The sequence below is a fragment of the Arthrobacter sp. ISL-48 genome (genome assembly GCF_018613805.1).
GTDB lineage: Bacteria > Actinomycetota > Actinomycetes > Actinomycetales > Micrococcaceae > Arthrobacter.
On record NZ_JAGGPL010000009.1, the window covers coordinates 104,142 to 217,119 of the forward strand.

Consider the following 112,978-nt stretch of genomic DNA (forward strand, 5'->3'; position numbering starts at 1 on the left):
CGCGGCTCCCGCAGGATCCAGTCCCGTGGTTTCGTCGCATACGATCCGGGCGTGCTGCCACGAGATCGACCCGGCCTGCAGCGCGGACAGGGTCATCGGCAGGTGCTTGGTCAGTGTCTGTGATTCGGCCAGCAGCGCCCCGGCGGCCCGTTCACTGACCGTCAGCACGCAGGCGACTTCCGCGACCACCGCCATCTCCTGGGCCGTGTTCTCCTGCGGGGACCCGGGCGGCGCTGCGATGGCTTCTGCCGCGCCGGCGTACCCGGCCGCTAGGTGCACTTTCAAGGCGGCCATGCCGGCTTCGGCCCGGGTCACCTCGGCCAGCCCGTCCAGGCACGCATCAGCCTGGTCCCGCAGCGGGTCAGGACCGGTGGAGCCGAGGCTGCCAGAGGCGCCGCGGACAAAAACAGCAAGCGCAGCAACGGAAGCCTCGATGGCCTCCAACGCCTCCACTGCCGCCCTGCTTCCCATACCCAAAGCATCCCGCGAGGGTCTGACATTTTTGGCGGGCCAGTCCCGCCAGGCGAGACCGGCCCAGATACCACCCGAAGGCGCAAGGCGCGCCGACCGGATTCCGCAAGGCATGATCCGCCCAGATACCACCCGGATACGCATGGTCCGGGCCGGAAGTGGCCGTTCCCGTAGTTGACTAATGGCCGCGAAGGTCCCGGTCCCGCTATGGCTCTACCCGCGCCTTACTCCTTGAAGAGACCTGCCAGGTCCTCTGCCGTGATGGCGCCGCCAGAGACGGCGTCGCCCTCCATTACATCCGCGAACAGCTGCGACTTCCGAGCCTTCAGGGCCATGACCTTTTCCTCGATCGTGTCCTTGGCCACCAGCCGGTAGACCATCACGTTGCGTGCCTGCCCGATCCTGTGCGTGCGGTCAACGGCCTGCGCCTCGGACGCCGGGTTCCACCACGGATCCAGCAGGAACACATAGTCGGCCTCGGTCAGGTTCAGCCCGAATCCGCCGGCCTTCAGCGAAATCAGGAATACCGGAGCGCTCCCGTTCTTGAACTCGTTGACGACGTCCGTTCGGTTCCGGGTGCCGCCGTCGAGATAGCAGAACTCGATTTTCTCCTCCACCAGCCGTTCACGCACCTTGCCGAGGAACCCGGTGAACTGGCTGAAGATCAGGGCGCGGTGGCCTTCCGCAACCAGGTCCTCCAGTTGCTCGAACAGCACATCGAGCTTGCTGGACCGAACGCCCGACAAAGAAGGGTCCACCAGCGAGGCGTCCAGGCTGAGCTGCCGCAGCAGGGTCAGCGACTGGAAGATGGTAAAGCGGTTCTTGTTGACGTCCTCGATCAGGCCCAAAATCTTCTGCCGCTCCCGCTGAAGGTGTGTCTGGTAGACCTTCTGGTGCCGCGGGTTGAGCACTACTTCCAGGATCTGCTCCTGCTTGGGCGGGAGGTCCTGGATGACCTGGTCCTTGGTGCGGCGCATCATCAGGGGACGGACCCGACGGCGGAGCTTCTCCAGCTGCCCCTTGTCGCCGTTCTTTTCCACCGGCTTCTGGTAGTACTCGGCGAACCGCTTGGGGCTCGCGAAGAGGCCCGGCGCGACGATGGACGTCAGAGCCCAAAACTCCATGAGGTTGTTCTCCAGCGGGGTGCCGGTGATGGCCAGTTTGAACGCCGCGGGCAGCTTCCGGGCGCACTGGTACGCCTTGGACTGGTGGTTCTTAACGAACTGGGCTTCGTCCAGCACCAGCCCGGCCCAGGTCTTGGAGGCATAGGAGTCGTAGTCGATCCGGAAGAGGGCGTAGGAGGTGATCACGATGTCTGCGCCAGCCATGGCGTCGGCCGGGTCCTGGCCGTTCTTCGCGAACGTTTCGCCGATGGCCTTGACAGTCAGGCCCGGGGCAAAGCGCGCGGCCTCGGCCGCCCAGTTGCCTACGACGCTGGTGGGGGCGACCACCAAGAAGGGAGTGCCGCCGTCGGGCGTTGCGTCCATCGCGGTACCTTCGGTGGCGGTACCTTCCGCGGTGCTTCCGTCAACGGATGCAGTGCCCTCGGACGCAGCGACAGCCGAGTGCTCCTTCGCCGCGCACATGAGCGCGAGGGCCTGCACGGTCTTTCCCAGGCCCATGTCGTCAGCGAGGACGCCACCAAGGCTGTGCCGGTACAGGAAGCTGAGCCAGTTGAAGCCCTCGAGCTGGTAGGGACGCAGCTCAGCGTTGAGCGAATCGGGCAGCGGCAGCCCGTCCACGCCGCCGTCGAGCAGCCCTCCCACGGCCTCACGCCAAGCGGCGGCCTGTTCGTCGACGATGCCCAGATGCGCGAGCTCGTCCCAGAGTCCGGCCTGGAATCGGCTGATCTGCAGCGGGGCGTCCTTGTTGTCCTGCAGCGAGCGGGCCTCCTCGATCAGGGCCCGCAGCTGGTGCAGTTCGGGAAGGTCCAGGGAGAAGTAGGCGCCGCTGGGCAGCAGCATTTTGGTCTGCCCGGCGGCCAGGGCAGAGAAAACGGCGGCGAACGAGACCGGCTGGCCTTCGAGGGTGATCTGGATGCCCAGGTCGAACCAGTCGCGCTGCTCGGTGGCCTTGGTGGAGATGGAGACCACCGGGGCCTCTTCGGCTTCGCGGTAGTCGGCGATTTCCCCGGAAGTGTCCACCACAACGTCCCGCGCCTTCCGGAGCTGGGGCAGGACTTCCTCGGTGAAGGCCAGGGTGTCCAGTCCGCTGAGCTCGGCGGAAGCGGCCAGCCGGGGCGTGCCCCAGCCGCCGGTCGCCGATTCGCCCAGGGCCGGAACCAGATCCCAGGGATGGCCGATACCCTCAAGGATGCTGGCCTCGGCGGCGTCATCCCGGTAGCCATGGTCGCCGGGGTGGCGCCACAAAGGCTGGGCGGTAACGAGTTTCCCGGATTTGTAGTGCCATTCCCAGTGCAGCCGGACCCGGTGATCCGCGCCGTAGTTCGCCAGGAGGGACAGCGTAGGAAGGGCCAGGGCAGGCAGCTCGACGGACTCATCGGAGGCGGTGACCCGGGCGGCCTGCTTGAGCTTGGGATAGAAGCCGGTGAGGAAGCGCGTTTCGTCCTTGGCAGGGATGTGCAGGGTGCTGCCGGTGGTGACGAACGTTAGGAGTTCCTCGCTCAGACCGCTTTCCAGTGGCGCCAGGGTGATCACGTTGTCCGTGGCAATACCGGGCAGCGCGTCACCCCCGGAAGTCAGGAAAATGCCGTGCGCCGGGCGGCCGATGGTCCCCACGGACGCAGGATCAACCTCGATGCCCTCAACGGTGATGGTGGGAGCCAGCTCCAGCCCGCCGCCGTCGTCCGTTTTTCTTCCGTCGGTGGCGGGGGCGTCCTCGCCGATGGGGGAACCGAAGCGGCTCAGGTTGAGGCCGACGGCGGCGGGGGAGTCCGCGAGCCGCACAGGTTCGGTGCCGCGGCTGTGGACGAGGGCGAGGCCCATCTTTTTGGCGTCGGCCAGCAGGCTCCACATGTTCTTGCCGGCGAACGTGTTCAGGCCGAGCCAGAGGGCGGACGAGTTGTGCAGGCGGTTGGCGGCGGCCGTGTGGGCTGCCAGGAACGTCTGCATCCACTCGACGTGCGCCTCGTTGCATTCGCGCCGGAAGTTCAGGTAGCTGAGAGTGTTCCAGGAGACGTCACCGCGGATCCATTTGCCCTTGGCGCCCATGATGACAGGCCGCGCCTTGAGCTGGCGGACGCTGCGGAGCGGATCCCGGCGGCCTGTGTAGGAGAAGTGCGGGGCCGGCTCCTCGATCTCGAATTGCAGGGCCAGGGGGATGCCGTTGGTGGACTGGGTGATGCCTGGCTGCGAAATAAGCGGGCTCAGGGCCTGTTCCCACTCGGCGAGCTCCGGGGCGGCCGGCTGGCGTGATAGCCGGGAAACGTCCGCCGGGGCGAGTAGCTGGACGCGGGTGGCCGGGTTGTCCTCGGCGGCGAACAGCAGCGCGGCCACGTGCTTGCAGTCCTTGCGGACGGGGCAACTGCACACACCCACGGTGCAGCTCCAGCCGCCGGCTTTCCGGACCAGCTTGGCCGTGGTGGAGTAAGGGACGTCCGCGCCGCCGCGGACCTTGCCAAGCATGAGCCCCGTGGCGGCGTCGAACGAGATCCCGGAAACGCGGCTTCCCATGGCATAAGCCAACCCGGCCGCTAGGGAGCGGTCGTTGATGGCGGGGGTCTGTATTGCCAGTGCCGCACTCTCGTCCGGTTGGGATGGCATGGTGCGCGCTACTTTCAGCAGGCCACGGCGGGCCCGTGTCCGATGGTTGGTTATCTGATCCATCTTAGTTCGCCCGGCGAGTGAGTGCTGCCCGCCGCCTTCCGTCCTACCCCCGGGCCGCGCCGCCGCCTCGGTGCCGCGCACCGATTTCGACGGAAGCGTGCCCGTTCGCCGGAAGCTTCCAGCGAACGGGCAGGCTTCCAGCGATTTCGACGGCGGCAGGTTGGGGGCGCGGGTAGACTCAACCGGTGCGCGCGTATTGGGAGCTGGCCAAGTCGTCCTTCCGGCGCAATTCCACTTACCGTCTGGCCGCATTCTCAGGAGCCTTCACCAACTCGGTCTTCGGCCTGATCAGGGCTTCCCTGCTGCTGTCGGCTATTTCGACGGCGGGAGGCACCATCGGCGGTTACTCCGCCGTCGAGGCGGCAACCTATGTGTGGTTGGGCCAGGCGCTCCTGGCTCCGCTCGGACTTTTCGGCAGCGCGGAACTGGCCGGCCGGGTCAAGAGCGGGGACATCGCCGTCGACCTCTCCCGCTCGGTAAACCTCACAGCGTCATACTGGGCGCAGGACGTGGGCCGGGCGGCCTTCGACATCCTGCCCCGGGGAGTGCCTCCGCTGGTCATCGGCGCTCTCGTCACAGGGCTGTCGCTTCCCACGACGGCAGGCCCATACGTGCTCGGCTTCGTCTCGGTTTTGGCCGCCCTTACCTTGAGTTTCCTGGGATTCTTCGTCATCAACCTGCTCTCTTTCTGGGTGGTGGAGATCCGCGGCTACTGGATGCTGTATTTGGTCCTGATGAACCTGCTCTCCGGGTTCCTGGTGCCCGTGACGTGGTTCCCGCAGTGGATGCTGGACTTTGCCCGGGCCACCCCTTTCCCTTCCATGCTGCAGACGCCCGTGGACATCCTGGCGGGAAGGACCGACGGCGCGCTGAGCCTTGCGCTGGTGGGCGTCCAGCTGCTGTGGCTGGCAGTGCTGCTGGCCGGCACCCAGCTGATGGTCCGTTACGGTTCACGGAAGCTGGTGGTGCAGGGTGGCTGAAACCAAGACGGCGGCCCCGCCGGCAGCCGACAGTTCCCCGGTCACGAACGCCAAGCTGCTGCGGCTCCTGGTTTCAGCCCGGCTGCGCTCGCAGACTGCCTACCGGGGGAGCTTCGCCGCCGACGTTGCCGGGCAGATGGTGCTGGCGCTCACGGAGTTTGTGGAGCTCTATGCGATCGTGCACAACGTCCCCACGTTCGGTGGCATGACCTTTGCCCAGGCCTTGCTCGTGTTCGCCTTCGCGTCAGTGGGGTTCTCCATCGGCGACCTGATCCTGGGCGAGACCGATTCCATGAGCGAGGTAATCCGCAACGGAAAGTTGGAAGTACTGCTGGTCCGGCCGCTTCCAGTGCTGCTGCAGCTCATGACGTCGGACTTCCAGCTCCGCCGAGTCGGCCGGCTGGTCTTCGCCCTGATCGCATTGGCGGCCGCGCTGTTCCTGACCGATATCCAGTGGGACCCGGGCAAAGTGGCACTGTTCATCATCACGCCGCTGGCGGGCGCCGCGATTTTCGGGGCACTGTTCGTCGGGGCAGGGGCCGTGCAGTTCTGGCTTCTGGACGGGCGGCAGTTCGCCAACGCCTTCACCTACGGGGGACGGTACGTCGCGTCCATGCCTGGCGCGGCGATGTTCCTGCCGTTGCAGGTTTTTTTCACGTTCGTGGTCCCCGCAACCCTGGTGGCCTATGCTCCCAGCCTGGTCCTCCTGGGGCTGGACGGACCCGCGGGAATACCCAGCTGGACCGGCTGGCTGGGGCTGCCAGCCGCCGTCGTCCTCTGGGGACTCATGCTGTTGCTGTGGCGGGCGGCCATCAGAAAGTACACCGGAGCAGGAGGCTAGATGATCATCGAAGCAGAACAGCTGAGCCGGAGTTTCACCGTTGCCGAACGGGGGATGGGGCGCGGCTGGGCCCGGTTGCGGCGCGGCGCCCGGACTGTTCACGCCGTCCGGGAGGTCAGTTTCACGGTGGAGCAGGGAGAGGCCGTGGGCTATATAGGTGCCAATGGTGCGGGGAAGTCGACCACGATCAAGATGCTCACCGGCATCCTGGTGCCTTCTTCGGGACAGGTGAGGGTGTGCGGGCTGCAGCCTGTCCCTCAGCGGCAGGCGCTGGCGCGGAAGATCGGGGTGGTCTTCGGGCAGCGCTCGCAGCTCTGGTGGGACCTGCCGCTTGAGGATTCGTTCCCTATTCTGGGTGCCATGCACCGTCAGCCGGAGAGCAGGTGGCGGCCGCGGTTCCAGGAGCTGGCCGAGCAGATGGCGCTTGGTCCCTTCCTCGGCACCCCCGTTCGCCAGCTGTCGCTCGGACAACGGATGCGCGGTGAGGTAGCGGCGGCCCTTCTGCACCGGCCTGAACTGGTAATCCTGGACGAACCCACCATCGGCCTGGACATGATCAGCAAGGAAAGCCTGCGCCGATGCTTGGATTTTGAGCGGCGCGAACATGGCACCACCCTGCTGCTGACCACGCACGATATGAGTGATGTCCAGCGGCTCTGCCAGCGGGTCCTGGTGGTGGACGACGGCGCCATTGCCTTTGACGGGCCGCTGACAGGCCTCGCGGAGGTGGCGGAGGCGCGGCGCACCATGGTGGTGGACTTCAGTTCGCCGTTGCCCGGGGCCGCGCTGGTCCTGCCGCCAGGCGCCGTCCATCTGGGGGCTGAGGCCGAGGGAATCCGTCACCGCATCGCGTTCGACCCGCGCCAGCTTTCGGCTGCGGCCTTGCTCGCCGCCGTTACAGCAACTGCGGAGGTGGCCGACCTGTCACTGCATGAGCCGGACATCGAAGACCTCGTGCGGCAGCTGTACACCTCGGCCCGGTAGCCCGACCCCAGCCGTCCGCCGAACCGCCCGCCGGGTCCGATCCCGAACCGCCCGCCGAGTTCGCCGGAAACGTGTCCGTTCGCCGGAAGCTTCCAGCGATCCGGCAGGCTTCCGGCGATTTCGACGACGGGAGGGCTCGACGGCGGGAGGCACTAACGGATTCACGGAGCGTCGTAGGGAGTGCTGAACAATGTGATCCCCCATTCCGGGTTGTGCAGCACGAGGCCGTCTTCCCGCACGGTGAACTGGAGCGGCGCCTGAAGGTACTGGGTCAGCCGTTTCTGGTCCTCGTCCCATGGGAAGGTGCATGTCCCCACGAAACTGTCCATTGTCCCGGGTACGGGAGTGATCGTTTCGTCGACGATGGTGACCTGGACAGCATATGAAGCGCAGGGAACACGCACGGTCATCGTCGGACGGCCCCCGGCCATGCTGAATCTGATGGCGTAATCACCCGCGCCGAATCCTGGTTCATGCGGGAGAGAAGGCGGCATCATCGAGCCGGACGTGAAGTACTGGCATTCGAGTATTCCGTGAGTCACCGCATTCCCGGCGTCTGACGGCAGACACCCATCCTTATCCTGACTGACGGGGGCTGCCGGGACCGGAGGAACCGGCGCGAGGGTCATCCCGGGGGACAGCTGGGCTGCCTTTGATGCCGCTGCCGAGGGTGCGGCCGCTTTGGTGATCATTCCCTCACTAGCCGGCGCACCCGGGGCCTGGGCTGTCCCGCACGCTGCAGTTGAGGCGCCGAAGGCGAGGCACGCCAGGGACAGCAGTATCGCCGTCGTGCGCGGTCTTTGACTGGCTGATCCCCCGGGTGCGGCCATCTCCGAACACTAGACGGGCGGGCAGCATCACCGCAAGAGAAATGCGACTGGCATACCTTCAAACTTCGCCTGACGTTCACTTCGGCCTCAGCACTGGGTCTGTGCCGTCCGCGTAGCGTGAAAAGTGTCCTGAGCTCCACCGTTCTCTAGCAGTGAGGATTTCCATGACCACGATCCAGCAGCCAGTCGTTCTGACCACCGCCAGCATCGAAGCGAGCGACGAGGGGGTCGTTGACGCGAACGTGGCTGTGGTTGATGCCATGCACAGGGAACTGCTTCAGTCCGATGAAATTTCCCCCGTCGCGCTCCGCAGCTACTACGTGGACTTCTACCTCACGCAGTCCTTGGAGGGCGGCTTCGCCCAGTACGTGTTCACGTCCGTTGACCGGGATGAAAGCGACGCACTCATCCGTGAAGGCATGGCTGCCATGGGCGCCACCGCGCACCTGGAGCTGTTCAACCGGACCGCCGCGGCGTTCGGTGGCCTCTCCGAGGAGGACTCTGAGCGCTATCTCGACGGCGGCCTGGACGAGGATGAAGTAGCCCCGGATGGCGTACGCCGCATGGAGGAGCTTGACGGCGACTTCGAGCAACTGCTGGAATCCGAGAACATCACTGCCCTCAACGCCGCGTGGCTTCGCGGTCAGGAAGGGCTGCTGGTGCTGGATGAAGAGGAGCTCAGCACCCACATTGAGGGGCTCGTGGCGCTCATCCCTGACCTTGCCGAGCGTCAGGCCAAGGCTGACGTGGAGGCCCTGGAGGACGCGCCAGACTTCGAAATCATCATCCGGGAACTGTGCGACATTTCCGGTTATGCCCTACAGAAGATCACCATGGGCGACCCCAACTACCTCCACCACGGGGAGAAGACGCTGGCCTGGCATTTCAGCACCGACCACGGCGACTTCCTCATGGTCGAAGAGGACGATGAAGCCTTCATGATTAATCCCGAAACCGAGGAAATCGTGGCGGCCGTGGAGTTCGAGGATGCCGACGGTGAAATGATCGACGCCTAGGAGCTGCCCGGTCCACCTGCCGTCAGCGCAGAGATCGCCGGAAGCCTGCCGTTTCGCTGGAAACTTCCGGCGAAGCCGCAGGCTTCCGGCGCTTTCGACGGCGAGGGAAAAAGTTTCCGGGCACCCGTAACTTTCCCGGACCCGCCAGCGATGTAGATGGTGATTGGTTCCCCACGGAGCCGCATCTGAATTGTTGTCTAGGTTTTGGAGTGTCGCATGTCCTTGTTCACTGTTCTTGCCACCAGCAAAGTCGCCGCCGGAATCCTGGCCGCTGGCACCCTGGCCGTCGGTGGAACCGGCGTCGCAGCTGTTGCAGGCGCCCTTCCGTCTGACGCACAGCAGACCGCCCACGACCTTGTCGGCGCCCCGGCTCCGAAGCTGCCCGAGGCCGTCACCGCCGCCACCTCTGACACCGATGCCGCTGCTGACGCCTCCGGCACGGCGGCAGTGTCCGACAAAAAGGTAGCGGCCAAGGCCAACACTTCAGCCACAGCAGGAACTGCTGTTGACGCCGCCAGCGCCGCCTCATTGGGCCTCTGCACGGCCTTCACCCACGGCGGACTGAACGCCAAGTCCGAAGGGTTCGCCTCCCTGGTTGTTGAAGCCAAGGGTGAAGCAAACGTCGAGAGCTTCTGCAAGGACGTAGCCGCCAAGGCCGACGCCGCTGCTGAGGCCAAGGCCGCTGCGAACGGTTCCGCCGCCGTTGAGGCTGAGGCTCCCGAGCTCCCTGCTGTCCCCGCAGTTCCAGCTGTTCCGGCCGTTCCTGCTGTTCCGAGCATCGATGGAGCGCCTGCCGTTCCTGCTGTTCCGGCCGTTCCTGCGGTCCCTGGCCACGTTGTGGACGCTCCCGCCGTTTCGGCCCGCTAGCAGCCCTTCAGCTAGTGTGGACTGCGGGAACTGGGCCGTACTCGGCCGGATTCCTGCAGTCCACATTGGCAGTCCAAGAGGCAGCGGAGCAATCCGCGCTGGTTACCGCGATGTGCGAGTCAGCCGCCCGGGATGGAGGAGCCGCTGGTGCTTGACGCTTTGGCCGAAGAAGACATCGAGATATTGACAGACGCAGCCGGCACTGATCCGGCTGTGCTTTTTAGTGCTGTCTACCGAATGTTCTCCGGGGCCGTCTTGGGCTATCTCCGGGCCCGCGGTGTCGATGATCCCGAGGCGGTCACCCAGGATGTGTTCCTGGCCTTCTTCCCCAAAATAGGCGACCTGACCGGGGGGCTCCAAGGCGCCAAGTCGCTGCTGTTCTCGATAGCCCATGCCCGCATGGTGGATTACTACCGCCGGCTGGAACGCAGGCCCGATTTCACTCCGTACGATCCGCTGCAGGACGGGCGCAGCATCGCTTCGGCCGAGGACCATGCGCTGGGCAACGACGGCGGCGCCGCTGCCCTGTTGGACGGCCTGGCCGATGACCACCGCGAGGTCCTTGCCCTGCGGGTGGTGGCGGACCTTTCCATCGAACAGGTGGCAGGCATCATGGGCAAATCCCAGGGCGCCATCAAGCAGCTGCAACGCAGGGCACTGCAAAACCTCAAGGACCAGACGCTAAGAAGAAACCAGGCACATCATGAGTGACAACGCAGGCTCCCGCGATGCCGGGAACGTTGACCAGCTGCTGCTGGAGGCAGGGCTGGAAGAGGACGTCGCGCTCCGCCCTGCCCTGCTGGAGCTCCGGGCTTTGGCAGCCGACTCGCCGCAGCCTTCGGCGGCGGTGGCGGCCCTCATGGTTCCCGCAGCCGGTGGGCTGACAGCTGTCCCACCCGCCGTACCCGCTCTGAAGGGACAAGACGCGGCCGCCCCGCCAGCCCCCCGGCACGCAGCGCCCCCGGCCGGATCAGTGACTGATGAACTCGCCGCCCGCCGTCGGGCCAAGCGCAGGATCACGCTTACGACACTTTCGGTGGCGGTTTCGCTGGCCGCCGGGGGCGCCGTTGCCGCTGCTTCTGACCAAGGAGTCCGTGACTCGATCGGGCAGTTGAACCACGCAGTCACGTCCTTCGTTTCCACAGTGGGCGGGGGGCCGGCGAAGGAGCCGGCTAAAGCCCCCGCCCCAGTCCCTGCGCACCCCAACGTCTCACCATCGGTTCCCGCTCCGACGGCGCCGACGGTCCCCGCAACTGGCCCCACCGAGGCCGGCCCCGGCGACGCCAAGGGGCCGCAGAACCACCCGTCCCCGGACCCGTCAGTCGCGGTCCAACTCCCGAAGCTTCCCGTGCCGGAGAACATCGCGCCGGGCGTTCCCGGCGGCTCCCTTCATGGCGAGGGACAGCCGTCACTGCTCCCCGAACCTGAGACGACACGGGTCCCGCTGCCCAGCCACGTGCCGTAAGTCGAGGCCACGCAAAAGAACCATCCGGTCGACGCGGCCAGCCGGGTTGCTTGTCAGTAGCCGGACGCCGCCGTCTTGATCATGTCCCCGGCCGGAGTCGCCAGGTACCAGACACCACCGACGCCCTGCCCCAAGACGTCACCGGGATTCTTGTCTTTGGCGAAGTAGTACAGCGGCAGGCCGTTCAGGGTTACCTGCTTGGCACCGCCCGGCGTCGTAATTGTGCCCAGCTTGCCGGTGACCCCTTCAGCGGAGGGCGCGTCCGACCTCGTCGTAACCGGCGGCCATTGTGTGAGGCAGTTTCCTGTGCAGGCGCTGGTTCCTGAGTCTTTCGTGTCCTTCGTGAAGAAATAGACGCTCATGCCCTTGGCATCCACCACGATGCTGCCGGCGCTTGACGTTGCAGTCTTGAGGTCCGCGGCAGTTACCGGAGTCGAGGAACTGGTGGTCGGCGAGGCGGAGGTGACCGCGGGACTCGAGGCGGGCGCCGCCGGAGCCGTTGTTGTTGTGGTGGTTCCGGGGCTGCCACCGCAGCCCGTGAGGACGGCCGCGAGGGCCAGCGCTCCGAAACTGATGCCCAGTTGCTGTTTCATGTGAATGCTCCTTGGCTGGTGCCCCGGCGGATCACCGGGCGCTAACCGGTACGACGCGCCAGGGTGAAGAATGGTTCAAAGTGAACCGTTTCCCACTCACAGACGTCGTATCAGCCGGGATGTGCAGGGAGTAATCGCGGAGTAGTTCCGCGCAGGAAGCTTCGGCTCAGGAGACAGGGACAGGAGCGTGCGGGCGTGTCAATGGACGAGGATGTGGTGGCCGCGATCTATCGCGACCACGGCAGCGCCTTGCGCCGCTTTGTCCTCAGCGCATCCCGGGATTCCCAGCTGGCGGAGGACATAGTCCAAGAGACAGTGCTCCGGGTCTGGCAGCAGGCCCCGGACGTCACCGGGAGCCTGCGCAGCTACCTTTTCCGGACGGCTCGAAACATCATGATCGATAATTACCGCAAGGCCCAGCGTCGGCCAGTCGAAGCCCTTGAATATGAGCTCCACGACCCCACCGAGGCCGTGGAGCGGGTCGACGAACTGCTCAACCGCGTGCTGATGGAGGAGGCCCTGCTCCGGCTCAGCACCGAACACCGCGACGTCCTGGTGGCCCTGCATTACCGGCGTTTCACCGTCAATGAGGCCTCCGTACAGCTGAACATCCCTAGCGGAACCGTGAAGTCGCGGGCCTATTATGCGGTGCGGGCCCTGCGGACCATCCTGGATGAGATGGGGGTGGAACGGTGAGCGCCGCCGAGCTCCACCAACTGCTGGGCGCCTACGTCCTGGGCGGTTTGGACCCCACGGATTCGCTCCGCTTCGAAGCCCACCTTAGGGAGTGTGCGGACTGCCGGACGGAGCTGGAGGAACTGGAGAAACTGCCGGCCCTGCTGGACGCGCTTCCGGTCCCGGATGCGGTGGCGCTGACAGCCACCCGCCCCGGTGCAGGCGCCGTCGAACCTGCCGCAGCCGTGCCGCACGCCATCATTGACGAACTGGCTTCCCGCCGTCGGACATCACGACGGCGGTGGGCGGCTCTCGTCGGGGCCGTCGCCGCAGCGTGCCTTGCCCTGGGCCTGGTCGCCGGACCGGTGTTCAACCGGCCTCCGCAGCCGGACGCGAGCTACTCGGTGCAGTCGGGAAACGGCCTGCGCTTCAGCGTGGACCTGGCCCGGAAAACGTGGGGCACCGAGCTCGCCGTGAGCGGCAGCAGCATGCCGCTGGACGGGACACTGTCGCTGTGGATCCGGGGCCGCGATGGCACGGAGGACCGGGCCTGTGCTTGGACCGCCACGCCGAGCGGCAGGGTCAAGGTCACCGGGGCAACGCCGGTTCAGCTTGCCAGCATCGCCAGCGTGGAGCTGCGGGACGGAACCCAGCAGACCGTCGCAGTGATCACGGTGCCGTAATAGCGGATACCCCTGGCTACATCCTGGCCAAGCGTGCCCGGACCACCATGTAGAGGCCGTAGCAGATCAGTCCGGCTCCCACCGCTGCCAGCAGGTAGATGCCGAAGGGCTGGTCACGCAGGGCCCTGAGCCCGCCGTCCAGGCCTGTGGATTCCTCCGGGTGCACCTGAATTGCCGCGATCATGACCAGCAGCCCGGTCAGGAGCAGCACCGTGCCCTTTGCGACATAGCCGACGCCGCCCAGGATCGTCACAGCAGCCCGGGCGGGCGGGGAAGACGGAAGCACCAGATGATCTTCGAAGGACTTCCTAAACCCGCGCACTCCGTACACCACGCCGGTCACGGCCACTCCGAGGCCCAGCAGGACCAGCAGGGCCACGCCGCCGGGCGCCTTCATAACGGTGAGGGTGAGGTCGGTGGCATGTTGCCTGTTGTCGGCGCCGGAACCGGTTCCCTTGGCGAAAGAAAAAAACGTCAGGGCCAGGGCGGCGTAGACGACGGCCTGTCCAGCCGCCGCGGCCTTTTTACCGGCCTTTTTCTTGGTGGGCAAATGGTTAAAATCGAAGATGGCATCGCTGGCCTGCCAGACTGCCAATGCAGCGCAGGCTGCGGCGCTGCTCCACAGCAGGAACGGTCCTGCGGGCTGGTTGGCAAGTTCGGCCACCGCGCCGCTGACGTCGGCGCTGCCATTTCCACCCATAGCCAGCCGGATGGCGATGGCACCCAGCAAGAAATGCAGGATGCCGCTGGCCGCAAAACCGGCCCTGGCCAGGAACTCAAGCGGCCGCGAGTTGGTAACTTCCTCCGCCGCGTCCGCGGCCTGCTTCATTTCTCTTTTGATGGCCGTTCCTTTGTGCAGGCGCCATGAGGCGCGATTCCCGCGTGCCCTCCAACACAAGGCCAATGGTGTCACGCCAAGGAGGTGGCGAACAGTCCCGAGAGGAGCCGCGTCGGGTGACCTGCACCGGTATCCGGGATGGACGCGGAGGAAAGGGGGAGAAGGCCTGCCGGACCTTCGCCCGGCCGTGGAGCGTTAGAGCCTGCGGTAGCAGAGATCGAAGATCAGCCTGCCAGCCTCGTGAGCCTTCGCCTCAAAGCTCGTGCGGATCCGGCCCTCGAAGCGCGGCGCCCAGCCCCCGGTTTCATCCACGCCCTCGTTGGGACCTGTGTGCTCGGTGCTGACCGGCGCACGGCCTTCGCGGACGGGTGCCCCGCCCACGACCGACTCCACGCCGGACTGCCACACCTGGGTGAGCGGGCTCTCTGGGCCGTGCCGCTCGCCTGTGTGCAGGTTTTCGAAGACCTCCGAACCTTCCAGGACATCGCGGACATGGACGGCATAGTTGGACCAGTCGGTGGCGATCCGCCACAGCCCGCACTTCTTGAGGGCGCGGGCCGCGAGGTCGGCAAACTCCGGCTGGATGAGGCGACGCTTGTGGTGGCGGGACTTGTGCCAGGGATCAGGGAAGAACACCCACAGCTCGCTGACCGCCCCGGCTGGGAGCATGGTGGCCAGAACCTCGGGCGCGTTGGCTTCCACCACGCGGACATTCTTGAGCCCGCGGCTGTTGATTTTGATGATGGTGTTGGCGAGACCCGGCGTGTAGACCTCCACGGCCAGGAAGTCTGTGTCGGGGTTCTGCTCGGCGGCATGGCAAATGGCGTCGCCGAGCCCGGAGCCGATCTCAACGATGAGCGGCGCCTTACGGCCGAACTCCGCCTCGGCGTCGAACGTGTAGTCCGGGTGCACTGACGTATTGGCGATGTGCCGGGGAACATCCACCGCCCAGCGTTCCGCGTGCTCTTCCCACGCGGCCTGCCGACGTCCCTGCAGCCGGGTTCCGCGGCGCACAAAGCTGACCGGCCGGCCGCCATAGGTACCGAAGGACGCCTGTGTGCCCGGCGTCACCGGCCGCGGGACATGCGGTGGCTGGGGGGATTCTGGGGATTCGCTCATCCTTTCCAGAATAGTGGAGATTGCGCGGGCTGGCGCTTCAGACAAAGGGCAGGAAGCCCAGGGCCCTCAGTGTGAGAATCAGGCCAATTGTGAAAATCACCCCGGATACCCATAGCGCGGCCAGCGCCGACGTCCTGCTGCCCGACCCGTTCTCGAAGCCCGGGGAACCCCTGATGGCAGCAATCGCCAAGGTCACCGAGAGGAGCCCTAAGAACATGGGCAGACTCCAGAGGACCAGGGGCGCAACCCAGAACCGTTTCGATGGCCCGTGGTCAGGGTATGTCAGCAGGGCGGCCCACGCAGCGAGGGGTGCGGTCAAGACAATGCTGAGGGGCGCAATGATCGCGAACACCAGGCTGGTGGTCCCTGCACCGGAGCTTCCGTGCGGTGCCCGGACCGCCAGAGGCGGTGGCTCCCCGTGAAGCGGCCCGGTGGGCGGCCCGGTGGGCGGCCCGGTGGGCGGCGGGGCGGGCGGCGGGGCGGGAAGCTGCGCTGCGGAAGGCGGCGATGACGCCGGATCGTGGGGCTTCGGAAGGCCCATGGTTCTCCCGGTGGCTGAAGGGATTGGCGGGGAATGACGTTTTCAGCGTAGGAAGGACGAACAAGGGCGGCCAGTGCTAGAGCAGCCTATGTGGATAACTTCCGGGCATCAGCGGGACAAATCAAGGCCTGACAGAATGGGTCCCGTGACACGCGCTGAGACTCCCGATATGCCCGGCCTCCTGGTCGACGCCGAAGTCGACTGCGTCCCGGCGGCGGCGCCCACCATGCTTCCGGGCACTGCCAGCAACAAGCGCGGGCTGGTCTACCTGGGAGTGTGCCTGGTCCTGATCGGCGTGAACCTTCGCACCGTCTTCTCCAGTTTCGCGGCGGTGCTCCCCGAAATAACGTCCGACGCCGGCCTGCCGGGCTGGGCCGTGCTGGTACTCACCAGCGTTCCCGTCACGCTCCTGGGCGTGTTCGCTCCGATCGCCCCGGTGCTGGCCCGCCGCTACGGCGCTGAACGGGTCCTGTTGGGCGCCATGGCTGTGCTGACCGCCGGGCTGCTCCTGCGGCCTGCCGACCTGGGCCGACTGATCCCTGGTGCAGGCCACATGCCGGCGCTGATGGCCGGAACTGCTGCCTGCGGTGCCGCCATCGCCCTGTGCAACGTGCTTCTGCCTGGGCTGGTGAAGCGTGACTTCCCGCACCGGCTGGGCCTGATGGGCGGGCTCTACACGACCGCCATCTGCGCATCGGCTGCGCTGGGGGCCGGCTTTACGTACCCGGTCTTGACGGCGACGGGGGAGTGGACCTCGGCGCTGTGGGTCTGGGCAGCTCCTGCCGCCGTCGTGCTCTTCCTGTTCCTCCCGGTGGCACTGAGGCAGCGGCCCATCCTGCATCAGGCCGTCAATGACGGCGTCAGCGTCTGGCGCTCGGCGGTGGCGTGGCAGGTGACCGTCTTTATGGTGCTGCAGGCCATGATGTCCTTCAGCGTCTTCGCGTGGCTGGCGCCGATCCTGCGGGAGCGTGGAGTGGACGGTGCAACAGCCGGGCTCATGGTATCCGCGTCCATTGTGCTGCAGATGCTGGGTTCGCTGTTCGCCCCGGCTCTGGCTACAAGGTTCCGGGACCAGCGCGCCATCAACACACTGGTGGCGCTGATGACCGGCGGCGGGTTTGCGCTGAGCATCTTGGGCCCGCTGGAGCTCGCCTGGGTTTGGACCGGACTGCTCGGCCTGGGGCAGGGGAGCCTCACCGCGGTGGCGCTGACCATGATCATGGTCCGCACGCCCGACGGCCACACAGCCGCACATCTGTCCGGCATGATGCAGGGCGTGGGCTACGGCCTGGGATCCACCGGGACGCTGGTGGTGGGCCAGTTGCACCAGGCGACCGGGTCCTTCGCCGCCGCTGGCGCGCTTTTCCTGGTGGTGGGCTTACTCGCCGCCGTCTTTGGCTACCAGGCCGGCCGGAACCGGTATGTCTGAGCCAGTGTTCATGGAAATCTGATCAGGCCCGGTACCGTGCGCGATTCCACCATTCCAGCCACCCGCCCCGCCGGCGGCATCCTGCAGCAGCCATACCTGTGGGTAACCATCGGCGCGTGCGCCCTGGTATTCCTTGCTGCCTTCGAATCGCTCGCCGTGACCACCATCATGCCGATCGTCAGCCGCGAGCTGAACGGGGCGAGCCTCTATGCGCTGGCGTTCGCCGGGCCGCTGGCCACCGGAGTTATCGGCATGGTGGCGGCCGGCAACTGGTCCGACCGCAGGGGACCCGCCGCGCCCTTGTATGCGTCCGTGGGTCTTTTTGTCCTTGGCCTGCTGATCGCGGGAACCGCAGTTTCCATGCCGTTGCTGGTGACCGGAAGGCTGGTTCAGGGACTGGGTGGCGGAGCGCTGACTGTGGCGCTCTACGTTGTTGTCGCCCGGATCTACCCGGGGGCGCTGCATCCCGGGATCTTCGCAGCCTTCTCGGCCGCCTGGGTCATCCCGTCCCTGGTGGGGCCGTTCGCTGCTGGGGTCGTAGCGCAGGTCCTCAGCTGGCAGTGGGTGTTTCTGGGCGTCGTGGGGCTGGTGGTTCCCGCGCTGGTGATGATTGTTCCGGTGCTCCGCGGGATGGCCCGTGAGCCCAGGGTAGAAACCGGGACGCCGACCCCGTGGGCACTGCGTCGCGTTTCCTGGGCAGCGCTCGCCGCTTTGGCCGTCCTGGGGCTGAACCTGTCCGCCGAGGTCAGGATCCCGGGCCTTCCGGCTGCCACTGGGGTCCTGGCTGTGGCTGCCGTCGTCGTCGCCCTCGTTGCCGTGCGGCCGCTGGTGCCATCAGGCACGCTCATTGCCAGGAGGGGTCTGCCCAGCGTCATCCTCACCCGCGGCCTCGCCTCGGCTGCGTTCTTCGGCGCCGAGGTTTACCTGCCCTACCTGCTCGTTGAGCAGTACTCCTTCCCGCCCACGCTCGCGGGCCTCACACTCACCGGAGGGGCTCTGGCTTGGGCCGGTGCCGCGGCCATCCAGGGCCGCCTCGGCAGCAGGCTTGCCCACAGTACTGCCGTGCGGATCGGTTCGGTGCTGGTGCTGGGAGCCATCGTCCTGGCCCTGGCCACCACGGCACTGCACTGGCCGCCCGCCGTCGCAATTTCGGGCTGGATCTTCGCCGGCGGCGGTATGGGACTGCTCTATCCGCGGCTCAGCGTGATGACGCTGGCGCTCTCCACCAAGGATGACGAAGGCTTCAACAGCTCGGCCATGTCGATTTCCGATTCGCTCGGCGGGGCGCTGGCGCTTGCCACCACGGGCATCGTCTTCTCAGCCTTCACGACGACGGCGGGATCCTTCTCCGGTGTCTTCGCCCTGGCTGTCGTGGTTGCGGTAGCCGCGGTCGCCGTGGCGCCGAGGGTCCTGGCACCGAGCGCCGCCGACTGAAGCCGGACCGGCGACCCGGATGGGCGGCTCGGCGTCAGGCCAGCCGGGTCGCCCGAAGTACTGTGTCTGCAATGACCGCTTCCTGGCCGTCAGGACCCGTGGCCGGCCGGTCGCGTGTGGTGAGGACTTCCACCACCCATTCCGGCGAATCCAATTTAAGTTCCTGCACCAGCTGCGAAGGGGTGTAGAACCTCTCAGGCGCCGTGTGCGATCCCCATGGCGGCAGCCGGTCCGGGTGGTGCCCCACGATCAGCAGGGTGCCGCCCGGCTTGACCGCGGCGGCCGCCGCCAGGAGCGGGCCTCGCCAGGCCATGGACGGCAAATGCAGAAACTGCGAGGACACCAGATCGAAAGCCCCCTCCGGCATCCACTCCTCCAGGTCGCGCTGTTCCCAGCGGATCCGGCTGGGGATGGCGCCCTCACCCGCGTGCACGCTCTCCCGGTCAAGGGCTGTTTTCTCGTGCGTGGCAGCACGCTCCAATGCGACGGCGGACACGTCGACGGCGGTCACTGCCCAGCCCTGCTGCGCCAGCCAGATGGCGTCAGCGCCTTCGCCGCAGCCCAGGTCCAGGGCTTTGCCCGGGCGCAGCCCGGCCGCCTCGCGGACCAGCTGCGGATTGGGTTTACCGCTCCAGATTTGCGGCCTGCTCCGGTACATTTCGTCCCAGGTGGAGGCGGCGCTTGGCTGAGGTGTTCCGCCCAGGCCGTTGCCGGCGTCGTCCGTTGAATGGGGGTGGTCCGTTATATGGGGGTGGTCCTCACGGTGTTGCGTCATGCCTCAAGCGTGCTCCTGCAGGGCACCGATGGCAACGCTGGCAACGCTCCGCAGTCACCCCGCCAACCTCGTTGGAGGGCGGATAAGGGTAGTGCGGGGAGCAAGCAAAGGTGCGGGGCGCCGGGATGGTAGACTGGTGGAACTTGATGTGCAGTGATGCCCGCTTAGTCCCTCATGGGGAGCGGGTTTTTTCATGTGAGAGGCACATCCTGCGTCGATGAACGCGTTCCATTTGGTCCCGGCCGTCGCTCTGAATGAGCGGCAGCAGGCTGGTTGATCACCTGAATTTTCTTCGGCGAACCCCTGAGCCAACCGGCATCGGGGCCGATATCCGCACGGATACCGCCTGAAAGACCTTTGACTACATGACTACTTTTGCTGCCCTCGGCACGCCCAAAGAGCTCGCCGACACCCTCACCGCACAGGGAATCGTTGAACCGTTCCCCATCCAGGTCAAGACCCTGCCGGACACGCTGGCCGGACGCGACGTCCTGGGCCGCGGCCGCACCGGCTCCGGCAAGACCATCGCCTTCGCCATCCCGCTTGTGGCACGACTCGCTGAGCGGGAAGCCAAGCATTTCCGCAAGCCCGGCCGCCCGATGGGCCTGGTCCTTGCACCCACCCGTGAACTGGCCACCCAGATCAACGCCACCATCGAGCCGATGGCAAAGGCGCTGGGCCTGAACACCACCGTGATCTACGGTGGCATCTCCCAGGCCCGCCAGGAAAAGGCCCTGCGCGCCGGCGTGGACATCGTCATCGCCTGCCCGGGCCGCCTGGAGGACCTCATCCGCCAGCGCATCCTGACCCTCGAGGCCGTGGAGATCACCGTCCTGGACGAGGCCGACCACATGGCTGACCTTGGCTTCCTGCCTGTGGTCAAGAAGCTCATGGACATGACCCCCAGCCAGGGCCAGCGCCTGCTCTTCTCCGCCACCCTGGACAACGGCGTGGACAAGATCGTCCAGCGTTACCTCTCCAACCCGCTGACCCACTCGGTGGATGACCCGCAGGCTGCGGTGACCACCATGGAGCACCATGTGCTGGTGGTCAACGACCAGACCGTCAAGAAGCAGCTGATTGTTGAGCTCGCTTCCGGCGCCGGCCGCCGCGTCCTCTTCATGCGGACCAAGCACCACGCCCGCAAGCTGGCAAAGACCTTGACCGACGCCGGGATCCCGGCCGTTGACCTGCACGGCAACCTCTCGCAGAATGCCCGTGACCGCAACCTTGCCGAGTTCTCCTCCGGGGACGTCCGCGTCCTGGTGGCAACCGACGTCGCCGCCCGCGGCGTCCACGTGGACGACGTCGAACTGGTGATCCACGTCGACCCGCCCACAGAGCACAAGGCGTACCTGCACCGCTCCGGCCGTACGGCCCGCGCGGGTTCGGACGGCACCGTGGTCACGCTGACCCTTCCCGAGCAGCAGTCTGACGTCAAGAAGCTGATGAAGGCCGCCGGCGTCGAGGTCAACTTCGAACGCGTCACCGCTAATTCACCGCTGGTTGCCCAACTGGTGGGCGAAATGGCCGACAAGATTGATCCGCGCACCCGCGCCGCACTGCTCGCCGCCAAGGCCAACCAGGGTGGTGGCACCTCCACCGGTGCCAACGCTGAGCGCAAACGCGCCCGCCGCCAGGCCGCACCCACCGCGGGTGGCCGGGGCGGACGTGGCGGACGCGGCCGGGTCGCATCGGAAGCTCCCCGCACCGACCTGCCCCGCTCAGAGCGCCGCGCCGTGGCCTATGAGGGCCAGGCCGCTGCGCGCAACGCAGCGGACCGCGTCATCGAGCAGAACGAGGACCGCGCCCAGGCGGCGGCGGCTGCACGCCGCGGCACCCGCGGCCGCACCAGCGCTTACTCCACGCACCGCAACGACGTCCCCGCGGCAGGTGGCCGCTCATCGGCCGGCCGCGGCTCGGACGGCCGCGCTGCTGAAGGGCGTAGTGACTCCCGCATCACCCGTAGCGACGCTCCCCGCGGTGGCACTGGCCGCCCGGCTTCAACCGGTGGCCAGCGCAATGGCCGCCCCGCAACCGGTCAGCGTGCTGCCGGAACCGGAGCCCGCACCGCTGCAGCTGGCGCCCGGACCGGCGGGTCAGGCCAGCGTGCCGGTGCTTCCAGCAGTGCCGGCGGTAACAAGGCTGTCTGGTCCTCCAACACAGGTGGAACCTCCGGGGGATCTTACGCAGGCAACGGCGGCTCAGGCCGATCGGGTGAAGGCCGTCCGGCCCGCAGCGGTCCGCGCCGTGCGTCAGCGCCGGCGTCGAACGAACGCCGGGGCCGCTAAGGTCCCTAACTACCGTCGAGTGCTCCGTACCGGCACCCTCGCCTCGCAACCTCGGCCAGGGAACCCTGCCAGCGTGGGCCCAACGTGCCCTTTGGAAGGTTCATAAGGGCGGTTACGGAGCACTCGTTGGGGTTTATGGCTCACCAGCCGCGGGCGCGCCACTCCTCGAGATGCGGCCGTTCCGCGCCCAGCGTGGTGGGCTTGCCGTGGCCCGGATGCACCACGGCGTTGTCCGGGTAGACACCGAACAGCCGCTCGCCCACGTCGGTGATGAGCTGGTTGAACCTGTCAGGATCCTTCTGGGTGTTGCCAACACCTCCTGGAAAGAGCGAGTCTCCGGAGAAAATGTGGGCCGGCCCGTCCGGATCCCGGTAGACCAGCGCCACCGATCCAGGAGTATGCCCGCGCAGATGCACTGCTGCCACGTCGAAGCCGTCGAAGTTGCCGACGTCCCCGTGGTCCAGCAGCACATCCACCTTCACCGGGAGCTCAGGCGCGTCATCCGTCCCGGCCGCCGTCGGCGCGCCGGTGGCTTCCACCAAGGCAGGCAGCGCCCTGACGTGGTCCCAGTGCTGGTGCGTTGTGGCGATCAGCTCCAGCCTGGGCGTGGCCGCGGTGTCGGCGGCGGCGTCCGCGAGCAGTCCCTGAATGGCCGGAAGGTCATCCGCAGCGTCAATCAGCAGCTGGGCGCCCGATTCCTTGGCGGTCAGCAGATACACGTTGTTGTCCATCTCGCTGACGGAAACCCGGCGGATGGTGATGTCCCGTAAGTCGTGAATGAGCGTATCCATTCGGGTGCCTTATTCGCGGCCTTCGGACACCCAGTTGGGGTCCGCGGAGCGGGAGCCGACGACGGCGTCCGCGGCCTGGTCCAGCGCATCCAGTTGCGCCGGGCCCAGGTGCAGTGCCAGGGCTCCCAGGTTCTCATCGATCCGGTGCGTCTTGCGCGTGCCGGGGATGGGGACGACGGAAAGTCCCAGCCGCTTGCCCTGGGCGAGCAGCCAGGCGAGCGCTACCTGGGCTGGTGTTGCAGCCAGCTCGGCGGCAACCGCCTGCACGGCGGCCACCACTCCCTGGTTGGCGTCAAAGGCGTCTTCGGCGAAACGGGGGATCCGGCGTCGGAAGTCATTTTCTCCGAGGCTGGAAGCGTCAACGGTACCGGTGAGGAATCCCCGGCCCAGCGGCGAGTACGGCACAAAACCCACGCCTAGTTCGGCCGCTGCGGGAACGACGTTGCGTTCCACATCGCGGCTCCAGATGGACCATTCGCTCTGGACTGCGGCGATCGGGTGCACGGCGTGGGCTTCGGCCAGTTCCTGTGCCGTGACCTCGGACAGGCCAAGGTGCTTGACCTTGCCTTGCTGCACCAGCTCCGCCATGGCCTCCACGGTTTCCACAATCGGAACGCGGAGGTCACGGCGGTGCATGTAGTAGAGGTCGATAACGTCCGCGTCCAGGCGTTTAAGGCTGGCATCAACGGCCTGCCGGACGTAGGCGGCATCGCCCCGGACGTCACTGTACCCGCCTGCCGGGTTGCCTACCAGGGCGAATTTGGTGGCCAGCTGCACCTCTTCCCGGCGCTCCTTGAGCAGCCGCGAAATGAGTTCCTCATTGCTGCCCGCGCCGTAGACGTCGGCGGTGTCGATGAAAGTAACGCCGGCGTCGACGGCATGGTTCAGGGTTTTCAGTGCCTCGGCAGGGTCTACTTCTCCGTAGACGGGGGTGAGGGCCATGCCGCCGAAGCCGAGAGGGCCGACCGTGAGGCCATCGCCGAGGTGGACTGTGGATTCTGCCATCATGCGCTCCGTTCGCTCTGAATTCGTATCCCAGCCAAGAACTCCGGGTTCCGTGGATCTATTCCGTTGCTGTATTGCCTGCTTCTGCCGCGCTGGTCCCATCTGCTACAGGGCGCCGCGGGCAGGGACTACAGGGCGCCGCCGGCAGCCTCCGGCGCGGAGGAGTCGCGGCCGCCGTCGCCGATGGTTTCCCGGGCGATGAAGTTCTCAATATCGAAGAGGTTGTCCGCGCGTTCGGCGATATTCAGCAGGGTGGTCATGGAGGCCACTTCCTCCACCTGCTCCTTGAGGAACCAGAGCATGAACTGCTCGCCCAGGGCATCGTCCCCGGCGCGGGCCGCGCGGAAGAGGGACTCGATGCTACGGGTGACTTCCTGCTCCTGCTGCAGGGCCAGAGCGAGGGGCTCGGTGACGGAGGAGAAGTCGTTTCGGACGGTGGGGACGCCGGGGATGGAGACGGGGATGTCGCGGTCCAGCATGTACTGCACCATCATCATGGCGTGGTTCCGTTCCTCCACGGACTGGCGGTAGAAGTAGCGGGCCAGCTGCGGCAGGTCCTGGTTGGCGAACCAGGTGGCCACGGCAATGTACTGCTGGGAGGCCGCGAATTCGTTGCCGATCTGGGTGGACAGGAGCTCATTGAAAGATGTGGTGGTCATAGCCCGAGTCTAGGCGTCCGCCTCCGTGACGGGGTCAATCGAGACGACGGCCAGGAAGCCGCGGCCGAGGATTTCGGGGGAGCGGGTGTCGGAACCGACGACGGCGTCGTAGCGGCCGAGCGCGAGGGATTCCGTGTCCGGGGCCGCAGCGGAACCCTCGTCCACAGTGCCCTGTACCGGGCCGGGGCTGACAGAAGCCTGGCCCTGCAGCAGCACGCCCAATTGGCCCTCGAACACGGGGTGGGCGCGCTTCTTCGAGAGCTCGATGATGGAGGTGTAGCCCTTGAACGAGCCGGCCCGTGTGATGACATTGAGGTCCCGGATGTCGCCCGTGGGAAGGGCGCCGTGGGTCCTGGCTTCGCCCGGAAACCTAAATGGCCGGTACTTTTCCAAGGGGTGCTCCGCGCCGTCAACGGTGAGCAGGAGCAGCTCGCCGTCGATCACTGTCAGGACGCGTTCCATGCCCGGGAACGCTGAAAAGTCCCCAGCCTTGGTGATGTCTGCGATGCTGACGCGCCAGTCCCATGCGCCGTCCTGGGCGGAGGCTGCCTTGGGATGGCTGGCGAGCTCGCGGGTCACCCCGCCGCCGTTCCGCCACGGTTGGGGCCTGAGTTCTGCAAAGCGGATGATCTCCATCCGCCCAGCCTAGTTGCTGGCGGCAGCAGGCCCGTGAGAACAGACGTCAGTCAAGCGGCGAGACCCGGATGAGGTTTCCGTCGGGGTCGGCAATGACGAACGTGCGGCCGAACACGTCGTCATGTGGCTGCTCCACCACAGTGACGCCCTTGGCGGACCACTCCTCGAAGCGGCTGTCCACGGCTGCCTGGGCGCCCGGCACCATGAGGCCCACCTCGCAGGTGCGCGGCAGTTCCGGCGTCACCTGTTCGGCACGCCCGCTCCAGAGCGCGAAAAGGACTCCGGCGGCGAGCTCGAAGGGAACATAGCGGGGAGTGATCATCTTCGGCTGCATATCAAACAGGTCGCTGTAAAAGGCAGTGGACCGCTCGACGTCGGTCACGTAAATCAGGAACAAGTTGGGTCTCGTCATGGTCGAATTTTCCCTTCAACTGGTCTTGGCACCACCACCATGGCACAAGTATCTGACATCATGGTTGGCGGTTCCCTGCTAACCTCCTCCCGGGGGACATCGCGAAGACTGCCCTAAGGAGCCGGGAATGTTCGTCAAAGTGTGCGGGCTGAGTACGCCCGAATCCGTCCGTGAGGCCGTAGATGCCGGGGCGGACGCCGTCGGCTTTGTCCTGACTGCCAGCCCGCGCGTTGTGTCGCCGTCACAGGTTTCCAAGCTCCTGGCGGATGTGCCGGAGAGTGTTGCTGCCGTCGGGGTCTTCCGCCACGAACCGGCCGCCGACGCCGTCGCCATCGCCCGGGCCGCCGGCCTGGAGTGGGTGCAGCTGCACGGGAAGCGCACCCCGGCGGACGTCAAGACAGTGCACGACGCCGGCATGAAGCTCATCAGGGCCGTCACCATGGGTGCCGCGCCGGAAGAGCTCGGCGACTGGGGCGAGGAGCTCCTCCTGATTGACGCCGCCGTCCCCGGGTCCGGCGAAGCGTGGGACTACGGCTCTGTTTCCACGGCGTCAGCCGTTCACGGCCGCAGCTGGCTGCTGGCGGGCGGCCTTGACCCTGCCAATGTTGCCCAGGCGTCTGCAACGGCAGGTGCGTGGGGCGTGGATGTTTCCTCCGGCGTCGAGGTTTCCAGGGGAGTGAAGGACCTGGCCAAGATCCGCGCTTTCGTGAAGGCGGCCAAGGGCTAGGCACGCCGGCTGGCCGGTTCAGGGGAGAATCAGGGTGGACCCCGAGGTTTTTGTCGGACCCCGCAGGGCACAATGGACAGATGAAGACACTGCTCAACATCATTTGGCTCGTTTTCGGCGGCCTCTGGCTTGCCCTGGGCTACTTCCTGGCCGGCATCATCTGCTGCCTGCTCATCGTCACCATTCCCTGGGGGATCGCGTCATTCCGGATCGCCGCATACACCCTCTGGCCGTTCGGGCGAATGGTGGTGGACAAGCCCGGAGGGACAGGAGTCTTCGCGCTGCTGGGCAATGTGATCTGGCTGCTGGTGGCTGGCATCTGGATCGCGATCGGCCACGTGGTCACGGCAGTTGCGATGGCCATCACCATCATTGGCATCCCGCTTGCCATAGCCAACCTGAAGCTCATCCCAGTGTCCCTTATGCCGCTGGGCAAGCAGATCGTTCCCACCAGTAAACCGTTCGTCACCGGCTACCGGTAGCCACGGCGTCAGCCTGTCCTACGCGTCGGGCTGTGCCTCCACCCCAGGCACCAGTCCCTGGGCGTCCAGCTCTTCACTGTGCAGGGCGCGCAGCACGCAGAATTCGTTGCCGTCAGGGTCGGCCATCACCACCCAGGTCACGTCCTCGCCCTGGCCCACTGAAACCCGGGTGGCGCCCAGTGCTTCCAGCCGCTGCACTTCCACGGCCTGGTCTTCGGGCCGCAGGTCAAGGTGCAGCCTGTTTTTGACCTCCTTACGCTCCGGAACTTTCAGGAACAACAGGTCAGGGGAGACTCCGTCCTGCGGGCTGCCGGCTGGCGGCTCCAGGACGATTTCGTCCTCCACTTCATAGGTCCGCCGCCATCCCAGGGCCTTTTCCCAGAAGTCCGCCGGTACCTTGGGGTCGGTGGAGTCCATGCTGAAGGCTTGAATTCGCAGGGTCATCCGAGCAGTCTTGCACTGCCTGCGGCGCTGGTAAAGGCTGTCTTTCCCGGCCTGCTGTCACGCCTGCTGTCAGGCCAGGCTGCCCTGAAGGTTCCGGCGGGCAACGTTCAGCCGCAGCTCCCGCCCGCTCGCTGCGTCGGCGGATTGACTCTCCACATAACGCCCGGCAGGCTTGGCTCATGATGGTGGTCGACCTTCCTCCCGGTGGCACGCCGCCCGCTTTCCGTGTTCTGCTGATTGGGTTCTCGCCCGCATCGGTCGACCTGTCGGCGGCGCCAATCAGCCTGGCAACGCTAGAGACCCAAATCGCGGACGGGGACGCCGCCGTCGCATCGGCCGGATATGATTCCGTTTCGTGTCAGATTGGCACGGACCCACTTGACGGCGAGGCCGCGGTTCGCGGCGAACTCGCGCGTGGACCCTGGGACGCCGTGATGATCGGCGGTGGAGTGCGGGCCATACCCGCTCACACTGAGCTCTTCGAGCGAATTGTCAATACGGTGCACGAACTCGCTCCGGAGGCGAGGTTCGCCTTCAATTCCGGCCCGGACACCACTCTCGACGCGCTGCGACGCGTACTCCCTGGCGATCGGGCACAATAGCCCCGCACCCGCACCCGCACCCGCACCCGCACCCGCACCCGGCCTCGCGGCTTGCGCTAGCGCGACCGGTTTCGAGACACCGAGTGACCGATCCTCCACCGGCACAGGCAGAAAGCAAAATTTCTTTCTTCTGAAGGTAATTCCTGGCGAGGTTCCGGAAACTTAGTTATCGAGCGGGATGTTCAGCCCGCCGTCACAGATATTGGGGGTACAGAAAATGGATTCCAACCGCGCCAAACTCTTTACAGCCGTCACAACGGCGGGTCTTGCCGTCAGCCTGGTGCTTGCCGGATGCGGGTTACAGGTGGGAGCTGATCCTGCCGCCGCCTCGAACATGACCGTGAATGACCCGGACGGACCCACGCCAAAGCTGGCTTTCGCACCACCTTCCACTGCAGCGCCGGTGGCCCTCACCACCATTGCGGTGCCCGCGTCAGTGGTGCCTGCCTCAACAGCGAAGCATGAGGCGCCAGCGCTGAAGACCTTCACCTTCCCGGATGGACACATCTCCTTCGCTTATCCGTCGACGTGGGCAGTGCGAACCGTGCTCCCACCAGCCGGCGTCCCCGGCGTTGAAGCGATCGTCTCTGACGGTGCAGGCAACGATCTGCTCTCCTTGGGTAATGGCTTCACCGCTGGTTGTGCCGGCGGTCCCGTGTCGCGTCGTGTATTCGATCAGGCGGCGGTTCCGGGAATGGCTGCACCAGACGGTACGGAGCCCCTTTTCGGGTTCGTCATGGAAAGCTATCCGAATGGCGAAGGCGATTCCTACTTCATGGGGCTGAGCGATCCCCGGTCCCTGGAGGAAGGCGAGGGCGTCGCATCATGGTGCAATCTCGTCTCAACAGAAAATGGCGGCCTGAGCACTCGTGTTCTTTTCAACAACCCAGGGTTCCCGAACAAGGGCGCAGCTAATGCCTGGATGGCAACCGACCAATACGCCCAACTCAAGGCGCTGCTCGTGAGCCTGACCTACGCCTGAAGGTGAGCCTCGCTCTGGGGTGAAACGCAGTCAGCCGGGCCCGCGCCAGGACGGCGCAGTTCGCCCTGCAGGTTCCGCCGGGCGGCGTCCAGCCACAGCTCCCGCGCCCGCTGGCGGTGGAACAGCGGGTCCAGTTCCAGGAGCTGACGGACGACGGCGGCACGTCCCCCGGCGAAATCAGCGTCGGCGATGTGCGCGTAGTCTTCACGGACGGCTGCCAGATACCGGGCGTACTGCTCCGGTTCGCCGCCCAGGACGGACAGGTCCGCGTCGCAGAGCAGGGCACCGTCGTCGTCCCCTGGCTCCGGACGGTGGTCCGAAGTCAGGCGGACAAGGCGGGCAACCTCCTCGATCTCAGCATCGGGCAGGCCGGCTCGGGCGAGCCTGTCTTCGGCAAGCCGGGCCGATTCCTCCTCATCCTGGCCCGCAACACCGCGGTACACGGCATCGTGGAACCATGCCGCAAGCAGCACCGTGCGCGGCGATCCCGCAGGTTCGGTGAGGACGTCCAGGGCCTCCAGCACGGCGAGGAGATGGGTGCGGCCGTGGTACTTTCGGTGCTCCTCGCCCCAGCGGTCCAGCAGGTCGAGGAAGAGGGCGTCGTGGCCGGGCATGATGGTGTTCCAGCGGTTCAGGAGGGGCAGCTTCAGAGACTTGTCCCGCTGGCGTGCCGGGATGCGCAGGCCGCATGAGATGAGTTTCCGTACCAGGATCCGGGCCTCCACGGGTAAGGCGCCGGCGGCTACCAGTTCATCGAATCGGCGTTCGGGGACGTCGTAGTGGTCGCCGTCGAAGGCCCGGTCAGGGATTCCGGCTGCCGCGGCAAAGGCGTGGAGTTCCTCGAGCGACGTATCGGAGATCAGGTGCGAGAAATGCGTTCCGTGGGCAGGCCAGAGGGGAGGGTCAACAAAGATGGCCATGCAGGAAGTCTAATCCGGGACGGGTTGGACCGCCGGACCAAAGGGTGCGGCGGCCGGTCTCCCCCAAGGTGACCGGCCGCCGCGTTTGTGGGGCTGGGGCTTACTTCGTGAAGTCGGCTGCCCTGGCCGCTGCCTGCTTCCGGATCTCGGTTACTTTCGCGATCTCCGGCTCCAGTTGCTGCATCCGGGTGGTGAGGTACTTGTCCAGCAGGGAGTCGAGTTGGCCATGGAAGTCGACCTGCTCGCGGCATGTTGCATCCGTGACCGCGATCTTGAACTCGTTCAGGCCGCCGGCCTTCACACCCGCAGACACGGCGTCCGCCGGGTTGCGGAAGTTGGCATAGGGCGAATCTGCCATGCAGTCCCTCCAGGAATCAATGGCCTTCTGGAACCCGGAATCGGACATGAGGCCACCGGCGGCGGAGTTTAGGGAATTAGCGGCGACGCCGGTAGCCAGGATGTAATTCTCCATGCTGCCGTAGATTGCCTTTGCCCCCTCCCCGCGGCAGCCCCCGCCGGACGTTCCCATACCGCTGCCGTCGTGCCGCACCATGTCCTCCTCCGGCCGAACGCCAGAGAGGGCGGCATTAAAGCCGGGATCCGCGAAAAGGGCGGCTTCAGGGGACCCCTCAGCCGGCTCGCCCGGTCCTGACTGCTGCAGCGAGGCATAGCCACTGGCCTTCGCCGTGGCCACGTCCAGGCGCTTGAAGCCGATGTTGCTGTTGAAATCCACTTGGTAGGCGTCAACGGGCGGCGCATAGTCATACCCGGCCGCAGCCATACATGCCCTGATGGCGGCGGCGCGTCCAGCTTCGGCGGCCGCGTCAGGGCTGGCGTAAGCCTGGGCCTGGGCGGTGATGCCGCTGATGGGCGTTCCCGAGGCCGCGATGGTGCCGCCCGGGACCGTCGAGGCAGCGAGTGCCGCCGTTGCCCCTACCGCGAGCAAGGCAAGTCCGATCAGTTTTTCTTTCATGGTTCTCCCCAATGGTTGGTGATAATGCAGTGGAACTTGTTCGGACTGAGAGCCCGAAGTCACTTGCCGAGCAGCCCGTTCTCGTAGGCATAGGCCACCAGTTGGATCCGGTTGCGGAGCTTGAGTTTGGCCAGGATGCTGCCCACGTGGGACTTCACCGTGGCCTCGCTCAGGACCAGGCCCGCTGCGATTTCGGCGTTACCTTGCCCGGCGGCTGCAAGCAGGAACACGTCCTTTTCCCGCGCGGAGAGGGCCGCCAGGGCTGCAGGATTTCCGGCCGACGGTGTGGTGTAGTCGCGGAGCAACTGGTTGGTGGCGTGGGGAGCCATCACGGCGTGTCCTGAGTGAACCGTGCGGATGGCTGCCAGCAGGAATTCAGGCGTGGCGTCCTTGGTCAGGAACCCCGCGGCACCGGCCTGGATGGCTCGGACCACAGCCTCATCGTGCTGGATGGTGGTGAGAACAATGACCTTCGGTGGCGTGCCGGAACCCGAGGCAATGGTGCGGGTCGCGGTGATCCCGTCCATGACGGGCATCCTGATATCCATCAGCATGATGTCAGGCCCGACGGCGGCTGCAAGTTCCACCGCCGCCGCACCGTCCTGGGCCTCACCGACGAAGTCCAGATCGGGCTGGCTTCGCAGGATCATCTTGAGGCCCGCGCTGAAGAGGGGCTGGTCATCCACCAGGGCAATCCGGATGGCCGGTGCTGCGGTGTCTGTTTCAGTCATGGCAGCAGAGCCTCCACATCGAACCGGTTCCCGGCGGTGACCGCCGTGAGCGAGCCGCCCACCGCCGCAGCACGTTCCTTCATTCCGTAGATGCCCCTGCCGGTACGTGCGCTGGGAGCTTCGCCGTCGTCGGATATCGCTGAACTGATGCGGACTGTCAAACCGCCTAAACCGCCTTTGCCGGGCCGGACCGAAACGGTGGCACCCTTGGACCTGTCACCGTGCCGGAAGGCATTGGTCAGGCTTTCCTGGATCACGCGGTAGGCCGTGAGTTCCTGCAGCGGCGTCACCCCGGGCGGCATTGCCGGGGCATCCACCATGACGGGCATTCCGCTTGCGGTGAACTGGTTAGCCAACGAACCCAACTGCCCAAGGGAAGGTGCCGGGGAAGCTGGGAGAGCCGATTCCCCCGGGGAGACGTTCTCCAGCATGTGGCGCGTTTCCACGAGTGCCGTGCGGGCAGCGGAGGCGATGATCAGGGCAGACTCCTCGACGGCGTCGGGTTCGGACCGGTGGATGTACCGGATCCCTTCGGCCTGGGCAGTGATGACGGTGAGCGAGTGGGCCAGGACATCATGGAGTTCGCGGGCGATCCGGTTACGTTCCTGTTCCACGGCGAGTTCTGTGGCTGTCTGCTGCAGGTCCGTCTCCGCCCGGAGCTGTGCCCGCCGGCTGCTGGAAGCATTGTTGGCCGCCAGCCCTGCGGCCCAGGCGGCAAGGTTGAACGCTGCGAAGGCGCCGAAGACCAGGAAGACGTAGGTGCCTGTCCGGAGTGTGCCGCGACCATAGAGCTGGGTGGGAAAAACGAAGTTGACCCACGTGGCGTCGCTGAACCAGTTGACGGTGACCAGACCGGCCGAGGCGACCGCGAACACCGGCAGCAGCCAGCGGTGACGGCCCCGGTAGCCCAGGCCCGCGAACAGGATGGCCAGTGGAACTGCGACGTAGCTGAGGACCCCGGACACCATGACTCCAGGAAGGATTTTGGTGCTCTGCAGCAGCAGGACGCAGGCTCCAAAAGCCAGCGCACCTAAGGGAATGAGCCGGGCCGCCGCAACGGCGGACAGCAGGGCAATCAACACAGCGCTGTCCCGGTTGAACCCGCGCTGCTCCAGGACGATGAGGGCCAGCAGTACTGCCAGCGCCGTGGCGGGGGCGACTGCCTGGCGTGCTGGCTGGGGGAGGCGCCTCAGGAGGGGGAACATGCTTCCACCCTAAGCGGGCCCCCGCCCCGAAATAGGCGGATCGGCAGGGTTTCAGCACCAAGGATGACGAAGTTCAACCGGGGTGATGAGACGGTGCCCATTCCTTTGTCCTTCGGCTCCGTAGGGCTGCCCGGTGACGGACGATGTGCCTCACTCCGTGGTGCGGTCCAAAGAGGCTCTGGTAGACGCAAATGCGGACTATAATCGGCGAATGCCCAGTATTCGCGTTTCCGAAGCGGCCAGCTTCCTCGGCGTTAGCGACGACACCATCCGCCGCTGGACCGAGAACGGCAGCCTGACCCCGGTCAAAGACGACGCCGGGCGGCTGGCTGTGGACGGGCTGGAGCTGGCCAGGCACGCGCAGAAGCTCGCACAGCTTCCCGACGATCCGCACCGGACCGGCAGCTCTGCCAGGAACAGGTTCGTGGGGTTGGTTACCGGCATCACCATGGACACGGTGATGGCCCAGGTGGAACTGCAGTGCGGGCCTTTCCGGGTGGTGTCGCTCATGAGCAGTGAGGCGGTCCGGGAGCTTGGCCTGGAGCTCGGGTCAGTGGCCACTGCCGTGGTCAAGGCCACCACCGTGATCATCGAAACGCGACAGGGAAAGGGCTCCGCATGAAGCCGACGCGAGGGTTCGCTAGGGCCAAGGTGGCAGCCACGGTCTCACTCCTGGCAGTGACGCTCGCCGGATGCGGCCCCGCAGGACAAGTAGACCAGAACGGCAACAAGGACGGCGGTGAGCCCGGAGCAGGAGGCACCGCCACCGGCACAGTTACCGTCTTCGCTGCCGCCTCGCTGAAGGCCGCCTTCACCGAGCTCGCCGGAAAGTTCGAGGCCAGCCATCCCGGAACCAAAGTCAGCCTGAGCTTTGCCGGCTCGGCAGACCTGGTCACACAGATCACCCAGGGCGCACCGGCGGACGTCTTCGCATCTGCAGATACCCGGAACATGGCCAAGCTCCAGGATTCCGGCCTAGTGGACGGCGAGCCCCGGGACTTCGCCACGAACACACTCACCATCGCGGTTCCGCCGGGCAACCCGGCCGGCATCGCCTCCTTCCGTGACCTGGCCAGGCCGGGCACCAAAGTGGTGGTCTGCGCCAGCCAGGTGCCCTGCGGTGCCGCCGCTGTGACGATCGAGCAGGAGACGGGCACCGCGCTGAGTCCGGTCAGCGAGGAATCCTCCGTCACTGATGTCCTGGGCAAAGTCGTTTCCGGGGAAGCCGACGCCGGCCTGGTCTATGTCACGGACGCCAAGAACGCAGGCAGCAAGGTGGAGTCCATCCCCTTTACGGAGGCAGCCAGGGCCGTAAACACGTACCCGATGGCCGCGGTGAAGGGCGCCAGGAACAAGCAGGCGGCTGAGGCTTTCCTGGAACTGGTAACGGGCAGCGAGGGTCAGGCAGCGCTGGGCAACGCCGGCTTCGGAGCCCCGCAGCAATGACTCCTGCCAGGAGCCGGACAGGTGCGGGTCCACAAGTCCCGAAGCCCCGCAAAGCCCTCGCCCACATTGGCATTCCTGCCTGGATCTATACGGTGGCCGCCGCGGGCGGGTTACTGGTCCTGCTCCCATTGATCGCCATGGTTGCCAGGGTCAACTGGCCGCAGTTCATCCCGCTGGTCACCTCGGACTCGTCCCTGACGGCCCTCGGCCTGAGCCTGCGCACGTCCGCAACCAGCACCGTCCTGTGCGTCATCCTGGGTGTTCCGCTTGCCCTGGTCCTTGCCCGCGCCAGCTTCCCGGGCCAGCGCGTCCTGAGGTCCCTGGTTCTGCTGCCGCTGGTGCTTCCGCCCGTGGTGGGGGGCATCGCCCTGCTCTACACCTTCGGCCGGCAAGGCCTCCTGGGCCGCAGCGTGGAGATGCTCGGCCTGCAGATAGCTTTCTCCACCACCGCCGTGGTGCTGGCCCAGACGTTTGTATCCCTTCCGTTCCTGGTGGTCAGCCTCGAAGGCGCCCTGAGGACAGCGGGCCCGAAGTACGAGGCCGTTGCCGCCACCCTCGGCGCGCGGCCCGGCACCGTCCTGCGCCGCGTCACCCTCCCGCTGGTATTGCCGGGCCTTGCCTCGGGCGCGGTACTGTCCTTCGCCCGCAGCCTCGGCGAGTTCGGCGCCACCCTCACCTTCGCCGGGAGCCTCCAGGGCGTGACCAGGACGTTGCCCCTGGAAATCTACCTGCAGCGGGAGACCGATGCGGATGCCGCCGTCGCCCTTTCCCTTGTCCTGGTGGCCGTATCCGTGACGGTGGTGGCGCTTGCCCACCGCGGCCCACGTCCTCCCGGCCGGGCAAGTGCGGCCGGCGGGGAGGGCGCGACGACGGCGGCACCTGCTTCTCGCGGGGGTGTCCTGTGACGTTTACGGTCCAGGCAGTCGTGGCGGACAGGGGCTTCGATGTGTCCCTTTCGCTTGGCCCTACTGAAACCGTGGCCGTCATGGGCCCCAACGGTGCGGGCAAATCCACGCTGCTTGCCGTCATTGCCGGGCTGCTCCACCCCGATTCGGGCAGGGCGGAGGTGGACGGCCGGGTCTTGTTCGACGTGGCTGGAGGGCGGGGACCATGGACACCGCCCCACCGCCGCGGCACCGCACTCCTGGCCCAGGAGCCGTTGCTTTTCCCCCATCTCAGCGCCCTGGACAATGTGGCCTTCGGGCCTAGGAGTGCGGGCACCCCGAAGCAGCAGGCCAGGGACTCGGCAAGCCGATGGCTGGCCGAGGTGGAAGCCGGGGAACTGGAGTCCCGCCGTCCCGTAGAGCTGTCCGGCGGCCAGAGCCAGCGCGTGGCCGTGGCCCGTGCGCTCGCCGCCGACCCCGGGCTCCTGCTCCTGGACGAGCCAATGGCCGCGCTGGATATCCATGCCGCTCCGCTACTCCGGCGGCTGCTCAAGCGTGTGCTCGCGGGCCGCCGTGCCATCATCATCACCCACGACATCCTGGATGCGCTCATCCTGGCGGACCGGGTGGTGATCCTTGAGAACGGCCGGATCAGCGAGGAAGGGCCCACCCGGGACGTGCTCCTGCGTCCGCGGAGCCGGTTTGCGGCAGGGCTGGCAGGGCTGAACTTCGTTGTCGGCACCATCACCGAACACGGACTGCAGGCAAGGGACCTTGCTGTCTACGGACAGCACGACGACCTTCCGGGGCCGCTCCCCATCGGGCAGCCGGGCGTGGCGGTGTTCCCGCCGTCGGCGGTTTCCGTTTTCATGGCGGAGGCGCACGGCTCCCCGCGGAACTCCTTCCCCGTCACCATCACAGATCTCGAACCCCATGGGGACAGGATTAGGGTCCGGGCCGGGGAAGGCGGGCAGTTGAGCGCCGACATCACACCGGAGTCTTCAGCCGACCTCGCACTGGTGCCCGGCATCGAGGTGTACTTCGTGATCAAGGCCGGTGCGGTGTCCATTTACCCGGGCTGATGTCATCCTGGATGGCCCGAAAACCAATTGACCGATGCTGTCATTTAACGTGACGTGCGTCACCCTTGCCGGTAATATCAGGGATGGACTGCCGCGCTTGCGCGTGGCCCACTACTGGAGCTGACCACGGCTCGCCGCGGATTCCTGCCGCCCCCGGGTCTACTTTCAGGAAGACACCCTGGCGGGCGGTTTATTGGGGGAGCCCCCCGCCAGGGACACTTGAAGTCGGGATCTACATCCCGGGGAGGTCAAGGGATTCGTACACCTGGATGCTGGCTCCCGGCATCATGAGGTGTGGGTGGCCCTCCAGGAGCGCCTGGGCGCCGCCAAGGTCCTCGGCCTGCAGAATGCCATAGCCGGCCACGTTGGTGTCAGTGTCAGAGGTGTCGGAAGAGGTGATCGCCCTGCCGGCACCGAGCGGAGTTCCCATGTCCAGGATGCCCTCTCCGGCGCGGTCCGCCCACTCCAGCCAGGCCTTCATGCCCTCCTGGGCGGCCTCCGGGGAGCTCTCGGCCATCTGCGCTTGTGCTGACTGCGGTGCGACGTAAAGAACCATAAATTTCTTCATTGCAATCCCGTCTCGAGTGCGCCGGGGAAGTGCTCCCCAGTCACCAATTGATCCTAGGGTGATCAACTGGTGGGCGATACAGTGCAAGGACCGCCCATGCGTGGCAACCACCGGAACCCGTGCGCTTTCCGGCAGTCCGGTTCGCTGTGGGCAAACAAGCAGCAAAAAATGGCGCACCCGCAAAGTTGAGCGTAGTAGACTCAACTTAACAAAATGTACATCCCGGAAGGAGCTCTCTTTGGACGTCAAATTCACCACCAAGAGCCAGGAGGCTCTTTCGGCAGCAGCCATGAATGCCTCCACGGCAGGAAATCCACAGGTGGAACCCGCCCACCTGCTCAAGGCCCTGATGGACCAGCGGGAGGGTGTCGCCGTCGCGCTTCTCCGCGCTACCGGGGCGGACCCGGACGCCGTTAGCGTCCAGGCCAGTACTGCAATCAAGGCACTGCCTGCAACGTCCGGCGGTTCCACGCAGCAGGCCCAGCTTTCCAGGCCGGCGCTGCAGGCAATCCAGAACGCCAAGAACGAAGCGGACAGGCTGGGTGACACGTTCGTCTCCACGGAAGTCCTGCTGCTGGGGCTCTCCACCGGCAGCGACGCCGTCGGGCGGTTGCTGCGTGATGCCGGTGCCTCCCACGAGGCGCTGCTCGCCGCACTGCCGGGGGTCCGTGGGGACCGTAAGGTCGACAGCCCCGATCCGGAAAACACCTTCCAGTCGCTGGAGAAGTTCGGCACTGACCTGACGGCGATGGCGCGGGCAGGCAAGCTGGACCCCGTGATCGGCCGCGATAACGAGATCCGGCGGATCATCCAGGTGCTGAGCCGTCGCACCAAGAACAATCCCGTGATCATCGGTGAGCCCGGCGTGGGGAAGACGGCCGTGGTCGAAGGCCTGGCCCAGCGGATCGTCGCCGGTGACGTCCCGGAAAGCTTGCGGGGCAAGACCTTGATTGCCCTGGACCTCGCGTCCATGGTCGCCGGAGCCAAGTACCGCGGCGAGTTTGAGGAGCGGCTCAAGGCCGTTTTGGAAGAGATCAAGAACTCCGAAGGCCAGATTGTCACCTTCATCGACGAGATCCACACGGTGGTGGGCGCGGGCGCGACGGGTGAATCCTCGATGGACGCCGGCAATATGCTCAAGCCCATGCTGGCCCGCGGCGAGCTGCGGCTGATCGGTGCCACCACCCTGGACGAGTACCGCGAGAACATCGAGAAGGACCCTGCCCTGGAACGCCGCTTCCAGCAGGTGTATGTGGGCGAGCCCAGCGTTGATGACACCATTGGCATCCTGCGCGGCCTCAAGGAACGCTACGAGGCCCATCACAAGGTGACCATTTCGGACTCCGCGCTAGTGGCCGCCGCAACCCTTTCCAACCGTTACATCTCGGGCCGCCAGCTGCCGGACAAGGCCATCGACCTGGTGGATGAGGCCGCCTCCCGGCTCCGGATGGAGATCGATTCCGCCCCGGAGGAGATCGACCAGCTCCGGCGCGCCGTGGACCGCCTCACTATGGAGGAACTGGCGCTCGAAAACGAGACGGACCCCGGCTCGGTGGAGCGCCTCGCCGCGCTCCGGGAGGACAAAGCGGACAAGAACGAGGAACTGGCCGCGCTCAACGCGCGCTGGGAAGCCGAGAAGGCCGGGCTGAACCGGGTGGGTGACCTGAAGGCCAAACTGGACGAGCTGCGTTCCACCGCGGATAAGGCCCAACGCGAAGGGGACCTGGAGACGGCGTCGCGGGTCCTGTATGGCGAGATTCCTGCCTTGGAACGCGAGTTGAATGCCGCCGCCGCCGCCGAGGAAGCGGTGACGGACAAGTCCGGCCAGATGGTGGCCGAGCAGGTCACGGCCGATGACATCGCCGAGGTCATCTCCGCCTGGACCGGCATTCCTGCCGGCCGCATGCTGCAGGGCGAAAGCCAGAAGCTGCTGCACATGGAGGAGGAGCTCGGGAGGCGGCTGATCGGCCAGTCCAGGGCAGTGGCAGCCGTGTCGGACGCCGTCCGCCGTGCACGCGCCGGCATCAGCGATCCCAACCGTCCCACGGGCTCGTTCCTGTTCCTGGGCCCCACGGGTGTGGGCAAGACCGAACTGGCCAAGGCCCTGGCCGATTTCCTCTTCGACGACGAACGCGCCATGGTGCGGATCGACATGTCCGAATACGGCGAGAAGCACTCGGTGGCGCGGTTGGTCGGGGCTCCTCCGGGCTACGTCGGCTACGAGGAAGGCGGCCAGCTGACCGAGGCCGTCCGGCGCCGACCGTACTCCGTAATCCTCCTGGACGAGGTGGAGAAGGCCCATCCTGAGGTCTTTGACATCCTTTTGCAGGTGCTCGACGACGGCCGCCTCACCGACGGCCAGGGCCGCACTGTGGACTTCCGCAACGCCATCCTGGTGCTGACCTCAAACCTGGGCAGCCAGTTCCTGGTGGACCAGGGCCTGGACGCGCAGGCCAAGCGGGACGCCGTAATGGCCACCGTGAACAACGCGTTCAAGCCGGAGTTCCTGAACCGTTTGGACGAAGTGGTCCTCTTCGACGCCCTGACAGTGGAAGAACTGGCAAAGATCGTGGAACTGCAGGTGGCCGAGCTGGGCAAGAGGCTGTACGAGCGCAGGCTCACCCTTGAGGTGACCGATGGGGCGCGCGCCTGGCTGGCCATGTCCGGTTTCGACCCCGCCTACGGTGCCCGGCCGCTGCGCCGGCTGGTGCAGCGGGAGATCGGTGACCGGCTGGCCAAGGCCATCCTGGCCGGGGACATCGCTGACGGTGACACCGTGCTGGTCAATACCGCCGCCGACGTCGACGAACTCACCATCGAGGGGCTCGAGGCACTGGCCGGACCCGACGGCGGCGCTCCCGCCGGCGCCGGGTTATCGGTACGGCGGAAGGACTAGGCGGCCCGTCGGTCGGCCCGCTGGGGCGGTGGGGTACGCGTTCTTCGCGGTGTACGCCACTAGGGAAGCACGCTGGCGTTGATGACGTTCCCGCCGGCGGCCGTGACGTAGCAGTCCACGCGCCGGTCACCGGAATCCCAACTGGTGCTGCTGGGGTAGGTCCGCTCGAAGTTCAGGGTGTAGTCGTTGGCCGCCGGGGCCAGCCTGGCGGCCTGGCAGGCTTCCAGTGCCTTCGCCTTGAGGGCATCAGCGCCGGGGTAGGAGTCAGCGGCCGGATAGCGGTAGATGGCCACCAGCTGGGCCGAATGGCCGGTCTCGCACGCCACGATCGTTGACTTCAGGGACTCCGGCTGGAAATCCTTGAAGCAGTCACCCAATCGGAAGTCCGGGGGCGCCACACCTTCGCGGGGCAGCGGCAAAGGCGTTGCCAGCGGTGTGGGTGACGTTTCCACCACACCGGTTGCAGCGCCGTCGCCCGTTCCGGTGCTCTGTCCACTGGAGGTGAGCCATACGGCGAACCAGACCAGGAAGCCCACAACCCCCAGGATGACCACTGCAAGGGCGGCCATGAGCGCCCTCCGCCCACCCGGACGGGGCTTCCGAGGGGCAAAACGGGGCTTCCTGGCCGGAGCATGCGTCTCCGGGGCCGGAGGCTGAACGGGAAAGGGTGGTTTGCCGGAGCGTTCTGGCGCCGCTCCTGACTCCCCCGGCGGAGCAGACGGCACGTGCGGGAGGCTGGCTGTTGGCGGTGAGGGAGGCTTGGGCGGCACGGGGTGATGGCGCCGGCCGACGGGAGTGTCCGGACCTTCGGCCGGTGGCTGGTCCGGGATGTCCTGATGGTTCACTAGGATGCACCCTCCTGCGTTCTCTCCGCATCGAGCACCCGGTCCGTCGACCGGGATCAGCAGTTGTTGAAGAAACTCTACCGAACAAAAAAGCTGGGAACCCTGCAGCCGGCGGCCGGAATGGTGCCGACATGAGGTTCAGGGCAGATGCTGGCGAGCAGGTGCCGCCGAAAGCATGTAATCTAGGTGTACGACAAATTGACCAAACATTCCGGGGCCTCACCGATAGCCAAGGTGACCACCTCCGGTCCAAGTACAAAAGGGGGTCACGCCATGGGGCGCGGCCGTCAAAAGGCAAAAGCTACCAAGCAGGCTCGGGACATCAAGTACTACTCCCCGAACACTGACTACACGGCACTTCAGCGCGAGCTGACGGGTCCGGGCAGTCGTGCCACGAGCCATTTCGCGAATGAACCGGTTGAACCGGATTATTCGGCTTATGTGGATAAGTACGCGGACGATTTGGAAGAAGACGACGACGAGGTAGACACCCGTCGGATCGGCTAGTTGTCGCACGCCGGTGTGGCCGTAAGGCGCCCTGAACCGTGACGCCGCAGTACGTTCGAATGCCGCAGTTTGTTCGTCAGTACAGCGCTTCTTTTCAGCACCCTGGATCCAGTCGGAGCCAAGGGGCTATCTCAGTTACCAGGCCCGTTGCCTGCGCCGGAAACCCGGTGCAGGCAGCGGGCTTTTTCTTTCCTAAACCACATCGAGTGCTCCATAACCGCCGTTTTCAAGGTTCAAAAGGGCGCTTACGGAGCACTCGATGGTGCTTCGGGAAAGACTAGGCGTAGGCGTTGACCAGTCGGACGGCGCCGCCGTCGACGCCCTTGGCGCCCTGGATGTAATCCGGGCCGGACTTAAGGATGGAATCCGAATCCGCTGTGACCGTACCCATCACCCAGGACGGGAGTCCGCGGTCGTTGAGCCGGGCCACGGCAGCGTCTGCCGCTTCGGGGGACACGATGGCCACCATGCCCACCCCCAGGTTCAGGGTGCGTTCCAGGTCGGCCAACGGGACGTTGCCCAGTTCGGAGACGAGCTTGAAGATGGCCGGCAACTCCCACGTGGCGCGGTCCACAGTGGCCACCAGCCCCTGCGGGAGCACACGGGCAAGGTTTGCGGCGAGGCCACCACCGGTGACGTGGCTAAAGCCGTGGACGGCTTTCCCCCCTGCGGCAGATGCGCTCACCGGGAACATGCGGGCCAGGTCCAGGCAGTCGGCTGCGTAGACGCGGGTGGGCTCCAGCAGTTCCTCGCCCAGGGTCCTGCCCAGTTCTGAGACCTGGCGGTCCAGTGCCCAGCCGGCGTGGTTGATGACGCGGCGGACAAGGGAGTAGCCGTTGGAGTGCAAACCGGAGGACGCCATGCCGATCACCACGTCGCCGGCCCGGACACGGTCCGGGCCCAGCAGGGCGTCGGCTTCGACGACGCCGGTGGCGGCACCGGCGACGTCGTATTCGTGCTCGCCCAGCAGGCCCGGGTGCTCGGCGGTTTCCCCGCCCACCAGGGCAGTTCCGGCAACCGAGCAGGCCGCGGCGATGCCCCGGACGATGTCCGCGATCCGCTCGGGAACAACCTTGCCGCAGGCGATGTAATCAGTCATGTAAAGCGGCTCTGCGCCAACCACCACAATGTCGTCCACGACCATGCCCACCAGATCAAAGCCGATGGTGTCGTGGATGTCCATGGCCTGCGCGATAGCAACCTTAGTGCCCACGCCGTCAGTGGACGTGGCCAGGAGCGGGCGCTTGTACGTGAGAAGCCGTGAGACGTCATAGAGCCCCGCGAAGCCGCCAACGCCGCCGATCACGGACGAGTTGTGGGTGGCCTTGACCGCACCCTTCATCAGTTCAACGGCGAGGTCGCCGGCTTCGACGTCGACGCCGGCGGAGGCATACGTGATCCCTGCAGCGTTTCCTGACGGGGTGCCGGCGGTGGGGGTTGCGGAAGTCATACGGACTCTTTCTTGTCAGCGCCGGTGGTGGCGGCGTGTACGTCTGGCACAAGGTCGGCTTCGGTCAGCAGGTTCTCGAACTCAGCGTCAGGTCCGGGATCGCACCCGGTGGCACCCGCCTTCTCCGCCGGATCCTCGTCATCAAGGGAGGACACAGCCAGGGCCGCGGTGGCGCCGGGAAGGGCCGACGGCGACGGCGCCAGGCCGCCAAGGTCGGTACGTTCCAGCAAGTTCTTTCCCAGCTTGTCTGAGCCGGGCAACTCGATCGGGTACTTGCCGGTGAAGCAGGCGGTGCAGAGGCGTTCGCGCGGCTGCCGGGTGGCGTCGATCATGCCGTCTTCGGAGATATAGGCGAGCGAATCGGCGCCGATGGCCTGGGTAATTTCATCTATGGTGGCGCCGTTGGCGATCAGTTCCGCCCGGGAGGCGAAGTCGATGCCGTAGAAGCACGGCCACTTGACCGGCGGGGAGGAAATCTTAATGTGGACGCTCGCGGCACCGGCTTCCCTGAGCATCCGCACGATGGCGCGCTGGGTGTTGCCACGGACGATCGAATCGTCCACCACGACGACGCGCTTGCCGCGGATGACGGATTCCAGGGCGTTGAGCTTGAGCCGGATACCCAGCTGGCGGAGCGTCTGGGAAGGCTGGATGAACGTGCGGCCCACGTAGGAATTCTTGACGAAGCCGTGGGCGAACGGGATCCCGGATTCCTCGGCGTAGCCCACGGCGGCCGGGGTGCCGGATTCCGGGACAGGGATGACGATGTCCGCTTCCTGCGTGTTTTCGCGAGCCAGCTGGCGGCCCATCTCCACGCGGGATTCGTAGACGGACCGGCCTGCGATGGCGGCATCCGGGCGGGCGAGGTACACGTACTCGAATACGCAGCCTGCCGGCGTCGGCTCTGCGAAGCGCTGGGAGCGCACCCCGTCCTCGTCGATGGCGATGAATTCGCCCGGCTCAATTTCGCGGATGAAGCTGGCGCCTACGGTGGCCAGGGCGGACTGCTCAGACGCGACCACCCAGCCACGTTCCAGCCTGCCCAGGACCAGTGGACGGATGCCGTAGGTGTCACGTGCCGCATAAAGGGTGCCCTCGTCCATGAAGACGAAGCAGAAGCCGCCCTTGATTTTGGGCAACAGCTCAAGGGCTGTCTGCTCGAGGGACTTGCCCTCCTCGCCTTCCAGCAGAGCCGTCACCAGGGCGGTGTCAGAGGTGTTGCCCTGCTTCATTTCCCCGCTGAGCTGGCCGCCGTTGCGTTCCAGGATCATGGAATTGAGTTCCGCGGTGTTGGTCAGGTTGCCGTTGTGAGCCAGGGCCACAGTGCCGGTGCTGGTGGCGCCGAGCGTTGGCTGGGCGTTGGCCCAGTGGCTGGCTCCGGTGGTGGAGTAGCGGCAGTGTCCCACGGCCAGGTGCCCGGTCAGGGTGTTCAGCGTGGTCTCGTCGAAGACCTGGGAGACAAGTCCCATGTCCTTGTAGACGTTGATCCGCTTGCCGTCGCTGGTGGCAATACCAGCCGACTCCTGACCGCGGTGCTGCAGTGCATACAGCCCGTAGTAGGTGAGTTTTGCTACTTCTTCACCTGGTGCCCAGACCCCGAAAACGCCGCAAGCGTCCTGAGGGCCTTTTTCGCCAGGGAGAAGATCATGAGAAAGTTTTCCATCGCCGCGTGCCACTGGTCGATTATCTCACGATATGGGGTAAGACTTTTCCGCCGGAGGGTTTGTGACTGCGCCGCTGACGGGACTAGGGCTGCTCGCCGATGTCTGGTTCGGACTCCGGGACGGCTTCGACCACCGCCACCTTGGAGCGCTTCACGCTGAGCCTGTCCAGGACGAGGGCAACAACCGCGCCGAGAATTGCGCCGGCCGCGCCGAACATGACCAGGAAGAATCCGAACACCGAGCCCCTGTCGAAGCTGGCGTCCCCCGGCAGCCCGTACGCAACCACGGCTGCCGTGGCTACGCCGACCAGGCCGCCCAGGACGAGGAACGGCACATACCTGGGTGCCCGGCGGACGGTGACCTCGCGGCGTTCAGCCGGGGTTTCTTCAACAGACATGCCATCCAGCCTACCCGTGGGCGGCCAGGGCGCCGTCCTGTCAGCCAGCCAGAAATTAGCGTCTAGCTGCCGCGGTACGTGGAGTAGGCGAACGGGCTCAGCAGCAGCGGCACGTGGTAGTGCTCGTCGCCGGTTACCTCGAAGACCAGATCCACCTCCGGGAAGAAGGTTGCGGTACCCAGGCCGGCGTAGTAGTCGCCGGTGCCGAAGTTGAGCCTGTAGCGCCCCGGAGCCAGCTGCCCGGGGCCCAGGTCCTTCGCGCGGCCGTCGGCGTCAGTGGCCGAGCGGGCAAGTTCACGCCAGCTGCCGCCGTCGTTCTGGTAGAGCACGACGGCGACCTCCGCCGCCGGGCGTCCGGCGCCGGTGTCCAGGACATGGGTGGTGACGTGGGAAACGCTCATTCGCCGATCACTCCTTCCAGCCGCAGTACGGCAATTTCGCGCAGCTGCTGGGCCACTATGGTGTCTTCCTCGGCAGGGGAGTGGGCAAGGCGCTCGGTGAGTGCATCCAGTATTTCCGGCGCCGTACGCCCTGCAGCTCGGATCAGGAACACCCTGCCGAACTTTTCCTCGTAGTCCCGGTTGCCCTGGGCCAGCGCCTGAGCCATCTCGGCGTCGGTTGTATTGACAGCGGACTGTTCGGAGCGGGACATTGAGGCCTCTGCGGTGCCGGCTGCGGGCCTTTCACCGATCCGCGGATGGTGCGCCATGGCCGCCTCGACCTCGGCGGCCGTGAACGGTTCGGCGGCTTCCGCCGCAAAAGCCAGCAGTGCCCGCCTCGACGGAAAGGGCCGGGCGGCCGAAATTGCATCCACCCAGCGCCACACATCGAGGCAAGGTTTAAGGACGGTGGCGGCCCGGGCGGGGTCCGCGCTGTTGAATTCGGCAAGCTTCATGCTGCTGCTTCCTCGCGTTGCTGCTGCTGGCATCCATGGTGACGGCTATGCGGAGGGCCGGCTCCCGGCACTTCCCGCCCGTGAGGCGACAGAAAGCTTCCGCATCATGGAACTGTTATTTCAGCATATGTAATAGTGAAGCCGATGGCATGTACGGTGTCAAGGCGCTGAAGCGCTCGGCGTCCGCGACAGGACCCAGGTGTTGGTGGCGTCCTGACGTTCGAACGTCACGGTGGTCACCAGCGCCTGGATGAGTGCCAGTCCGCGGCCGGACTCCGAGTCATCGTCCGCGGAAACTGGCTCCATGGGCCCGAACGGAGGTTTGGCGTGGAAGGCGCTGACGCGGGCCTGGAGGAGTGCGGCGTGGACGCTGATCTCTACCCCCAGCTCCACGGGCAATGCCGTGGCAGGTTCGGCGTGCTGGACGATGTTGGACGCCGCCTCGATTACTGCGGTGGTAAACGTCATCTGGTCGATATCCTGGACGATCGGCGCATCCTGCCACAGGCCATCGAGCTCGTCGTGGACCAATTCGATGGCCTCGGAGGTAGCCAGCCCGCGGAAGCTGCGGCGGGCCAGGACGTCAGTCATGGCTGAACGCCTCCTCCGCTGAGGCGTAGGACGTGAGAACACGGTCCATGCTGGTCAGCTCAAGCACCATCTTCACCTGCGGCTGCACAGCCGCGATCCGAAGGTCTCCGCCGGCCTGTCGCGCTGCTTTGAGGCAGCCGATCAGCGCTCCGAGGCCCGAGGAATCCATGAAGGCCGTGTTCTCCAGGTTGACCACTATCCTGCTGGAGCCGCCGGCGATGACGTCCGTGACGAACTCGCGGAGCTTCGGTGCGGATACCATGTTCAGCCGCCCGTTTGCCTTCACCTCCGCGTACGAGTCTTTGATTTCGTAGCTAAACTCCACCGGATTTCCTCTCTTGCGGCTTCGACTCCACAACGGACTCAAACCCTTTGTAGCGAACGGCCCGTAGCAGGACGCTCATGACCGCCAAGTCAAAAATAACCCACGCCACGTTGATCAGCGTGCCAAGCGGTTCCGCCAGTCCCGCGGCCAGGCGGACAAGGCCGACGACGGCGGCAGCCGCCAGCAGGACCGCCACCACGATCTGGGGTCGGATCAGGCTCCAGGAGGGTCCTCCGCTTTGGCGGGCTTTGGGGGTGACAGCGAACCCCAGCGGGCGCCCGAACCACACATTCCGGGCCGCCGTCGAGCAGGCCTTGATCCACGTGGGGAACAGCGCAAGGCTGTACTGCTGGCCGCGCCATGTACTGATGCCCCGGCCGGCCACGGCGAACAGCAGCTGGTTCACGATCATGAAGGGCACGAAGCGGATGAAAAAGTCCGTGCTCAGGCTGGCCACCGGCAGGATGCCCAGCAGCAGGTAGATGATGGGCGCCGCGAAGTAGATGACGGCAGCGTACCCACTCAAGTAGGTCCACATCGTGGCGAAGTACATGAGTCGCTGGCCCAGTTTGAGGCCACGCTGGACCAACGGGTTCTCCCGGAGCATCACCTGGATGGTCCCCTGCGCCCAGCGGAGCCGTTGGGTCAGCATGGTCTTGAGGTCCTCCGGAGCCAGGCCGTAGGCGAGGATCTCGTGGTGGTAGACGCTTTCCCAGCCCATCGCGTGCATGCGCATGGCCGTGGCCATGTCCTCCGTGACTGAGATGGTGGCCAGGGGCATGACTGGCTGTGCCTCGTCGTTGCGCTCCACGGACAGTGCATCCAGGACCGCCTGTACGGATTCGAGGGCTCCCAGCGGGGACCAGTCCCGGGCAGACATCCGTTTCACGGCGTCATCGGCCACCACCGGGACGCCGGCCTCGCCGACATGCGCCAACTCCATGGCTGCGATTTCTTCCAGGTCCGCCTGCAGTGCCGAAACGTCGGCCATCACCAGTGCCTGGACGGCCTGGTCCACGCGGCGGCGCACCCGGTAGGTGATCTCACCCAACGGTCCGCCGTCGTCCATCTGCCGCTGGGCTTCGAGTGTGGCGGCTTCCACCTCGTCAAGGACCCTGGCGATCAATGGCGACTCACGGTCCGCCGATTTCCTGGCGTGCCGGATGGCGGAGCGGGAGGCGGCCAGCGCCCGCCGGATGCTCTTCTCCGTCTCCTTGACGTACCCCACCAGGCCCAGCTGCATCAGGGCCTCACGTCGCAGGATGGCGTTTGAACCGCAGAAGAACGCCGCATTCCAGCCGTCCTTGCCCTGCTGGATGGGTCCGTAGAACAAAGGCGCCTGGCTGCCGAGGGGGTCATCCGCAGGGACATTGTTGAAGTATTGAGGAGTCTGGACCAGTGCCACACGGCGGTTGTTGAAGTAGCCCACCGTCTTCTCCAGGATGTCCGGCTCGGGGACCTGGTCCGCGTCCAGGATCAGGAGGAACTCGCCGTGGGTGACCATCAGGGCGTTGTTCAGGTTGCCCGCCTTGGCGTGCCTGGGCCGGTCCGTCCAGTCCTCGCCGCGGGTCACGTAGCCCAGGCCGTGCTGTTCCGCGAGGGTTTTGAGTTCAGGCCGTGCGCCGTCGTCCAGGATCCAGGTGCTGTGCGGGTGCCGGATCCGCTGGGCGGCCCGGGCGGTGGCCAACACCATGTCCAGGGGCTCGTTGTAGGTGGTGATGAACACATCAACCGTGGCGTCGTGAGGTGCTTCCGGCGCTCCCTTGCGAAGCTTCAGCTTCCATACGGTCATGCCGAACAGCATGACGTCGATGAGGCTGTAGGTTTCCGCCAGCACCAAGGGGACGGAGATCCACCAGGCATCCCAGTTGAGCGAGGCGGTCCAGCGCCAGGACACGTAGTTGAGGCCCAGGATGGCAGTCAGCACCACGATCAGTCGGGTCCAAAAGCGGGTCATGCCACGGCTTGGTCCCGCAGCCGACGCACCACCACGGCGGTGACATCGTCCTCGGCTGTGTCCGCTGGGGCCAGGGACAGGATGGCGTCGCTGGCGGCCCGCGCGGACTTCTGGCCATGGGTGGCGAGCAGTACAGCTTCGGTGAATGCCTCCACGGAGTCAAAGACATCCAGCACGCCGTCGCTCACCACCACGAGCGCGTCGCCCGGAGCCAGCGTAAGGGTCGACTGCGGCCACGTGGACCCGGCCCAGGCACCGACGGGAGGACCGCCGGAGGGAAGCCGCCGTACCGTTCCACCGGCCTGCACGTGCAGGGCAAGCCCGTGACCGGCGTCGACATAGTTCACCGTGCCGGATGCAGCATCCAGGCGGGCATGGAAAAGGGTGACGAACGAGCTGGATGAATCCAGGTCCGTGGCGATGGCCGTACTGGCGGCAGTGAAAGCTCCATCCAGGTCCTCGCGCCGGCTTGTGGAGCGCATCACGGCGCGTACAGTGGCCGCGATGAGGGCTGCGCCCATGCCTTTGCCCATTGCATCGGCGAACGTCAGGTGCAGGCCGTCCGGGCTCCGGTACCAGTCGTAGAAATCCCCGCCCACGTTGCGGGACGGGCGGAAGGCGCCGGCGAGGTCGTAGCCGTCTACCCGGACGTCTTCCTTGGGCAGGAGGCTTTGTTGCACTTCGGTGGCGCGCTCCAGGTCATTCGCGACCGCCGAGTCCACTGGCCGGGATTGCCGGCGCCGGAAGAGGGCATTGATCCTGGACTGCAGCTCCTTCGGGCTGAAGGGCTTGCTGATGTAGTCGTCGGCGCCGTTGTCCAGTCCCGCGAGCTTGTCCAGTTCGTCGGTGCGCGCTGTGAGCATAACAATGAAGGCGTCGGAGAATTCGCGCAGGAGTCTGCAGACTTCCAAGCCGTCCAGGTCGGGGAGGTTCAGGTCCAGGGTGACCAGATCCGGCCTGGCGCGGCGGACTTCCTCAATCCCAGGCAGGCCTGCGCCTGCCTGCGTGACCTCGAAACCCTGCTTGGCCAGGACATGCACCAGCAGGCCCCTGATGTCGGGATCGTCCTCGATCACTACGGCTCGGCGAGTTTCAGAGATAGACGACATGCTCTATTAACTACCGTATTTACAGCTGCTGTCACATACTTGCCACGGGACGGGGACTTAAAGCTCCGCTCGGCCTTCGCCAGCGGCGGAAGCACGCTTTGCCCGTCGGCGGATCTATTGACACCCGTTGCGAGGACTGCCATATTTTCAGTACGCGTCATTTGCATCACGTTGCGTATTACGCAATTCGCGGGACGTGGTCAACGGGAATCCCCGGGATTCAGGAAAGGAACGCAAGCCAGTGGTTCACAAGGTAAAGGCAGTCATTGCCAAGGAAAAGAATGCTCCGGTTTCGGTCGAGACCATCCTGGTGCCGGATCCAGGCCCGGGTGAGGCGCTGGTTGACATCCTCACGTGCGGGGTCTGCCACACGGACCTGCACTACAGGCAGGGCGGAATCACCAACGATTTCCCCATCCTGCTGGGCCACGAGGCCACCGGCGTGGTCAGCGCCGTAGGCCCGGACGTCACCGAGGTGGCGCCAGGGGACCGCGTCATCCTGAACTGGCGTGCCGTCTGCGGCCAGTGCCGGGCGTGTGCCAAGGGCCAGCCGCAATACTGTTTCAACACGCACAATGCCACCCAGAAGATGACGCTGGAAGACGGCACTGAACTCTCGCCGGCGCTTGGCATCGGTGCCTTCGCGGAGAAGACGCTCGTGGCCGCGGGGCAGTGCACCAAGGTTGACGACGACGTCGACCCCGCCGCCGTCGGGCTGCTGGGATGCGGCGTGATGGCGGGCATCGGTGCCGCGATCAATACCGGCGAGGTCAAGCGCGGCGAGTCTGTAGCCGTGATCGGCTGCGGCGGCGTAGGCATCGCAGCGATCGCGGGGGCCAAGCTGGCCGGCGCCACCACCATCATTGCCGTGGACATCGACGCCAACAAGGTGGAAATGGCCACATCCCTGGGCGCCACCCACGGAGTCGATTCCAGCAAGGCAGATCCCGTCGAGGCCATCCGGGCATTGACCGGAGGTAACGGTGCCGACGTAGTGATCGACGCCGTCGGCCGTCCTGAGACGTACAAGCAGGCGTTCTATTCCCGCGACCTTGCCGGTCGGGTGGTGCTGGTGGGAGTACCGGCGCCAGAGATGAAGATCGAGCTTCCCCTCCTGGAGGTCTTTGGCCGGGGCGGGTCCCTGAAGTCCTCCTGGTACGGGGACTGCCTGCCCTCGCGGGACTTCCCGATGCTCGTCCAGCACTACAAGCAGGGAAACCTGGACCTCGACGCCTTCGTGACCGAGCGGATCACCATCGACCAGGTGGAAGAAGCCTTCGGCAAGATGAACGAGGGCAAAGTCCTGCGCTCCGTGGTTGAAATCGCTGCGGCGGACGTCGCGTGAGCGTCACCATCGAGAACCTCGTCACCTCGGGCACGTTCTCGCTCGACGGCGGCACGTGGGACGTCGACAACAACGTCTGGATCGTGGGCAATGACGACGAATGCGTCATCATCGATTCCCCTCACGATGCCGCCGCGATCATCAGCCAGGTTCGCGGCCGGAAGGTCCTCGCCATCCTGCTCACCCATGCGCACAACGACCACATCGGGGCGGCCCGCGAAGTCGCGGCGGCCGTGAATGCCCCTATCTACCTGCATGCCGATGACCTTGTCCTCTGGCAGCAGGTCTATCCTGACGCTAAACCGCACCGCTATCTTGCCGACGGTGATGTATTCCAGGTTGGCGGTGCGGAACTGAAGGCCATCCACACGCCCGGCCACTCACCGGGCTCCACGTGCTTCCTCCTGCAAGACGAAGCGACGGTCTTCACAGGAGACACGCTGTTCAACGGGGGCCCGGGCGCGACAGGCCGGTCGTTCAGCGATTACCCCACCATCCTCGCCTCTATCCGGGAACGGTTGCTGACGCTTCCTGCCGAAACCGTGGTCCGTACCGGCCACGGCGAGAGCACGACAATCCAGGCGGAGCGGGACACGCTGTCCCAGGTTGCCGAGTGAAGGCCGCCGAGTTCTGCGAAAAATGGTACCAAGGCCGTCGCTGAGGAGAACACGCTGCGGACGGTGGGGGCGGAGTTCCGGGCCCGCAAGTTCTTTTGACGAAATCCTCGGATCGACTTGAGGGGAACTTGAGCAACCTTCGAGACACTCGAAGGGAACAGTTCAACGAAGAACTGTCCTGAGTGTTGAAGGACGGTGCGGTATGGAACAAGCTCAATTACGGCGGATATTGCCGGCCGTCGTGTCGCGTGCACGCGAGCTCCTGAGGCAATCCCGGGAGCGCAAGGACTATGCCCTTCTCCACTTGCAGCATTCGTGGAAGGTCTATGCGCTGACCAAGGCACTGGCCGAGGCCCTCCAAGACTCATGGGAGTCATCCAGTTGGCCCGGCGACCGCCTTGCCGTCGGAGCCCACCTCTCCGACCAGGTCGAACTGGTCACCCAGCGCCTTCAGCGCGAAACCGATGCGTGGGCCAAGCACGTCAGCCACCCAGGGATCTCCCTGGGTGGCTGACGTGTACTAGCCCGGGTCGTTCACTAATCCGGTACGGTCCCGCTTACTTGAGCCAGGACGTCACAACATCCTGGTGTGCGTCCACCCACTTCTTGGCCGCGGCCTCGGGCGTCATGCCGCCCTGGATGTCCGTGGCAACAGCATCCTGGTCCTCGTTGGTCCACTTGAAGCCCTTGGCCAGCTTGGCTGCGGGTGAGCCGCTGTCCGCGAACTTTGTGGAAATGACCTTGTTGAGCGTGTACGTCGGGTAGTCACAGGCCACCTTCTCCGCGTCGGAGTCGCAGCCCTGGGTCCACGCCGGCAGGGAGACCTTCTTGAGTGGAACCTCGGAAAGGAACCACTGCGGCTCGTAGAAGTAGCCCAGCAGCGGCGTCTTATTCTGCTCCGCGGTCCGGAACGACTGGATCAGGGCGGCCTCCGAACCGGAGAACACCACCTTGTAATCCAGGCCCAGGTTCTTCACCAGGGCCTCGTCGTTGGTCACGAAGGCGGGATCGCCGTCGAGGACCTGGCCCTTCCCGCCTGACTCGGACGTGGCGAACATCGAAGCGTACTTATTGAGGTTCTTCCCGTCCGTGATGTCCGGGTACTTTTCGGCCATCCATGGTGGTACGTACCAGCCGATGTGTCCTTCGTTGCCGGTAGGACCGGCGTCGACGGCCACTTTTTGGTCCGTGATGTACTGCTTGGTCAGGTCATCATGGCCCCAGTTTTCCATGATGACGTCCACCTCGCCGGAGGAGAAACCCTGCCAGGAGATCTGCTCGTTCAGGTCCTTCTGGACCACGGTGCAGCCAAGCTGGTTCTTAGCCACGTAGCTGTATACGGCTGCATTCGCCGTGTAGCCAACCCAGGCGTTCATGGCGACATTAACACTTCCGCAGGGCGCGCCGGTGGCACCGGCGGCAGCAGCCACCTGGTTCACCGAGGCACCGCCGCAGCCTGCGAGCAGCAGGGCGGCGGCGGCAGCTCCTGCCACCGCCGGGACAGTTCGTTTTAACAGCAGTCCGGCTTTATTCATCGTTAGGTCTCCTTGTTGGGGGCGGGGAGTTCGTAGGGGTCGGTCCTCCAGGCCCCGTGCCAGGCACGGGGCCGTTAATGCAGGGCGGTCAGGTTGCTGGGATATTGGATGAGGGGATTTTCCGCACCGGAGTGGCTGCGGCTGCCTGGGTCATCCTGTCCAGCAGGATGCCGAGGAAGACTATGGCTAGGCCAGCGGCGAGGCCCTTGCCGAAGATCGTGCTTTGAACAAAGCCGGCGACGACGTCATAGCCCAGGCCGCCGGCGCCCACGAGCGCACCCACCACCACCATGGCCAGGACATAGATCAGGCCCTGGTTGGCGGCGAGGGCCAGGGACTGCCTGGCCATCGGAAGCTGGACCTTGGTGATGACCTGCCAGGGCGTGGAGCCGCTGGAGACGGCAGCTTCGACAACGGTCGGGGAGATCGCTGCAATGCCGTCTGCGGTGATCTTGATGGCTACCGGGGCGGCGTAGATGATCCCGGCGATGATCGCCGTGAAGCGCGTTGCCCCGAAGAGGCCCAGGAACGGAACCAGGTAGACGAAGGCGGGCATGGTCTGCCCGGCGTCCAGCAGGGGCCGCAGGATCTGGTCCACGCGCCCGGACCGGCCCATGGCGACGCCGAAGATAACGCCCAGGATCATCACCACTACAGTGGCCACCAGTGTTCCGGCCAGGGTGACCATGGAGTCGCTCCAGAGGCCGAGGTAGATGATCACACCCAGGCATGCCGTGGTGAGGGCAGAGAGCTTCCAGCCTCCCAGCGCGTAGGCGGCCATGGCGATGACGGCCACGAGGATGTAGAAGGGGGTGTCCGTGAGCAGGGCCTGGAACGGGTTGAGGATCCCGGTGGTGACGGCTTCCCGGAAGGACACAGTGAACAGGGACAGGTTGTTCTGCATCCACTGGCTGGCGGAGCCAACGGCCTGGACAATCATCGGGCCGACGTTGAGCTCTTTCGGGAACGTCGCGGCCCACAGCATGGTCCGGGAGAACTGCACCATGGCCAGGGCCAGCACCAGTGTGATGCCGAGGACTATGTACCTGGTCCTGCGGGAAAATTTCCGGTTCCGGGCGGCACCCGGTTCCGCCCGTCGGCTGGCGGCAGTGGTCACGCGGTCCAGGACGATCGCGAGCAGGACGATCGAGAGCCCGGCGTTGACGGCCGTGCCGACGTCGAGCGACTGCAGCGCCCGGACCACCACCTGGCCAAGCCCGGGAGCCGCTATCAGCGCAGCAATGGTCACCATGGACAGGGCCGCCATGGTGCCCTGGTTGATTCCCATGACGATGGTGCGGCGGGCCATGGGAAGCTGCAGGGTGAGCAGCCGCTGCAGGCCTGTTGTCCCCAGCGAGTCGGAGGCTTCGCGGGTGTTCTCCGGAAGGTTGCGGATGCCGTGCGCTGTCAGGCGGATGACCGGCGGCGCAGCGTAGATCACCGTGGCGATGACTGCCGATGCCGGGCCGATGAGGAAGATCAGGGCCAGCGGGGCCAGGTAAACGAAGGTGGGCAGCGTCTGCATGAAGTCCAGCACCGGGGTGATCACCTTCGCAACCCGGCCGTAGACACCGGCCAGGACACCGAGCGGGATCCCGACCAGGAGGGTCAGCAGCACGGCTGTGAGGACCAGGGCGAACGTGTAGGTGGCCTCGATGAACAGGCCCTGGAGGCCGAAGAACGTAAAGACGGCAACCGTCAGCAGGGCGACCCTGGCGTTCCCGACCGCGAAGGCGATCCAACCCAGCAGACCTACGGTTCCGAGCCAGCCGATTTCCGGCAGGCGCAGGCCCGTGGAACTGGCAGCAAAGATGGTGATGAACAGGTTGGCCACGGCGTCGACTGCGGCACGCAGGGGCGTGAAGATGTACAGGAAAACCGGATTGTCTGCACGGTTCGCTGCCACCCAGGCGTTGAACTGGTTCAGGGAACGGTGCAGGTCCGTGAGCTCTGAAGCGGGCAAAGTCAGGGTGGAGGTTCCGTGCAGGACGAGGAATCCCAGGATCCAGACGACGGCGGCCCCTGCCAGCAGGGTGGTGCGCAGGCTGGGCCGGCGGCGGGGTTCACGGACAGCGGGCGGTGCGGGTTGCAGCCTGGTTCGATCCCGGACGAGGGTAGACATCAGGCCGCTGCTTCCGTGGGCTGCAGCACTGACAGGATGCTGTCGCGGTCGATCTGCCCGGTGATCCTGCCGGCGTCCTCCACGAGGACGGGGCAGGAGGAGTGCATGACCGCCGCGATGGCATCCCGGATGATCATCCCGGAACTGAGGACCGGCGCGTCTCCCGGCGTTCCGGCTGCCACCGGCCGCGTGATCCATTTCAGGGTCAGGACATCCGCGCGGGGGACTTCGGACACGAAGTCCTCGATGTATTTGTCCGCAGGAGACCCCACCAGGTCGTCCCCCGTGCCGCACTGGACCATCTCGCCGTTACGCATGATCAGGATACGGTCTCCGAGTTTGAGCGCCTCGGAGAGGTCATGGGTCACGAACACCATGGTCTTGCCCATCTCCTTGTGCAGCCGGATGACTTCCGCCTGCATGTCGCGGCGGATGAGCGGATCCAGTGCGGAGAAGGGCTCGTCGAAGAGGATGGTATCCGGATCGCCGGCCAGGGCCCGGCCAAGGCCGACGCGCTGCTGCATTCCTCCGGACAACTGGTCGGGGTAGTGCTGCTCGTAGCCTTTCAGACCGACCAGCTCGATGATTTCGCGGGCCCTGGCGTAGCGTTCGTTCTTGGCGGCCCCGCGGATCTGCAGCCCGTAGGAGACATTGTCCAGCACGGTGCGGTGGGGGAGGAGGCCGAAGTGCTGGAACACCATGGACATCTTCCGCCGGCGCAGTTCCCGCAGCTCCGCAAGGCCCGCCTGCAGGACGTCCTTGCCGTCCACCAGGACCTGCCCGGAGGTGGGTTCGATCAGCCGGGTCAGGCAGCGGACCAGGGTGGATTTGCCGGATCCGGACAGTCCCATGACCACGAAAACCTCGCCCTTTGCGACGTCGAAACTCAGGTTCCGGACGGCGGCCACGCAACCGGTGCGTTCCAGCAGTTCAGCGGAGCTAAGGGCTGAGAGTTCCGGATCGTTGGGGATCTTGTCGCCCCCCGGTCCAAAGACCTTCCATAGGTTGCGCACTGAGATATCGGGACTGTTCATTGCTGTACTCCTGCCTGGGGAGGCTCAAACCAGTGGCTGGGCTTCGGATTGACGTTTTGCCAGATGTGCTTGGTTTCGCGGTACTCCGCAAGACCTTGGAGCCCCAGCTCGCGGCCGTTTCCGGACTTGCCGAAACCGCCCCATTCAGCCTGGGGAACGTAGGGGTGGTAGTCGTTGATCCACACGGTGCCGTGCCGGAGGGCCCCTGCCACGCGCTGCGCGCGGGACCCGTCATGGGTCCAGACGGCGCCGGCCAGCCCGTAGGCGGTGTCGTTGGCCAGTGTGATGGCTTCCTCTTCCGTGCTGAAGGTCTCCACCGTCAGGACTGGTCCGAATGACTCATCCTGGACTGCCTTCATGGAGGTGTGGCAGCCATCCAGGATGGTCGGAGGGTAGTAGGTCCCCAGGGCCGCCGCGCCACTATCGGGAATGTAGCCGCCGCAGAGCAGCTTGGCTCCTTCAGCGATGCCGGCCTGGACGTAGGCGTGGACCTTGTCGCGGTGCGCGGCCGAGATGAGCGGGCCTGTCTCGGCGAGTTCGTCGAAGGGACCGCCAAGCCGGATGGCCCGGGCACGGCGCACGAGTTCGGGCACGAATTCGTCGTGGATCGATTCTTCGATGATGAGCCTGGTGCCTGCCGAGCACACCTGCCCCGAATGCAGGAACACCGCGGTGAGGGCGTTGTCCAAGGCCGACTCACGGTCTGCGTCGGCGAAGATGATGTTCGGATTCTTCCCGCCCAGTTCCAGGGCAACCCGCTTCACCGTGTTTGCCGCGGCCTTCATGATGCTGATGCCGGTGGCCAGACCGCCCGTGAAGGAGACCAGGTCAACGTCCGGGCTCTCGCTCAGCACCGCGCCTACGTCGGGACCGGTGCCGGTGACGAGGTTGGCGACACCTGCGGGCAGCCCGGCTTCAAGGAGCGTGTCCATCAGCAGGATCGAGGTGGAGGGCGTGAGTTCGCTGGGTTTGAGGACGAAGGTGTTGCCGGCCAGCAGGGCCGGGGCCACCTTCCATGATGCCTGCAGGAGGGGGTAGTTCCAGGGCGTGATAAGCCCGCATACACCCACCGGGGCATGGACCACACGGCTGATGGTGCCGGGGATCCCGGTATCGATCACGCGGCCGGCGTCCGTCCCCGCGATGCCGCCGTAGTACCTGAAGCAGGCGGCGATATCGTCGATGTCGTATTCCGCTTCGACGTAGCGCTTGCCGGTGTCCAGGGCTTCGGCACGGGCGTAAAGCGCCTTGTCGCGTTCCAGCAGTTCGGCTGTGCGGAGCAGGACCTTTCCGCGTTCCTTCTCGCTGGTTCCTGGCCACGCTCCGGCGTCGAACGCCCGGCGGGCGCTGGCGACTGCTTCCTCCGCGTCGGCGGCCGTGCATTCTGCGATCTCGGCGACCTTTTCGCCGTCCGCCGGGCACGCAATGACCCGTATGTTTCCGCTGGCCGGATCGCTCCAGCGGCCGTCCACGAACAAGCCCCGCACCGGCGTCGTATTCTGGCCGGTCACAGTCTGGAGGCCCGGACCCGCAAGCTGGACGCCGCTCATGCGCGGCCCAGGCTCGGTGCCGGCTCGGCCGGCAGCTCGACTTCGGCGGGCACTTCAATCTGGTGACGGTAGAAGTCTGCGTGCTGGGGGGCCAGCGGCTCCCGGCCCAGGATCAGGTCCGCGGCCTTCTCCGCCAGCATCATCACGGGGGCGTAGATGTTGCCGTTGGTCACGTACGGCATCGCGGAGGCATCCGCCACTCGCAGTCCCGTGGTGCCATGGACCTTCATGGTGAGGGGGTCCACCACGGACAGCGGGTCGCTGGCCGGGCCCATCTTGGCCGTGCAGGACGGGTGCAGGGCCGTCTCGGCATCGCGTGCCACCCAGTCCAGGATCTCCTTGTCCGTCTGAACAGAGGGTCCGGGTGAGAGCTCGCCACCACTGTAAGGTGCGAGGGCTGGCTGGGCGAGGATCTCGCGCGTGACCCTGATGGCCTCCACCCATTCACGCCGGTCCTGGTCTGTGGAGAGGTAGTTGAACTGCATGGAGGGGTGCGCGGCAGGATCGGTGGAAGTGATCTTCAGGCTTCCCCGCGCGTCGGAGTACATGGGGCCAACGTGGACCTGGTAGCCGTGCTTGGCGTCGGCTTTCTGCCCGTCGTACCGGACGGCCACCGGCAGGAAGTGGAACATCAGGTTGGGGTAGGAGACGTCCTCGTTAGAACGGACGAAGCCGCCGCCTTCGAAGTGGTTGGTGGCAGCCGGTCCCTTCCGGCCGAGCAGCCACTGGAGCCCGATCAGTGGGTAGCGCCACAGGCTGAGGTTCGGCTGCATGGAGACGGGCTGCGTGCAGGAGTGCTGGACGTACACTTCCAGGTGGTCCTGCAGGTTCTCGCCCACGCCGGGAAGGTCCACCACAGGCTTGATACCCAGTGACTTGAGATGCGCGGAATCCCCGACGCCGGACAGCTGCAGCAGCTGGGGCGTATTGATCGCTCCGCCGCACAGCACCACTTCGTTGGCGTTGACGGTCTGCAGCCGGCCGTTCCGGCGGTACGTGACCCCGGTTGCGGTTGTGCCGTCGAAGTTCACCCTGGCCGCCAGCGCCCGGGTGCGGATGGTCAGGTTCTTCCGTCCCTTGTTGGGGCGCACGTAGGCCCGTGATGCCGAGAGCCGCTGGCCTTTATGAACGTTCCGGTCGAAGGGGCCAAAGCCCTCCTGCCGGAAACCGTTGACGTCGTCAGTCCGTTTGTGGCCGGCCTCCTCCGATGCCCGGAAGAAGGCCTGGAACAAGGGGTTCCGAGCCGGGCCGCGTTCCAAGACAAGGGGACCGTCATGGCCACGCAGGTCATCGTCCGGAGCTGCGGCCAGCGCGGTTTCCATGCGCTTGAAATAGGGGAGGCAGTGGGCGAAATCCCAGGTTTCCATGCCGGCGTCGGCCCCCCACCGTTCGTAATCCAAGGGGTTGCCGCGCTGGAATATCATTCCGTTGATGGAGCTGGAGCCGCCCAGCACCTTGCCCCGGGCGTGGGGGATCCTGCGGCCGTGCATGTGGGGTTCGGGATCGGACTCGTATCGCCAGTCGTAGAACCTGTTGCCGCTGGGAAAGGTCAAGGCTGCCGGCATCTGGATGAAAAGGTCCCAGGGGTAGTCGCTGCGCCCTGCCTCCAGCACCAGCACTGTGCTGGTTCCGTCCGCGCTCAGCCTGTCGGCCAGGACCGATCCGGCGCTGCCGCCGCCCACAATCACGTAGTCGTAGCTCTCGTTCGTCATGCGGTAAATCTCCTTGGGCATGGTTGGGGGAAGTCTTGTTGAAGGGCCTGGCTCGATCCGATTCAGCCGCGAAGGCGTTCCATGCCTGGGTCCACTAGCGGTTCGGCCGCTTGAAATGGAGTACTGCCTGGCGGTGCCTAGATGTGGCCGTTGATGGTCAGGCCGGGTGGAGGGTTGGGCGCCTCGCTGGATTCCTCGACCATGATCTGGCCGCCTACGACGGAGTCCTTGTAAACGCATGCGGACAGCTTGGCCGGCGGCGCGATCGGTGGGGACGTGTCGAGACGGACGGCATCCCCGGGGCCAGTTCGCTGAGTCGGCAGGCGATGTGCATCTGATAAACCTCATTTTCCCTGTTGACGGGCCCAGCCCAGTTAGTGGGTTGTGCAATCATCAACGCGAACCACAATACGCAACATAGTGATCCATGCCACTTCGCGTTGTCAAGGGTTTCGAACCATCAAAATGGACCCTTGACACCCATCATGGTCTCCGTCAGGCTGTCTCGCATATAGAACGCTGTTGCGTAATGCGAATCGATTTCATTCGTGTAACACGGAATGCGGCCATGCAGACATCGGCAAGAGGAGGGGCATTCCCGGCGGGAATCTCGACCGCCCTTGCGGCCCGGGCCCAAGTCTTCGCCGGAAGGCTCATCCTCATCGGCGACGAGCCGCACCGGTACTAGGACCCCCTCGGAGCGGAGATGGCTGCCGACATCGCGGCGTTACATGGAATTAACGAGGTGGAGCTGATTTGTGACGCCGTCATCGACTCGTGTTACAGCGGCGAAGGGGTGGTGCGGCCCATCGGATCGCGGTGACGCCGTCGCCGCGTTCGATGCCGGAGCCGCCCGGCGCCGGGGAATCCCTGTCCAGCCCTTCGGAGCCGTCGATGGTGAAGCCCTTGATGCCTTCGCTTCGGCGGGCTCAACCGCCTTAGCGCCGCGTGTAGCCCATGTTCGCGCTGATCTGGAGCCCTGCCTGTTTCAGTGTCTCCATGAGTCCCGGCGTCTTCTCGGGATCAAAGCGGAAGGCCGGCCCGGAAATACTGACGGCGCCGATGACTGATCCCACGTGGTTGTACACCGGGACGGACATCGAGTTGAGCCCGATCTCGAACTCCTCCCGGACCACGCCGTAGCCCTCGCGGGAGACGTCCAGCAGTTGGTTTTCCAGCTCTCCCCGGTTGGTGATAGTCCGGGGAGTCCTGGCCGGCAGCCCGGTCTCCTTGAGGATCCGGGCTCTTTCGTCGGCGGAGAGCGCGGCCAGCAGGACCTTGCCGCTGGATGTAGCGTGAAGCGGTGTGAGGCTTCCCACCCAGTCGTAGGTGGCCAGCGTTGAAGGCCCCATGGCCTGATCCACGTTGACGGCAAAATTGGAGCGCAGGACGGCCAAATTCACCGTCTCCTTATACTCCTCAGCAAGGCTTTCCAACACTGGGCGGGCCTCCCGGACAAGGCTGAGGCGCCCGGGAATGGAGCTTGCCAGCCTCAAGATCCCAAAGCCGAGCTGATATTTCCCGCGTTCACTGTTTTGGTGAACCATTTCCCTATTCACCAGGGACCCCAGCAGGCGGGAGGCCGTGGACTTGTGGACGCCCATCTCCTCGGCGATCTCACTTACCCCGGCATGACCGTCGCGCGCCAGAATTTCCAGGACCTCGAGGGCCCGGTCCACGGACTGGACGCCTCCGTGCTGGCCTGCCTCTGCGTCGATTTCAGGTTCGCGGTGATTGTTCAAGTCCATGACTAATACTCTCAAGTAGCTTCCGCATGGAGAAATCAACGACATCCGAAATCATCGAAGACCGTTGCAGGGCCAGCGCCATGGCTACGGTGCGGGGGAGGAGCCGATTGAGAGGACAGAATCTACGCAACTGCAATATGGCTGACGCTCTAGGATTTTGAACCTGGTTCAGAGGCCGAGGTGCTTGTTGAGCTCGTCGAGGGACTTCACGGTGGTGTAGTCGTAGCCCGGGGTGATGGGGTCAGAGCCACGGTCCAGCAAAATGAGGTTCCTGAAGCCCATGTCGTGCATCGGCATCAGGTCGTACCGTGTGTGGCAGGAGACGTGCAGGAAGTCCTCCGGCTCGGCGTTAAGGGTGTCCAGCATGTACTCGAACGCCTGGTAGCGCGGCTTGTAGGCCTGGGCCTGCTCGGCGGTGTACACGGCGTGGAAATCAGCGCCGAGCCTCGGAACGCTGATGTCCAGGAAGCTGTCGTCCGCGTTGGACAGAATCACCAGCTTGTAGTTGTCGCCCATGAGCTTCAGCGGAGCAGGCACGTCCTCGTGGGCAACCCAGCCGCGTACAGCCTCTGCGAACTCTGCGCCCGCGCCAGGCGTCGGCCCAATGCCAAAGAACTTGCACACCCTGTCAAAGGAATCCTGGAGGATCTGCTCGTAGGGCTTGTAGTCGCCGCAGACCTCGTCGAAGCGGTACCCGCGGAACACCTTCTTGAAGGCAGGCCACTGCTCTTCCGGTAGCCGGCCCGCGAGCAGCCGGCGCGTAGTGGGATCAGTATCCCAGTTGATCAGGGTGCCGTAGCAATCAAAGGACACGTACTTCGGCCGGAAGTTTGTGGTTGACATTTTTCGTCCGTTCTTAGTTATCTTGTATTTTCTTGGAGGCTGTAAATATCAGCGGTTGGCGATAGGTAGCGGACCACCGTTGGTAGAACGCTCCTGCGTTTAGCTAAGAGCCAATGACCTAAGTCGCGTGTCCTGTTCGAGGAATCTGGCAGGGTTCATGAAACTGACGTCGGTGGCCGTTGTTCCCTCCAGTACGAGGTCGGCTGCAATGGCTCCCAGGGCAGAAGCCATCTTGAAACCGTGGCCAGAGAAACCGGCCGCCACGATGACGCCTTCCATTCCGGGCGCTGTCCCGAACAGCGCGGTCGCGTCAGGTAAATGACCATCCGCACACATGGCGACCCGCACCGGGTCGGGAATCAGTTCCGGAATGAATTCGCGGACCCATGCCCGGATGGTGTCCAAATGCTGAGGATCCCAAGTAGGAGGCTTCTCCATGGACTCAACCTCGTCCAGAAATATGCTGGCGACGACTTTCACTGTCCAACCGTCGGCGCTCGGGAACCCGTAGAGCTGGGCCTTGTCCGGCCTTCCATCTTCCTCCGCCCTCCTGAGGAAGACCGGCATGTCATCCCTGCAGAAGGCTGCCGGATTCACAGCGGGGAACCATGTCAGGATCTGTGGCAGGACTGAAAGGTGAACACCGAGTTCCTTGCAAACCGCTCCTGCACCGTTGCCCTGAGAGATGATCACACGGGAGGCGATGATTTCTTCTTGATCGGTCCGGACGACGTACCGGTCACCGTACGTCTCGACGCTGTGCGCTTTCCGGTTTCCCAGGAACTTGGCGCCAAGCCGTGTAGCCTCCACGAGTGCGGCGGTCACGGCCTTCTCTGAATTCAGGTAGCCGCCCTCAGGGTCAAAGATTGTTACATCTCTATCCCTGATCACATGTTCGGGATACTTTGCCCTGGCCTCGGCGCCCCGGAGCATCTCGTAGTCAAGGCCGTTGTCTTTCCCGGCTGCAAGGAGCGATGCCAACCGCGGATTGTGCTAGTCATAGATCGTGACAGCGCCCGTAGTGTTGAGCAGGCGGGTCCCGCTGATTTGCTCCAGATCACGCCACACGTCCTGCGACCGCTGCAAAAGGGGTGTGTAATGCCCACCTTCCGCGTAAACCTTGCGGAAAAGCCGTGATTCGCCGGCGTAGGCAGAAAAGGGACCCGGGATCGAAAACCTGTCTACTCCAATGACGCGCTGACTACGGGAGGCGAGCTGCCAACTCGCCATGCTTCCTACCGAGCCGACTCCGACGACTACGACGTCCGTTTCGAGTGCAGCCATGCTTTACCTTGCTTTCCCTTATTGCACGCCGTTGTCCCGATTCCGGGTTTGCCTCTGAAAGGCAATGCCTTCGGTCTGCTTCCAGTCACACCAGCGTATGCACTCCATCGTCTATCGTCAATTGTTGACAATTGGTAGAGTAGGTGGCGTGTTCTTCCATTCAAGGGGTGGGCACGTCAGTACTAAGGGCACAGCCCGAGAAGGAGTAGCTATGTTCAAGGCGACCGTCATGAGTGACGCAAGAACCGCAAACCCGGGGGAGCACAAGTCAAAGGAAACGTCAGTTACGCCCGGGCAGACGGAAGTGTCCTTGGGTCTTTGGGCCAGGGAGGATCTGAGGACGGGTATCTGGGAAGTAACTCCGGGAGAGTTCAAGAGCACCCGTCCCGGCTACGACGAGATTTGCCAGATCCTGAGTGGGACCGGCACCATCACGGAGCCGGACGGCACCAGCTTCGATATCGGTCCGGGTACTTTGTTCGTGACGCCAGCCGGCTGGGAGGGTCACTGGACCATCCACGAAACACTCCGCAAGATGTGGGTTGTCAAGGACGTCCCGGCAACGACCGACTAATCCGCGAAAGCCAAGAAGGCGAAACCTGGCAAGCAGGAGTCCCTGCAGCGGTGGACTGCTCCTCGGAAGTTGGATGGAGGGATCCATATCGACTCCCGGGGAGCAGTTTTTTGTGCCCTGACACTAACCTGCGCCCGCTTCTTTCGTTTGTGGCGGAGCGCTGAAAAGTGCGGTGCTGACACCATTCCATGGCGGCACTTTACGTGCCACACTGGGAGCAATCGAGTGGCTGGGGGGACACCAAGTCAGGAGATTGCCGTGTTCATAGGGTGGGCGTATCTCATCGCGGGCCTCATGACCATGGATGCACTTCTCCTGGCCCTGTGGCTGATGAACGTGGACTGGAAGAAGCGCTGGAAGAAATAGCCTCGGCGCGCCCGGGTGGATCTCGTCTCGGTGGCGCCCGGGCTAGGTTCCGCGGAGGTCAAGGCGCATGAGGACGCGCGGGAAGCCGTTGAGCACCGAGTCTGTATCGGCAGCCTTGACGAACCCGGCCTGTTCGAACAGCCTGCGCGTGCCCACATAGGCCATAGTGAGATCAACTTTGCTGCCTCGGTTGTCGACGGGGTAGCCCTCGATGATGAGTGCGCCATAGTCGCGGGCCATGGCGACAGCACCCTCCAGCAGATGATGGGAGATTCCCCTGCCGCGATGGCCGGGCCGGACCCGAATGCACCACACTGACCATACGTCGAGGTCATCGAGGTGTGGAATCTTACGGTTACGGGCGAAGCTGGTGTCCGAGCGCGGATGGACAGCCGCCCAGCCCGCCACGTCGTCGCCGTCGTACGCGAGCACCCCGGGCGGTGGATCCTGACGCACCAGTTCTTTCACCAGGTCTCCGCGCTCGGTGCCGCGCAGTTTCTGGTTCTGTGTGGAAGGAATGCGGTAGCTCAGGCACCAGCACACGTTGGCATCGGGCCGCTTGGGTCCGATAATCGCACTCACGTCCTGGAACTGCGTTGCCGGCCGAATCTCGATCGCCATGCCGCTATCCTGTCACCGCCAGGGGACTCTCAGACGCCGAGGGCTTCCCTGAGCGCGGCGACGTGGCCTTGGGCCTTGACCTGGTACTGGGCAAGGGTGACCTTGCCTTCGGGGTCCAGCACCACGGTGGAGCGCACGATTCCCTCGGTGATCTCGCCGTCGACCAGCTTCTCGCCCCACGCACCATACGACAGCGCAACGGAGTGGTCCGCGTCGGAGAGCAGCGGGAAGGTCAACGAGAAGTCACCGGTGAAGCCGGCGAGGGCCTCGGGCGCGTCAGGGGAGATGCCGATAACCTCGTAGCCCCTGCCCTGCAGTGAGGACAGGCTGTCGCGGAAGTCGCAGGCTTCCGTGGTGCAGCCGGGGGTGGCAGCTTTGGGGTAGAAGTACACGATGACGTTCTTGCCACGGTAGTCGGCCAACGCAGTTTCGCGGCCCTTGGCGTCCCGAAGAGTGAAGTCAGGGGCCTGGGTTCCAGGCTGAAGCTTGGTGGTCAGGGTGTGGCTCATGGCGTTCCTTTGGAAGACTTTGTCATTTACTGGCAAAACATCAAGTGAAGCGGCTTCCCGCTCAGTCATACAACTCCGCCGTCATATGCAGTATTCCGCCGGCCCGCGAATCGTTGCACAAGGACCCGGGATGAACTGGTACCCGCGGCCCCGGACAGTGGTGACGGCATGGCTTGCATTTCCGAGCTTCCGGCGGACCCTCCCCACGTACACATCCATGGCCCGGAGCGAGGCGCCAGGGGTTTCAAAGGACTCCAGGAACTGCTGGAGTTCGCTCCTGTCAATGGCGCGCGAACAGTTCTCCACGAGGTAGCGGAGCAGCTTGAATTCGACGCCGGTGAACGGAACCTTTTGGCCGTCCAGCAGGACCTGGCCAGCCGCCAGATCAACAGCCATCCGGCTGACAGGGCCGGGCGACGGCGGAAGGCGGGTCGCGCCGTCCTGCACCGCCATGCTGGGCCCTCAGACCCCGCCGCGGCGGATCAGATTGCCGCCGGGGGTCTGGCCGTCAACGACGCTGCCACGCAAATAGGTCCTGCGCACCACACCGGAAAGTGCCTTGCCGTCGTACGGGGTGATGGGATTCTTGTGCTTGAGCTTGGAGGCATCCACGACGAAGGCCTCGTTCGCGGCGAACACGGAGAAGTCGGCGTCGTAGCCCAACGCCAGCTGGCCCTTGTGCTGCAGGCGGGCCAAAGCAGCGGGCTTCTCGGCCATCCAGCTGACCACCTGCTCCAGCGGGATGCCTCGGTGCCTTGCCTCGGTCCAGATCAGGGAAAGGCCCAGCTGGAGCGACGAGACGCCGCCCCAGGCCACGGCGAAGTCGCCGTTCTCCAGGTCCTTGAGGTCCAGGGTGGAGGGGGAGTGGTCCGAGACGATGCAGTCGATGGTGCCGTCCTGCAGGCCCTTCCACAGCAGCTCGCGGTTGGACGCTTCGCGAATGGGCGGGCAGCACTTGTACGCGGTGGCGCCGTTGGGGATTTCCTCGGCCGTGAGCGTGAGGTAGTGGGGGCACGTCTCCACCGTGAGGTGGACCCCGTCACGCTTTGCGGTGGCGATCATGGGCAGCGCGTCCGACGACGAGAGGTGCAGGATGTGTGCGCGCGCACCGGTCCAGCGGGCGCGTTCGATGACCTCAGCGATGGCCTTGTTCTCGGCGCCGCGGGGCCGTGAGGCCAGGAATGTGGCGTACTTGTCCCCGCCCGGGTGGGGCGCGTGGTCGATCGCGTGGGAGTCCTCGGCATGGACGATCATGAGGGAATCGAAGGACTTGAGCTCGGCCATGTCCTCCTCCATCTCATCCGCCTCCAGATGCGGGAACTCGTCCACACCGGAGTGCAGCAGGAAGCACTTGAAACCGAACACGCCTTCGTCATGAAGGGGGCGGAGGTCCGCCTTGTTGCCGGGCACGGCGCCACCCCAGAACCCCACGTCCACAAACGCCTGGTCTTCGGCCACCTCGCGCTTGAGCTTGAGGCCTTCCACGGTGGTAGTAGGCGGAACGGAGTTCAGCGGCATGTCGATAATGGTGGTCACGCCGCCAGCGGCCGCCGCCCGGGTGGCCGAGGCGAAGCCTTCCCACTCGGTGCGGCCGGGCTCGTTGACGTGGACGTGGGTGTCCACAAGGCCGGGGAGGAGGGTCTCGTCGGCGGCCAGTTCGATGACTTCGGTTCCGGAAAGGCCGTTGCCGAGGGGCTCGATGGCCGCGATCTTGCCGCCGCGGACGCCCACTTCGCGTGCGGCGATCCCGGCGGTAGTGAGGATGCGCTTGCCCCGGATGACGAGGTCGTAGCGTTCTTCAGACATGGAGGTCCTCCTTAGTTTCCGCGGGCCGGGACAGCCTGTTGGCCGCCAGCCGCCCGCCGATCTGCGTGCCCAGCTGCTCCAGAAGCTGTCCGGCTTCCGCGATGCAGGTGTCCAGATTGCTTTCGAGCTCAGTCAAAGCGTAGACGTCCTCGAAGCCGGCATCCATGAGCTCTTCGCGGCCCAGCGTGGTGCGCCCGCAAACCGCAACGGCAGGCACGCGCGCAGCAGCGGCGGCCCGGGCCACGCCCAATGGCGTTTTGCCGAGCAGGCTTTGCTCGTCCAGGCTGCCTTCACCGGTGATCACCAGATCGGCATCGGCCAGGCTGCGGGCCAGTTGCGTGAATTCGAGCACGACGTCGATGCCGGGCCTGCGGGCCGCGGCCAGGACCGCGATGGCGGCGTAGCCCACGCCTCCGGCTGCCCCGGCCCCCTGAGCGTCGGCTGCCTTGACGGCGCGGAAGCCGATTTCCCTGGCCAGGACTTCGACAAACCTGGCCAGGGCGGCGTCGAGCACGTCGACGTCCTGCGGCGTGGCGCCCTTTTGCGGGCCGAAAATCGCCGCGGCGCCGTGGGCGCCCAGCAGGGGATTGTCGACGTCGGACGCCAGCACAAAGCGCGTGTCCACCAGGCGGGGTTCGAAGTCGGTGAAGTCGATGCTGTGCAGGTTGGCCAGCGCGGTCCCGCCTGCGGGCAGTTCGCTGCCATGGGCGTCCAGGAACCTGGCACCGAGTCCTTGGAGGAGCCCGGCGCCGCCGTCGGTGTTGGCGCTGCCGCCGACGCCAAGGATGATCCGGCGGCAGCCGGCATCCAGCGCTGCGGTGATCAGCTCGCCGGTGCCGAGGCTCGTGGCCGTGGTGGCGGTGAGCGAATCAGGCCGGCCGCCGCCGAGCACCTGCGGGAGGACGGCGAGCCCTGACGCAGTGGCCATTTCGATGACGGCTTCGTGGCCGCGGACGGCAAAGTCTGCTTCGATCGGCTGGCCGGTCGGGCCGCTGACCGTGGCTGTACGGCGGGTGAAGCCGGAGCCGACGGCGGCGTCGAGGGTACCCTCGCCGCCGTCGGCCACGGGAATCCGGACGATATCAAGGTTCCCGCCAACAGCCGCCTGCAGGCCCTTTTCCAGGTGCCGGCACACTTCCGGCGCAGACAGCGATCCCTTGAACTTGTCTGGGGCAATGACGATCCGCATGGTTTACGCCTGCAGGGCCAGGATGGCTGTGGGGGCGTCGGCTGCGGTCTGGGCCAGTTCCTCGAACTCGTTCACGGCGTTGATTTCCACACCCATGGAGATGTTGGTGATCTTCTCCAGGATCACTTCCACTACCACCGGAACCTGGAACTCGCCCATCAGGGCCTTGGCCTTGTCGAAGGCGGCGGCGAGGTCGTTGGGATCCTCCACACGGATGGCCTTGCACCCCAGGCCCTCGGCCACTTTGACGTGATCCACACCGTAGCCATTTGTCTCCGGAGAATTGATGTTGTCGAACGCCAGGGACACGTTCTGCTCCATGTTGAAGCCGCGCTGGGACTGGCGGATCAGGCCCAGGTAGGAGTTGTTCACCACCACGTGGACGTACGGGAGGTTGAACTGTGCGCCCACGGCCAGTTCCTCAATCATGAACTGGAAGTCGTAGTCACCGGACAGGGCAACCACCGTTTCGTCCGGCTTGCCGCGGACCACGCCGAGTGCGGCCGGGGCGGTCCAGCCCAGCGGTCCTGCCTGGCCGGCGTTGATCCACTTGCGCGGACCGAAGACATGCAGCATCTGGGCGCCGGCGATCTGGGACAGGCCAATGGTGGACACGTAGGTGGTGTCCTTGCCGAAGGATTTGTTCATCTCCTCGTATACGCGCTGCGGCTTGATGGGGATGGTCGCGAAGTGCGTCTTGCGGTGCAGGGAGGCCTTGCGGTCCTGGCATTCGGCAACCCAGGCGCTGTAGTCCGGCAGGGACCCGGCAGCCTTGCGCTCCCTGGCAAGGTCGATCAGCCCGGCCAGCGCCGCACCGGCGTCGGATGCGATGCCCAGGTCCGGTGAGAACACGCGGCCGATCTGGGTGGGCTCGATATCGATGTGCACGAACTTCCGGCCGGCCGTGTAGGTCTCCAGGCCGCCGGTGTGACGGTTGGCCCAGCGGTTGCCGATACCGATCACGAAGTCGCTCTGCAGGTAGTTCTCGTTGCCGTAGCGGTGTGAGGTTTGCAGGCCCACCATGCCGGCCATCAGCCTGTGGTCATCCGGGATGGTGCCCCAGCCCATCAGGGTGGGGATGACCGGGATGTTCAGGGTTTCGGCCAGTTCAACCAGCTGGGCGGAGGCGCCGGCGTTGATGATGCCGCCGCCGGCCACAATCAGCGGGTACTTGGCCGCGGTCAGCATGTCCAGGGCCTTTTCCAGCTGCTTGCGGGAGGCCTTGGGCTTCTCGACGGGCAGGGGCTCGTAGGTGTCGATGTCGAACTCGATTTCGGCCAACTGCACGTCGATGGGCAGGTCCAGGAGCACGGGGCCGGGGCGGCCGGAGCGCATCAGCTGGAAGGCCTTCTGGAAGGCGCCGGGAACCTGGCCGGGCTCCAGGACGGTCATGGCCATCTTGGTGACGGGCTTGGCGATGGACTCGATGTCCACGGCCTGGAAGTCTTCCTTGTGCAGCTTGGCCACGGGGGCCTGGCCGGTGATGCAGAGCATGGGGACGGAATCAGCCCAGGCGGCGTAGAGGCCGGTGATCATGTCGGTGCCGGCGGGGCCGGAGGTGCCGATGCAGATGCCGATGTTGCCGTCCTTGGCGCGGCTGTAGCCGTCGGCCATGTGGCTGGCGCCTTCGACGTGCCGGGCCAGGGTGTGGCGGATCCCGCCGTGGGCGCGCATGGCGGAATAGAAGGGGTTGATTGCGGCGCCTGGCAGGCCGAACGCCTCGATGGCGCCTTCCTTCTCCAGGATGGCAACCGCTGCATCAACGGTACGCATCTTGCTCATGGTGTGCTCCTTGAAAAAGTCTGTGGGGAAGTCTGTATTTGGGTGTGCTGGGCTGAGCCGTCGTCGTTGAGGCACGACGACGGCTGCCGGATCGTTCTTTTGTCCGCCTGAGGGGACGGTTGGCTTAGCTCCGGCCGGAGAGCTGGAGGACCTGCTTGAAGAGGCCGGAGTGGTCAAGGCCGCCGTCGCCCTGGTTGACGGTGGCGGCGACGAGCTGGGCGACGACGGCGCCGAGGGGGATGGCGACGTTGGCTTCGCGGGCGGCTGAGGTGACGATGCCCAGGTCCTTGTGGTGGAGGGCGAGGCGGAAGCCGGGCTCGAAGTTGCGGTCCAGCATCTTCTGGCCCTTCTGGTCCAGGACCTTGGAGCCGGCAAGCCCACCGCCGAGGACCTTGAGGGCGGCGTCGGTGTCCACGCCGTAGGCCTCCAGGAAGGCGATGGCCTCACCGAGGACCTCGATGTTGACGGCCACGATCAGCTGGTTGGCTGCCTTGACGGTCTGCCCGGAGCCGGACGGTCCGACGTGGACGATGGTCTTGCCCACCGCGTTGAGGACGTCCTGGGCTGCGTCGAAGTCTTCCTTGGCGCCGCCGACCATGATGGAGAGGGCTGCGTCGATGGCACCCTGTTCCCCGCCGGAGACTGGGGCGTCCAAGGGGCGGAGGCCGGCGTCGCGGGCTTCGTCGGAGAGTCGCTTGGCAACGTCCGGGCGGATGCTGGAGGCGTCGATCCAGAGGGTGCCCTTCCTCGCGTTGGCGAAGACACCGTCCTTGCCGCCGACTACGCCCTCAACATCGGGGGAGTCCGGCACCATGGTGATGACGACGTCGGCCTCCTTGACGACGCCGGCGATGCTGGTGGCACCGCGGCCGCCTTCGGAGACGAGCTTGTCGATCTTGTCCTGGCTGCGGTTGAAACCGGTGACAGTGTGGCCGGCCTTGACCAAGTTGATGGCCATGGGCAGGCCCATGATTCCGAGTCCGATGACTGCAACGTTGCTCATGATGTTCTCTTTCTGAAGTCTTTGGCTGCGTTTTAGCGCGGGCGTGCTGTTTTAGCGAGTGGCGCGCTGGCGGATAGCCCAGTTGAAGGCGGTTTCCTGCGGTTCCTTGTATTCGAGGCCGACGTAGCCCTCGTAGCCGAGTTCACGGCTGCGGGTGATCCATTCCCCGAGGGGAAGTTCACCGGTTCCCGGAGCCCCGCGGCCGGGGTTGTCGGCGATCTGGATGTGGCCGAAGTCCTTGGCCTGGTTCTCAATGACAGCGGAAACGTCGTCCCCGTTGACTGCCAGGTGGTAGAAGTCGGCGAGGAGCTTGACGTTGGTGGCGCCGGATTCCGCTTTGATGCGGGCGATGACCTTGAGTGCGTCCTGGGCCGTGAGGAGCGGGTATCTGGGTGCGCCGCTGACGGGTTCGAGGAGGACGGTGCCGCCGATGCTGGCGATGCTGGCAGCCGCCGTCGCGAGGTTTTCCGCGCCGATGGCGTCCTGCTCCTCGGCCGATTCGCCGTCGATGCGGTTGCCGTAGAGGGCGTTGAAGGCCTTGCAGCCGAGGCGTTCGCCGATGCCGGCCACGACGTCGATGTTGTCCTTGAACTCGGCAGATCGTGCCGGCCACGAGACCAGGCCGCGGTCGCCGCCGGGCATGTTGCCCGCGTTGAAGTTCAGGCCCGTGAGCTGGACGCCGGCGTCGGTGATGGCGTTCTCGAACCTGGTGATCTCGGCTTCAGTGGGGACGGAGGTGTCGAATGGCCACCAGAACTCGACGGCGTCGAAGCCGGCTGCCTTCGCCGCTGCAGGGCGCTCGAGCAGGGAAAGCTCCGTCAGGAGGATGGAGCAGTTCACTGTGTACGTCATCGTAGGTCCTTCCGAGGAGGGCTTTGATCTATCTTCCCGCGCTTCCCGGCTTGATCACCGTTTCCGCTTTGTGGAATTTAGATTCTGCTTTATGAAAAGTGTAAAGACTGGTCAGGGCGAGAGTCAAGGGGGTTGCTCGAACCACACCGTTGAGCACATCGACTTCTGGTGGGACGATGCCAAGATGAGCGAGAACAGCGAAAACAAGGACCAGAGTCCGCAGGAACAAAGCCAGCGTCAGGAGGGATACGCCGTCTCACCCACAACCCAGCAATTGCGCACCGTTGGTCAACGCCGTAGGGACGCAGAAGAAAAGCTGGAGCATCATCTGGAGGAAGCCCGCCACAAGGAACACCTGCACGACGAGGATGCGAGCAACGAGGATGCCGGGGCCGTTGACAGCGGGGACGTTGCGGCCATTCAAAACGATGACAGCCTTACCGCGGCCGACCGGGTGGATATGATTGCCAACCAGGTGGTTCCCGAAGCCGAGGCCGGCGAGGGTAAGCACGAATCCGACGACAACCCTTAAGCTTGAATCAACCGGGAGGGGCGGGTATGGAGTTGCTGGTTGCGGGAATTGGTGCAGGGCTTTTAATCACCGGGTCGATCGTGCGTCATCTGTTGACGAGGGCGAAGCGCCCTCCGCTCGGCTCAGACCCGGAATCCGAACGCGCCCGCCGGGACTTCGAGCGTGCCAAGACACTTGGCCAATCGCATTTCTTGGGTCTGGACAACACCGGCCACTGGCGGTAGCTGGGCGGATATCCGCCGGATGGGCCCCCACAGCGGTGGCCCATTGACTTCGGCAACCGTAGGGATACGGTTATAGATACACCATCTTCCGGATGCGTTCGCGCCGGGCTTTCAAAGGCGCCATAACTTCATGGTCTCCCCCTTTACCAAGCCGCACATCGGTAACCTGCACTCCATTGCTTGGCCTCACCGCCAGGCGCCCCGCTCCGTGATTCCTAGGCAGTGTCCTCATGACCGCAAATTTCATCAGAGCTTTGGCAGTTAAGTCCTTTGATATTCCCGACAAGAAGCGGCGTCCAGACAAGGCGGAGTTCGATCTGGTCACCGTGGACGACTATTCAGTGGCGCGGCTGATCCTCGAACCGGGCTGGCACTGGTCCGAGTCCGCCAAGCCCACCGAGATGACCGAGTACTGCGAGCATAACCACATCGGATTCTGTGTCTCCGGCTCACTGGAGATTGAAACGTCCGACGGCGTGCGCTCCATTATTCATGCCAACGACACTTACGCCCTTCCTCCCGGCCACGATGAGTGGGTAGTCGGGACCGAACCTTTTGTTGCCGTCGAATTCCTGGGCACGGCGTCATTAGGCCGGCCCAGGAGCCGGGGGATGCACGCGCTGATCTGACAAGGATTCAGCGTGCCTCACAACGTAAGGAGCTTTCATGGGTGAGGTATGGATACGCACTATCAACCAAGGACTGGTTCGTGCCGACAAAGTCACGGAGATTGCTTCCACGCGCGGTTCCGTCCATGAGGACCAGGGATATCTGCTGAAGGTCATCGTGGAGGGTAAGTCCCACGTGCTGATCGATGACAGCTACCTTCCGGGCGCCCTCGTGGACCGGCTCGAGCACGCCCGGCACATGGAGGATGCGCTGTTGCTTGCCTTGGATGCGGCAAGGGTAATGGATCAGTCTGTGGTGGTCTGCTACGAGCAGGATGGCGAACGATGGGAGCTCGCCACGGCATCCGAGTTGGCCGGCGCTTTGACTGCGGAAGTGCATAGCCTGGGTAGATGACGGGTTCTGAGGTGAGGCTGCCGCGAGCCGCCCCGAGCAGCGTTGAGAAGCCCTCTTTTCCATTTTGCGGTTAAACCTTTCCGCATTACGGATTTATCCTGCCCGAAACACTGGAACTCTACCGTTGCCATTGACCCTAACGGCCTGATGCCGTTCCGACGTTGATAGGCAGCCCCATGATCCTCCCCTCCGCCTCGGCTTCCGCGGCAAACTCCGCATTCCGTCCGCCGGCCCGGACGAAGAAGCCGATCTACACGTCCCTGTTTTTTCAGATCCTTATCGCCGTTCTCCTTGGAATCGGGATCGGCCACTTCTGGCCGGACATCGGCACGGGACTCAAGCCGCTGGGGGACGGCTTTATCGCGCTCATCAAGATGATCATTGCGCCGCTGATCTTCCTGGTCATTGTCACCGGCATCGCCGCGGTCAGCGACGTCAGGGCCGTGGGCCGGGTCGGCGTCAAGGCGCTGGTGTACTTCACCGGAGCAACGCTCTTCGCGCTGGTGTTCGGCCTCATCGTGGGCAACATCGTCCAGCCCGGGGCCGGGCTGAATATCGACCCGTCTACCCTGTCCCAGGACGCCCTGAAGGCCACGACGGGCACAGCACCGCCCAAGGACGCCGGAGCCTTCCTGCTGGGCATTATCCCCACCAGCGTTGTGGGTGCCTTCGCCAATAACAGCCTGCTCCAGGTGCTGTGCTTCGCGGTATTCTTCGGCGCGGCGATCGTCGTCGTCGGACGTGAGCGTTGCCTTCCGGTGATCACGCTGATGGAGACGGTCCTGGAACTGTTCTTCAAGATCATGGCCTGGGTCATGCGGGTGGCGCCCATCGGCGCGTTCGGCGCCATGGCGTTCATCATCGGCCAGTACGGCCTGGGCTCCCTCAGCACCTACGCACTGCTGATCGCCGCCTGCTACGGCGCCGCGATCATCTTCATCGGCCTGCTGTTCGTGGTGGCCTGGGTCTATCCGCGGGTGCCGCTCTGGCAGTTCATCAAATACTCCAGGGAGGAATTCCTCCTGGCGCTGGGTACTGCCTCCACCGAATCGGTGCTGCCGCGCATCATGACCAAACTGACCAACGCCGGCTGCTCCCGGGCCACCACAGGACTGGTGGTCCCTACGGGCTACTCCTTCAACCTCGACGGCGCGGCCCTGTACCTCTCGATCTCGCTGCTGTTCCTGGCCCAGGCGTTCGGTCATCACCTGGACCTGGGCCAGCAGCTCGCGGCCCTTGGCGTCCTGATGCTCACCTCCAAGGGAATGGCCGGCGTTCCGGGCTCCGCGTTCCTGGCCCTCTCCGCCACCGCGGGAGCCCTCGGCATCTTCCCCGTCGCCGGCGTTGCGCTGCTGCTCGGTGCTGACCGTCTCATGGACTCCATGCGTGTGTCCGTGAACCTGCTGGGTAACTGCGTGGCCACCTTCGTGGTGGCAAAATGGGAGGGCCAGTTCGACCGCGAAGCCATGCTCCGCGCATTCCGGGGAGACCTCCCGCAGGCAGAGGCGGCGGTGGAAGCCGTGCCGGCGAAAGCACCGGCGTCGGACATCACGACGGCAGGAGTCCCGACGGCGGGCAGCTCACCGGAGGTCCCCGCAGCTGCAGCCGCGGTCAGCAGTTAGGCCGGGCCTGCTGCCCTGCTGCCCTGCTGCCCTGCTGCCCTGGCTGACAAGCTGCGCGAGCCGGGACGCCACCTCCGCAGGTGGAGCGGCTGCATCAAGCTCCACGAAGTCCGGGTATTCGGGCAAGGAGCGGTAGGCGTCCCGCAGGGAAACCAGGTCAGATAATGTTTCCGCATCGGTGCCGCGGGCCACAATCCGCTGGTGTGCCAGCTCGGGCGCGATGTCCAGATGGACAATTGCGTCCGGTGCCGGGAGGGCGCCGATGAGCCAGGGGAGCAGGCGGCCGCGCGGCAGGTCTTTGGTCTTGCGCAGAGCCAGCTGGCAGAAGAGGTGGCGGTCCATGACCACCATGCCCTGGAACCGTCTGGCCCGGGCGTGGGATACCAGGACATTGACAACGCGGAACGATGTTTCGATCGCATCGGCAAGTCGGGGCGGCCACCGGACCACCAGTTTTGCAGCCAGCACGGACATGCTCCGCCGGCCCGCGTGATTGCTGAGCAGCAGGGCGTCCCGGCCGTCGGTTTGGGCTGCCGACACCAGGGCGCGGGCGGCCGTTGATTTTCCTGCGCCGTCTATTCCAGTCAGAACAATGAGCAAATGGTCTCCTTCCGCCATTTGTTCAACGGAATTCAGGGCCGGATTGTCCCGCCTTGAGGCGTAGTTCACACGTAGGCTGGAATTCTGGCCGGGGATACCTCCGGCGGGAACCATGCAGCGTCCCCAGTTGAAAGGAAGTTCCATGACCGCCCAAGAAAACGAGCAAACGAAACCGGAAGCCGGGACGGCAAGCAACATCCGTGAGGAACAGCAGACGCAGGCGCCAGGAACGGTGCCGGCGTCGTATGTGGGAAGTGGTGATCCGGACGCTGAACACAAGCCTGAGGAGGCAGTGGACGAGTCCGGTATGTGGGACGATCAGGCCTAGCGGGACAGGGCCACACGTGGCACCAGGCTGAAGTCCTGCCCTTCCGCATCCACCAGGAGCATCCTCATGATCACCCGCGCTGACGTGGACCAAGCCGCTGCCCGGATCGCAGGCCTCAGCCGGCGCACGCCCATACTGGAAACGGATCAGGGCACCTTCCCGGGTCCCGTGTGGTTCAAGTGCGAGTTCATGCAGCACACCGGAACGTTCAAGGCCCGCGGCGCCCTCAACCGCCTCCTCGCGAGCCAGGAGCGCGGCGAGCTAAGGCCCGAGGTCGGCGTCGTGGTGGCCTCCGGCGGGAACGCCGGACTGGCCAACGCGTACGCGGCAGCACAGCTGGGTGTCCCCGCGACCGTGTTCGTGCCGGACTCCGCTCCCGCCGTCAAGGTCACGAAGCTGGAAGTCATGGGCGCCAACGTGGTTCAAGGCGGCTCCGAGTATGCCGTGGCCTACGACGCCGCCATCGCCTACGCCGCGACAACGGGAGCCGTCTACTGCCACGCCTATGATCAGCCCGAGATCGCAGCCGGCGCCGGCACGGTCGGGTCCGAACTGCTGGACCAGCTCGAGGGCGTGGATACGGTGTTAGTGGCGGTTGGCGGCGGAGGGCTCATGGCCGGAATCGCCGCCGCCGTTGAGGGCCACGCCAAGGTGGTGGCCGTCGAGCCCGACAACGCGCCCACGCTGCACGCCGCGCTGGCCGCCGGCCGGCCCTTCGATGTGGCGGTATCCGGCATCGCCGCAGACTCCCTGGGGGCCCGACGCATTGGTGAAATTGGTTTCGCGGTGGCAGTCAGGACCGGCGTCGAAAGCGTCCTGGTGTCTGACGACGAAATCGTCGCTGCGCGCTCGCAGCTCTGGGATGAGTACCGTCTGGTGGTCGAACACGGTGCCGCAGCGGCCTTCGCCGCCCTGCACGCTGGCGCCTACGTGCCGGAGGAAAGCGAGCGCGTGGCCGTCATCCTGTGTGGTGCCAACACGGATCCGGCAACGCTCTAGCTGCTCGGCCGTCCGGCCGCGGCCCGGGCACCTAGCCCAGTTGTAGCTCCGTCATGGTCACGGGCCCGGCAAGGATCACCCGGACGGCGTCAGTATCCACCCTGTTCCCGGGCGGGAGCTCCAGCAGCAGTTCACCGGAGAATTCCGCCTCAACCGCGGCCTCTCCGCAGGTTGTCCAGGTGCCGCCGCGGCCCGGCAGCTGAACTGTAATCCGGGCGGCGCCGGACGAAGTGCAGCGGAACGCCACCGATCCCGGTGAGGCGCCCGCCCAGCCGCGGTAGACCGCCCTCGCGCTTTCCTGCGGCGACAAGGGGGCGACGGCGGTACCGGCCAGCGGCGTCTCCGGCACCAGCGCGAGGTTGGAGCACTCGTCGAACAGTTCAGCGCGGATCCAGGCCCCGCGGCTTCGGTGCCCGCTGCCCTCACCGGCCACCGTCAGCTCAACGCCCAGCGGCAGGTCGCCGGCAGACGGGCCAACCATGAGCTCGTAGATCCCCGGCTCCACGTGCATCCGTCCGGCCGTCACACTGAAGGTGGCCAGCCGGTGCAGGGGCACCGTCAGCCGGACGGTGCGGCGCTCGCCAGGTGCGAGTTCCACGCGCCGGTGAGCCACCAGCAGCCGCCGCGGGAAGTCGAAGCGGTGCCCGGGGCTGGCGGCGTAGACCTGCACCAGCTCATGCACGGTCCGGCTGCCGGTGTTGCGGACTACGACGTCAATCCCGCCGCCGTCGGGTTCATCCACCAGCTCCGCGGACTCGTAGCTGGCCGTGCTGTAGCCCAGACCGTGTCCCAGCGGGAAAAGCGGCTCGGCCTCGCTGTAGAGGTAGGTGCTGCGCGAGGTGATGAGGTCATAGTCCAGGATGTCCGCGAGGTCCTCGTCGCGCCGCCACCAGGTTTGCGCCAGCCGCCCGCTGGGTTCAAAGTCGCCGCTGAGCACGTCCGCCAGCGCGTTGCCCAGTTCCTGCCCGGCGTGCGAAGTCCACACGATGGCGGGAGTGTCCGCCAGGGCGCCCAGCGAGTAGGGGTAGGACGAGACGATTACCAGGACCGTGCGCGGGTTCGCTTCCCGGACCAGCCGGATCAGCTCCTGCTCGGGTTCGGGAAGTGCCAAGGTGGACCGGTCCAGGGTTTCCCGGCCGCCCAGGTGTGGGTCGTTTCCCACCACAACGACGGCGACATCGGCTGCGGCGGACGCCTCCCGGGCGGACTGCTGCCCGGAGCGGACGGTCCGAAGCGCGAAGCGGTCCGCTGTGTCTGCCGTCGCGGCCGACAGGGCCGCGCTTCCGGTGTGCGCTTCGATCCGCACCCACTTCCCGCTGCCGATGTGCTGGATGGCCGCTGTCCCGTCCGTGCCGTAATGCAGTCGGAAGGTTTCCTGAACCACCCAGCCGCCCACCCGGTCGGTGGAGGCGGCCAGGTAGTAGCCATCGGCAGCCACGAACTTGCCTGTAGCGGGGGACTGCAGGGTGCATTCGCCGCCGCCCCAGTCCTTGAGCAGGAAGGTGTGCTCGGGCCCGGGGGCTGCGGCGCCGGCCGTGAGGCCGGCGTCCGGCTCCCCCGCGCCGAGGTAGGTGCCGGTTCGGACGCAGCGGAGCGAGACCAGGTCAAGGCCTGCCTCGGCCACCACCTCTCCATACCGTCCGGACAACCCCGCCGCGATGTTGACCTCGTTCTGGAGGGTGCCGCTGTACCAGTCGCTGAGGACCGTGGATCCCAAAGCACCGATGACCGCGATCTTGCCCGGTGCCGAACCCAACGGGAGGAGCGGAGCTTCTCCGCCGACCGCCGCCTCGTTCCGGAGCAGTACCACGGCCTTCCGGGCAGATTCCCGGGCCAGTTCCACGTGTGCTGGAGCGCCCACCAGTTCCGCACCGAGGTCAGCGTAGGGGCCGCCGTCGGGCTCGAACTCCCCGGTGCGCTCACGCAGCGTGAGCAGGCGAAGAACCGCGCGGTCGACGTCCGCCTCATTGATCAGCCCGCGGTCAACGGCCGCATGCAGATGCCTGAGTGACGGCTCCGGGTTGTCACCGTCCTCGGTAAAGTTGTCCACCCCTGCGCGGAGGGCAGCGGCGTAGGCGGACGGGCCGTCGTCGAAATACTTCTCCGCGGTGTAGAGCGAGGACGGTGCACTGGCGTCGGTGACGATGAAGATGTCCTCCCCGTTCCGCCACTGCCGCAGCTCTCCGGCGACCAGGTCCGAGACGTGGGCGGGCCGGCCGTTGACCAGATTGTAGGAGAGCATCACAGCGCCCGCCACACCGTCATCGATGGGGCCGCGGTAGGCCGGAAGCTCATATTCATGAAGCACGCGCAAGCGCAGCTGGCTGCTGGAAACGTTCCGGTCTTGTTCATTGTTGTAGGCCAGGAAGTGCTTCAGCGTGGGCACCGTCATCCAGAAGCGTTCATGGTCTCCCTTGAGGCCCGCGCAGTACGCCCCGGCCAAAGCTGCGGTGAGGTGCGGATCCTCGGAGAACCCTTCCTCGTTGCGTCCCCACAACGGATGCCGCAGCGGGTTCACCACCGGAGCCCAGACGTTGTTGCCGGCCTTCTTGCCACGGACTTCACGGCCGACGGCGGTCCCCACCCGCCGGATCAGTTCCTCGTCCCAGGTGGCGGCCATGCCCACAGGCTGGGGAAAGACAGTGGCCGGGCCCAGCCACGCCACACCGTGGGCGGCTTCGGCCCCGGTGTGGAACCGGGCCAGGCCTAGGGCTTCGATGGCGGGGGCGTGCTGGTGGAGCAAGGCGATCTTCTGGTCCAGGGCGAGGGACTCCAGCATGGCCTCGGGAGTGGCAGCGGTGGTGGCGGTAGCTGTAATTTGCATGAGTGGGTCCGTCCTTGGAGCCGAATTGTTTAAACGCTTGCGTGCCGGATGCTTGGCAAACATTGTGGCATTTCGTGGTGTGACCTGCAACATAAGAAACCCTTGCGGTCTGTTTTGCGATCATCTAGGCTTGGGCCAATCGAAACGCTTCGATAGTTTCACTGGTCAAACTTCGACGAATGCCCGGCTAGGTTGCCGGTCGCAGAGCTGCGCAAAGGGGCAGCCGGCCTGACAATTACGCCTTCGTCAGGCCAACAGAAGTCCACACAAAGGAGTGCAAATCATGCTTGGAAGCAACGCCTCATCGGAACGCGGCGCGTCCCTGAAGGAGCTCGGCCGCACAGGAGTAGGCCGCCGGTCGTTCCTGGGCCTCGTGGGGGGTGCCGTGGCCTTTGCCGCCCTTCCTGCGCTCACCTCATGTAGCAGCGGCGGCGGGGCCCCGCAGGCCACCAGTTCCGCGGGAATGGCCGACGCCACGTCCAAGCTCGTGCCCAGCTACATCCCGCTGGAAACCGTCAAGCCGGACATCCCGAGTGTTAACGGAACGGCGCCCGGCTTCACCAGCATGCCCTCGTCCTCGGTCAAGTCAGTGCAGGGTGTTCCGGGCAAAGGCGGAAGCTATACGGTCATGACCCCGGCCTGGTGGGCAATCCCGCCGGCGGATAACAGCTATCACCGGGCCGTGAACGAACGGTTGGGCGCAACCCTGAACTTCCAGGTCAGTGATGGCAACACCTATGGGGACAAGATCCAGACAGTCCTGGCCTCGCCCAAGGATGTGCCGGACTGGATTGTCATCCCCTCGTGGAACCTTCCGCCGCGGTTCGGCCAGGCAGTCAAGGGCCTCTTCACGGACCTTTCCGAGTACCTTGCCGGCGACAAGATCAAGAAGTACCCCAACCTCGCAAATATCCCCACCGCTGCGTGGAAGTACAGCTGTTTCGAAGGCGGGCTGTACGGGCTGCCGTACCCGTCCGGAGGGGTCGGGAACGCCTTCTTCTACCGTAAAGACCTGTTCGATGAAATGGGTCTGGAACAGCCAAAGTCCGCCGATGAATACATCGCACTGGCCAAGGAACTCACGGACCCGGCCAAGAACCGCTGGGGTTCTGAAGAAGTGTGGACCGGCGCGCAGCTCATGCACGGTGTGGACAACTGGAAGCTGGTGGACGGCAAGCTCCAGAGCAGGTTTGAGACAGACGAATACCGGGCTGCCTTGGAATGGGGTGCGAAACTCTTCGCCTCAGGCGCTGTCCACCCGGATGCCGTGGCCGGCAACATCCAGAAGTCGGGGCAGCGCTTTGAGTCCGGCGCGGTGCTGATGACCGCCGGCGGGGTGGGTGGCTGGCATGAAGCCCTGGGCCGGAACCTGCCCATCAACCCGAAGTTCCAGATGCAGCCCATGGACTTCTTTGCCCCTGACGGCGGCAAGCCCACGTTGTACCGCGGCTCACCCGCCGCCATATTCAGTTTCATCAAGAAGACCGATGATCCTTCGAAGGTGGAGGAAATGCTGGCCCTGGCCAACTTTGCGGCCGCTCCCTTCGGCACGGAGGAGAACATGCTGATCGTCAACGGCGTTGAAGGCATCCACTACACCCTCGACGCACAGAACGCTCCGCAGGCCACGGCCAAGGGCAAGGACGAAGTCACCAGCACATATGCGTTCCTGGTTAACTCCGCCCCTGTGAACAACGAGGTCCAGTACCCCGGCTACGTGAAGAACAAGACGGACTGGGAAATCCGCCAGGCCCCGTACGTGGTTGATCCCCTCTTCTACGGCCTGCAGATCCAGGAGCCCAGCAAGTTCGGCTCCTTGGGGAAACCGTTCGACGACCTTTCCAAGGATATTCTCCGCGGGCGCAAGAGCATGGCGGACCTTGATGCGGCCATCGCCACCTGGAAGAAGAACGGCGGAGACGAACTGCGTGAGTTCTACGCAGGATTCCTGAACGCCTAGGACGCCCGATATGACCACCTCCGAATCCACCCTGACCGACTCAGGGGTTCAAGCACAAGCCGGCCGGCGCCCGGGCCGCCCGGACGGCGCACACCAAGAGGACCTGTCCATCACCCGCAAGAGAGCAGGCCTGCGTACCAGGTTGCGGCGGGATAAATCCCTGGTGCTGATGACCTTGCCAGCCATCGCTCTGCTTCTCGTCTTCGCCTATATCCCGATGCTCGGCAACGTTGTGGCGTTCCAGGACTACTCGCCATTCATAGGTATTCCGGACAGCCCCTTCGTTGGGCTCGACAACTTTACCCGCGTCCTGGGGGACCAGGGCTTCTGGCTCGCCGTAACGAACACCTTGGTGATTACGGCCTTCCAGCTGGTCTTCTTCTTTCCCGTCCCCATTGTGCTGGCGCTGCTGCTCAACTCCTTGCTGTCCCCGGCACTGCGTTCCACCATCCAGGCCATCGTCTACCTGCCGCACTTCTTTTCCTGGGTGCTGGTGGTTTCGGTGTTCCAGCAGGTGCTCGGCGGGGCAGGCCTCCTGAGCCAGAGCCTGCGCGCCCATGGCTGGCAGGCCATGGATATTATGACCAACCCGGACACTTTCCTGTTCCTGATTACCTCACAGGCAATCTGGAAGGATGCAGGCTGGGGAATCATCGTGTTCCTCGCCGCGCTCAGCGCCGTCGACCAGGAGCAGTACGAGGCAGCGGCCGTCGACGGAGCGAACCGCTGGCGCCGGATGTGGCACGTGACGCTGCCGGCGCTGCGCAGCGTCGTCATCCTGCTGCTGATCCTTCGCCTGGGTGATGCCTTGTCCGTGGGCTTTGAACAGCTGATCCTGCAACGCGACGCCGTAGGGGCGCAAGCGTCAGAGGTCCTGGACACCTTTGTGTACTACACGGGCGTTCGTAACGGCGACTGGGGCTATGCCGCGGCGGCCGGCCTGATCAAGGGCCTGGTATCGCTGGCACTCATTCTGGGTGCCAACAAACTGGCCCACCTATTCGGAGAGAGCGGGGTGTACTCAAAGTCATGAGCACAATCACCAAACCGGCAGCAACAGTTTCTGCGGCGCTGCGCCGCAACAAGTCGTCCAGACCAGCGTGGGAGGAGGAACCGCATCCGGCGGCGAAGATCGGCAAGGCGGCCGTACTCATCATGGTGGTGGTCGCCGTGCTGGGGCCGTTGTACTCAATCGTCCTCACCAGCCTCTCCTCCCAGGCCACCATTACATCGGCCGGCGGAATGGTGATTGTGCCTGGGGAAATCAGTCTTGACGCCTACAGCCAGATCCTTAACGGCGGCGTGGTCACCAGGGCGGTGCTGGTGAGCGTGGGCGTAACCGTTGTGGGAACCCTGCTCAGCATGGTGGTCTCGGTGCTCTGCGCGTACGGCCTGTCACGGCCGGGCTCCTTTGCCCATACACCGCTCCTCTTCACGCTGCTGCTGACCATGTTTTTCAGCGCCGGTATGATTCCGGCCTTCCTCCTGGTCTCTGGCCTCGGCCTGATTAACACCTACTGGGCCTTGATCCTGCCGAGTGCCATATCGGTGTTCAACATCATCATCCTGCGCGGCTTTTTCATGGGGATAGACCGCGGGATCCTGGACAGCGCACGGATCGACGGGGCCAGCGAATGGCGGATCCTGAGCCAGATCGTGCTCCCAATGTCCAAGGCGGTGACAGCAGTTATTGCCCTCTTCTACGGTGTGGGCTACTGGAACGCGTTCTTCAATGCGGTGCTGTATATCAATGACAGCGCCATGAACCCGCTCCAGGTGGTGCTGCGCTCCTATGTCCTGCAGGGTGTGATGATCCCGGGCCAGATTGCCGTAGGACAGGGGGCTGCTCCGTCGCTGGCCCTGCAGATGGCGGTGCTCGTGGTGGCCGTGATGCCAATCCTCATGGTCTACCCACTGCTGCAAAAGCACTTCACCAAGGGAGTCATGATCGGTGCGGTGAAGGGGTGACCTTCACCAGCGCCGGACAGGCCCTCCTAGCTGCGGGCCGCAGAGGTTTCGCGTTGCACCAGGGACGGCACAATGAGCCGGATCTCCACGGGCTTGTCCGAGTTGAGCCGGTCCATGACCATCTCGACGGCGGCACGTCCAATGTCGTGGGCCGGTATGGAAACCGCCGTCCACGGTTGGGCGGCAGCCATGGCCGCGTCCTCGGGAGCGATGGCAACAACCGATACGTCCTTCGGGATCTGCAGCCCGCGCAGGGCGAGGGCCTCCCGCAGCAGGGGAAGCAGTCCTTCGTTGTGCACCACCAAGGCCGTAGGCGGCTCCTGACGAGAGAACATGGCGTCCAGAGCGTCGGCAAGGGCGGCGGACGTGGGCTCGCAAGCCCTGGGGTCAGCGGCGATGCCGGCAGCCTGGCAGGCATCCTCAAAGCCTTTGCGGGCACGGTCGGCATAAGTGGCATGACGCTCCAGGGAGGCCTGCGGGGAGCCGATGAAGCCAATGCTCCGGTGGCCGAGTTCCGACAGGTGCCGCACGGCAGTACGGGAGGCGGCTGCAAAATCGAGATCCACGCAGCTCAGGCCCTGCGGGTCGTCCGGGAAACCGATCAGGACAGCAGGCTTCCGGAGCTTCGCAAGCTGGGGGATCCGGGGATCACGGGCTTCGATATCCATCATGAGCAGCCCGTCCACGATGGACTGCGAAGTCACCCGGTGGATGCCGTCGGTGTCGTCCTGGGTCAGGAGCAGCACGTCCTGGTTGTAATCGCGGGCAGTGGTCACGACGCCCGCCACGAACTGCATGATCACGCTGACGTTCACGTCCGCCCGCAGGGGAACCATCAGGCCCAGAACGTTGGATCTGCTGGACGCAAGGGACCTGGCGCCGGAGTGGGGGCTGTAGTCCAGCTTCCTGATGGCCGCCAGGACCTGTTCCCGGGTCTCCTGGGAGATGGTGCGCTTGCCGCTCAGTACGTAGGACACGGTGCTGGTGGACACTCCTGCAGCCTTGGCGACGTCATTCATGGTGGCCATGGGCCACTCCCTTCCTCTGCGCGTGGAACACCATCATAGCCACAAAAATTGCTTGGGACGTCCCGCATTTCGATTGATTTCGACGGGTTGGCCCGAACCATCCCGGTGTAGAGCAACCATAACTGTCCAGCCCCGATTGAAGCGATTCGATACCATGATCAACTTTGACACTTCTCCCACCTCCACGCCCAGGCGCGGCTTGGACTCCCTGACGGAGACACTGGGACTCATCCACGGCGCCGACTACAACCCCGAGCAGTGGCCGGCGGAAAGCTGGCCGGAAGATATCCGGCTGATGCAGAAGGCCGGCATCAACCTTGCCACGGTCGGGGTGTTCAGCTGGGCAACGCTTGAACCCAGGGAAGGGGCCCGCGACTTCGGCTGGCTGGACCATATCCTGGACTTATTACACGACGGTGGCATCCGGGTCTGCCTGGCCACCCCCACGGCATCACCGCCGCCCTGGCTGGGCCACGATTACCCCGAGACGCTTCCGGTGGACGCGGACGGCCGCACCCTCTGGTACGGCTCCCGCAACCAGTTCAGCCCGTCATCCGCCAGATACCGCCGGGCCGCGGCAGCCATTACGGAATCGTTGGCTGAAAGGTATGCGAACCACCCGGCGGTTGCCATGTGGCATGTGGGCAACGAGTTGGGGCAGATCAGCTACGACGACGAAAGCGCGCTCGCGTTCCGTGTCTGGCTGATGCGGAGACACGGGTCGCTTGAAGAACTGAACCGCGCCTGGGGCACCACCTTCTGGGGCCAGCGGTATGGCAGCTGGGACGAGATCATACCGCCGCGACGGGCGCCTTACCTGGTCAACCCGAGTCAAACCCTGGACTTCCAGCGCTTCACTTCTGACCAGCTGCTGTCCCTTTACCGCGCGGAACGGGACATCATCCGCCGCTACGACCCCGCTAGCCCTATTACTACCAACCTGATGGGGTTCTTCCGCGGCGCGGATTACTTCTCCTTGGCCAAGGAAACGGATGTCGTGGCCAACGACTGGTACACCGATCCGGCCGATCCGAAGTCGCACCGGCTGGGCTCCCTGACCCACGACCTGTGCCGGGGGCTCTCCCGCGGCGAACCCTGGCTGCTCATCGAGTCCGCAACCTCGGCGGTGAACTGGCGCGAACACAACGTGGCCAAGGAACCGGGTGAACTGCGGGTAGATGCCCTGTCGGCCATAGCACGGGGAGCCGATGGCGTCTGCTACTTCCAGTTCCGCCAGTCCAGCTTCGGCTCCGAACGCTTCCACTCAGCCGTTGTCCCCCTGGCGGGAGAGCAGACACGCGTATTCCGCGAAGTGACGGAACTTGGCAATGACCTGCAGTCCCTGCGTCAGCTGGCAGGCACTCCGTGCGAAGCGAAGATCGCGGTCCTTTTTGACTGGGACAGCTGGTGGGCCGCCGAAGCACCGGACACGCCAACCAGCCGGCTGGAAGTCGTGAAGCAGATCCAGGCCTACTACGAGCCGCTCCTGCGGAGAGGGCTTGCCGTTGAAGTGGTCCATCCTTCTGCGGACTTGGGCAGGTATGAGCTGGTCCTGGCGCCGAGCCTTTTCATCCTTGGGCAGCGGAACGCGGAAGCCCTTGGCACGTTTGTGCAGCATGGCGGCCACCTGGTGGTGGGCCCGTTTAGTGGAGTGGCGGATGGAAACGGACATTTGGTTCCCGGGCGCTTCCCGGGGGTGCTGGCGGATCTTCTTGGTGTCGACGGCGAGGAGTGGTTGCCGCTGGCTTCACCGCTGAGAGTTAAGTTTGGCAGCCAGGATCCCGCGGAACAGACAGACCCATCGTGGCACGCCAGTATCTGGGCGGAGGACCTGGCGCTCCGGGAGGAAACCGCGGAAGCCGTGGCGCACTTTGCCGAGGGGCGCCTGGAAGGCAAGCCCGCCGTCGTACGGAACCGCAAAGGCGAGGGAAGCGCCTGGTACATCGCCGCCGACCTTCCTGCAGAGGCGTTGGACCGGGTCATGGTTGCAGTCCTGGACTCCACGGGCATCGCTTCCCCGTTGGATGTACCGCTGCCGGAACCGGTGGAAGCAGTCAGCCGAGGCGGCCACCTGTTCCTGCTCAACCATTCGAACCTGCCGCAAGCGGTTCATCTTGGCTGGGCGTCCGTGGACCTGCTCTCCGGAGCTGACCACGGCGAACAGCTGACCCTGCCGCCCTACGGGGCCCTGGTGCTCAAGGAACCGGACCTTGGAGAACCGGCCCACACATAACCGGCGCCCACACAACTTTCCAACTCTTAGAACGATCGAAACAGAGGAACAGCATGAAATTCACCGACGGCTACTGGCTTCACCGCAAGGGCCTCTCCGCACTGCACCCGCGGGACGTGTCAGATGTGGAATCCACCGGTGACACGCTGACCGTTTATGCACCCACCCAGAAGATCAGGTCCCGGGGGGACGCCCTGAACTGCCCGCAGCTGACTATCAGCTTTTCGTCGCCGCTGGCGGACGTGATCGGCGTGACCATCGAGCATTTCCAGGGCGGCGTGGATAAGGGCCCGCACTTCGGGCTGAAGGAAGGCAGTGCGGACGTCAGCATCACCACCGCCGGCGGGGCGGCCACCTTCACATCCGGAGGCCTCACGGCACAGATCAACACGTCAGGCGACTGGAATGTGGACTTCATCGGCGATGGCCGGCTGCTGACCAGTTCAGTGCCGCGCAGCATCGGCCTGATCACCGACCAGGACGGGCGGCATTTCATCCACGAACAGCTGACGCTGGGGGTGGGCACCAACATCTACGGGCTGGGGGAACGGTTCGGGCCGCTGGTGAAGAACGGTCAGTCCATCGACATCTGGAACGAGGACGGCGGCACCTCCAGCGACCTTGCCTATAAGAACGTGCCCTTCTTCATCACCAACGCGGGCTATGGCGTGTTCGTGAACCATCCGGAGCGGGTGTCCTACGAAATCGGCTCCGAGGTGGTCTCACGCACGCAGTTCAGCGTTGAGGGGCAGAAGCTTCAGTACTTTGTGATCCATGGGCCCACGCCCAAGGACATCCTGCGCCGCTACACGGAGCTCACCGGCAGGCCGGCCCGCGTCCCGTCGTGGTCCTACGGGCTGTGGCTGTCCACGTCCTTCACCACGGACTACGACGAGAAGACTGTGATGTCATTCATCGACGGCATGGCCGAGCGGAAACTTCCCCTGTCTGTGTTCCATTTCGACTGTCACTGGATGCGTGCCTTCCACTGGAGCGACTTCGTCTGGGACCCGTCCACCTTTCCGGACCCCGAAGGCATGCTGCGGCGCCTCCACGAAAGGGGCCTCAAGGTCTGCGTCTGGATCAACCCCTACATTGCCCAGCGCTCGCACCTGTTCCGTGAAGGCGCCGAGCTGGGTTACCTGGTGAAGCGCGCCGACGGCTCGGTGTGGCAATGGGACATGTGGCAGGCCGGCATGGGTCTGGTGGACTTCACAAACCCGGACGCCGTGACCTGGTACCAGGACAAGCTGAGGACCCTGCTGAACCAGGGCGTGGATTCCTTCAAGACGGACTTCGGCGAGCGGATCCCCACAGACGTTGCCTGGCACGACGGCTCCGATCCGCAGCGGATGCACAACTACTACGCGCAGCTCTACAACCGGACCGTGTTCGACCTGCTTGCCAAGGAACTGGGGGAGGGCCAGGCCGTGCTGTTCGCCCGCTCGGCCACCGCTGGCGGCCAGCAATTGCCCGTCCACTGGGGCGGCGACTGCGAATCGACGTTCGCGGCGATGTCAGAATCACTGCGCGGCGGCCTGTCATTGGCCTCGTCGGGCTTCGCGTTCTGGAGCCATGACATTGGCGGGTTCGAAGGGACGCCGGATCCGGAGCTTTTCAAGCGGTGGATCGCCTTCGGACTGCTGTCCTCGCATTCCCGTCTGCACGGCTCCAACTCCTACCGGGTTCCTTGGCTGGTGGACGACGAGTCCAGTGACGTGCTGAGGCACTTCACCGGGTTGAAAATGCGGCTCATGCCATACCTGCTGGCATCGGCCGAAGACGCCCACCAGACCGGTGCGCCGCTGATGCGGCCCATGTTCCTGGAGTTCCCGGATGACCCAGCCTGCGCCTACCTGGACCGGCAGTACATGCTCGGATCTGAGCTGCTCGTGGCACCGGTGATGGGTGTGGGCGGTTCGGTGGACTTCTACCTCCCCGCCGGAACGTGGACGCACCTTGAAACCGGTGAGCAGTTGGCCGGCCGTCAGTGGCACCGCAAGGAGTTTTCGGTCATGGAGGCCCCCGTGTACGTCCGCGAGGGCACAGTCCTGCCCTTGGGTACGGTGACTGACAGGCCTGAGTACGACTGGGCCAACGAGCTGGAATTCAAGGCCTTCGCCGCGGAAGAGGGCCACCGCAGGACCGTCACCGTTCCGAAGGCCGACGGCGGTTTTACCCGGTTTGAGGTGACGGTGGAAGGCGGCCGCGCGGTCGCCGTCGCGAAGGACACTGCTTCAGTCGCGACACCGTTCCTGACTGACACCGTCATCAAGCACTAGTAACGGTTGCGATGTTCACCCCCTCAACATCCGCAATCCATCCATGAAAGTTTAAGCGCAAAGGAGTTTGTCTTGACGGAGTTTGTCACGGAGACCATCAGGTGGGGCATCCTCGGCCCGGGATACATTGCCAGGCAATTCGCAAAGCAACTTCCGTCCAGTCAGACGGGGGAGCTCGTAGCGATCGGCAGTTCCGACCGGACTCGCGCGAAGGACTTCGCGGTGGAAGCCGGTGTCCCGCACGCGATCACCGGCACGTACGAAGAGGTGCTGTCGAGCCCGGACGTTGACGCTGTCTACGTGTCAACCGTGAACACCAGTCACGCGCAGCTCGTTCTGGCCGCGGTGCGCGCAGGCAAACATGTGCTGTGCGAGAAACCGCTCGCGCCGAATCATGGAAGCGTCATGGCTGTTGTCGACGCCGCGCGTACGGCAGGCGTCGTCCTCATCGAGGCCTACATGTACCGGTTCCATCCGCAGACACAGAAGCTCCTCGAGCTCATCAGCGACGGAGCCATCGGGCACGTCCAGCACATCGATGCCAGCTTCTGCTTTGACGTGCCCGAGAAGAAGGGCCGGTTGTTCGACGCGGACCTCGCCGGTGGAGGCATTCTCGATGTCGGTGGCTATCCGGTGACGATGGCACGTGCCGTGGCAGGCGCAGCTTTCGGGCAACCCTTCGTCGAACCCATCAATGTGCGGGCGGCCGGATATGTCGGCAGCACAGGCGTGGACGAATGGGCGGTTGCACGCTTGACCTTTCCCTCCGACCTCACGGCAACACTGCGTGCGGGGATTCGCCTTGAGAATCCCGAAGAGGTGACAATCTCCGGTTCGGAGGGCACCGTGTTCCTCTCTGATCCGTGGACAATTCACGACCGGCAGGAGTTGGTACTCCGGCGTGTGGGGGAGCAGCCGCAGAAGTTCACGTTCGCTTCGGACAACCCGGCCAACAAACCCTACGCTCTGGAGGCCGACGCCCTCGCAAAAGCGGTCACAACCGGCCAGGAGCCCGTTGAGATGTCCCTTGAGGACACGTTGGGAACCTCGGCCGTGCTGGAGCGCTGGCGGGACCAAGTGGGTGTGCGGTTCCCGTTCGAAGTCGATGAGGCCAACATTCCCACCGTCTCTGGCCTGCCGCTAGCTGTAATGCCAGATACACCTATGCGCTATGCGCAGATTCCAAGGCTGGACAAACCGGTCTCCAGACTTGTTATGGGCTGCGACAACCAGCCGAACCTGGCGCACGCTTCGTCACTCTTTGACGCGTTCTGGTCGGCCGGGGGTAACACATTCGACACGGCATGGATGTACGGTCATGACGGTGAAAACGAGAAGCGGTTCGGAAAATGGCTCGCCAACCGGGGGGTTCGCGAGGACGCGGTCGTCATTGTGAAAGGTGCCCACACGCCGCACTGTGATCCCAATTCCCTGTCTCGGCAACTGCTGGAATCCCTAGACCGGCAGGGACTCGAGTATGCCGACGTTTACCTGATGCACCGCGACAATCCCGACATCCCCGTTGGTGAGTTTGTTGATGTACTGGACGAGCACGCCGGCGCGGGGCTAATTACGGCCTTTGGCGGTTCGAACTGGAGCCTGGAGCGGTTCGATGAGGCCAATGCCTGGGCGGCCGCGAATGGCAGGCGGCCCCTCACGGTACTGAGCAACTACTTCGGGTTGGCGGAGGCCTACGACGTCCCCTGGGCTGGATGTCGAACTGCTACCGACCCGAAGTCCAAACGTTGGCTCACGGAACGCGACGTAGCGCTCCTACCCTGGTCTTCACAGGCCCGCGGCTTTTTCGCCCGCGCGAACCCTGACGACCTCACTGACTCAGATCTCGTACGTTGCTTCTACGGCGATGCGAACTTTGAGCGGAAGCGCCGCGCTGAACAGTTGGCAACAGAATTCGGCGTGCCGGCTACGGCTGTGGCGTTGGCCTACGTGCTCGCCCAGCAGTTCCCAACCTTTGCACTGGTTGGGCCACGGTCAATCGCGGAGTATCGCTCCACGATGACGGGTCTCGGCATCGAACTAAACGAGGAACAGACATCGTGGCTGGATCTACGCAACGGCTAGAACCACTTTCAGCGGCTCCGCCCCTACCCCCGCCAACCCTCAAGACGGCTTCGGCCCGGAGGGAACCAGCGCAGGTACCAACACACAGCAACACCCCAACACCACCACCGCACCACACTTTTGATCACATCTAGGAAGGGACGCACCATGACCACATTCCCCAACGGCGCCGGGCTGTCACGTCGAGGTTTCCTCGCAGCAGCCGGGGCGACCGCCGTGATAGCGGCCGGGACCTCCTCCGCCTGGGCCGGAGAGAACTCCGATTCGAAGCAGATCAACGGCTACACCTGGAAGAACGCCGTCATCAACGGCGGCGGCTTCGCGTCCGGCATCGTGTTCAACGAGACCGAGGCGAACCTGATCTACGCGCGCACCGACGTCGGCGGCTGCTACCGCTGGCAGGAGGACACGCGCACCTGGACACCGCTGCTCGACTGGGTGCCGCGCGCGAAGTGGGGCTACCAGTACGTGGTTTCGATGGCCTCCGACCCGGTCGAGACCAACCGCGTCTACGCCGCCGTCGGCGCCTACACGAACGACTGGGACCCCAACAACGGCGCGATCCTCTATTCCGACGACAGGGGCAAGACCTGGGGCATCGCCGAGCTGCCGTTCAAGCAGGGCGGCAACATGCCCGGCCGCGGCATGGGCGAGCGGCTGGCCGTCAACCCCGCCAACAACGCCGAGCTGTACCTGGGCACGCCCAGCGGGAACGGCCTGTGGCGCTCCAAGGACTACGGCCGGACCTGGGCAGCGGTGGCGAACTTCCCCAACCCCGGGAACTTCGTCATCGAGCCCGGCAACATCATCTTGGGCGACAACCAGGGCGTGATCTGGATCGACTTCGACCAGATCGGCGGGAAGATCTATGTGGGCGTGGCAGACCCGGCCGACCCGCTCTACGTTTCGGAAGACGGTGGGGCGACCTGGCAGGCCGTCCCCGGCGCCGCCGAAGCGCTCGGAGCGGTCGACGGGAACCGCACCTTCCCCAACCAGTCCGCAGCGGACGACACCAACGGATACCTGTACATCGCCACCTGCAACGACCCGGGCCCCGGCAACGCTCCGGCCGCTTCGGGCAACGGCGGCAAGATCATGCGACTCGCCACCCAGACCGGCGAATGGACCGACGTCACCCCGCCCTACAACCCGCGCGGCGTGATCCCCGGCTTCGGCGGCATCACCGTCGACCGCCAAAACCCCGGCACGCTCATGACGGTCACGCGCAACAACTGGTGGCCAGACGAAATCATCTACCGCTCCACCGACTCCGGCCAGACCTGGCAGCTCAGCTGGGACTACGCCGAAGGCCAGGACCGTCACGACCGGTTCGACATGGACACCTCGGGCAGCCCATGGCTGTCGTTCAACGGCGAGGACCAGGGCCCGGCATACGCGGTCAAGCAAGGGTGGATGATCGACGCCCTCGCCATCGACCCGCACCGCTCCGATCGCATTATGTGGGGCACCGGCGCGACCATCTGGGGCAGCGACGAGCTGACGCGGTGGGACTCGCAGGGCGATCTGATCGGCAAGGACGAGGCCGGCCTGCGGATCGCCCTGCCGGTCGAGAAATTCACCGTGGGAGTCCGCGCCGAAGGCATCGAGGAGTGCGCGATCATCGACCTCGCGGCGCTCGGCGGCACGCTCTTCTCCGCCGTCGGCGATGAAACCGGCTTCGTCCACACCGACCTCGACAGGGCCGAATCCATGATCGACACCGGCTGGTCCATGGCCACCAGTGTGGACTTCGCCCAGTCCGACCCGGACGTCCTCGTCGCCGTCGGCCAGGGGTACTACGGCAACGAGAAGCGCCACGTCGGCGTCTCCACCGACCGGGGCAAGACCTGGCGCAACACCGGCATCGAAGGCCTCGCCGGCGACCGCCACCCCGGCACCGTCGCGGTCAGCGCCGACGCGTCCAGGATCGTCTGGTCGCCGAGCGACACCGAGATCACTCCGGTGTACAGCACCGACCTGGGCGTGACGTGGACTCCGGTCAAGGGGCTCCCGGCGGGAGCGAAGATCAAGTCCGACCGCGTCAAGGCGTCGGTCCTGTACGCGTTCTCCGGCGGCGCGTTCTACCGCAGCACCGACGGGGGCGCGACGTTCACCGGCACAGGCGCGACCGGCCTGCCCGCCGAAGGCGTCGACGACTTCCGCGTCGCGCCCGGCCAGAAGGGCCACGTCTGGCTCTGCGGCCGCAGCGACAAGGCCGGGGTTGCAAAGGGCCTGTGGCACTCCAAGGACGGCGGCACCACCTGGACCCGCATCCGCGCCGTCGACCTGGCGATCGGCGTCGGCTTCGGCAAGGCCGCCAAGCGGAATGGCTACCCGGCGATCTACACGACGGCCACCGTCGGCGGCCAGGACGGCTTCTTCCGCTCGATCGACGGCGGCACCACCTGGCAGCGCATCAACGACGACGCCCACCAATGGGGCCTCGCCGGGGCCGTCATCACCGGCGACCCCGAGATCTACGGCCGCGTCTACCTCTCCGGCCGCGGCATCATCTACGGCGACATCGCCTGACGGGAGGATGGCCGCCCCGCGCGACGCGGGGCGGCCATCGCCGGCGTGACACCCCGAAAGGAATCCCGATCACCGGAACACACCGGGGTGCCGGCTACGGCTGTGGCGTTGGCCTATGTGCCGGCCCAGCAGTTCCCAACCTTTGCACTGGTTGGGCCACGGTCAATAGCGGAGTATCGCTCCACGCTGACGGGTCTCGGCATCGAACTAGACGAGGAACAGACATCGTGGCTGGATCTACGCAACGGCCAGAACAGCTTTTAGCAGCTGTCCTGACCGTCTGAACACGGTGCCCGGGCTGGCTGTTCTCGCCTCCCCTGGCACCGTGATCTCCACTTTCGGCGGCCTTTCGGCAGGCACTGTTCAGCCCGTTCAAAGGTGCCTAAACTGGCAGGACAATCGTGCGAAGCCTCCCGCCTGTTGCTGACGTCTGTTGCCCCGCGCGGACCAGTCAAGCAAGGAAGCATCATGCGCCGAACAGTACAACGCCGTACCGCCATCGCGTTCATCGCGCTCATGGCATTGCTCGTCCCCACCCTGCCGGCCGCCGCCGCGCCGTTCGCGGACACGGTCATCGACCTCGTCGGCGCCACCTCCGCTGAGGGGATCGCCGCCGGAACGGGAACCACCTTCTACGCGGGGGACCTGGAACTGGGCGATATTTACCAGGGGGACATCCGCACGGGAATGACCGAGCTCCTCATTGATGCCCCCGATGGCAGGATGGCCGTCGGCATGAAGTTCGACGCCGGCACCAACTTGCTGTTCGTGGCGGGCGGCGCCGCCGGCAATGCGTACGTCTACAACACAGCGACGCTGGAACCCATTGCGGAGATCACCTTGACCACGCTGCCGGGTTCGTTCATCAACGATGTCACGCTCACTCCGCGAGGCGCATGGTTCACGAACTCGAAGTACCCGGAGTTGTACTTCGTTCCTTTTGACGGTTTGGACGATCCGGATGCGATCGTGACGCTGTCGCTAACCGATCCGGGACTCGTCCTGGAAGATCCGGCAACACAATTCGGCTTCAATGGCATTGCCTCGGCCAAGGGCGGCAATGTGCTCCTTGTGGCCCACTCGCAGAACCAGGCAATCTACACAGTCGCCCCGGACACCGGCGCGAGTGCGCTGGTGGAAGGCGTGAGCGTGCCGAACGTCGACGGCATTCTGGTGCGAGGCCAGCAACTTTGGGCGGTGCAGAACTTCTCGAACCAGATCAGCCGCATCGACCTCGCTAAAAACTTCTCCTCCGGGGTTGTCGAGGATGTCATCATCAACGAGGAAGCCTTCCAGATCCCAACTACTGCCGCGCTGTTCGGCAACACGCTGGCAGTCGTGAACGCAAAGTTCGACGAGCCGACGGCCACGATATTCGAGGTGGTCCTGGTCCCGGCCCGACTCTAGGCCCTAAAATCCCAACTGACTGGCAGTTAACGTCGTCAAAAAGCCTTTTCGCGACGTCTGCTGCCAGTCAGTTTCGGTTGTCTGGCCTGGATCGAGCGAGAACTAGATGGTCCGCGGTGCGTTGGCCAGGTTCTCCTTGAGTTCTGCCTCGTTCTGGCGGATGACGTAGGCCGGCCGGTCCCGCTCCACCCGCCAGCTTTCCGAGAGCAGGCCGATGTTGACGGTGTCGAAGCCGAACTCGTCGTACAGCCGGGTCACCAGCTCAGCCGCCTCGGGATAGTCACTGGCCGTGGCCAGGGCCCGGCGGTCGGGGGTGCCCACTGGACTGCCGTCTGTGGTGATCTGGGACGCCATGATGTGGTTGAAGCCCTTGGCCACCTTGGAGTCCGGCAGGTGTTCCTGGAGGAGCCCGGAGGTAGTGGCCTCTCCGTTGTCCAGGGCCGGGATGTGGCCATCCCGCTCCCAGTAGTAGTTATTGGTATCAATGACGATCTTGCCAGCCAGCGGCTCCACCGGGATGTCCTTGTAGTTCCTGAGCGGAACGGTGACGACGGCGAAGTCCCCCGCCGCTGCTGCTTCCGCGGGCGTCGAAGCGCGGGCCTTCGGGCCCAGGTCCGCTACGAGTTCCGTCAGGGTTTCCGGGCCGCGGGAGTTGCTGATGACCACGTCATAGCCAAGCTCAACCGCCTTCCGGGCAACCGCGCTACCAATGTGACCTGCACCGATGATTCCTATTGTTGTTGTCATGTCCGGGCCAACAGCATGCCGCTCGCAAATATTTCAGCGGCTGCTCGGGAATAAATCAGCTGAGTCCTCGGCGCCCTGTCCAGGGGCATGAGGGCCAGCCTGGTTCCAGCTGTTGGAGTGCTGTGCACTCCCATCACCTGGCCCAAGAAACTAGTTTGAACAATTTCTACCATTTAGCACGGCTTCAGGCTTGACCATAGCAGAGAGAGGCTGATAGACCTAGAGGCGCAGAAAGCGCTTTCTCTGGTCACGACATTCTTCTGGAAATTCCGACGAAGGATGTCTGCGCAGGAAATGAAACGTTACAAACTTGTCTGGTGCGGCAGAATTCCTGTCGCCAGCATCAAAGGAGATGTTCTTTGGCATACCCCGCGAAGTGTTGCACTCAAGCTCCGGCACAAAGCCGCCGTCCTCGCCTCCGACGCAAGACCAGCCACCTGTGGAAGGGGACGCCGCTGGCTGCAGCGGCGTCCCTCGCAGTAGTGGCCCTGGCCTTCACCGGCGTTCCCTTGGCGCAGGCGGTCCCCGGCCCGGCGGCAGGCGCTCCCGGGCAGGCGTCGGCTCACTCCGGCACTGCCGGCCTCCAAAGGCAGGTGGAAAACCTGGACCGCGCGCCCGTGGCCGTGCTTACGGACCACGGAGTCAGCCTGGGCTGGCGGATGCTCGGCCTGGATAAGGACAGCATTGGCTTTCACGTGATCCGGGACGGTGTGCAAATCACCGAAGAGCCCATCCGGAACAGCACCACTTACATTGATCCGGCCGGAACAGCGTTGTCCAAGTACGTGATCATGGCCGTCGGGAACGGCAATGGCCAGGACAAGCTCACGGACGAGTTTGCTCCGATGCCGCAGAACTACCTGGCCATCAAGCTGGACAAGCCGGCGGACGGCATCGCCAAGGACGGCAAGCCTTACGGTTACTCCGCCAATGACGCCAGCGTGGCCGACCTTGACGGGGACGGCAAGTACGAGGTCATCCAGATGTGGGCGCCGTCCAACGCCAAGGACAACTCGCAGTCGGGCTACACCGGCAACGTCTACGTGGACGCCTACAAGATGGACGGCACCAAGCTCTGGCGCATAGACCTCGGTCACAACATCCGCGCCGGCGCCCACTACACGCAGCTGCTCGCCTACGATTTCGATGGCGACGGCAAGGCTGAGGTGTCGATGAAGACGGCGGACGGCACCACGGACGGGGCTGGCACCGTGATCGGTGACCCGGCTGCCGACTACCGCAACAGTGCCGGTTATGTGCTGTCCGGCCCCGAATACCTCACGGTGTTCAACGGCAGGACCGGGACCATCATGGACACGGTGGACTACGATCCACCGCGCGGCAACGTCTCGGCCTGGGGTGACGGCTACGGCAACCGCGTGGACCGTTTCCTTGCCAGCGTGGCCTATCTCGACGGCGAACACCCGTCCCTGATGTTCAGCCGCGGCTACTACACCCGCACCGTCCTGGTCACCTATGACCTGCTGGGCGGCAAGCTGGTGAAGCGTTGGAAGTTCGATTCGGACGTGGCGGGAGCCGAATACAAGGGCCAGGGCAACCACAACATGTCCGTGGCTGACGTGGACCAGGACGGCAAGGATGAGTTCGTCTTTGGTTCCATGACCATTGACGACGACGGCAAGCCGCTGTACAACACCAAGCTCGGCCACGGCGACGCCATCCACACCGGCGACCTGGACCCGTCCCGTCCGGGCCTCGAAACCTTCGCCGTTCACGAAAGCATGAGCCAGAGCGGTAACCGGGGGGCCACCTTCCGTGACGCAGCCACTGGTGAAGTCCTTTGGAGTATCCCGGCCATCAAGGACACCGGACGCGGTGCAGCCGGCGACATCGATCCCCGCTACGCCGGCGCGGAGGGCTGGGCTGTGGGCGGCGACGCGTCCTGGAACTCCCCGCGCGGGCAGCTGATGTCCGCCAAGGGGGAACTCATTACAGAAAAAATCCCGGCTGCGAACTTCCTGGCCTGGTGGGACGGGGACCCGCTGCGCGAAATCGTGGACCACGATTACAACACCTCCACCTCCACGGGCGTCCCCACTATTTCCAAGTGGAACTGGGAAACCGAATCAAGTGACCGCCTCCTGACCGCCACCGGCGCACGGAGCAACAACACCACCAAGGGCAATCCGTCCCTGCAAGCCGACCTGTTGGGCGACTGGCGTGAAGAACTTGCCTGGCCGTCGTCGGATAGCAGCGAGCTGCGGATCTACACCACTACGGCGCCCACCCGGATGCGGCTCCGCACCCTGATGCACGATCCGATGTACCGGACCGGCGTCGCCCGCGAGAACGTCGCCTACAACCAGCCTCCGCACCCGAGCTTCTTCATCGGCCAGGGTATGGAGACTCCTGCCATGCCGTCAGTCACGTACGCCGGCACCTCCGAGTAGCAGGGCGCTCGGCATCCGGGAACGGCCCTGGCCCGCAAAAACGTTGCGGGCCAGGGCCGTTCGTGCGGTTCAGGGCCGGTCAGCCCGTCCGACGGCGGTCCGGGTCAGTGCTGGCCGAGGTTTCCGCCCAGTGGCGGAAGGCCGCCTGGCCGGCCGTCGTCCTCACGGCGTTCCCCGGCGCTGAGATTTTCGCCCTCAACTGTTTCATCGGACTCGCCCTCGAGGTCCACCATGCCGTTGGTCTGGTCGAAAGTGTGCCCGATCTGCTCATCGCCGCGCTCGGCCAGTGGGTTGTCGCTGGTGCCGGCTGCGGTGGGATCGGTTGAAACCGGCTCCATCGGTACGGACTCCATCGGCATCGGCTCCACGGGAACGGAGGAGTCCATTGGCGCCGGCTCCATCCGCGCGGGTTCCGTGACAGGCGGCATAGGCATGGAGGCGTCCATGCCGGTCACGTCACGGGCCTCATCCGCGTCCTTGTTCGTTCCCGCGCTCATGGCAGCGGCCGCGCCGGCAGCGGCGGCGACCCCGGCCGCCCCGGCCGCCTTGCCGGAGATTCCTGCCTTGCCGGAATCGCCCTGTGATGCTGCCGCGTCCTCAACCCCAGGGGTGCCCACGGATGTGCCCTCGTTGACCGAGCCCCGCCAGGCGCCGCTGGCATAGCCCTCATGTTCGATGAACTCCTTGAACTTTTTCAGGTCTGCCTCGGCCTGGCGCTCTACAACGTGCAGCTTGTCTCCCACCTTTTCGACCCATCCCTCGGGGTCATATTCGAGGGTCAGCCGCAGGGAGGTCTGTCCGCCGCCTACGTCCTCAAACTCCACGGCGCCGGCGTTGGTGGCCCCTTCCGTGGCGGCCCATGCAACCTTGCGGTCAGGAAGCTGCTCCAGGACCTTGGCAGTCCACTTCCTGCGGATGCCCGCGATTTCGGCCACCCACTCCAGGCGGTCATCGCTGAGTTGCTTCACGCTTTTCACGCCGCCCATGAAGTGGGGGAATTCCTCGAACTGGGTCCACTGGTTGTATGCCGTGCTCACCGGTACGTTCACCAGAATGCGTTTTTCCACCTTAGTGCTCACAACGTCTCCTTCGACTTGAACCGGATCTGATGAGGATTTATTAATCATCAGTATGCTTACCATACCGCCGTCGGGAGTCCGGGAGCCAGCCCCAACCAGGTCGCCGTAGATGTCGTTATGGGGCGCCCCCTGACGACATCTGCTGCGACTCAGTTGGGTGGAAAATGCGACGCCGGCAGCCTCCGGGAAGGCTGCTCAGCCGGGCAGATGATCCCCGATGAGGGCCAGGTTTTGGATCACCGCCAGGCCGAACTGGGAGGCGTCGTTGGTGGAGACGGTGGGTGCCTCGTCTACCGGAAGGAGCACGTGCGGAGGCTGGATGGTCTTCAAGGTAAAGGCCGCTTCATGGTTCAGATGCTCCCCGCCCTCGGCGAAACTTTCCCAGGCCCGGGTGGCCAGGCCAGGGTCTCCCAGCCGCGAGGCGGCGTAGGCGCTGAGCCTGCTGTGGGCCTGGGTGAGGTAGATTCCGGCCAGGGGCTGGCCCACGGCCTGGATCTGTTCCTCCTCTGTGGCGAGGAACAGCCGGCAGTACTGCAGCCAGGCGCGTTCGAACTCCTTGTCCGGAACCAGGTCCACCAGCTCGCTGCAGATTTCCACCAGGCCGAACACGGCGCTGAGGTGCGAGACCCGGATGGCTTCCCTCCCGGCGTCGAACCTTCCCTTGTCCAGGTCGTAGAGGGCCTCGCCCGTGAGGAAGCCGTACTTCAGTGCGCCGATGTCCGCCATCGTGCCCAGCAGCCGGTCGCGGGAGCGGGGGTTGCCCGTGCGTTCCCAATCGGTAAGCCACGTCGCTGCGAGGGAACCCCAGTCGGTCCCCAGCCCCACGCCCAGTGCGTTCCGGTCCGGCCGGTAGGTGTCCGCATCCGGGCGGACCTTGCGCACAGGATCAAGGCCCAGGAAGTTCTGGTCGCTGTCCACCAGTTCGGTCAGGAGGTCCCCGGTGCGTTCGTCGGCCGTGAGGTAGTAGTAGAACCGGCGGTAGGCAGGAGTGCTGATGCGCAGCTGCTTGGCGCTGCAGCCCCAGTGCTGCACGTTGTGCCGGGAGCCCAGGCCGCGCCAGGGGCCCAGGTGGTAGACGTCCACCTCGCCGGTGTGCCGCGTCATTGCCTCGGCAAATCGGAAGATATCCGCACGCCCTGACCTCAGGTAGGAGTACCAGAGCCACAGGTCGGGGGAGAGTTCGGAGTTGTCCCAGGCGTAGCCGCCCACGTCGTACCGCCAGACATGCCGGTCGAAGTCATAGGTGTGCATGACGTCGCCGTAGTTCCAGAAGCCGTACCAGCGGCGCTGCTCCACCTGGCCAGTGTAGAAATCGAAGAGGAAGTCCAGCCTGTCCTCGAGTTCGGCGCGGGCCGGGGTGCTGCGGTCCACGGGTGTCCAGTCGCCGAAGACCTGGGCGGAATGGAGGTACTCCGGGGTGGCCTGCAGGAGGGCGGGTGTGGAAGCCGCCTTTGCGTCGGCGGCGAGGCTTTCGGTGGTAGGCGTAGAGCTGTAGGCAAAGAGGTTAAGCTCGTGCGTCCGGGCGATGCCTGTGGGGTTGCCGAAGCCGGGTTCGTAGTCCTCGTAGGTGATTTCCAGGCCCTCAAGCTGTTCCTCAAAGGTGTCCTGGCTCAGGCCGTCATGGTAGAACCTCAGGTCCATGGGCTGGGCTTCCGGCGAGTAAATCCACGCGGTCAGCGAAGCCTCGCCGGTGGCGGCGTTGCCGATGTCCAGCTGGCCGGGGTGGGACTGCCAGAAGTCCTTGATGCCAACGCCCAGGCCGCCGCGGTTGTCGCTGAGGGAGCAGAACCCGGCCGCCCTGGTCCCGCCGGAGATACCCACCCAACCATGATTCGCGGCCGTGCGCTTACGCAGTTCGAAGCCGTCCGCGCTGAGCTGGCTGAGGGTGTAGTCGTTCCAGGCTGGGATCAGGTGGAGCCGCCCGGAGACCTCCTCGTTCCATTCAGCCAGCGGCGGGGTTGGGTCGCCTGCCAACTGGGCCCGGCGGACCTCTTCCCCGGGGTCCCGGCGCAGGCCGGTCAGGCCGCGCACGGCTTCGAGCAGGAATCCACCGTCTGCTCCGGCGATTCTCACGTGCCGGTTGTGGAGCTCGCCCTCGAGGGGAACCGTGAAGCGGACGCCCAGCCCGGCCAGGAAATCCTGCTCGGCATCGCCGTCCCAGATGAACGAGTGGACCATGCGTACACTGCGGGCTCCGGCGTAAAAATAGAGCCGGACTATAAACGGCAGCCAGCTGGGCTTGTCGCTTGTTGCGCTGTCAGGGCAGTGCTTTCCTTCCAGCCGCACCACGGCGCGGATGGGACCGCTCTGTTCAAGCACGACGGCGGTGACCTCACCGGTGAACGCCTCCCGGGCAACAGGTCCAGGTCCATCGGCCAGGCAGTCCTGGAGCAGGCTGACCAGCCGCCCGTCGCGGGCAACGGTGACACCGCCGCGGGACAGGGTGCTGAACAGGGAGCAGCCGCGGCGTTTGATCACCATCTCCAGCGGCCCTGTGGTCACCGTGACACTGTCCTCGGTCTCCATCACCTCCACCTGGGGTGCCGTTCCTGCTTCCGGTGTGGCCCCGCCGTCGGACGTCACCCGGTATTCGGGGGAGGGCGCGTCGGTGGCGGGGAGGGCAAGCCCTGCCCATTTTAGGGATCCGTCGGGCCAGGTGGCCAGGGGCCAGGCCTGGCTCGCGACGGGCTGGTTGTTGGCGTCGCGCACCGTCAGTTCTTCCGGGCCTGCCACCATTCCGCGGGCAAAGGGCATGCCCCAGGTGGTTCCCCCGCTGAGTTCCAAAGGCGCGCCGCCGTCGAGCCACGTGACATGGGTGTTCTGAGTCATTGTGTCCATTCCGTTGTTAGCCGCTTCCGGCTGCCGAGGACGGCAGCACGCAGCCTGCAACTGGTGCGGCACGTGAGAAAGCGGTTTCTGATCCGGGATTTAACGTAGCGCGCTTAGGAATCGAACCGCAAGGGCCGTCCGCGAATATTGCGGGATTGTCCCGGTCCGTCGCTTGCAGGTGGGACTGCGGGTTATCGGGACACGAAGTCGGCGGCGCCCGGCCTACTTGCCCGGGTCAGGTTTACCGGCGTCTTCATCTTCTGTGTCGGCGCCTTCGGCAGGGTCCTGGGAATGCATCCGGAGGTCCGTTGGATCGGCGTCGAGATCCCCTTCGGACGGGGCTTCGCTGTGGATTCGCTGGGCTGCTGACTTCTCACTCATGACTGCTGCTCCTGTGCTGCCGATGGGCTGGGGCGTTGCCTTATCCATCATTCAGCCCCTGCATCTGCAGGCTGTCAAGAACCGTAGCTGTCAACGCTGCGGGCCGACTTTGTCCCGACCGATCTGTGTCGATAACCAGCGTTGGAGATCTGCCATGAGTGCCACGGGTGCATCCAGCTGGATGAGGTATCCGGCTCCGGGGATCATTGTCAACGTACTCCCCGGGATGGAGGCTTGCAGACGCCCTGCCCGGTCGGCGGGGATCCACGTGTCCTCTTGTCCCCAGATGATGTGCGTGGGAGCGCATACGGCGGCCAGATATGGTTCGAGTTCGCTTGTGAAACGCTCATCGGCCTGCGCGATCTGGCGGTAGAAGGCCGCTTGGCCCTCGTGGTCAGCCCAGGGGGCGGCAAGCAGCTCGGCAGCATGAGGTGGGAGTCCGCGATGACTGGCCCCAGCGATGTAGGCATCCAACGCGCCCCGATGCACGGCTGCGGGGAGCTGCGCGAAAACATCCGCATTCTCCTTGACCAAAGTGAAGAAGGGCGACCCCCAGGGCCGCAGCGCGACAACGTCCACCAGGCACAATGACGCAAACGAGCGCCCGTGCAGGAGATGTGCCCGGAGCGACACGGCACCTCCATAGTCGTGGGCGACGACGTGCGGCCGGTCCAGCTCCCAATGCGCCAGAAGCGATGAGAAGGCCTCCCCCTGAACACCGAGGTCGACGTCATGGTGCCGTTCCTTTGAGGATGCGCCGTAACCCGGCATGTCCCAGAGGTAGACGGTGAAGTCACGAGCGAGGGCCTCGGCGAACGGAGCCCACAACGCCGAGGACCATGGTGTGCCGTGGCAGAAGACGAGCGGAGGGCCCTCGCCGGTTGCCCTCCAGACGATCCGCCGGTTGCGCCACGTGAATGTTCTGTCGAGTATCACCGGTCCATGGTCGCAGGGTGTTGCGGGCGTAGCCACGGCGGGATCTGACCGCCTACGGCATTTCGGCGAAGTCATCGACCAGCCGCTGGATGTCGCGGCGGGGTCCGACGGCACCGCCGGGAGTGGTTTCCAGGGCGCCGACGAGGTTGATCTAACCCTTCCAGAGCGCCCAACCGCGTCCACGGGACCACGTTGCCTGGTCAACACCGAGCGTTTTGCGGAAGACCCGGCGGGCGGAGGAGTCAAAGAACGTCCAGGCGATGACCATGTCGCAGGCGGGACCACCCACGCCCGAGCAGCCGAAGTCGATAACGGCTGAAAGCCCGCCATCACGCGTCAACAGGTTCCCGGCGACGTCACCGTGGAACCAGACCGGCTCACTATCCCATCGGGCCCTGACGGCATGATCCCAGACCCGTTTGACGTCGTCTGCGGGGATTTCGCCACCTAGGGCATCGATGGCGGCGAGCGCCTCGTCCGCGTAGACGGATGGCGGCGCGCCTCTGTACCGCGGTCATGGAGTCCTCCACGCGCAGCGTCCTGAGCTTCTTGGATGCACCCCAGCTCAATGCGCCGGAGGCCTACTTCACGTTCCATGCCCAGGTTTACGCAGAGGACGGCGAGGTCAGGGGCGAATCCACCGCCAAATTCCTTCGCCACTACATGGCGGAATATGGCGCATTCGTCGAGCGGGTGTTGGGCGCGAACGCTCCAGGCCACATCGGCGACCTGGAGCCGGATGCGGATAAGCTGCCGCGCTGACGCACAGGTTTGTGTATCGGATCCGGCGCGGGACTGTGGGAGTGGACATGACCTAATCCAGCGGCAGGGTGACAGTTACGGTGGTGCCGCACCCCGGGCTTGAGCAGATGTCAACGGAACCGCCCGCCTCGTGGACGGCCACTGACATCAGCCGCAGTCCGTAGCCGTGGTGCCGCCCGCTGATGGCGAGCTGGCTCTCAAAGCCCGTGCCGTCGTCGGACACCACCAACCGGATCCCGTGGTCCACGGCAGCGAGCTGGACGGTGAGGTCAGAGGCGTCCGAGTACTTCAGCGCATTGCTCAACGCTTCCCGGGCCGACTGGTAAAGCAAGGACGCGCAGTCCGCCGGGATCTCGATGCCCCAGTGCGGAGTATCCCAGTGCACTGCGGTCCCTTGCTGACGGAGGGGCGCCGTAAGCCGGTCAATACAGCCGGCCAGCCCCAAGGTGTGGAAGTCGGGCGGATGAAGATCCGTGATCACCCCGTCCACGGCGACTACTTCATCCAGAGCTGATTCGTTCCCCATGACTTCCTGCTTCCCCACTGCTGGTGGTCCTTATGCTTCAAGCGTGGACCGCCGACCGCATGGGTTGCGAAGGGTTGAGTCAAGATCGGATCAAAAATCCGCGGAGGGCTGGAGCGGTGTTGCCGTTACTGCGACGACACCGCCTTGGGATGCACCACGGTCAGGTTCATGCACCTCAAGACCCAGCGCACAAACTGAGGGCGGCCGCTGAGAGCAATCTATTGTTGCGCTGTTCTTTACCAAAGCTTGTAGGTTTGCTTCCATTTCTCTGCTGATGGATTGCGTTCACGTTGAAAGACTCAAAGTCAATAGGTATTTGAATACTTCCAACGGAGACTTGGCGATAAATGCGCGACACATCACAACGGCATACAGAAAATAAGGCGCGCTGGGCTAGTCAGTCCGGCACCCGTGGAGTCCGGCATGGGAAAAACTGCGGGTGATTACTGTCCTTATTCCGGCCCATAATGAAGCGGCTGGCATATTTGAAACCCTTGATTCCCTCAAGAACCAGACCCTTCTTCCTGACAGGGTAATTGTTGTTTCCGACAATTGCACCGACACTACCGAGCAGATTGCGCTGGCCGAGGGGGCGGAGGTCATCTCCACGCTGGGAAACGCGGACAAAAAGGCCGGAGCGCTGAACTTTGCTCTCAGCAGGCTCCTCCCATTGGCTGGGCCGGAGGACATGTTCCTCATTCAGGACGCGGATTCCCAGCTTTCCCGGGACTTCATCGAGAGGGCCGTGAGCCATCTGCAGTCGGACTCCCGGCTCGGCGCCGTGGGTGGTGTCTTCCGTGGAGGAGCTGGCGGAGGCTTCGTGGGGCACCTGCAACGGAATGAATATGCCAGATACGCGCGCGACGTGAAACGCCTCAAAGGGAAGTGCCTGGTAGTAACAGGTACTGCGGCCCTGTTCAGGGCGCGGACCCTACGGGACGTCGTCGCAGCCAGGCTGGACGGGAAACTGCCCCCCGGCAACGGGCGCGGCGGCGTCTATGACACCTCGGTCCTGACCGAGGATAACGAACTCTCGTTTGCCCTGCTCACCCTCCACTACCGGATCAAGTCCCCGGCTGACTGCACTCTGGTCACTGAGGTGATGCCGTCCTGGGGCGAATTGTGGGCCCAGCGGCTCCGGTGGAAGCGCGGCGCCGTGGAGAACTGCGTCCAGTATGGCTGGACCCGTGTCACCCGACCGTACTGGGGGCGGCAGGCCCTCTCGGTGATCGGGGTGCTGGTGACTCTGGCGTATTTCGGCACGGTGGCGTTTGCACTGGGCACGGGGGCCGGGCTGCATATCCAGCCCTTCTGGCTGGCCGTGACCGGTGTCTTCGTGATCGAGCGTGTGGTGACAGTCCGGCTCCGGGGATGGAAGTACATGCTCGCCGCCGCCACCATGTACGAGCTCGTGATCGACCTGTTCCTGCAACTGGTCCACGCGAAGGCGTACGCAGACGCAGCCCTCAACAATAAGAAAGCCTGGTAACAACTATGTATGACAACCCAGCAGCTCCGGCAGCCGCCGGCGTCGGCTCTGGAACGCTCGCTATGACGGGGGCCGGTGACCTGTTCTGGGTGGCTTTGGCGGCTTTCGCCCTCCTGGCGCTCGGCCTGGCCATCAAGCGGATTGTGCCCGTTCGGGGTGGCAGGTCCTAAGTACTACCGGTACTTTCGCAAGCAGTGCAAGCGCAGGGCGCCCCGTTGTCCGGTCCGCCCTGCGCTTGGCCCTTTCTTTGCTTTGCCGGATCACACGTTGACGACGGCGGAACATCCGCCTGCGTCGCAGATCTTGTACGCGGTGGTGGCCCCGTCTTTGATCTTGTTCACAAAGCTGCCGCTGTTAAGCACGGTCTTTTGCGTTCCGTCAGTCCAGAGGGTGACGCTGGTTCCAGCGGCACCTGTCCACGTCAAGGCAGTCGTGTTGCTCCCCTTTGAATTGGTGGTGGTGGCCGTCAGCTTGATGGCCGGCGCCGGCACCGGAGGCGGCGTAGTGGAGGCAGGAGTGAAGGAGAAATCACGGATTACCACGTTCTCAGGCTTCACATGGGCCGGATCGCCGCCGCCACCGCCGGTGACCCAGAGATTGAAATGGACTTGTTCCTTGGCAGGCACGGGCACCGTGGATCCTTCAAGAACAGTTCGCTTGAGAAGCGTCCCAACGTAGCCCGCCCCGGCGTAGGTTTCGAAGGTCAGCCTGCCGGGCTCCCAGACCATTCTGTGCGTGGTGATGGGGCTGGCAGTGACGTCAAAGACTGTGGTGTTGTTCCCCTGCCCTGGGGGCTTGCTGGCGTCGAACCAGTATCCGTGGCCCTGGGTGACAGGCCAGGATTGGCCGTAGCTGGCGCCACCGCCCCAGGCTGACGCTTCACATAGGTCGATCTCGTTGAAGCCGGGCTCAGCCAGGGGATCGTACGTGAAGAGGCATCCCCAGACCACTTCCTTTTGCAGCAGACTGAGATTCTTCTCCACCGTGGTGCTGTAGGTCCCATAACCGAACCCCTTCCGGGTGGATTGGAACTCTGCGGCCACAGGGGACGCGCCCGTTGGGTTGGTCAGTTTCATAGTGACGTAGCCATTCGCGTTGGGCCCGCTGACGTTGGCGGCGGCGAACGCCCTGTTGTACTGCGGAGCCCCGCCCCAAAAGCGCTTTTCCCAGTTGAATCCTTTCCAGGCGAAACTCCCCGCCGGTCCTGGGTTGGGATCCATGGGCGTGGCGTCCGCGGCCTGCGCGGCCGGCACGGACACCAGCATCGCGAGAGCCGCCGCCGCCAACATGGCCAAGGGTCTTACGGAGTGGGCGGGAAATAGAACGGATAACCGAAAAGAAGCCATGTGGCGCCCCTTACCTGTGCTCCCAGCGAGCAGCTTTGCGCCCCCAGTGAGCGCAACTTGATCATCAGTCACATCTGATACAGAACGCAATAGACTCAACGCCGCTAATTTGTTGCGGAATCACCTCAAGAAATACGCAATATTTGCCAAGCCTCAAGAACGGCGCAAAGTAATGGCAATTTACTTAATACTCCGAGTCGAGTCTGTAAGCTTCATTCCAATACATCCATTCGGTTTATTCGGCCGCTACATGGCACCTTGACATGTGGCAGCGGAGCGTAAAAACGCGGATGGACGAACGCCTGTTTTGGCCGCATGCAGAGTTGTCAACACTCCAACTTTCGGCGCGCACACACTACTGGCTCAAACGGACTATTAGGGGCGCAGATGGTGGAGCGGGGCATTGCTGTAGTTGTTGAGGACGACGATGACGTCAGGGCATCGCTGACGGATATTTTACTGCAGTCAGGTTTCGCAGTTCATGCAACGACTTCCGGCGTTGAAGGCGTGGAGGCCGTCCGGAGGCATAACCCTGTAGTTGTCACCATGGATGTTGGCCTGCCGGACTTTGACGGCATTGAGGCGTCACGCAGAATCCGTACATTCAGCGATGCCTATCTCATCATCGTCACGGGACGGGTCGAGGAGGCGGATGCGCTCATGGGATTCGAGGCCGGCGCCGATGACTACCTCACCAAACCCTTCAGGCCACGGGAACTCCGGGCCCGAATCGCCGCCATGCTTAGGCGGCCCAGATCGCTCAACTGGGGGGACGCCGAAAGCGCACCCGGCCCCCGGCCCGGGAAGGGGCACCGCCCCGCGCTTCAGCCGGCCCCTACCCCGGCAACGGTCCCAGCCCTTGAGAATGCCCGAGAAGTCCAGCCCACGGTTGTTCGCTGCGACTTCGAACACAAGGGATTGACGCTTCATGAGGGGTCCCGGGCCGTAGCTATCAACGGCGAGCCATTGGACCTGACCCGGACCCAGTTCGACCTGCTCCTGGTCCTGATGGAAAACGGGCGGCTGGTGCAGACGAAGGCTGACCTGGTCCGCCGGTTGCGGAATGAACCGTACAGTACCGGCTCCTACGTCAGCACCGGCGAGGAACGTGCCGTTGAGGTCCACCTCGGAAACCTGCGCAAGCGCCTGGGTGACAGTTCGCGGGCTCCCCGCTGGGTGGAAACGGTCAGGGGCGTCGGTTACCGGATGGCACCGTGAGGGCGGTCGGGCAAGCACATAGCGCTGGGTACTGTTTCAGCCAGCCCTGCCCTGATACCTTGATTGCCCACCCCTTAGGAGGAGCTATGACCATCAACTCACCCGATGCAATGCCCGACGACGACCCACAGGTGGCCGCCACGGAGGGCGGCGAGGGCGGCGGCGATGTCCCCGAAGGCCAGGAAGGTGTGGGCATTGGTGCCACTGGGGAGCCGAACACGTTCGAGCCCGAAGAGGACCCTGAAGCCTCCGACCCGGAGACTGAAGGCCAACAGTAAAGGGTGGGCGCTGTCCGGTCCAATGCGGTGAACGCCCAAACCTTGCGTCAATCCCTTGTGTTCTGACTGAGGCGCGTGTCACACTGGTTCTCGATACGCATCGACGATACGCATCGATGCGAAAAGCAACGACGCCGGACGAAGGGTAACCAGTGCCTACCAGCAAGGATGTGGCGGCCGCGGCCGGCGTTTCCCAGAGCACGGTTTCCTACGTCATGAGCGGCAAGCGGCCCATCTCCGAGAAGACGCGCCTGCGGGTTGAAGCTGCAATCGAGCAACTGACATACCGGCCGAACGCCGGTGCCCGTGCCCTCGCAAGCCGAAAGTCCCAGGTCATCGGGCTGGTTCTGCCCATTACTCCCGAAGCGCATCTGGGATCCCTGATGGAGTTCATCGCCGTCATCGCGGCTACCGCCCGGCGCCTCGACCACGATGTCCTCCTTGTCACGGACGAGGAAGGCAGCCAGGGCCTGGAGCGCGTCGTGGGGCAACAGCTCTGCGACGGATTGATCCTCATGCAGGTTGAAGCGGACGATGAACGGATTCCGGTGGTCCGGAAGCTTCGGGTTCCAGTGGTTTTCATTGGCATCCCGAATGACTCGGCAGGGCTCAACTGCATCGATGCGGACTTTGCCCGGGCCGGGGAACTGTGTGTTGAGGAGATGGCGGCCGCCGGCCATACCAGCGGTGTGATCATCGGCTGGCGGCCCCGGCTGGTCGGGAGCAGGCTGAACTATGTCGGCAGGTTCCTCGGCGGGGCCAACGCTGCCGCGGAAAGGTTGGGAGTGTCGCTGAACCATGTTCCCGCCACCTCGGACCGCCGAAGTATCGAAGCCGCTGTTGATGCCTGCATTGCCGGGGCGGAGGGGAAACCCGCCTTCGTGTCCCCGGACGTGACAGTTTTGGAGCTCCTTCCCCGGATCCTTCACGAGCGGGGCCTGGAGCCCGGAAAGGATGCCTCAATAATTGCGGTGGGGCCGACCCCCGACGTGCTGATCGAACTTCAGGAATCCACCGTCCTGGATCTCCAGCCGAGGGAGGTTTCCCGGCGCGCCGTGGAGATCCTCTTCAGCCTGATGCAGGCAGACCGTCCTGACAAGGACGGACTGCTCGAGCTCATACCGCCGCGGGTGACCCACCGGCACGGCACTGCGGGACCTACCGTTCCCGTGACTCAGTCCATCCACTAGACCCGCCCGGCTCCTGGCCCACCCACAGCCCGGAGTCAGCTATAGAAACCTTCGTCGATACGCATCGACTAAGGCACATACATCCAAAAAACCGATGAAAGGCCGCGGCGAAGCCGCCGCGGTTCCAAGCCCAAAGGACCTGATAATGAAGTCAGCTTTCACAAAACCCAAGGCCGTCGCCGTCACCATTACCGCGCTTGCGGCGCTTCCCCTGATCCTCTCCGGCTGCGGGGCCAGTCCGGCGCCGGGAGGGGGAGGGTCTGTATCCGAGCTCTCCGTGGTGGACTATTACAACAACGAACCGGATAAGACGATCATCGGTGACACGCTTGCGGCCTGTGGTTCCCAAGCGGGGGTAACCATCAAGCGGGAAACGGTGCCCGGGAAGTCCCTCATCGCCAAAGTGCTGCAACAGGCGTCCTCGAAAACCCTGCCCGACGTCCTGATGCTGGACAACCCTGATCTCCAGCAGATCGCCGGCACCGGAGCCCTGGCACCGCTGACCGACTTCAAGATCAGTACCGACAACTATCCGGAGGGGATCCTGAGCGCCGGCACGTACAAGGACAAGGTGTACGGCCTGGCACCCACGGTGAACACCATTGCACTCTTCTACAACAAGGACCTGCTCGATCAAGCCGGTGTGACGGCGCCCAAGACCTGGGACGAGCTCAAGGCGGCAGCGGCAAAACTGACCTCAGGCGGACAGTACGGTCTGGCCTTCGATGCCAACGCGACCTATGAAGGAACCTGGCAGTTCCTGCCGTTTATGTGGTCCAACGGCGGGGACGAGAAGAACATTGCCACCGCAGAGACTGCCGAGGCGCTGCAACTCTGGACGGACCTCGTCAAGAGCGGGTCCGTGTCCTCCTCGGCGCTGAACTGGACCCAGGCGGACGTCAACGACCAGTTCATAGCGGGCAAGGCCGCAATGATGGTCAACGGTCCCTGGCAGATTCCGACGCTGGACAAGCAGGCCGCCCTCCACTACGGCGTGGTGAATATCCCGGTCAAGGATTCCAGCAAGACCGCTGTCGGGCCGCTGGGCGGCGAGGTCTGGACCGTGCCGCAGACAGGCAACAAGGCCAGGCAGGCTAAGGCAGCGGAAGTCGTCGCCTGCATGAACAGCGACGAAAACCAGCTGGCCATGGCGAAGGCCCGCAACACCATTCCGTCCAAGTCCACCCTCGCGGCACAGTTCGCCGGTGAGAACCCCAAGCTTGCTTCGTTCACGGAGCTGGTGAAGACCGCCCGTGCCCGCACCGGCCAGCTCGGCGAGGACTGGCCTGCCCAGGCGACCAAGATCTTCACCGCAATCCAGACCGCACTGACGGATAAGGCCAACCCCGCAGATGCCCTCAAACAAGCCCAGCAGGGCTAGGGATCGGTCCCCATGTCAGCAACCGTCCAATCGAGACTTCACCTCCCGGTGCCGGAAACAAAAAACGACGCCGGGCTCCGCCGCTCCGGCTACCGGCGCAGGGAGCGCGTCTACCAGTGGCTGTTCCTTGCCCCTGCGGTGGCCTACCTCGTGCTCTTCTTCGGCTTCCCGGTGGTCAAGAACGTTGCGATGAGTTTCCAGGACTACACCACGGGCACGTTCTACACCGGCGAGGCCCCGTGGGTCGGGTTCTCCAACTACGTGACCGTCCTGTCGTCGTCGTTGTTCTCCACCTCCCTGATTAACACAGCCCTTTTCACGGCGGGCTCCATCGCCGGGCAGTTCGTCCTGGGCCTGGGCCTGGCGGTCTTCTTCAAGCGGAAGTTCCCACTCAACGGGATTCTGCGTTCCCTCCTGCTCCTGCCATGGCTGCTGCCGCTGATCGTGTCCAGCGCCGTGTGGCGCTGGATCCTGGACAAGGACAGCGGGGCGCTGAACAACTTCCTGGAGAGCTTCGGGATCATCAGTACCGGAATCCCATGGCTGACCAGCACGTCGCTGGCCCTGGCCGCAGTTGTCGGGGTCAACATCTGGATAGGCATCCCGTTCAACGTGACTGTCCTGTACGGCGGGCTGCAGGACATCCCCGACGAACTGTATGAGGCGGCTTCGTTGGACGGCGCCACCGGGTGGAGGGCCTTCCGGCACGTCACCTGGCCCATGTTGCGTCCTGTGGTCAGCGTCGTCCTGGTGCTGGGAGTGGTCTACACCCTGAAGGTCCTGGATATCATCCTGGGCCTGACCAACGGCGGGCCGGCCAACTCGACCCAGACCATCGCCACCCAGTCGTATGCCCTGTCCTTTCAGAACTTCAAGTTCGGTGAGGGCGCGGCGATGGGCAACATCCTGGTCCTGATCTCGCTGGTATTCGCGGTTCTGTACCTCCGCGTCAACCGGCGCGCAGTGGACGAGTGAGGAATTCCATGACCACCAATACGCAGCCGAATGCCGCAGCCACGGAGGCCGCCGTGCGAACCGGGCCTGGCCCGCTGACCGCCGTCCGCAGGCAGCGGGGGACCAGGCAGGGCGGAACCAGGCAGTGGGGGACCACGGCCCTGGCCCTCGTGTTCCTCGCCGTCATGCTTTTCCCGGTCTACTGGATGATCAACGCCTCCCTGCAGCCGAACGGGACCACGTTGCAGACCTCATGGCTGCCCCTGGCTCCTGACTTCACCGGCTACGCCACGGCCATCAGCCAGCAGGGCCGGAACCTCGGAACTAGCCTGGTGGTGGCCCTGGGAAGTGTGGTGTTCAGCCTCGCCATCGCAGCGCCCGCCGCCTACGCCCTGGCCTACTTCAAGGTCCGTGGCGCCGGCGTCGTGCTCTTCGCGATCCTGATCAGCCAGATGATCCCCGGAATCGTGGTGGCCAACGCGCTGTACACGGCCTACAACGACCTTGGACTGC

The 112,978-nt window shown here is 64.9% G+C and carries 101 protein-coding genes and 5 pseudogenes (1 of these 106 running past the window's edge); 50 read left to right on the forward strand and 56 right to left on the reverse strand.

What is annotated here, in order from left to right; all coding sequences use genetic code 11:
• Positions 1–471 (reverse strand): annotated as a pseudogene (locus tag J7E83_RS11100) (DUF222 domain-containing protein); the annotation flags it as partial.
• Between the two features lie 224 nt (positions 472–695).
• On the reverse strand, positions 696–4,193 hold the full coding sequence (locus J7E83_RS11105) for a DEAD/DEAH box helicase (RefSeq protein WP_214962013.1): 3,498 nt from the start codon (positions 4,191–4,193) through the stop codon (positions 696–698).
• 248 nt (positions 4,194–4,441) lie between these two features.
• On the opposite strand from J7E83_RS11105, the gene J7E83_RS11110 reads away from it, so the two are divergent.
• Genes J7E83_RS11110 through J7E83_RS11120 form a run of 3 tightly spaced genes read left to right on the forward strand, consistent with a single transcriptional unit; the run spans position 4,442 to position 7,061 of the window.
• Entirely contained in the window at positions 4,442–5,236 is a 795-nt protein-coding gene (locus J7E83_RS11110; RefSeq protein WP_214962015.1) for an ABC-2 family transporter protein, read from the forward strand.
• On the forward strand, positions 5,229–6,077 hold the full coding sequence (locus tag J7E83_RS11115) for an ABC-2 family transporter protein (protein ID WP_311379640.1): 849 nt from the start codon (positions 5,229–5,231) through the stop codon (positions 6,075–6,077). The genes J7E83_RS11110 and J7E83_RS11115 overlap by 8 nt, the downstream gene beginning before the upstream one ends.
• Entirely contained in the window at positions 6,078–7,061 is a 984-nt protein-coding gene (locus J7E83_RS11120; RefSeq protein WP_214962017.1) for an ATP-binding cassette domain-containing protein, read from the forward strand.
• 161 nt (positions 7,062–7,222) lie between these two features.
• Here the strand turns inward: J7E83_RS11120 and J7E83_RS11125 are convergent, their stop codons facing one another.
• Complete coding sequence (locus J7E83_RS11125) at positions 7,223–7,891, reverse strand: hypothetical protein (RefSeq protein WP_214962019.1); 669 nt, start codon at positions 7,889–7,891, stop codon at positions 7,223–7,225.
• Positions 7,892–8,055: 164 nt separating this feature from the next.
• On the opposite strand from J7E83_RS11125, the gene J7E83_RS11130 reads away from it, so the two are divergent.
• From J7E83_RS11130 to J7E83_RS11145, 4 genes are all read left to right on the forward strand, one after another.
• Entirely contained in the window at positions 8,056–8,907 is an 852-nt protein-coding gene (locus J7E83_RS11130; RefSeq protein ID WP_214962021.1) for a hypothetical protein, read from the forward strand.
• Positions 8,908–9,123: 216 nt separating this feature from the next.
• The gene (locus tag J7E83_RS11135) at positions 9,124–9,774 is read left to right on the forward strand and encodes a protein tyrosine phosphatase (protein ID WP_214962023.1); all 651 of its coding nucleotides are present in this window, start codon (positions 9,124–9,126) and stop codon (positions 9,772–9,774) included.
• Positions 9,775–9,921: 147 nt separating this feature from the next.
• Positions 9,922–10,485, forward strand: coding sequence for an RNA polymerase sigma factor (locus J7E83_RS11140; RefSeq protein WP_396020535.1), 564 nt, complete (start codon positions 9,922–9,924; stop codon positions 10,483–10,485).
• On the forward strand, positions 10,478–11,239 hold the full coding sequence (locus tag J7E83_RS11145; protein WP_214962027.1) for a hypothetical protein: 762 nt from the start codon (positions 10,478–10,480) through the stop codon (positions 11,237–11,239). The genes J7E83_RS11140 and J7E83_RS11145 overlap by 8 nt, the downstream gene beginning before the upstream one ends.
• A 53-nt stretch (positions 11,240–11,292) precedes the next feature.
• Here the strand turns inward: J7E83_RS11145 and J7E83_RS11150 are convergent, their stop codons facing one another.
• Positions 11,293–11,832 carry a hypothetical protein gene (locus J7E83_RS11150; RefSeq protein ID WP_214962029.1) on the reverse strand — a complete coding sequence of 180 codons (540 nt, stop codon included), beginning with the start codon at positions 11,830–11,832 and terminating at the stop codon, positions 11,293–11,295.
• A gap of 195 nt (positions 11,833–12,027) precedes the next feature.
• Here J7E83_RS11150 and J7E83_RS11155 point away from each other — a divergent pair, with 195 nt between their 5' ends.
• Together J7E83_RS11155 and J7E83_RS11160 are read left to right on the forward strand one after the other, a co-directional pair.
• Positions 12,028–12,528, forward strand: a complete 501-nt coding sequence (locus tag J7E83_RS11155; RefSeq protein WP_214962031.1) for a sigma-70 family RNA polymerase sigma factor — start codon at positions 12,028–12,030, stop codon at positions 12,526–12,528.
• Positions 12,525–13,190: an anti-sigma factor gene (locus J7E83_RS11160; protein ID WP_214962033.1), complete on the forward strand. Its 666-nt coding sequence runs from the start codon at positions 12,525–12,527 to the stop codon at positions 13,188–13,190. Before J7E83_RS11155 ends, J7E83_RS11160 begins: the two co-directional genes overlap by 4 nt.
• Positions 13,191–13,206: 16 nt before the next feature.
• Here the strand turns inward: J7E83_RS11160 and J7E83_RS11165 are convergent, their stop codons facing one another.
• The 3 genes from J7E83_RS11165 to J7E83_RS11175 all read right to left on the reverse strand — a co-directional run bounded on the left by J7E83_RS11165 (position 13,207) and on the right by J7E83_RS11175 (position 15,688).
• Positions 13,207–14,019: a DUF1206 domain-containing protein gene (locus tag J7E83_RS11165; RefSeq protein WP_214962034.1), complete on the reverse strand. Its 813-nt coding sequence runs from the start codon at positions 14,017–14,019 to the stop codon at positions 13,207–13,209.
• 204 nt (positions 14,020–14,223) lie between these two features.
• On the reverse strand, positions 14,224–15,147 hold the full coding sequence (gene trmB, locus J7E83_RS11170; protein ID WP_214962035.1) for a tRNA (guanosine(46)-N7)-methyltransferase TrmB: 924 nt from the start codon (positions 15,145–15,147) through the stop codon (positions 14,224–14,226).
• Between the two features lie 37 nt (positions 15,148–15,184).
• Positions 15,185–15,688 (reverse strand): hypothetical protein, encoded by a 504-nt coding sequence (locus tag J7E83_RS11175; protein WP_214962036.1) that lies wholly within the window; start codon positions 15,686–15,688, stop codon positions 15,185–15,187.
• A gap of 136 nt (positions 15,689–15,824) precedes the next feature.
• On the opposite strand from J7E83_RS11175, the gene J7E83_RS11180 reads away from it, so the two are divergent.
• Complete coding sequence (locus J7E83_RS11180) at positions 15,825–17,117, forward strand: MFS transporter (RefSeq protein ID WP_214962037.1); 1,293 nt, start codon at positions 15,825–15,827, stop codon at positions 17,115–17,117.
• Positions 17,118–17,153: 36 nt separating this feature from the next.
• Positions 17,154–18,551 (forward strand): MFS transporter, encoded by a 1,398-nt coding sequence (locus tag J7E83_RS11185; RefSeq protein WP_214962038.1) that lies wholly within the window; start codon positions 17,154–17,156, stop codon positions 18,549–18,551.
• A 34-nt stretch (positions 18,552–18,585) separates the two neighbouring features.
• On the opposite strand, the gene J7E83_RS11190 is transcribed toward J7E83_RS11185, so the two are convergent.
• A complete protein-coding gene (locus tag J7E83_RS11190; RefSeq protein ID WP_214962039.1) occupies positions 18,586–19,326 on the reverse strand; it encodes a bifunctional 2-polyprenyl-6-hydroxyphenol methylase/3-demethylubiquinol 3-O-methyltransferase UbiG in 741 nt (246 codons plus the stop codon).
• A gap of 365 nt (positions 19,327–19,691) precedes the next feature.
• Here J7E83_RS11190 and J7E83_RS11195 point away from each other — a divergent pair, with 365 nt between their 5' ends.
• Positions 19,692–21,617 carry a DEAD/DEAH box helicase gene (locus tag J7E83_RS11195; RefSeq protein WP_214962041.1) on the forward strand — a complete coding sequence of 642 codons (1,926 nt, stop codon included), beginning with the start codon at positions 19,692–19,694 and terminating at the stop codon, positions 21,615–21,617.
• A gap of 140 nt (positions 21,618–21,757) precedes the next feature.
• On the opposite strand, the gene J7E83_RS11200 is transcribed toward J7E83_RS11195, so the two are convergent.
• From J7E83_RS11200 to J7E83_RS11220, 5 genes are all read right to left on the reverse strand, one after another.
• Positions 21,758–22,408 (reverse strand): MBL fold metallo-hydrolase, encoded by a 651-nt coding sequence (locus J7E83_RS11200; protein WP_214962043.1) that lies wholly within the window; start codon positions 22,406–22,408, stop codon positions 21,758–21,760.
• A gap of 9 nt (positions 22,409–22,417) precedes the next feature.
• Positions 22,418–23,413: an aldo/keto reductase gene (locus J7E83_RS11205; protein ID WP_214962045.1), complete on the reverse strand. Its 996-nt coding sequence runs from the start codon at positions 23,411–23,413 to the stop codon at positions 22,418–22,420.
• Between the two features lie 128 nt (positions 23,414–23,541).
• Entirely contained in the window at positions 23,542–24,072 is a 531-nt protein-coding gene (locus J7E83_RS11210) for a ferritin (RefSeq protein WP_214962047.1), read from the reverse strand.
• Between the two features lie 9 nt (positions 24,073–24,081).
• Positions 24,082–24,708 carry a HutD family protein gene (locus tag J7E83_RS11215; protein ID WP_214962049.1) on the reverse strand — a complete coding sequence of 209 codons (627 nt, stop codon included), beginning with the start codon at positions 24,706–24,708 and terminating at the stop codon, positions 24,082–24,084.
• A gap of 46 nt (positions 24,709–24,754) precedes the next feature.
• Positions 24,755–25,120, reverse strand: coding sequence for a VOC family protein (locus tag J7E83_RS11220; protein ID WP_214962051.1), 366 nt, complete (start codon positions 25,118–25,120; stop codon positions 24,755–24,757).
• Positions 25,121–25,247: 127 nt separating this feature from the next.
• Here J7E83_RS11220 and J7E83_RS11225 point away from each other — a divergent pair, with 127 nt between their 5' ends.
• Positions 25,248–25,847 carry a phosphoribosylanthranilate isomerase gene (locus tag J7E83_RS11225; RefSeq protein ID WP_214962053.1) on the forward strand — a complete coding sequence of 200 codons (600 nt, stop codon included), beginning with the start codon at positions 25,248–25,250 and terminating at the stop codon, positions 25,845–25,847.
• An 80-nt stretch (positions 25,848–25,927) separates the two neighbouring features.
• A complete protein-coding gene (locus J7E83_RS11230; protein ID WP_214962055.1) occupies positions 25,928–26,329 on the forward strand; it encodes a YccF domain-containing protein in 402 nt (133 codons plus the stop codon).
• Positions 26,330–26,347: 18 nt separating this feature from the next.
• Here the strand turns inward: J7E83_RS11230 and J7E83_RS11235 are convergent, their stop codons facing one another.
• Positions 26,348–26,773 carry a VOC family protein gene (locus J7E83_RS11235; protein ID WP_214962057.1) on the reverse strand — a complete coding sequence of 142 codons (426 nt, stop codon included), beginning with the start codon at positions 26,771–26,773 and terminating at the stop codon, positions 26,348–26,350.
• A 179-nt stretch (positions 26,774–26,952) separates the two neighbouring features.
• On the opposite strand from J7E83_RS11235, the gene J7E83_RS11240 reads away from it, so the two are divergent.
• The gene (locus tag J7E83_RS11240) at positions 26,953–27,375 is read left to right on the forward strand and encodes a hypothetical protein (RefSeq protein ID WP_214962059.1); all 423 of its coding nucleotides are present in this window, start codon (positions 26,953–26,955) and stop codon (positions 27,373–27,375) included.
• Between the two features lie 217 nt (positions 27,376–27,592).
• Positions 27,593–28,357 (forward strand): hypothetical protein, encoded by a 765-nt coding sequence (locus tag J7E83_RS11245; RefSeq protein WP_214962061.1) that lies wholly within the window; start codon positions 27,593–27,595, stop codon positions 28,355–28,357.
• Here J7E83_RS11245 and J7E83_RS11250 read toward each other — a convergent pair.
• The 4 genes from J7E83_RS11250 to J7E83_RS11265 form a co-directional block, all read right to left on the reverse strand.
• Positions 28,348–29,277 (reverse strand): DUF4031 domain-containing protein, encoded by a 930-nt coding sequence (locus tag J7E83_RS11250; protein WP_214962063.1) that lies wholly within the window; start codon positions 29,275–29,277, stop codon positions 28,348–28,350. The two genes, J7E83_RS11245 and J7E83_RS11250, sit on opposite strands and share 10 nt — an antisense overlap.
• Before the next feature lie 100 nt (positions 29,278–29,377).
• Positions 29,378–30,250 (reverse strand): hypothetical protein, encoded by an 873-nt coding sequence (locus tag J7E83_RS11255; protein WP_214962065.1) that lies wholly within the window; start codon positions 30,248–30,250, stop codon positions 29,378–29,380.
• Between the two features lie 59 nt (positions 30,251–30,309).
• Positions 30,310–30,981, reverse strand: a complete 672-nt coding sequence (locus tag J7E83_RS11260; RefSeq protein ID WP_214962067.1) for a response regulator transcription factor — start codon at positions 30,979–30,981, stop codon at positions 30,310–30,312.
• A complete protein-coding gene (locus J7E83_RS11265; RefSeq protein ID WP_214962069.1) occupies positions 30,978–32,186 on the reverse strand; it encodes a sensor histidine kinase in 1,209 nt (402 codons plus the stop codon). The genes J7E83_RS11260 and J7E83_RS11265 overlap by 4 nt, the downstream gene beginning before the upstream one ends.
• Before the next feature lie 211 nt (positions 32,187–32,397).
• Here J7E83_RS11265 and J7E83_RS11270 point away from each other — a divergent pair, with 211 nt between their 5' ends.
• The 4 genes from J7E83_RS11270 to J7E83_RS11285 are packed head-to-tail and all read left to right on the forward strand — an operon-like array spanning position 32,398 to position 35,598.
• A complete protein-coding gene (locus J7E83_RS11270; RefSeq protein WP_214962070.1) occupies positions 32,398–32,808 on the forward strand; it encodes a molybdopterin-binding protein in 411 nt (136 codons plus the stop codon).
• Positions 32,805–33,632 (forward strand): molybdate ABC transporter substrate-binding protein, encoded by an 828-nt coding sequence (modA, locus tag J7E83_RS11275; protein ID WP_214962073.1) that lies wholly within the window; start codon positions 32,805–32,807, stop codon positions 33,630–33,632. The genes J7E83_RS11270 and modA overlap by 4 nt, the downstream gene beginning before the upstream one ends.
• Complete coding sequence (locus J7E83_RS11280) at positions 33,629–34,537, forward strand: ABC transporter permease (protein ID WP_214962074.1); 909 nt, start codon at positions 33,629–33,631, stop codon at positions 34,535–34,537. The genes modA and J7E83_RS11280 overlap by 4 nt, the downstream gene beginning before the upstream one ends.
• Complete coding sequence (locus J7E83_RS11285; RefSeq protein ID WP_214962076.1) at positions 34,534–35,598, forward strand: sulfate/molybdate ABC transporter ATP-binding protein; 1,065 nt, start codon at positions 34,534–34,536, stop codon at positions 35,596–35,598. Before J7E83_RS11280 ends, J7E83_RS11285 begins: the two co-directional genes overlap by 4 nt.
• A 232-nt stretch (positions 35,599–35,830) precedes the next feature.
• Here the strand turns inward: J7E83_RS11285 and J7E83_RS11290 are convergent, their stop codons facing one another.
• Positions 35,831–36,166: a YciI family protein gene (locus tag J7E83_RS11290; protein WP_214962078.1), complete on the reverse strand. Its 336-nt coding sequence runs from the start codon at positions 36,164–36,166 to the stop codon at positions 35,831–35,833.
• A gap of 238 nt (positions 36,167–36,404) precedes the next feature.
• On the opposite strand from J7E83_RS11290, the gene clpB reads away from it, so the two are divergent.
• The gene (gene clpB / locus J7E83_RS11295) at positions 36,405–39,062 is read left to right on the forward strand and encodes an ATP-dependent chaperone ClpB (RefSeq protein WP_214962080.1); all 2,658 of its coding nucleotides are present in this window, start codon (positions 36,405–36,407) and stop codon (positions 39,060–39,062) included.
• A 59-nt stretch (positions 39,063–39,121) separates the two neighbouring features.
• Here clpB and J7E83_RS11300 read toward each other — a convergent pair whose 3' ends face one another.
• Positions 39,122–39,631, reverse strand: a complete 510-nt coding sequence (locus J7E83_RS11300; RefSeq protein WP_251043752.1) for a septum formation family protein — start codon at positions 39,629–39,631, stop codon at positions 39,122–39,124.
• A gap of 549 nt (positions 39,632–40,180) precedes the next feature.
• Between J7E83_RS11300 and J7E83_RS11305 the strand changes: the two genes are divergently transcribed.
• Positions 40,181–40,414 carry a DUF3073 domain-containing protein gene (locus J7E83_RS11305; protein WP_214962253.1) on the forward strand — a complete coding sequence of 78 codons (234 nt, stop codon included), beginning with the start codon at positions 40,181–40,183 and terminating at the stop codon, positions 40,412–40,414.
• Between the two features lie 277 nt (positions 40,415–40,691).
• Here the strand turns inward: J7E83_RS11305 and purM are convergent, their stop codons facing one another.
• The 9 genes from purM to J7E83_RS11350 form a co-directional block, all read right to left on the reverse strand.
• A complete protein-coding gene (gene purM / locus J7E83_RS11310) occupies positions 40,692–41,864 on the reverse strand; it encodes a phosphoribosylformylglycinamidine cyclo-ligase (RefSeq protein WP_214962081.1) in 1,173 nt (390 codons plus the stop codon).
• Positions 41,861–43,540, reverse strand: a complete 1,680-nt coding sequence (gene purF, locus J7E83_RS11315) for an amidophosphoribosyltransferase (RefSeq protein ID WP_214962082.1) — start codon at positions 43,538–43,540, stop codon at positions 41,861–41,863. Before purF ends, purM begins: the two co-directional genes overlap by 4 nt.
• Before the next feature lie 70 nt (positions 43,541–43,610).
• Positions 43,611–43,925 carry a hypothetical protein gene (locus tag J7E83_RS11320; RefSeq protein WP_214962083.1) on the reverse strand — a complete coding sequence of 105 codons (315 nt, stop codon included), beginning with the start codon at positions 43,923–43,925 and terminating at the stop codon, positions 43,611–43,613.
• 62 nt (positions 43,926–43,987) lie between these two features.
• Positions 43,988–44,326 carry a hydroxyisourate hydrolase gene (uraH, locus tag J7E83_RS11325; RefSeq protein WP_214962084.1) on the reverse strand — a complete coding sequence of 113 codons (339 nt, stop codon included), beginning with the start codon at positions 44,324–44,326 and terminating at the stop codon, positions 43,988–43,990.
• Complete coding sequence (gene uraD, locus J7E83_RS11330; RefSeq protein WP_214962085.1) at positions 44,323–44,820, reverse strand: 2-oxo-4-hydroxy-4-carboxy-5-ureidoimidazoline decarboxylase; 498 nt, start codon at positions 44,818–44,820, stop codon at positions 44,323–44,325. Before uraD ends, uraH begins: the two co-directional genes overlap by 4 nt.
• 159 nt (positions 44,821–44,979) lie before the next feature.
• Complete coding sequence (locus J7E83_RS11335) at positions 44,980–45,411, reverse strand: ATP-binding protein (protein ID WP_214962087.1); 432 nt, start codon at positions 45,409–45,411, stop codon at positions 44,980–44,982.
• A complete protein-coding gene (locus J7E83_RS11340; RefSeq protein ID WP_214962088.1) occupies positions 45,404–45,736 on the reverse strand; it encodes an STAS domain-containing protein in 333 nt (110 codons plus the stop codon). Before J7E83_RS11340 ends, J7E83_RS11335 begins: the two co-directional genes overlap by 8 nt.
• A complete protein-coding gene (locus tag J7E83_RS11345; RefSeq protein ID WP_214962090.1) occupies positions 45,726–47,693 on the reverse strand; it encodes a glycosyltransferase family 2 protein in 1,968 nt (655 codons plus the stop codon). The genes J7E83_RS11340 and J7E83_RS11345 overlap by 11 nt, the downstream gene beginning before the upstream one ends.
• Positions 47,690–48,802, reverse strand: a complete 1,113-nt coding sequence (locus J7E83_RS11350; protein ID WP_214962092.1) for a PP2C family protein-serine/threonine phosphatase — start codon at positions 48,800–48,802, stop codon at positions 47,690–47,692. Before J7E83_RS11350 ends, J7E83_RS11345 begins: the two co-directional genes overlap by 4 nt.
• 241 nt (positions 48,803–49,043) lie before the next feature.
• On the opposite strand from J7E83_RS11350, the gene J7E83_RS11355 reads away from it, so the two are divergent.
• From J7E83_RS11355 to J7E83_RS11365, 3 genes are all read left to right on the forward strand, one after another.
• Entirely contained in the window at positions 49,044–50,147 is a 1,104-nt protein-coding gene (locus J7E83_RS11355) for an S-(hydroxymethyl)mycothiol dehydrogenase (protein WP_214962094.1), read from the forward strand.
• Positions 50,144–50,764, forward strand: coding sequence for an MBL fold metallo-hydrolase (locus J7E83_RS11360; RefSeq protein WP_214962096.1), 621 nt, complete (start codon positions 50,144–50,146; stop codon positions 50,762–50,764). Before J7E83_RS11355 ends, J7E83_RS11360 begins: the two co-directional genes overlap by 4 nt.
• A gap of 202 nt (positions 50,765–50,966) precedes the next feature.
• Complete coding sequence (locus tag J7E83_RS11365) at positions 50,967–51,278, forward strand: hypothetical protein (protein ID WP_251043753.1); 312 nt, start codon at positions 50,967–50,969, stop codon at positions 51,276–51,278.
• A gap of 43 nt (positions 51,279–51,321) precedes the next feature.
• Here the strand turns inward: J7E83_RS11365 and J7E83_RS11370 are convergent, their stop codons facing one another.
• From J7E83_RS11370 to solA, 8 genes and pseudogenes are all read right to left on the reverse strand, one after another.
• Positions 51,322–52,299: an ABC transporter substrate-binding protein gene (locus tag J7E83_RS11370; RefSeq protein ID WP_214962098.1), complete on the reverse strand. Its 978-nt coding sequence runs from the start codon at positions 52,297–52,299 to the stop codon at positions 51,322–51,324.
• 88 nt (positions 52,300–52,387) lie between these two features.
• Entirely contained in the window at positions 52,388–54,421 is a 2,034-nt protein-coding gene (locus J7E83_RS11375) for a proline/glycine betaine ABC transporter permease (protein WP_214962100.1), read from the reverse strand.
• The gene (locus tag J7E83_RS11380; RefSeq protein ID WP_214962102.1) at positions 54,421–55,455 is read right to left on the reverse strand and encodes a glycine betaine/L-proline ABC transporter ATP-binding protein; all 1,035 of its coding nucleotides are present in this window, start codon (positions 55,453–55,455) and stop codon (positions 54,421–54,423) included. Before J7E83_RS11380 ends, J7E83_RS11375 begins: the two co-directional genes overlap by 1 nt.
• A complete protein-coding gene (locus J7E83_RS11385; RefSeq protein ID WP_311379651.1) occupies positions 55,452–56,942 on the reverse strand; it encodes an aldehyde dehydrogenase family protein in 1,491 nt (496 codons plus the stop codon). The genes J7E83_RS11380 and J7E83_RS11385 overlap by 4 nt, the downstream gene beginning before the upstream one ends.
• Before the next feature lie 59 nt (positions 56,943–57,001).
• Positions 57,002–58,717 carry a choline dehydrogenase gene (betA, locus tag J7E83_RS11390; protein WP_214962106.1) on the reverse strand — a complete coding sequence of 572 codons (1,716 nt, stop codon included), beginning with the start codon at positions 58,715–58,717 and terminating at the stop codon, positions 57,002–57,004.
• Between the two features lie 938 nt (positions 58,718–59,655).
• Complete coding sequence (locus J7E83_RS11395) at positions 59,656–60,465, reverse strand: IclR family transcriptional regulator (RefSeq protein WP_214962108.1); 810 nt, start codon at positions 60,463–60,465, stop codon at positions 59,656–59,658.
• Positions 60,466–60,633: 168 nt separating this feature from the next.
• Positions 60,634–61,308 (reverse strand): haloacid dehalogenase type II, encoded by a 675-nt coding sequence (locus J7E83_RS11400; RefSeq protein WP_214962111.1) that lies wholly within the window; start codon positions 61,306–61,308, stop codon positions 60,634–60,636.
• 99 nt (positions 61,309–61,407) lie between these two features.
• Positions 61,408–62,592, reverse strand: a pseudogene (solA, locus tag J7E83_RS11405) (N-methyl-L-tryptophan oxidase).
• 229 nt (positions 62,593–62,821) lie between these two features.
• Between solA and J7E83_RS11415 the strand changes: the two are divergent.
• Positions 62,822–63,166 (forward strand): cupin domain-containing protein, encoded by a 345-nt coding sequence (locus J7E83_RS11415; RefSeq protein WP_251043754.1) that lies wholly within the window; start codon positions 62,822–62,824, stop codon positions 63,164–63,166.
• Between the two features lie 408 nt (positions 63,167–63,574).
• Here J7E83_RS11415 and J7E83_RS11420 read toward each other — a convergent pair whose 3' ends face one another.
• The 8 genes and pseudogenes from J7E83_RS11420 to J7E83_RS11455 form a co-directional block, all read right to left on the reverse strand.
• Positions 63,575–64,153 (reverse strand): GNAT family N-acetyltransferase, encoded by a 579-nt coding sequence (locus J7E83_RS11420; RefSeq protein WP_214962119.1) that lies wholly within the window; start codon positions 64,151–64,153, stop codon positions 63,575–63,577.
• A 29-nt stretch (positions 64,154–64,182) separates the two neighbouring features.
• Complete coding sequence (gene bcp, locus J7E83_RS11425; RefSeq protein WP_214962121.1) at positions 64,183–64,662, reverse strand: thioredoxin-dependent thiol peroxidase; 480 nt, start codon at positions 64,660–64,662, stop codon at positions 64,183–64,185.
• A gap of 81 nt (positions 64,663–64,743) precedes the next feature.
• Positions 64,744–65,097, reverse strand: a pseudogene (locus J7E83_RS11430) (winged helix-turn-helix domain-containing protein); the annotation flags it as partial.
• Positions 65,098–65,124: 27 nt separating this feature from the next.
• Complete coding sequence (gene allB, locus J7E83_RS11435; RefSeq protein WP_214962126.1) at positions 65,125–66,468, reverse strand: allantoinase AllB; 1,344 nt, start codon at positions 66,466–66,468, stop codon at positions 65,125–65,127.
• On the reverse strand, positions 66,461–67,657 hold the full coding sequence (locus J7E83_RS11440) for a glycerate kinase (RefSeq protein WP_214962128.1): 1,197 nt from the start codon (positions 67,655–67,657) through the stop codon (positions 66,461–66,463). The genes allB and J7E83_RS11440 overlap by 8 nt, the downstream gene beginning before the upstream one ends.
• 3 nt (positions 67,658–67,660) lie before the next feature.
• Positions 67,661–69,439 (reverse strand): glyoxylate carboligase, encoded by a 1,779-nt coding sequence (gcl, locus tag J7E83_RS11445; RefSeq protein ID WP_214962130.1) that lies wholly within the window; start codon positions 69,437–69,439, stop codon positions 67,661–67,663.
• Between the two features lie 124 nt (positions 69,440–69,563).
• Positions 69,564–70,454: pseudogene (locus J7E83_RS11450) on the reverse strand (2-hydroxy-3-oxopropionate reductase); the annotation flags it as partial.
• A gap of 39 nt (positions 70,455–70,493) precedes the next feature.
• Entirely contained in the window at positions 70,494–71,294 is an 801-nt protein-coding gene (locus J7E83_RS11455) for a hydroxypyruvate isomerase family protein (RefSeq protein ID WP_214962131.1), read from the reverse strand.
• Positions 71,295–71,385: 91 nt separating this feature from the next.
• Here J7E83_RS11455 and J7E83_RS11460 point away from each other — a divergent pair, with 91 nt between their 5' ends.
• From J7E83_RS11460 to J7E83_RS11475, 4 genes are all read left to right on the forward strand, one after another.
• Positions 71,386–71,826 (forward strand): hypothetical protein, encoded by a 441-nt coding sequence (locus J7E83_RS11460; protein ID WP_214962275.1) that lies wholly within the window; start codon positions 71,386–71,388, stop codon positions 71,824–71,826.
• Between the two features lie 454 nt (positions 71,827–72,280).
• Positions 72,281–72,679 carry a cupin domain-containing protein gene (locus J7E83_RS11465; RefSeq protein WP_214962133.1) on the forward strand — a complete coding sequence of 133 codons (399 nt, stop codon included), beginning with the start codon at positions 72,281–72,283 and terminating at the stop codon, positions 72,677–72,679.
• A gap of 37 nt (positions 72,680–72,716) precedes the next feature.
• On the forward strand, positions 72,717–73,073 hold the full coding sequence (locus tag J7E83_RS11470; RefSeq protein WP_214962135.1) for a hypothetical protein: 357 nt from the start codon (positions 72,717–72,719) through the stop codon (positions 73,071–73,073).
• 176 nt (positions 73,074–73,249) lie between these two features.
• Positions 73,250–74,695, forward strand: coding sequence for a cation:dicarboxylate symporter family transporter (locus J7E83_RS11475; RefSeq protein WP_251043756.1), 1,446 nt, complete (start codon positions 73,250–73,252; stop codon positions 74,693–74,695).
• Here the strand turns inward: J7E83_RS11475 and J7E83_RS11480 are convergent.
• The gene (locus tag J7E83_RS11480) at positions 74,654–75,295 is read right to left on the reverse strand and encodes an AAA family ATPase (protein WP_214962136.1); all 642 of its coding nucleotides are present in this window, start codon (positions 75,293–75,295) and stop codon (positions 74,654–74,656) included. The genes J7E83_RS11475 and J7E83_RS11480 overlap by 42 nt on opposite strands.
• A gap of 142 nt (positions 75,296–75,437) precedes the next feature.
• On the opposite strand from J7E83_RS11480, the gene J7E83_RS11485 reads away from it, so the two are divergent.
• Positions 75,438–75,623, forward strand: a complete 186-nt coding sequence (locus J7E83_RS11485) for a hypothetical protein (RefSeq protein WP_214962138.1) — start codon at positions 75,438–75,440, stop codon at positions 75,621–75,623.
• A gap of 66 nt (positions 75,624–75,689) precedes the next feature.
• On the forward strand, positions 75,690–76,622 hold the full coding sequence (locus tag J7E83_RS11490) for a threonine/serine dehydratase (protein WP_214962141.1): 933 nt from the start codon (positions 75,690–75,692) through the stop codon (positions 76,620–76,622).
• Between the two features lie 31 nt (positions 76,623–76,653).
• Here J7E83_RS11490 and J7E83_RS11495 read toward each other — a convergent pair whose 3' ends face one another.
• On the reverse strand, positions 76,654–79,446 hold the full coding sequence (locus J7E83_RS11495) for a glycoside hydrolase family 3 C-terminal domain-containing protein (protein ID WP_214962142.1): 2,793 nt from the start codon (positions 79,444–79,446) through the stop codon (positions 76,654–76,656).
• A 283-nt stretch (positions 79,447–79,729) separates the two neighbouring features.
• Between J7E83_RS11495 and J7E83_RS11500 the strand changes: the two genes are divergently transcribed.
• From J7E83_RS11500 to J7E83_RS11510, 3 genes are read left to right on the forward strand one after another with little or no spacing between them, the layout of a single operon-like run.
• A complete protein-coding gene (locus J7E83_RS11500) occupies positions 79,730–81,406 on the forward strand; it encodes an extracellular solute-binding protein (protein WP_214962144.1) in 1,677 nt (558 codons plus the stop codon).
• A 10-nt stretch (positions 81,407–81,416) separates the two neighbouring features.
• Positions 81,417–82,439 (forward strand): sugar ABC transporter permease, encoded by a 1,023-nt coding sequence (locus J7E83_RS11505; RefSeq protein ID WP_214962146.1) that lies wholly within the window; start codon positions 81,417–81,419, stop codon positions 82,437–82,439.
• Positions 82,436–83,374 (forward strand): carbohydrate ABC transporter permease, encoded by a 939-nt coding sequence (locus tag J7E83_RS11510; protein WP_214962148.1) that lies wholly within the window; start codon positions 82,436–82,438, stop codon positions 83,372–83,374. The genes J7E83_RS11505 and J7E83_RS11510 overlap by 4 nt, the downstream gene beginning before the upstream one ends.
• 26 nt (positions 83,375–83,400) lie before the next feature.
• Here the strand turns inward: J7E83_RS11510 and J7E83_RS11515 are convergent, their stop codons facing one another.
• Positions 83,401–84,402 (reverse strand): LacI family DNA-binding transcriptional regulator, encoded by a 1,002-nt coding sequence (locus J7E83_RS11515; RefSeq protein ID WP_214962150.1) that lies wholly within the window; start codon positions 84,400–84,402, stop codon positions 83,401–83,403.
• Between the two features lie 154 nt (positions 84,403–84,556).
• Here J7E83_RS11515 and J7E83_RS11520 point away from each other — a divergent pair, with 154 nt between their 5' ends.
• The 5 genes from J7E83_RS11520 (at position 84,557) to J7E83_RS11540 (ending at position 94,938) form a co-directional block, all read left to right on the forward strand.
• Entirely contained in the window at positions 84,557–86,635 is a 2,079-nt protein-coding gene (locus J7E83_RS11520) for a beta-galactosidase (protein WP_214962151.1), read from the forward strand.
• A gap of 53 nt (positions 86,636–86,688) precedes the next feature.
• Positions 86,689–88,917: an alpha-xylosidase gene (gene yicI, locus J7E83_RS11525; protein WP_214962153.1), complete on the forward strand. Its 2,229-nt coding sequence runs from the start codon at positions 86,689–86,691 to the stop codon at positions 88,915–88,917.
• A gap of 72 nt (positions 88,918–88,989) precedes the next feature.
• Positions 88,990–90,999: an aldo/keto reductase gene (locus tag J7E83_RS11530; protein ID WP_214962155.1), complete on the forward strand. Its 2,010-nt coding sequence runs from the start codon at positions 88,990–88,992 to the stop codon at positions 90,997–90,999.
• 147 nt (positions 91,000–91,146) lie between these two features.
• On the forward strand, positions 91,147–93,531 hold the full coding sequence (locus J7E83_RS11535) for a sialidase family protein (protein WP_214962157.1): 2,385 nt from the start codon (positions 91,147–91,149) through the stop codon (positions 93,529–93,531).
• 468 nt (positions 93,532–93,999) lie between these two features.
• Complete coding sequence (locus J7E83_RS11540; protein WP_214962159.1) at positions 94,000–94,938, forward strand: hypothetical protein; 939 nt, start codon at positions 94,000–94,002, stop codon at positions 94,936–94,938.
• Positions 94,939–95,040: 102 nt separating this feature from the next.
• On the opposite strand, the gene J7E83_RS11545 is transcribed toward J7E83_RS11540, so the two are convergent.
• A complete protein-coding gene (locus J7E83_RS11545; RefSeq protein ID WP_214962161.1) occupies positions 95,041–95,685 on the reverse strand; it encodes an NADPH-dependent F420 reductase in 645 nt (214 codons plus the stop codon).
• Between the two features lie 359 nt (positions 95,686–96,044).
• On the opposite strand from J7E83_RS11545, the gene J7E83_RS11550 reads away from it, so the two are divergent.
• Positions 96,045–98,096, forward strand: a complete 2,052-nt coding sequence (locus J7E83_RS11550; RefSeq protein ID WP_396020536.1) for a rhamnogalacturonan lyase — start codon at positions 96,045–96,047, stop codon at positions 98,094–98,096.
• A 104-nt stretch (positions 98,097–98,200) separates the two neighbouring features.
• Here J7E83_RS11550 and J7E83_RS11555 read toward each other — a convergent pair whose 3' ends face one another.
• The 5 genes from J7E83_RS11555 to J7E83_RS11575 all read right to left on the reverse strand — a co-directional run bounded on the left by J7E83_RS11555 (position 98,201) and on the right by J7E83_RS11575 (position 103,781).
• Entirely contained in the window at positions 98,201–99,175 is a 975-nt protein-coding gene (locus J7E83_RS11555) for an SRPBCC family protein (protein WP_214962163.1), read from the reverse strand.
• 195 nt (positions 99,176–99,370) lie between these two features.
• Positions 99,371–102,004, reverse strand: a complete 2,634-nt coding sequence (locus tag J7E83_RS11560; protein WP_214962164.1) for a Tat pathway signal sequence domain protein — start codon at positions 102,002–102,004, stop codon at positions 99,371–99,373.
• A gap of 222 nt (positions 102,005–102,226) precedes the next feature.
• Positions 102,227–102,385, reverse strand: a complete 159-nt coding sequence (locus J7E83_RS11565; protein ID WP_214962165.1) for a hypothetical protein — start codon at positions 102,383–102,385, stop codon at positions 102,227–102,229.
• Positions 102,386–102,475: 90 nt separating this feature from the next.
• Entirely contained in the window at positions 102,476–103,357 is an 882-nt protein-coding gene (locus tag J7E83_RS11570) for an alpha/beta hydrolase (RefSeq protein ID WP_311379644.1), read from the reverse strand.
• Between the two features lie 115 nt (positions 103,358–103,472).
• Positions 103,473–103,781, reverse strand: coding sequence for a phosphotransferase (locus J7E83_RS11575; protein ID WP_214962261.1), 309 nt, complete (start codon positions 103,779–103,781; stop codon positions 103,473–103,475).
• Positions 103,782–103,828: 47 nt separating this feature from the next.
• Between J7E83_RS11575 and J7E83_RS11580 the strand changes: the two are divergent.
• A pseudogene (locus J7E83_RS11580) lies at positions 103,829–104,083 on the forward strand (ACP phosphodiesterase); the annotation flags it as partial.
• Positions 104,084–104,135: 52 nt separating this feature from the next.
• On the opposite strand, the gene J7E83_RS11585 reads toward J7E83_RS11580, so the two are convergent.
• Positions 104,136–104,609, reverse strand: coding sequence for a sensor histidine kinase (locus J7E83_RS11585; RefSeq protein WP_214962167.1), 474 nt, complete (start codon positions 104,607–104,609; stop codon positions 104,136–104,138).
• 439 nt (positions 104,610–105,048) lie between these two features.
• On the opposite strand from J7E83_RS11585, the gene J7E83_RS11590 reads away from it, so the two are divergent.
• On the forward strand, positions 105,049–106,098 hold the full coding sequence (locus J7E83_RS11590) for a glycosyltransferase family 2 protein (protein WP_214962168.1): 1,050 nt from the start codon (positions 105,049–105,051) through the stop codon (positions 106,096–106,098).
• A gap of 5 nt (positions 106,099–106,103) precedes the next feature.
• Positions 106,104–106,268: a hypothetical protein gene (locus tag J7E83_RS11595; protein WP_214962170.1), complete on the forward strand. Its 165-nt coding sequence runs from the start codon at positions 106,104–106,106 to the stop codon at positions 106,266–106,268.
• Positions 106,269–106,358: 90 nt separating this feature from the next.
• Here the strand turns inward: J7E83_RS11595 and J7E83_RS11600 are convergent, their stop codons facing one another.
• Complete coding sequence (locus J7E83_RS11600) at positions 106,359–107,387, reverse strand: hypothetical protein (protein WP_251043757.1); 1,029 nt, start codon at positions 107,385–107,387, stop codon at positions 106,359–106,361.
• Positions 107,388–107,831: 444 nt separating this feature from the next.
• On the opposite strand from J7E83_RS11600, the gene J7E83_RS11605 reads away from it, so the two are divergent.
• From J7E83_RS11605 to J7E83_RS11630, 6 genes are all read left to right on the forward strand, one after another.
• Positions 107,832–108,662 (forward strand): response regulator transcription factor, encoded by an 831-nt coding sequence (locus tag J7E83_RS11605; RefSeq protein ID WP_214962172.1) that lies wholly within the window; start codon positions 107,832–107,834, stop codon positions 108,660–108,662.
• 86 nt (positions 108,663–108,748) lie between these two features.
• Complete coding sequence (locus tag J7E83_RS11610) at positions 108,749–108,940, forward strand: hypothetical protein (RefSeq protein WP_214962174.1); 192 nt, start codon at positions 108,749–108,751, stop codon at positions 108,938–108,940.
• Positions 108,941–109,092: 152 nt separating this feature from the next.
• On the forward strand, positions 109,093–110,130 hold the full coding sequence (locus tag J7E83_RS11615) for a LacI family DNA-binding transcriptional regulator (protein ID WP_214962176.1): 1,038 nt from the start codon (positions 109,093–109,095) through the stop codon (positions 110,128–110,130).
• A 145-nt stretch (positions 110,131–110,275) separates the two neighbouring features.
• On the forward strand, positions 110,276–111,511 hold the full coding sequence (locus tag J7E83_RS11620; RefSeq protein ID WP_214962178.1) for a sugar ABC transporter substrate-binding protein: 1,236 nt from the start codon (positions 110,276–110,278) through the stop codon (positions 111,509–111,511).
• Between the two features lie 12 nt (positions 111,512–111,523).
• On the forward strand, positions 111,524–112,486 hold the full coding sequence (locus J7E83_RS11625; RefSeq protein WP_214962179.1) for a carbohydrate ABC transporter permease: 963 nt from the start codon (positions 111,524–111,526) through the stop codon (positions 112,484–112,486).
• 164 nt (positions 112,487–112,650) lie between these two features.
• Positions 112,651–112,978: the 5' end (the start) of a carbohydrate ABC transporter permease gene (locus J7E83_RS11630; protein WP_251043789.1), read on the forward strand. The gene runs 425 nt beyond the window's last position; 328 of the gene's 753 nt are visible here — the first part of the coding sequence; the start codon lies at positions 112,651–112,653; its stop codon lies beyond the right edge, outside the window.

Excerpts from the sequence above, each read along its gene's own strand:
- J7E83_RS11105 (WP_214962013.1), bottom strand. The coding sequence starts at position 4,193 with ATGCCATCCCAACCGGACGAGAGTGCGGCACTGGCAATACAGACCCCC.
- J7E83_RS11120 (WP_214962017.1), top strand. The coding sequence starts at position 6,078 with ATGATCATCGAAGCAGAACAGCTGAGCCGGAGTTTCACCGTTGCCGAA.
- J7E83_RS11125 (WP_214962019.1), bottom strand. The coding sequence starts at position 7,891 with ATGGCCGCACCCGGGGGATCAGCCAGTCAAAGACCGCGCACGACGGCG.
- J7E83_RS11130 (WP_214962021.1), top strand. The coding sequence starts at position 8,056 with ATGACCACGATCCAGCAGCCAGTCGTTCTGACCACCGCCAGCATCGAA.
- J7E83_RS11135 (WP_214962023.1), top strand. The coding sequence starts at position 9,124 with ATGTCCTTGTTCACTGTTCTTGCCACCAGCAAAGTCGCCGCCGGAATC.
- J7E83_RS11145 (WP_214962027.1), top strand. The coding sequence starts at position 10,478 with ATGAGTGACAACGCAGGCTCCCGCGATGCCGGGAACGTTGACCAGCTG.
- J7E83_RS11150 (WP_214962029.1), bottom strand. The coding sequence starts at position 11,832 with ATGAAACAGCAACTGGGCATCAGTTTCGGAGCGCTGGCCCTCGCGGCC.
- J7E83_RS11165 (WP_214962034.1), bottom strand. The coding sequence starts at position 14,019 with ATGAAGCAGGCCGCGGACGCGGCGGAGGAAGTTACCAACTCGCGGCCG.
- trmB (WP_214962035.1), bottom strand. The coding sequence starts at position 15,147 with ATGAGCGAATCCCCAGAATCCCCCCAGCCACCGCATGTCCCGCGGCCG.
- J7E83_RS11175 (WP_214962036.1), bottom strand. The coding sequence starts at position 15,688 with ATGGGCCTTCCGAAGCCCCACGATCCGGCGTCATCGCCGCCTTCCGCA.
- J7E83_RS11180 (WP_214962037.1), top strand. The coding sequence starts at position 15,825 with ATGGGTCCCGTGACACGCGCTGAGACTCCCGATATGCCCGGCCTCCTG.
- J7E83_RS11190 (WP_214962039.1), bottom strand. The coding sequence starts at position 19,326 with ATGACGCAACACCGTGAGGACCACCCCCATATAACGGACCACCCCCAT.
- J7E83_RS11195 (WP_214962041.1), top strand. The coding sequence starts at position 19,692 with ATGACTACTTTTGCTGCCCTCGGCACGCCCAAAGAGCTCGCCGACACC.
- J7E83_RS11200 (WP_214962043.1), bottom strand. The coding sequence starts at position 22,408 with ATGGATACGCTCATTCACGACTTACGGGACATCACCATCCGCCGGGTT.
- J7E83_RS11205 (WP_214962045.1), bottom strand. The coding sequence starts at position 23,413 with ATGGCAGAATCCACAGTCCACCTCGGCGATGGCCTCACGGTCGGCCCT.
- J7E83_RS11210 (WP_214962047.1), bottom strand. The coding sequence starts at position 24,072 with ATGACCACCACATCTTTCAATGAGCTCCTGTCCACCCAGATCGGCAAC.
- J7E83_RS11215 (WP_214962049.1), bottom strand. The coding sequence starts at position 24,708 with ATGGAGATCATCCGCTTTGCAGAACTCAGGCCCCAACCGTGGCGGAAC.
- J7E83_RS11220 (WP_214962051.1), bottom strand. The coding sequence starts at position 25,120 with ATGACGAGACCCAACTTGTTCCTGATTTACGTGACCGACGTCGAGCGG.
- J7E83_RS11225 (WP_214962053.1), top strand. The coding sequence starts at position 25,248 with ATGTTCGTCAAAGTGTGCGGGCTGAGTACGCCCGAATCCGTCCGTGAG.
- J7E83_RS11230 (WP_214962055.1), top strand. The coding sequence starts at position 25,928 with ATGAAGACACTGCTCAACATCATTTGGCTCGTTTTCGGCGGCCTCTGG.
- J7E83_RS11235 (WP_214962057.1), bottom strand. The coding sequence starts at position 26,773 with ATGACCCTGCGAATTCAAGCCTTCAGCATGGACTCCACCGACCCCAAG.
- J7E83_RS11240 (WP_214962059.1), top strand. The coding sequence starts at position 26,953 with ATGATGGTGGTCGACCTTCCTCCCGGTGGCACGCCGCCCGCTTTCCGT.
- J7E83_RS11245 (WP_214962061.1), top strand. The coding sequence starts at position 27,593 with ATGGATTCCAACCGCGCCAAACTCTTTACAGCCGTCACAACGGCGGGT.
- J7E83_RS11250 (WP_214962063.1), bottom strand. The coding sequence starts at position 29,277 with ATGGCCATCTTTGTTGACCCTCCCCTCTGGCCTGCCCACGGAACGCAT.
- J7E83_RS11255 (WP_214962065.1), bottom strand. The coding sequence starts at position 30,250 with ATGAAAGAAAAACTGATCGGACTTGCCTTGCTCGCGGTAGGGGCAACG.
- J7E83_RS11260 (WP_214962067.1), bottom strand. The coding sequence starts at position 30,981 with ATGACTGAAACAGACACCGCAGCACCGGCCATCCGGATTGCCCTGGTG.
- J7E83_RS11265 (WP_214962069.1), bottom strand. The coding sequence starts at position 32,186 with ATGTTCCCCCTCCTGAGGCGCCTCCCCCAGCCAGCACGCCAGGCAGTC.
- J7E83_RS11270 (WP_214962070.1), top strand. The coding sequence starts at position 32,398 with ATGCCCAGTATTCGCGTTTCCGAAGCGGCCAGCTTCCTCGGCGTTAGC.
- modA (WP_214962073.1), top strand. The coding sequence starts at position 32,805 with ATGAAGCCGACGCGAGGGTTCGCTAGGGCCAAGGTGGCAGCCACGGTC.
- J7E83_RS11280 (WP_214962074.1), top strand. The coding sequence starts at position 33,629 with ATGACTCCTGCCAGGAGCCGGACAGGTGCGGGTCCACAAGTCCCGAAG.
- J7E83_RS11290 (WP_214962078.1), bottom strand. The coding sequence starts at position 36,166 with ATGAAGAAATTTATGGTTCTTTACGTCGCACCGCAGTCAGCACAAGCG.
- J7E83_RS11300 (WP_251043752.1), bottom strand. The coding sequence starts at position 39,631 with ATGGCCGCCCTTGCAGTGGTCATCCTGGGGGTTGTGGGCTTCCTGGTC.
- J7E83_RS11305 (WP_214962253.1), top strand. The coding sequence starts at position 40,181 with ATGGGGCGCGGCCGTCAAAAGGCAAAAGCTACCAAGCAGGCTCGGGAC.
- purM (WP_214962081.1), bottom strand. The coding sequence starts at position 41,864 with ATGACTTCCGCAACCCCCACCGCCGGCACCCCGTCAGGAAACGCTGCA.
- J7E83_RS11320 (WP_214962083.1), bottom strand. The coding sequence starts at position 43,925 with ATGTCTGTTGAAGAAACCCCGGCTGAACGCCGCGAGGTCACCGTCCGC.
- uraH (WP_214962084.1), bottom strand. The coding sequence starts at position 44,326 with ATGAGCGTTTCCCACGTCACCACCCATGTCCTGGACACCGGCGCCGGA.
- uraD (WP_214962085.1), bottom strand. The coding sequence starts at position 44,820 with ATGAAGCTTGCCGAATTCAACAGCGCGGACCCCGCCCGGGCCGCCACC.
- J7E83_RS11335 (WP_214962087.1), bottom strand. The coding sequence starts at position 45,411 with ATGACTGACGTCCTGGCCCGCCGCAGCTTCCGCGGGCTGGCTACCTCC.
- J7E83_RS11345 (WP_214962090.1), bottom strand. The coding sequence starts at position 47,693 with ATGACCCGCTTTTGGACCCGACTGATCGTGGTGCTGACTGCCATCCTG.
- J7E83_RS11350 (WP_214962092.1), bottom strand. The coding sequence starts at position 48,802 with ATGTCGTCTATCTCTGAAACTCGCCGAGCCGTAGTGATCGAGGACGAT.
- J7E83_RS11365 (WP_251043753.1), top strand. The coding sequence starts at position 50,967 with ATGGAACAAGCTCAATTACGGCGGATATTGCCGGCCGTCGTGTCGCGT.
- J7E83_RS11370 (WP_214962098.1), bottom strand. The coding sequence starts at position 52,299 with ATGAATAAAGCCGGACTGCTGTTAAAACGAACTGTCCCGGCGGTGGCA.
- J7E83_RS11375 (WP_214962100.1), bottom strand. The coding sequence starts at position 54,421 with ATGTCTACCCTCGTCCGGGATCGAACCAGGCTGCAACCCGCACCGCCC.
- J7E83_RS11380 (WP_214962102.1), bottom strand. The coding sequence starts at position 55,455 with ATGAACAGTCCCGATATCTCAGTGCGCAACCTATGGAAGGTCTTTGGA.
- betA (WP_214962106.1), bottom strand. The coding sequence starts at position 58,717 with ATGACGAACGAGAGCTACGACTACGTGATTGTGGGCGGCGGCAGCGCC.
- J7E83_RS11395 (WP_214962108.1), bottom strand. The coding sequence starts at position 60,465 with ATGGACTTGAACAATCACCGCGAACCTGAAATCGACGCAGAGGCAGGC.
- J7E83_RS11400 (WP_214962111.1), bottom strand. The coding sequence starts at position 61,308 with ATGTCAACCACAAACTTCCGGCCGAAGTACGTGTCCTTTGATTGCTAC.
- J7E83_RS11415 (WP_251043754.1), top strand. The coding sequence starts at position 62,822 with ATGAGTGACGCAAGAACCGCAAACCCGGGGGAGCACAAGTCAAAGGAA.
- J7E83_RS11420 (WP_214962119.1), bottom strand. The coding sequence starts at position 64,153 with ATGGCGATCGAGATTCGGCCGGCAACGCAGTTCCAGGACGTGAGTGCG.
- bcp (WP_214962121.1), bottom strand. The coding sequence starts at position 64,662 with ATGAGCCACACCCTGACCACCAAGCTTCAGCCTGGAACCCAGGCCCCT.
- allB (WP_214962126.1), bottom strand. The coding sequence starts at position 66,468 with ATGTCTGAAGAACGCTACGACCTCGTCATCCGGGGCAAGCGCATCCTC.
- J7E83_RS11440 (WP_214962128.1), bottom strand. The coding sequence starts at position 67,657 with ATGCGGATCGTCATTGCCCCAGACAAGTTCAAGGGATCGCTGTCTGCG.
- gcl (WP_214962130.1), bottom strand. The coding sequence starts at position 69,439 with ATGAGCAAGATGCGTACCGTTGATGCAGCGGTTGCCATCCTGGAGAAG.
- J7E83_RS11455 (WP_214962131.1), bottom strand. The coding sequence starts at position 71,294 with ATGACGTACACAGTGAACTGCTCCATCCTCCTGACGGAGCTTTCCCTG.
- J7E83_RS11460 (WP_214962275.1), top strand. The coding sequence starts at position 71,386 with ATGAAAAGTGTAAAGACTGGTCAGGGCGAGAGTCAAGGGGGTTGCTCG.
- J7E83_RS11465 (WP_214962133.1), top strand. The coding sequence starts at position 72,281 with ATGACCGCAAATTTCATCAGAGCTTTGGCAGTTAAGTCCTTTGATATT.
- J7E83_RS11470 (WP_214962135.1), top strand. The coding sequence starts at position 72,717 with ATGGGTGAGGTATGGATACGCACTATCAACCAAGGACTGGTTCGTGCC.
- J7E83_RS11475 (WP_251043756.1), top strand. The coding sequence starts at position 73,250 with ATGATCCTCCCCTCCGCCTCGGCTTCCGCGGCAAACTCCGCATTCCGT.
- J7E83_RS11485 (WP_214962138.1), top strand. The coding sequence starts at position 75,438 with ATGACCGCCCAAGAAAACGAGCAAACGAAACCGGAAGCCGGGACGGCA.
- J7E83_RS11490 (WP_214962141.1), top strand. The coding sequence starts at position 75,690 with ATGATCACCCGCGCTGACGTGGACCAAGCCGCTGCCCGGATCGCAGGC.
- J7E83_RS11495 (WP_214962142.1), bottom strand. The coding sequence starts at position 79,446 with ATGCAAATTACAGCTACCGCCACCACCGCTGCCACTCCCGAGGCCATG.
- J7E83_RS11500 (WP_214962144.1), top strand. The coding sequence starts at position 79,730 with ATGCTTGGAAGCAACGCCTCATCGGAACGCGGCGCGTCCCTGAAGGAG.
- J7E83_RS11505 (WP_214962146.1), top strand. The coding sequence starts at position 81,417 with ATGACCACCTCCGAATCCACCCTGACCGACTCAGGGGTTCAAGCACAA.
- J7E83_RS11510 (WP_214962148.1), top strand. The coding sequence starts at position 82,436 with ATGAGCACAATCACCAAACCGGCAGCAACAGTTTCTGCGGCGCTGCGC.
- J7E83_RS11515 (WP_214962150.1), bottom strand. The coding sequence starts at position 84,402 with ATGGCCACCATGAATGACGTCGCCAAGGCTGCAGGAGTGTCCACCAGC.
- J7E83_RS11520 (WP_214962151.1), top strand. The coding sequence starts at position 84,557 with ATGATCAACTTTGACACTTCTCCCACCTCCACGCCCAGGCGCGGCTTG.
- yicI (WP_214962153.1), top strand. The coding sequence starts at position 86,689 with ATGAAATTCACCGACGGCTACTGGCTTCACCGCAAGGGCCTCTCCGCA.
- J7E83_RS11535 (WP_214962157.1), top strand. The coding sequence starts at position 91,147 with ATGACCACATTCCCCAACGGCGCCGGGCTGTCACGTCGAGGTTTCCTC.
- J7E83_RS11540 (WP_214962159.1), top strand. The coding sequence starts at position 94,000 with ATGCGCCGAACAGTACAACGCCGTACCGCCATCGCGTTCATCGCGCTC.
- J7E83_RS11545 (WP_214962161.1), bottom strand. The coding sequence starts at position 95,685 with ATGACAACAACAATAGGAATCATCGGTGCAGGTCACATTGGTAGCGCG.
- J7E83_RS11560 (WP_214962164.1), bottom strand. The coding sequence starts at position 102,004 with ATGACTCAGAACACCCATGTCACGTGGCTCGACGGCGGCGCGCCTTTG.
- J7E83_RS11565 (WP_214962165.1), bottom strand. The coding sequence starts at position 102,385 with ATGAGTGAGAAGTCAGCAGCCCAGCGAATCCACAGCGAAGCCCCGTCC.
- J7E83_RS11585 (WP_214962167.1), bottom strand. The coding sequence starts at position 104,609 with ATGGGGAACGAATCAGCTCTGGATGAAGTAGTCGCCGTGGACGGGGTG.
- J7E83_RS11595 (WP_214962170.1), top strand. The coding sequence starts at position 106,104 with ATGTATGACAACCCAGCAGCTCCGGCAGCCGCCGGCGTCGGCTCTGGA.
- J7E83_RS11600 (WP_251043757.1), bottom strand. The coding sequence starts at position 107,387 with ATGTTGGCGGCGGCGGCTCTCGCGATGCTGGTGTCCGTGCCGGCCGCG.
- J7E83_RS11605 (WP_214962172.1), top strand. The coding sequence starts at position 107,832 with ATGGTGGAGCGGGGCATTGCTGTAGTTGTTGAGGACGACGATGACGTC.
- J7E83_RS11610 (WP_214962174.1), top strand. The coding sequence starts at position 108,749 with ATGACCATCAACTCACCCGATGCAATGCCCGACGACGACCCACAGGTG.
- J7E83_RS11620 (WP_214962178.1), top strand. The coding sequence starts at position 110,276 with ATGAAGTCAGCTTTCACAAAACCCAAGGCCGTCGCCGTCACCATTACC.
- J7E83_RS11625 (WP_214962179.1), top strand. The coding sequence starts at position 111,524 with ATGTCAGCAACCGTCCAATCGAGACTTCACCTCCCGGTGCCGGAAACA.